This is a genomic window from Elusimicrobiota bacterium, assembly GCA_016721625.1.
GTDB lineage: Bacteria > Elusimicrobiota > Elusimicrobia > FEN-1173 > FEN-1173 > JADKHR01.
Window position 1 is genome coordinate 1959727 of sequence record JADKHR010000001.1, and the last position, 115343, is coordinate 2075069.

General features: G+C 57.6%; 102 protein-coding genes, 1 tRNA gene and 3 pseudogenes (2 of these 106 only partly in view). 97 read left to right on the forward strand and 9 right to left on the reverse strand.

Going from position 1 to position 115343, the window contains the following annotated elements; genetic code table 11:
• The 66 genes and pseudogenes from secY to IPP35_08835 form a co-directional block, all read left to right on the forward strand.
• Positions 1-788, forward strand: partial view of a preprotein translocase subunit SecY gene (gene secY / locus IPP35_08510; GenBank protein ID MBL0059133.1) — the 3' portion only. Its footprint begins 550 nt before the window's first position; the window shows 788 of its 1338 coding nt (coding positions 551-1338); its start codon lies beyond the left edge, outside the window; the stop codon is at positions 786-788.
• A 22-nt stretch (positions 789-810) separates the two neighbouring features.
• Entirely contained in the window at positions 811-1470 is a 660-nt protein-coding gene (locus IPP35_08515) for an adenylate kinase (protein MBL0059134.1), read from the forward strand.
• Positions 1467-2246, forward strand: coding sequence for a type I methionyl aminopeptidase (map, locus tag IPP35_08520; protein MBL0059135.1), 780 nt, complete (start codon positions 1467-1469; stop codon positions 2244-2246). The genes IPP35_08515 and map overlap by 4 nt, the downstream gene beginning before the upstream one ends.
• Positions 2247-2254: 8 nt before the next feature.
• Positions 2255-2473, forward strand: coding sequence for a translation initiation factor IF-1 (gene infA / locus IPP35_08525; GenBank protein MBL0059136.1), 219 nt, complete (start codon positions 2255-2257; stop codon positions 2471-2473).
• Positions 2474-2526: 53 nt separating this feature from the next.
• Entirely contained in the window at positions 2527-2640 is a 114-nt protein-coding gene (gene rpmJ, locus IPP35_08530) for a 50S ribosomal protein L36 (protein MBL0059137.1), read from the forward strand.
• Positions 2641-2669: 29 nt separating this feature from the next.
• A complete protein-coding gene (gene rpsM, locus IPP35_08535; protein MBL0059138.1) occupies positions 2670-3074 on the forward strand; it encodes a 30S ribosomal protein S13 in 405 nt (134 codons plus the stop codon).
• Positions 3075-3140: 66 nt separating this feature from the next.
• The gene (gene rpsK, locus IPP35_08540; GenBank protein MBL0059139.1) at positions 3141-3599 is read left to right on the forward strand and encodes a 30S ribosomal protein S11; all 459 of its coding nucleotides are present in this window, start codon (positions 3141-3143) and stop codon (positions 3597-3599) included.
• Between the two features lie 84 nt (positions 3600-3683).
• Complete coding sequence (rpsD, locus tag IPP35_08545) at positions 3684-4367, forward strand: 30S ribosomal protein S4 (protein ID MBL0059140.1); 684 nt, start codon at positions 3684-3686, stop codon at positions 4365-4367.
• A gap of 91 nt (positions 4368-4458) precedes the next feature.
• Positions 4459-5454, forward strand: coding sequence for a DNA-directed RNA polymerase subunit alpha (locus tag IPP35_08550; protein ID MBL0059141.1), 996 nt, complete (start codon positions 4459-4461; stop codon positions 5452-5454).
• A complete protein-coding gene (gene rplQ, locus IPP35_08555; GenBank protein MBL0059142.1) occupies positions 5451-5801 on the forward strand; it encodes a 50S ribosomal protein L17 in 351 nt (116 codons plus the stop codon). Before IPP35_08550 ends, rplQ begins: the two co-directional genes overlap by 4 nt.
• Before the next feature lie 33 nt (positions 5802-5834).
• The gene (locus IPP35_08560) at positions 5835-6857 is read left to right on the forward strand and encodes a rod shape-determining protein (GenBank protein MBL0059143.1); all 1023 of its coding nucleotides are present in this window, start codon (positions 5835-5837) and stop codon (positions 6855-6857) included.
• A 63-nt stretch (positions 6858-6920) separates the two neighbouring features.
• Entirely contained in the window at positions 6921-7766 is an 846-nt protein-coding gene (locus IPP35_08565) for a rod shape-determining protein MreC (protein ID MBL0059144.1), read from the forward strand.
• Positions 7763-8272, forward strand: coding sequence for a rod shape-determining protein MreD (mreD, locus tag IPP35_08570; protein ID MBL0059145.1), 510 nt, complete (start codon positions 7763-7765; stop codon positions 8270-8272). Before IPP35_08565 ends, mreD begins: the two co-directional genes overlap by 4 nt.
• Positions 8265-10034, forward strand: coding sequence for a penicillin-binding protein 2 (gene mrdA / locus IPP35_08575; GenBank protein MBL0059146.1), 1770 nt, complete (start codon positions 8265-8267; stop codon positions 10032-10034). Before mreD ends, mrdA begins: the two co-directional genes overlap by 8 nt.
• Positions 10031-11404: a rod shape-determining protein RodA gene (gene rodA, locus IPP35_08580; protein ID MBL0059147.1), complete on the forward strand. Its 1374-nt coding sequence runs from the start codon at positions 10031-10033 to the stop codon at positions 11402-11404. The genes mrdA and rodA overlap by 4 nt, the downstream gene beginning before the upstream one ends.
• 20 nt (positions 11405-11424) lie before the next feature.
• Positions 11425-12852 carry an Rne/Rng family ribonuclease gene (locus tag IPP35_08585; protein ID MBL0059148.1) on the forward strand — a complete coding sequence of 476 codons (1428 nt, stop codon included), beginning with the start codon at positions 11425-11427 and terminating at the stop codon, positions 12850-12852.
• 831 nt (positions 12853-13683) lie between these two features.
• Positions 13684-14313, forward strand: coding sequence for a VCBS repeat-containing protein (locus IPP35_08590; protein ID MBL0059149.1), 630 nt, complete (start codon positions 13684-13686; stop codon positions 14311-14313).
• Positions 14286-14714, forward strand: coding sequence for a hypothetical protein (locus IPP35_08595; protein MBL0059150.1), 429 nt, complete (start codon positions 14286-14288; stop codon positions 14712-14714). The genes IPP35_08590 and IPP35_08595 overlap by 28 nt, the downstream gene beginning before the upstream one ends.
• Positions 14702-15292: a VCBS repeat-containing protein gene (locus tag IPP35_08600; GenBank protein MBL0059151.1), complete on the forward strand. Its 591-nt coding sequence runs from the start codon at positions 14702-14704 to the stop codon at positions 15290-15292. Before IPP35_08595 ends, IPP35_08600 begins: the two co-directional genes overlap by 13 nt.
• A gap of 112 nt (positions 15293-15404) precedes the next feature.
• A complete protein-coding gene (locus IPP35_08605) occupies positions 15405-15764 on the forward strand; it encodes a prepilin-type N-terminal cleavage/methylation domain-containing protein (protein ID MBL0059152.1) in 360 nt (119 codons plus the stop codon).
• Positions 15765-15790: 26 nt separating this feature from the next.
• A complete protein-coding gene (locus IPP35_08610; GenBank protein MBL0059153.1) occupies positions 15791-16099 on the forward strand; it encodes a hypothetical protein in 309 nt (102 codons plus the stop codon).
• Positions 16100-16626: 527 nt separating this feature from the next.
• Positions 16627-16782: a hypothetical protein gene (locus IPP35_08615; protein ID MBL0059154.1), complete on the forward strand. Its 156-nt coding sequence runs from the start codon at positions 16627-16629 to the stop codon at positions 16780-16782.
• Positions 16783-17961: 1179 nt separating this feature from the next.
• The gene (locus IPP35_08620) at positions 17962-18999 is read left to right on the forward strand and encodes a hypothetical protein (protein ID MBL0059155.1); all 1038 of its coding nucleotides are present in this window, start codon (positions 17962-17964) and stop codon (positions 18997-18999) included.
• Between the two features lie 92 nt (positions 19000-19091).
• Positions 19092-19439, forward strand: a complete 348-nt coding sequence (locus tag IPP35_08625) for a hypothetical protein (GenBank protein MBL0059156.1) — start codon at positions 19092-19094, stop codon at positions 19437-19439.
• A 504-nt stretch (positions 19440-19943) separates the two neighbouring features.
• Positions 19944-21455, forward strand: a pseudogene (locus tag IPP35_08630) (M4 family metallopeptidase).
• A complete protein-coding gene (locus tag IPP35_08635; GenBank protein MBL0059157.1) occupies positions 21442-21750 on the forward strand; it encodes a hypothetical protein in 309 nt (102 codons plus the stop codon). The pseudogene IPP35_08630 and the gene IPP35_08635 overlap by 14 nt, the downstream one beginning before the upstream one ends.
• A 171-nt stretch (positions 21751-21921) precedes the next feature.
• Positions 21922-22230 (forward strand): hypothetical protein, encoded by a 309-nt coding sequence (locus tag IPP35_08640; protein ID MBL0059158.1) that lies wholly within the window; start codon positions 21922-21924, stop codon positions 22228-22230.
• Positions 22230-22484 carry a hypothetical protein gene (locus IPP35_08645; protein ID MBL0059159.1) on the forward strand — a complete coding sequence of 85 codons (255 nt, stop codon included), beginning with the start codon at positions 22230-22232 and terminating at the stop codon, positions 22482-22484. The genes IPP35_08640 and IPP35_08645 overlap by 1 nt, the downstream gene beginning before the upstream one ends.
• A gap of 8 nt (positions 22485-22492) precedes the next feature.
• The gene (locus IPP35_08650; protein ID MBL0059160.1) at positions 22493-23941 is read left to right on the forward strand and encodes a hypothetical protein; all 1449 of its coding nucleotides are present in this window, start codon (positions 22493-22495) and stop codon (positions 23939-23941) included.
• 82 nt (positions 23942-24023) lie between these two features.
• Positions 24024-24566 carry a hypothetical protein gene (locus tag IPP35_08655; protein MBL0059161.1) on the forward strand — a complete coding sequence of 181 codons (543 nt, stop codon included), beginning with the start codon at positions 24024-24026 and terminating at the stop codon, positions 24564-24566.
• 69 nt (positions 24567-24635) lie between these two features.
• The gene (locus IPP35_08660; GenBank protein MBL0059162.1) at positions 24636-25400 is read left to right on the forward strand and encodes a class I SAM-dependent methyltransferase; all 765 of its coding nucleotides are present in this window, start codon (positions 24636-24638) and stop codon (positions 25398-25400) included.
• Positions 25401-25465: 65 nt separating this feature from the next.
• Positions 25466-26152 (forward strand): hypothetical protein, encoded by a 687-nt coding sequence (locus tag IPP35_08665; protein MBL0059163.1) that lies wholly within the window; start codon positions 25466-25468, stop codon positions 26150-26152.
• Between the two features lie 252 nt (positions 26153-26404).
• Entirely contained in the window at positions 26405-27445 is a 1041-nt protein-coding gene (locus IPP35_08670) for a glycosyltransferase family 4 protein (GenBank protein MBL0059164.1), read from the forward strand.
• 170 nt (positions 27446-27615) lie between these two features.
• Positions 27616-29075: pseudogene (locus IPP35_08675) on the forward strand (MBOAT family protein).
• 4 nt (positions 29076-29079) lie between these two features.
• Positions 29080-30210 carry a hypothetical protein gene (locus IPP35_08680; GenBank protein ID MBL0059165.1) on the forward strand — a complete coding sequence of 377 codons (1131 nt, stop codon included), beginning with the start codon at positions 29080-29082 and terminating at the stop codon, positions 30208-30210.
• A gap of 162 nt (positions 30211-30372) precedes the next feature.
• Positions 30373-31401 carry a radical SAM protein gene (locus IPP35_08685; GenBank protein MBL0059166.1) on the forward strand — a complete coding sequence of 343 codons (1029 nt, stop codon included), beginning with the start codon at positions 30373-30375 and terminating at the stop codon, positions 31399-31401.
• A 96-nt stretch (positions 31402-31497) separates the two neighbouring features.
• On the forward strand, positions 31498-32070 hold the full coding sequence (locus IPP35_08690) for a GNAT family N-acetyltransferase (GenBank protein MBL0059167.1): 573 nt from the start codon (positions 31498-31500) through the stop codon (positions 32068-32070).
• A gap of 4 nt (positions 32071-32074) precedes the next feature.
• A complete protein-coding gene (locus tag IPP35_08695; GenBank protein ID MBL0059168.1) occupies positions 32075-34000 on the forward strand; it encodes a hypothetical protein in 1926 nt (641 codons plus the stop codon).
• 48 nt (positions 34001-34048) lie between these two features.
• Positions 34049-35551, forward strand: coding sequence for a polysaccharide biosynthesis protein (locus IPP35_08700; protein MBL0059169.1), 1503 nt, complete (start codon positions 34049-34051; stop codon positions 35549-35551).
• 173 nt (positions 35552-35724) lie between these two features.
• Entirely contained in the window at positions 35725-35988 is a 264-nt protein-coding gene (locus IPP35_08705) for an N-acetylneuraminate synthase family protein (GenBank protein ID MBL0059170.1), read from the forward strand.
• Positions 35985-36575, forward strand: coding sequence for an N-acetylneuraminate synthase family protein (locus tag IPP35_08710; protein MBL0059171.1), 591 nt, complete (start codon positions 35985-35987; stop codon positions 36573-36575). The genes IPP35_08705 and IPP35_08710 overlap by 4 nt, the downstream gene beginning before the upstream one ends.
• Positions 36572-37309: an NTP transferase domain-containing protein gene (locus IPP35_08715; GenBank protein ID MBL0059172.1), complete on the forward strand. Its 738-nt coding sequence runs from the start codon at positions 36572-36574 to the stop codon at positions 37307-37309. Before IPP35_08710 ends, IPP35_08715 begins: the two co-directional genes overlap by 4 nt.
• 12 nt (positions 37310-37321) lie before the next feature.
• Positions 37322-37690 (forward strand): N-acetylneuraminate synthase family protein, encoded by a 369-nt coding sequence (locus IPP35_08720; GenBank protein ID MBL0059173.1) that lies wholly within the window; start codon positions 37322-37324, stop codon positions 37688-37690.
• A complete protein-coding gene (locus IPP35_08725) occupies positions 37687-38379 on the forward strand; it encodes an N-acetylneuraminate synthase family protein (protein ID MBL0059174.1) in 693 nt (230 codons plus the stop codon). The genes IPP35_08720 and IPP35_08725 overlap by 4 nt, the downstream gene beginning before the upstream one ends.
• A gap of 110 nt (positions 38380-38489) precedes the next feature.
• Complete coding sequence (gene pseB, locus IPP35_08730; protein MBL0059175.1) at positions 38490-39476, forward strand: UDP-N-acetylglucosamine 4,6-dehydratase (inverting); 987 nt, start codon at positions 38490-38492, stop codon at positions 39474-39476.
• A 12-nt stretch (positions 39477-39488) separates the two neighbouring features.
• Entirely contained in the window at positions 39489-40631 is a 1143-nt protein-coding gene (gene pseC, locus IPP35_08735; GenBank protein ID MBL0059176.1) for a UDP-4-amino-4,6-dideoxy-N-acetyl-beta-L-altrosamine transaminase, read from the forward strand.
• A gap of 4 nt (positions 40632-40635) precedes the next feature.
• Positions 40636-41514, forward strand: coding sequence for an aldo/keto reductase (locus IPP35_08740; GenBank protein MBL0059177.1), 879 nt, complete (start codon positions 40636-40638; stop codon positions 41512-41514).
• A 58-nt stretch (positions 41515-41572) separates the two neighbouring features.
• Complete coding sequence (locus IPP35_08745; protein MBL0059178.1) at positions 41573-42301, forward strand: glycosyltransferase family protein; 729 nt, start codon at positions 41573-41575, stop codon at positions 42299-42301.
• A 22-nt stretch (positions 42302-42323) separates the two neighbouring features.
• Positions 42324-43634, forward strand: coding sequence for an aminotransferase class III-fold pyridoxal phosphate-dependent enzyme (locus tag IPP35_08750; GenBank protein ID MBL0059179.1), 1311 nt, complete (start codon positions 42324-42326; stop codon positions 43632-43634).
• 122 nt (positions 43635-43756) lie between these two features.
• The gene (locus IPP35_08755) at positions 43757-43951 is read left to right on the forward strand and encodes a hypothetical protein (GenBank protein ID MBL0059180.1); all 195 of its coding nucleotides are present in this window, start codon (positions 43757-43759) and stop codon (positions 43949-43951) included.
• A gap of 346 nt (positions 43952-44297) precedes the next feature.
• A complete protein-coding gene (locus IPP35_08760; protein ID MBL0059181.1) occupies positions 44298-46511 on the forward strand; it encodes a radical SAM protein in 2214 nt (737 codons plus the stop codon).
• A 14-nt stretch (positions 46512-46525) separates the two neighbouring features.
• Positions 46526-47395, forward strand: a complete 870-nt coding sequence (locus IPP35_08765) for a hypothetical protein (protein MBL0059182.1) — start codon at positions 46526-46528, stop codon at positions 47393-47395.
• Positions 47396-47460: 65 nt separating this feature from the next.
• Positions 47461-48234: a hypothetical protein gene (locus IPP35_08770; GenBank protein ID MBL0059183.1), complete on the forward strand. Its 774-nt coding sequence runs from the start codon at positions 47461-47463 to the stop codon at positions 48232-48234.
• An 83-nt stretch (positions 48235-48317) separates the two neighbouring features.
• Entirely contained in the window at positions 48318-49238 is a 921-nt protein-coding gene (locus tag IPP35_08775) for a glycosyltransferase family 2 protein (protein MBL0059184.1), read from the forward strand.
• Between the two features lie 99 nt (positions 49239-49337).
• On the forward strand, positions 49338-50291 hold the full coding sequence (locus tag IPP35_08780; protein ID MBL0059185.1) for a glycosyltransferase family 2 protein: 954 nt from the start codon (positions 49338-49340) through the stop codon (positions 50289-50291).
• A 187-nt stretch (positions 50292-50478) separates the two neighbouring features.
• Positions 50479-51819, forward strand: coding sequence for a UDP-2,4-diacetamido-2,4,6-trideoxy-beta-L-altropyranose hydrolase (locus IPP35_08785; GenBank protein MBL0059186.1), 1341 nt, complete (start codon positions 50479-50481; stop codon positions 51817-51819).
• Positions 51816-52915, forward strand: a pseudogene (gene pseI, locus IPP35_08790) (pseudaminic acid synthase). Before IPP35_08785 ends, pseI begins: the two are co-directional and overlap by 4 nt.
• Entirely contained in the window at positions 52912-53889 is a 978-nt protein-coding gene (locus IPP35_08795; protein ID MBL0059187.1) for an SDR family NAD(P)-dependent oxidoreductase, read from the forward strand. The pseudogene pseI and the gene IPP35_08795 overlap by 4 nt, the downstream one beginning before the upstream one ends.
• The gene (locus tag IPP35_08800) at positions 53886-54635 is read left to right on the forward strand and encodes an NTP transferase domain-containing protein (GenBank protein ID MBL0059188.1); all 750 of its coding nucleotides are present in this window, start codon (positions 53886-53888) and stop codon (positions 54633-54635) included. The genes IPP35_08795 and IPP35_08800 overlap by 4 nt, the downstream gene beginning before the upstream one ends.
• A gap of 6 nt (positions 54636-54641) precedes the next feature.
• Complete coding sequence (locus tag IPP35_08805; protein MBL0059189.1) at positions 54642-55550, forward strand: NAD(P)-dependent oxidoreductase; 909 nt, start codon at positions 54642-54644, stop codon at positions 55548-55550.
• Between the two features lie 178 nt (positions 55551-55728).
• Positions 55729-56829, forward strand: coding sequence for a glycosyltransferase (locus tag IPP35_08810; GenBank protein MBL0059190.1), 1101 nt, complete (start codon positions 55729-55731; stop codon positions 56827-56829).
• A 208-nt stretch (positions 56830-57037) separates the two neighbouring features.
• Positions 57038-58858, forward strand: a complete 1821-nt coding sequence (gene asnB, locus IPP35_08815; GenBank protein ID MBL0059191.1) for an asparagine synthase (glutamine-hydrolyzing) — start codon at positions 57038-57040, stop codon at positions 58856-58858.
• A complete protein-coding gene (locus tag IPP35_08820) occupies positions 58851-59936 on the forward strand; it encodes a peptidoglycan bridge formation glycyltransferase FemA/FemB family protein (GenBank protein ID MBL0059192.1) in 1086 nt (361 codons plus the stop codon). Before asnB ends, IPP35_08820 begins: the two co-directional genes overlap by 8 nt.
• A gap of 84 nt (positions 59937-60020) precedes the next feature.
• On the forward strand, positions 60021-61004 hold the full coding sequence (gene alr, locus IPP35_08825; GenBank protein ID MBL0059193.1) for an alanine racemase: 984 nt from the start codon (positions 60021-60023) through the stop codon (positions 61002-61004).
• A gap of 10 nt (positions 61005-61014) precedes the next feature.
• Positions 61015-62130 (forward strand): glycerate kinase, encoded by a 1116-nt coding sequence (locus IPP35_08830; GenBank protein MBL0059194.1) that lies wholly within the window; start codon positions 61015-61017, stop codon positions 62128-62130.
• The gene (locus tag IPP35_08835; protein ID MBL0059195.1) at positions 62127-63089 is read left to right on the forward strand and encodes a D-glycerate dehydrogenase; all 963 of its coding nucleotides are present in this window, start codon (positions 62127-62129) and stop codon (positions 63087-63089) included. Before IPP35_08830 ends, IPP35_08835 begins: the two co-directional genes overlap by 4 nt.
• Before the next feature lie 9 nt (positions 63090-63098).
• Here the strand turns inward: IPP35_08835 and IPP35_08840 are convergent, their stop codons facing one another.
• On the reverse strand, positions 63099-65309 hold the full coding sequence (locus tag IPP35_08840) for a transglycosylase domain-containing protein (GenBank protein ID MBL0059196.1): 2211 nt from the start codon (positions 65307-65309) through the stop codon (positions 63099-63101).
• Between the two features lie 128 nt (positions 65310-65437).
• Here IPP35_08840 and IPP35_08845 point away from each other — a divergent pair.
• From IPP35_08845 to IPP35_08860, 4 genes are all read left to right on the forward strand, one after another.
• Positions 65438-65509 (forward strand) — tRNA-Asn (locus IPP35_08845).
• Between the two features lie 137 nt (positions 65510-65646).
• Positions 65647-66885 (forward strand): NAD(P)/FAD-dependent oxidoreductase, encoded by a 1239-nt coding sequence (locus tag IPP35_08850; GenBank protein MBL0059197.1) that lies wholly within the window; start codon positions 65647-65649, stop codon positions 66883-66885.
• The gene (locus IPP35_08855) at positions 66886-68304 is read left to right on the forward strand and encodes an MBL fold metallo-hydrolase (protein ID MBL0059198.1); all 1419 of its coding nucleotides are present in this window, start codon (positions 66886-66888) and stop codon (positions 68302-68304) included. It abuts the gene before it with no gap.
• A gap of 84 nt (positions 68305-68388) precedes the next feature.
• On the forward strand, positions 68389-70722 hold the full coding sequence (locus IPP35_08860) for a sodium-translocating pyrophosphatase (protein ID MBL0059199.1): 2334 nt from the start codon (positions 68389-68391) through the stop codon (positions 70720-70722).
• A 77-nt stretch (positions 70723-70799) separates the two neighbouring features.
• On the opposite strand, the gene IPP35_08865 is transcribed toward IPP35_08860, so the two are convergent.
• The 6 genes from IPP35_08865 to IPP35_08890 all read right to left on the reverse strand — a co-directional run bounded on the left by IPP35_08865 (position 70800) and on the right by IPP35_08890 (position 79405).
• The gene (locus IPP35_08865) at positions 70800-72122 is read right to left on the reverse strand and encodes a hypothetical protein (protein ID MBL0059200.1); all 1323 of its coding nucleotides are present in this window, start codon (positions 72120-72122) and stop codon (positions 70800-70802) included.
• A 4-nt stretch (positions 72123-72126) separates the two neighbouring features.
• Positions 72127-72903, reverse strand: coding sequence for an outer membrane lipoprotein-sorting protein (locus tag IPP35_08870; GenBank protein ID MBL0059201.1), 777 nt, complete (start codon positions 72901-72903; stop codon positions 72127-72129).
• A gap of 336 nt (positions 72904-73239) precedes the next feature.
• Positions 73240-74934, reverse strand: a complete 1695-nt coding sequence (locus tag IPP35_08875) for a hypothetical protein (protein MBL0059202.1) — start codon at positions 74932-74934, stop codon at positions 73240-73242.
• Between the two features lie 65 nt (positions 74935-74999).
• The gene (locus IPP35_08880; GenBank protein MBL0059203.1) at positions 75000-75980 is read right to left on the reverse strand and encodes a glycosyltransferase family 2 protein; all 981 of its coding nucleotides are present in this window, start codon (positions 75978-75980) and stop codon (positions 75000-75002) included.
• A 105-nt stretch (positions 75981-76085) separates the two neighbouring features.
• Complete coding sequence (locus IPP35_08885; GenBank protein ID MBL0059204.1) at positions 76086-77774, reverse strand: glycosyltransferase family 39 protein; 1689 nt, start codon at positions 77772-77774, stop codon at positions 76086-76088.
• Positions 77771-79405: a glycosyltransferase family 39 protein gene (locus IPP35_08890; protein ID MBL0059205.1), complete on the reverse strand. Its 1635-nt coding sequence runs from the start codon at positions 79403-79405 to the stop codon at positions 77771-77773. The genes IPP35_08885 and IPP35_08890 overlap by 4 nt, the downstream gene beginning before the upstream one ends.
• A 172-nt stretch (positions 79406-79577) precedes the next feature.
• On the opposite strand from IPP35_08890, the gene IPP35_08895 reads away from it, so the two are divergent.
• The 24 genes from IPP35_08895 (at position 79578) to IPP35_09010 (ending at position 109252) form a co-directional block, all read left to right on the forward strand.
• Positions 79578-80327, forward strand: a complete 750-nt coding sequence (locus IPP35_08895; GenBank protein ID MBL0059206.1) for a class I SAM-dependent methyltransferase — start codon at positions 79578-79580, stop codon at positions 80325-80327.
• On the forward strand, positions 80324-81124 hold the full coding sequence (locus tag IPP35_08900; protein ID MBL0059207.1) for a class I SAM-dependent methyltransferase: 801 nt from the start codon (positions 80324-80326) through the stop codon (positions 81122-81124). Before IPP35_08895 ends, IPP35_08900 begins: the two co-directional genes overlap by 4 nt.
• An 85-nt stretch (positions 81125-81209) precedes the next feature.
• Positions 81210-84749 (forward strand): DNA polymerase III subunit alpha, encoded by a 3540-nt coding sequence (locus IPP35_08905; GenBank protein MBL0059208.1) that lies wholly within the window; start codon positions 81210-81212, stop codon positions 84747-84749.
• 69 nt (positions 84750-84818) lie between these two features.
• Positions 84819-85859, forward strand: a complete 1041-nt coding sequence (locus tag IPP35_08910) for an aspartate-semialdehyde dehydrogenase (GenBank protein ID MBL0059209.1) — start codon at positions 84819-84821, stop codon at positions 85857-85859.
• A gap of 265 nt (positions 85860-86124) precedes the next feature.
• Positions 86125-86991 carry a dTDP-4-dehydrorhamnose reductase gene (gene rfbD, locus IPP35_08915; GenBank protein ID MBL0059210.1) on the forward strand — a complete coding sequence of 289 codons (867 nt, stop codon included), beginning with the start codon at positions 86125-86127 and terminating at the stop codon, positions 86989-86991.
• 312 nt (positions 86992-87303) lie between these two features.
• Positions 87304-88101, forward strand: coding sequence for a hypothetical protein (locus IPP35_08920; protein MBL0059211.1), 798 nt, complete (start codon positions 87304-87306; stop codon positions 88099-88101).
• A gap of 59 nt (positions 88102-88160) precedes the next feature.
• Positions 88161-88976 carry a hypothetical protein gene (locus tag IPP35_08925; GenBank protein ID MBL0059212.1) on the forward strand — a complete coding sequence of 272 codons (816 nt, stop codon included), beginning with the start codon at positions 88161-88163 and terminating at the stop codon, positions 88974-88976.
• A 58-nt stretch (positions 88977-89034) separates the two neighbouring features.
• Positions 89035-89685: a hypothetical protein gene (locus tag IPP35_08930; protein ID MBL0059213.1), complete on the forward strand. Its 651-nt coding sequence runs from the start codon at positions 89035-89037 to the stop codon at positions 89683-89685.
• Positions 89682-91298 (forward strand): gliding motility-associated C-terminal domain-containing protein, encoded by a 1617-nt coding sequence (locus IPP35_08935; GenBank protein ID MBL0059214.1) that lies wholly within the window; start codon positions 89682-89684, stop codon positions 91296-91298. The genes IPP35_08930 and IPP35_08935 overlap by 4 nt, the downstream gene beginning before the upstream one ends.
• A gap of 7 nt (positions 91299-91305) precedes the next feature.
• A complete protein-coding gene (locus IPP35_08940; protein ID MBL0059215.1) occupies positions 91306-92226 on the forward strand; it encodes a hypothetical protein in 921 nt (306 codons plus the stop codon).
• Positions 92163-93431, forward strand: a complete 1269-nt coding sequence (locus IPP35_08945) for a hypothetical protein (protein ID MBL0059216.1) — start codon at positions 92163-92165, stop codon at positions 93429-93431. Before IPP35_08940 ends, IPP35_08945 begins: the two co-directional genes overlap by 64 nt.
• An 88-nt stretch (positions 93432-93519) precedes the next feature.
• Positions 93520-94482 carry a hypothetical protein gene (locus tag IPP35_08950; GenBank protein MBL0059217.1) on the forward strand — a complete coding sequence of 321 codons (963 nt, stop codon included), beginning with the start codon at positions 93520-93522 and terminating at the stop codon, positions 94480-94482.
• Complete coding sequence (locus IPP35_08955) at positions 94479-94802, forward strand: STAS-like domain-containing protein (GenBank protein ID MBL0059218.1); 324 nt, start codon at positions 94479-94481, stop codon at positions 94800-94802. The genes IPP35_08950 and IPP35_08955 overlap by 4 nt, the downstream gene beginning before the upstream one ends.
• Positions 94799-95569 (forward strand): exodeoxyribonuclease III, encoded by a 771-nt coding sequence (gene xth / locus IPP35_08960; protein ID MBL0059219.1) that lies wholly within the window; start codon positions 94799-94801, stop codon positions 95567-95569. Before IPP35_08955 ends, xth begins: the two co-directional genes overlap by 4 nt.
• Before the next feature lie 77 nt (positions 95570-95646).
• Positions 95647-96855: a P-loop NTPase gene (locus IPP35_08965; protein ID MBL0059220.1), complete on the forward strand. Its 1209-nt coding sequence runs from the start codon at positions 95647-95649 to the stop codon at positions 96853-96855.
• The gene (locus IPP35_08970) at positions 96852-97451 is read left to right on the forward strand and encodes a NifU family protein (GenBank protein MBL0059221.1); all 600 of its coding nucleotides are present in this window, start codon (positions 96852-96854) and stop codon (positions 97449-97451) included. Before IPP35_08965 ends, IPP35_08970 begins: the two co-directional genes overlap by 4 nt.
• A 23-nt stretch (positions 97452-97474) precedes the next feature.
• Complete coding sequence (gene pabB / locus IPP35_08975; protein ID MBL0059222.1) at positions 97475-99211, forward strand: aminodeoxychorismate synthase component I; 1737 nt, start codon at positions 97475-97477, stop codon at positions 99209-99211.
• 354 nt (positions 99212-99565) lie between these two features.
• The gene (locus IPP35_08980) at positions 99566-100408 is read left to right on the forward strand and encodes an ABC transporter substrate-binding protein (protein ID MBL0059223.1); all 843 of its coding nucleotides are present in this window, start codon (positions 99566-99568) and stop codon (positions 100406-100408) included.
• Positions 100409-100512: 104 nt separating this feature from the next.
• Complete coding sequence (locus tag IPP35_08985) at positions 100513-101430, forward strand: iron ABC transporter permease (GenBank protein ID MBL0059224.1); 918 nt, start codon at positions 100513-100515, stop codon at positions 101428-101430.
• Positions 101431-101641: 211 nt separating this feature from the next.
• On the forward strand, positions 101642-102457 hold the full coding sequence (locus IPP35_08990) for an ABC transporter ATP-binding protein (protein MBL0059225.1): 816 nt from the start codon (positions 101642-101644) through the stop codon (positions 102455-102457).
• Positions 102454-104454 (forward strand): TonB-dependent receptor, encoded by a 2001-nt coding sequence (locus IPP35_08995; protein MBL0059226.1) that lies wholly within the window; start codon positions 102454-102456, stop codon positions 104452-104454. Before IPP35_08990 ends, IPP35_08995 begins: the two co-directional genes overlap by 4 nt.
• Before the next feature lie 46 nt (positions 104455-104500).
• Entirely contained in the window at positions 104501-104695 is a 195-nt protein-coding gene (locus IPP35_09000) for a DUF2892 domain-containing protein (protein MBL0059227.1), read from the forward strand.
• Between the two features lie 10 nt (positions 104696-104705).
• A complete protein-coding gene (locus IPP35_09005) occupies positions 104706-106061 on the forward strand; it encodes a TolC family protein (protein MBL0059228.1) in 1356 nt (451 codons plus the stop codon).
• Complete coding sequence (locus IPP35_09010) at positions 106058-109252, forward strand: efflux RND transporter permease subunit (protein MBL0059229.1); 3195 nt, start codon at positions 106058-106060, stop codon at positions 109250-109252. Before IPP35_09005 ends, IPP35_09010 begins: the two co-directional genes overlap by 4 nt.
• A 190-nt stretch (positions 109253-109442) precedes the next feature.
• Here the strand turns inward: IPP35_09010 and IPP35_09015 are convergent, their stop codons facing one another.
• Positions 109443-110183 carry a hypothetical protein gene (locus tag IPP35_09015; GenBank protein MBL0059230.1) on the reverse strand — a complete coding sequence of 247 codons (741 nt, stop codon included), beginning with the start codon at positions 110181-110183 and terminating at the stop codon, positions 109443-109445.
• 8 nt (positions 110184-110191) lie between these two features.
• Positions 110192-111745, reverse strand: coding sequence for a PEP-CTERM/exosortase system-associated acyltransferase (locus IPP35_09020; GenBank protein MBL0059231.1), 1554 nt, complete (start codon positions 111743-111745; stop codon positions 110192-110194).
• A 502-nt stretch (positions 111746-112247) separates the two neighbouring features.
• Here IPP35_09020 and IPP35_09025 point away from each other — a divergent pair.
• The 3 genes from IPP35_09025 to argH all read left to right on the forward strand — a co-directional run.
• Positions 112248-113870 carry a GMC family oxidoreductase gene (locus tag IPP35_09025; protein MBL0059232.1) on the forward strand — a complete coding sequence of 541 codons (1623 nt, stop codon included), beginning with the start codon at positions 112248-112250 and terminating at the stop codon, positions 113868-113870.
• Positions 113871-114046: 176 nt separating this feature from the next.
• Positions 114047-115237, forward strand: coding sequence for an argininosuccinate synthase (locus IPP35_09030; GenBank protein MBL0059233.1), 1191 nt, complete (start codon positions 114047-114049; stop codon positions 115235-115237).
• 47 nt (positions 115238-115284) lie between these two features.
• On the forward strand, positions 115285-115343 hold the 5' end (the start) of the coding sequence (gene argH / locus IPP35_09035; GenBank protein MBL0059234.1) for an argininosuccinate lyase. Its footprint extends 1291 nt past the window's final position; 59 of the gene's 1350 nt are visible here — the first part of the coding sequence; it begins with the start codon at positions 115285-115287; the stop codon falls past the right edge of the window.

Below are 115343 nucleotides of genomic sequence, written 5' to 3' on the forward strand. Positions count from 1 at the left end.
GCATCTCGCTCATGATTTTTACGGGGATCGTGGAAGGTCTTCCCAGCGCGATTAACCAGATGCGGCGCATGGTGTTTGAACTTCAAGAAACGTCGCTTCTGACGGCCTTGGGGCTCCTGGCGTTGGTGGTGGTCGTCGTGGGGCTCGTGGTGTGGGTGGCGACCGCCCAACGAAAAATTCCGGTCCAGTACGCCCGGCGCATGGTGGGGCGGAAAATGTACGGCGGGGCGAGCACGTTCCTACCGCTCAAAGTCGACCAGTCCGGCGTGATCGCGGTCATCTTCGCGGTGTCGCTTCTGTCGGTCCCGGTCACCTTCGCCAGCTTCAATCCCGACGGGGAGTGGTCGAAAAAAATTCTCGGCCTTTGGAACACGCGGGCGGTGTGGTACGAAGTGGTCTACGCCTCGCTCATTATTTTCTTTTGTTATTTTTACAATTCCGTGCAGTTTAACCCCATGGACTTGGCGGACAATTTGAAGAAGTGGGGCGGGTTCATCCCGGGGATTCGGCCCGGCGAGCCCACGGCCCAATTCATCAACACGGTCCTGGCCCGGATTACGCTGGGGGGGGCGCTGTTCGTGGCGGCGCTGGCCATTTTACCGGACATCCTTCACCGGGTGTTGAACACGCCGTTTTATTTCGGCGGAACGTCGATTTTGATCGTGGTGGGCGTGGCGCTGGACACGGTGGGTCAGTTGGAGTCGCACCTCATCATGCGCCACTACGAAGGGTTTTCGAAAACCGGCCGGGTGAAAGGCCGTTGGTTCAACGTGGGGTCGGCGAGTTAGCCGATCTCCAGGAGGAAACGCCATGAACATCGTTTTGTTGGGAGCGCCGGGGGCGGGCAAAGGGACGCAGGCCAAGTTTCTCGCTCAGCATTACCGCGCGCCCCACATTTCCACCGGAGACATCTTCCGGGCGGAAATGGCAAAGGCCAGCGAGTTGGGACTGCGGGTCAATGAATGCGTCAGTTCGGGGCGGTTGGTTCCCGACGATTTGGTCATGGACGTGATGACGGCGCGGCTGGGCGAGCCGGACTGCCAAAAAGGGTTTTTTCTGGACGGGTTTCCTCGCACGGTGGCCCAGGCGGAAGCTCTCGACGGGTTCTTGGAAAAATCCAAGCGGCCTTTGGAGAAAGTCCTCTATTTGAATTTGACGGAAGCGGAAGTCGTGGGCCGGCTCTCCAGTCGGCGGCAATGTTCCAAGTGCGGCAAGGTCTATAACTTAGCGAGCCAGCCGCCCATGCTAAAAGACGTGTGCGACGTGGAAGGCGCTCCGCTCTCCCACCGGGACGACGACCGGCCGGAGACGATTGAAAAGCGACTGCGGGTTTTTAACGATCTCACGGAACCGCTCATTTCGTATTATCACGGTTTGGGCCTATTGGAGACCATCGCGGCGGGGCGACCCGTGGCGGAAGTTCGGGGCGCGATCGCGGCGGTGTTGGACGCGCTTCCGCGGGGGGAATGACCAGCCCTCGGAAAATCGAGCTCAAGTCCCCGGCGGACTTGGAGCGAATGCGGCGAGCGGGACGGCTGGCCGGGCAGGTGTTGGCGGAAGTGGGGCGGGCGGTGAAGCCCGGCGTATCGACAAAAGATTTGGACCGATTGGCCGAAAAGTTTATCCGGGCGGCCGGCGGGGTTCCGACTTTTCTAGGGTACCTGGGCTACCCGGCATCGATTTGCGCGTCGATCAACGAAGAAGTGGTTCACGGCATTCCCAACGCCAAACGGATTTTGCGCGAAGGCGATGTGGTGGGGATCGACGTGGGAGCCACGTTGGAAGGGTTTGTGGGCGACACGGCGGCGACGTTTCCGGTGGGGCGGATCAGCGCGGAAAATGAAACTCTGCTGAACACCACCCGGGAAGCTTTGGAGCGGGGGATCGCCGCGACCCGCGTGGGGAACCGGCTGGGCGACGTGTCCAGCGCGATCCAAGCGGTGGCCGAAGCGCAAGGGTATGGGGTGGTTCGAGATTTCGTGGGGCACGGCATCGGGCGGAACATGCACGAAGAACCCTCGGTGCCCAATTACGGGACGCCGGGAACGGGGATCCGGTTGGACGTGGGGTTGGTGATCGCGCTGGAACCCATGGTGAACGCGGGAACCTGGAAAGTGCGGAAGCTGAACGATGGGTGGACGGTGGTCACGGAAGACGGGCGGGTGTCGGCCCATTTCGAACACACGGTGGCCGTCACCGAGGCGGGTCCGGAGATTCTGACCCGGGTGTACGGAGCGGAAGGTTAAGGGGACGAATGACGAAAGAAGATAAAATTGAGGTGGAGGGCCGGGTTCTCGAGTCTCTCCCGAACGCGATGTTCCGGTTGGAGATCGACGGGGGCCATAAAGTGTTGGCCCATATTTCCGGAAAAATGCGCATGCATTACATCAAGATTTTGCCGGGGGACAAGGTGAAGGTGGAACTGTCGCCCTACGACCTGACCCGGGGCCGCATCACCTATCGGGAAAAGTGACCCTGGCGCTGGGCGCCGGCGGGAAAATTTAGAACAGTCGAAACGAGGTCTCTATGAAAGTTCGCGCATCGGTCAAACCCATTTGCAGCAAGTGCCGCGTTCAACGCCGGCACCGAAAGCTTTATGTTCTTTGCTCGAATCCCCGGCACAAACAGCGCCAGGGATGAAACGATTGTTAAAAAACTAAGGAGTCACTATGGCTCGCGTCTCGGGGATCGATCTCCCAAAACATAAACGCGTGGACGTCGCGTTGCGATATCTCTACGGCATCGGCCCGTCCCGCTCTGTCCAGATTCTTGAAGTCACGGGGGTCCAGCCCGCCACTCGCGTGAAGGATCTCACCGAGGCCGAGGTTTCCAAGATCAACACGGAAATCGCAAAGAATTTCAAAGTGGAAGGCGACTTGCGGCGGGAAATTTCGGCCAACGTGCGCCGCCTGATCGAAATCGGAGCTTACCGCGGATCCCGCCACCGGCGGAACTTGCCGGCGCGTGGGCAACGCACGAAATCCAACGCCCGCACCCGGCGGGGACGGCGGCGGACCGTCGGTTCGGCCAAGCCCGGCACGGGCGCCGCGCCGGCCGCGGCCCCGGGCAAATAGGCCGAGCGATGGACCCATTGAACGAGAGAGCGAAGGAGCGAAGGATTTATGGCTGATCAACCCGACATGAAAAAAGAAGGCGCGAAAGGGACGCCGGACGCCAAAACCGGAGCGGCAAAACCCGCCGCCCGGCCGTCCGGTGGACCGGCGCCCAAAACGAAAAAGAAGATCTGGCGGGACATCGCCAACGCGCGCGTGTACATCCAGTCGTCGTTCAACAACACCATCGTCAGCATCACCGACGAGCGGGGCAACGTGATGGTGTGGGCCACGGCGGGGAGCGCGGGGTTCAAGGGCACAAAGAAAGGAACGCCGTTTGCCGCGCAAGTGACCGCCGACAACGCCGCCAAGAAGGCGATTACCCTAGGCGTCAAGACTGTTTCGGTTTTCGTGAAAGGTCCGGGCTCGGGGCGGGAAACCGCGATCCGCGCGCTCCAAGGCGCGGGGCTGGTGGTCACCTCGATCAAAGACGTGACGCCCATCCCGCACGACGGATGCCGTCCGCCGAAGGCGCGAAGAGTTTAGAAGTCGTTGATGGGCGGCGTTTGGTTTTCGATTTGAAAACGAAAACCCGCCCGTTCGAAGTCAAAAGTTTATAACGGAGGTTTTGTGGCTCGATACACAGGTCCAGTGTGCAAGCTGTGCCGGCGCGAAGGCGTGAAGCTCTTTTTGAAGGGCGACCGTTGCTACGCCAAATGCCCCATTGATAAGGAAGGCGCCGCGGTTCCTCCCGGCCAGCACGCGCGTCGGCGCGCCGGGAAACCGACGGAATACGGCAAACGCCTTCGGGAAAAGCAGAAAGCCCGGCGCATGTCCGGGGTGTTGGAACGACAGTTCCGACGGATGTTCGCGGTGGCGGCCCACGAAAAAGGGAACACCGGGGAGAACCTGCTCCGGCTTCTGGAAACGCGGCTCGATAACGTGGTTCGCCGCCTCGGGTTCTCGACCTCGCCCCGCGCGGCCCGTCAGTTGGTTTTCCACGGAAACATACGGGTGAACGGCCAATTGGTGGACATCCCGTCCTACCAGGTTCAACCCGGCGAGTTGGTGTCGGTGGCGGACGGCTTGAAGGGAAACCTTTTCGTGAAACGCTCGCTTCAAGCGGCGTCCCAGCGGGGCCTGCCGGCGTGGCTGGAGTGGGACGGAAGCATCGCCCGCGCCATCAAGGGGTCGGTGGACGACATCAGCCTGGACGGCGTCACGCTGGCCGGTAAAATGAAGGCCTGGCCAACGCGCGCGGAAATGTCCTACCCGGTGAACGAACAGTTCATCGTCGAGCTTTACAGCAAGTAAACCAGAGGGGCGAGAACCGGCGGAAAGGGAAGGTTCCGACTCTCCCGGTCCTCAGCACTCCGAGCTGGATTTTTAAGGAGGTTTTTCTGATATGACGAATCTTGGATTGGTGTTGCCCCAGAAGCTGGAGATCGACCCCGCTTCGACGGAAACCTACGGGAAGTTCATCGCCGAGCCTTTTGAAAAGGGGTACGGCCACACCGTGGGCCATTCGCTCCGTCGGATCCTGCTGTCTTCCCTGGACGGGGCGGCCGTCACGGCCGTCCGCATCAAGGGCGCCCCGCACGAGTTCTCCAGCCTGAAGGGCGTGCAAGAAGACGTGATCACCTTGATTCAAAACCTCAAACAGCTCCGTTTCCGGCTCCATACGCCGGGGCCCGAAGTGCTGACCTTGAAAAAGAAAGGCGGGGAAGCGAAAGGCAAGAACGTGGAAACCACCGCCTCGGTGGAGCTCCTGAACCCCGAGCATATCATCGCTCACTTGGACGCGGGCGGCGAGTTGGAACTCGAACTGGAAGTGAGCCGCGGCCGCGGATTCGTGACCGCCGATAAGTTGAAACGGGAAGGCCAGCCCGTGAACACGATCCCGGTGGACGCGCTGTTCGCCCCGGTGTCGAAGGTTCATTACGAGGTGGAATACGCGCGCGTGGGCCAAGTGACGGATTACGACAAACTGATCTTGGAAGTCTGGACCGACGGATCCATCACCTCCCAGGACGCCGTGGCCCAGGCCTCGGTCATTCTGAAGAATTCCGTCAGCGTCTTCGCTCCGGTCGAAGAGGCCGCTCCGGCGCCGGTTCCTTCGGCGGAAGAAAAGCCGGGCGTGATCCTTCCGGAACCCACCGGCAAGCTGAAAGACATGGTGGGGCAAGCGGTGGATATGATTGAATTGACGGTGCGCGCCTCCAACTGTTTGAAGGCCGCCAAAATCAAAACCATCGGCGAGCTCGTGTCCAAAACGGAAGAGGAATTGCTGGCGTTTAAGAACTTCGGCAAAAAATCCCTGGAAGAAATCAAGGACCGCTTGAAAGAGCTGGGGCTTGAGCTCGGCATGCTGTCGCCCGTTTCCGCCGGGGGGTCGAAGTGAACACCCATTCCGGTCGGAAACTTTCCCGGCCCACGGGGGCGCGGATCTCGCTCCTTCGGAACTTGACCGTCAGCCTGTTTCGCCATGAACAAATCAAGACCACGGTCCCCAAGGCCAAGGAACTGTCGCGGTACGCGGACGGGGTGTTGGCGCTGGCCAAGGCGAAAACCTTGGAGAAACGCCGACGCGTGGCCGCGGAAGTGAATGACAAAGACGTGCGAAAAAAAATCTATGATGTGTTGGTGCCGCGCTACCAGTCGCGGGCGGGCGGGTGCACGCGCATCCATCGCCTGGGGAACCGGGCGGGCGACAACGCCGAGATGGCGCTGATTCGATTGGTCCAGTAGCGGAAGGGGGGTTGGCCACGCGTGTTTGATTACATCTTCAGCCTTTTTTCGAACGACATGGGGATTGACCTGGGCACGGCCAATACCTTGGTCTACGTCAAGGGGCAGGGCATCGTCCTGAAGGAACCCTCCGTGGTGGCCATCAACCGGGACACCCGAGAACCCGTGGCTTTCGGTTTGGAGGCCAAACGGATGCTGGGGAAAACGCCGGCCAACATATACGCCGTGCGGCCCTTGCGAAACGGCGTGATTGCGGATTTCGATGTGACGCAGGAAATGATCAAGTATTTTATCCGGAAGGTGCATAATCGCCGTAGCCTGCTTCACCCCCGCGTCGTCATCGGGATTCCTTCGGGGATCACCGAGGTCGAACGCCGGGCGGTGAAAGAGGCGGCGGAACAGGCGGGGGCGCGCCCGCCTGTGTATCTGATTGAGGAACCCAAGGCGGCGGCCATCGGCGCCGGAATGCCCATTTCGGAACCCACCGGCAACATGATCGTGGACATCGGCGGCGGTACGACCGAAGTGGCCGTGATATCTTTGGGGGGAATGGTGGTCTCGAAGTCTCTCGATGTGGCGGGAGACGAGATGGACGAGGCCGTCATGCAATATTTTCGACGGAAGTACAATCTGCTCATCGGCGAAACAACGGCGGAAGACGTCAAGATTAAAATCGGCAGCGCCTTCCCCCAAGTCGATGAACAGAGTTTGGAGGTGAAGGGACGGGACCAAGTGTCCGGGCTTCCCAAGACGATTTCCATTACGTCGGAAGAAGTCCGCCAGGCCCTCTCGGAACCTCTGAAACTCATCGTGGACGTGGTCAAGGCGACGCTCGAAGAGACGCCGGCGGAACTGTCGGCGGATCTCGTGGACCGGGGAATCGTTCTCGCGGGGGGCGGAAGCCTCCTGCGCGGCATCCCGGAACTCCTGTCGCGGGAGACGGAATTGCCCGTCACCCGCGCCGCCGAACCTTTGACCTGCGTCGTGATGGGTTGCGGCCGCTACATGGAGGAGCTCGACAACATCAAGCGCTCCCGCGGCCGCCCGTCTTACTGATTCGCCCTTCCTCACCGCTCCCTTCCGGAACCGCGCCCGCTTGCGGGCGCAGGGAGATCTCTTTTGTTTCAGCGGCATAGAACGGCGGTACTCTTCGGCCTCTATACCCTCCTCAGCCTGGGCCTTCTGGCCGGGTCGGCGGATCGGGTCGTCCAATCCCTTAAACACACCTTTTATTACCTTTGGTCCCCCGTCGCGACCGTTGTGGTCGGGCAGATGGACCAGTGGGGGGTGGTGGGAAGCCGCCTGGCCGCGCTGATCCGCGCGGACCAGCGGGCCCGGCATTTTGAATCCCGTTGGATCCAGGAACGCCTGGACGCCAAACGCCTGATGACCTTGGAAGATGAAAACCGCCGTTTGGCCGACCTGCTGGGGTTCACGCCGCGCCCTCGGTTTCGGGCCACCGCGGCGCGGGTGTGGGCCCGGGACCCCGCGGACTGGTTCCACACGCTTCTGGTGGAGCCGGGCGCTCCCGGCGTGGCCGAGGGCGACGCCGTCATCACCGTTCAAGACGGGCGGGCCGTGGTGGTGGGCCAAGTGCGGGAACTCCTTCCGGACGGAAAAGCGCGGGTTTTGCTTCTCACCGACTCTTTCTCGGCTTTGTCCGCCCACGTGGTCCGCACCGGCGAACAGGGGTTGGTGGAAGGCCGCGGCACCGGGCGCCTCTTTTTAAACTATTTGTTTTCCGATTCAACGATCCAACCCGGCGACGAGGTGGCGACTTCGGGCCTGGGCGAGGTTTATCCTGCCAATATCTCCGTGGGCTGGGTCTCCGACGTGCTGGATGCGGCGGGAGCCAGTTCCAAACGCGCCGCGGTGATTCCTTTCGCTCGGTTGGGTTACGTGCGCGAAGTGCTGATCCTGACCCGCACCGCCGGACCCGCCGCCGTGGAGAACCCTGTCCCATGAAACGGCGCATTTTATTTTTCGTTCTGACGGCGATCCTGGGCTGGTCGTTCCAGCTGGTTTTCCTCTATTGGGCGCCGCCCGCCCTCCCGACCCCCCATTGGCTTCTTTTGGTGGTTCTGGCTCTCGGGGCCCGGGGGCGGGTCCACCTAGCCATGGGGCTTGGTTTTCTCTGGGGGTTGGCCCTGGACGCCCATGGGATAACCGCTTTTGGGGTTCAGGGTTGGCTTCTGGCCCTGGCGGGTTACGCTTCCGGAACCCTGTCCAAAAATCTGAACGCCAACGAGTTGGTGACCCAGGAATCTCTTGCGGTGGGTGGGACACTTCTTTTATGGGCCGGGGTGTGGGGGTTGTCGCGGTTTTTCCAACCGGCCCTGGTGGGCCATCCCGGCGTGGGCCTGGCCCTGGGCCAAGTGGTTTTAAACGCGCTGACCGCTCCCGCGGTTTTTTGGGCCACCGAGGTTTGGATCGGGCACTCGGTTCCCCGGTCCGAAACGCCCCATGCTTAATCAGGAAAGCACGCCGTTCACAACCCGGGACGACCGGCGCCTTTTTATTCTCTCTTCCCTAGCCACGGCGGCGTTCGTCACTCTGGTGTTCCGGCTCTTCTATCTCCAAGTTGTTTGCGGTTCGGACATGGCCCGCCGGGCCGAAATGAACAGCACTCAAATCCTTCCGCTCCTGGCCCCGCGGGGTCTCGTTTACGCCCGGGACGGCGCGGGGGAAGAAGTCCTTTTGGACAACGCCCCGCGGTTTTCCCTTTTCTACGCCCACAACCCCAAGGGCAGCGTCCCGCTGGAAAAAATGGAAAAAGAACTGGCGAGCCGACTGCCCCACGCCGGAGCGGCGCTGATTCGGAAAATGGGGGAAGCCCGGAAGTCCGGAAAGATGACGCGGATCCTGACCAACATCCCGCGGGAGACCGCCCTGGCGCTCATGGAACGGCGGATCTTCCTGCCCGGTGTGAACGTTTTAGTCGAACCCCAACGCCGGGCGCGTTACGGCCAGCTGGCCTGCCATCTCTTGGGCTACGCGGGGGAGGTGGACGAAGGGGAACTTCGGCGCGCTCGGGATCAGGCCCTCCGTCCCGGCCAATGGGTCGGCAAAAACGGACTCGAAAAAATGTACGACCCTGATCTGCGCGGCACCGACGGAGGCCTGCAGTTCGAAATGGACGCCGCCGGCCGCCACGTCCAGGTGGTTCGCCGAATTCCGTCGGTTCCAGGAGCCGACATCCATCTCACGCTGGACCGACGGCTCCAATCCGTGGCCGAGGCCGGGTTGGGGGGATCTTCCACGGGGCGGGGGGCCGCCGTGGCGCTGGATCCCCGCACGGGGGCCGTGCTCGCCTTCGCCAGCGCGCCGGGCTACGATCCATCCCAAAATCTGGGCGATTACCTGGGGGATCCGGACCTGCCATTTTTTAATCGCGCGCTCCAGGGCATCTATCCGCCCGGCTCGATCTTCAAGATCGTGACGGCGGCCGCCGTCCTGAAAGACACCACGTGGAACACCCGGCAAAGCATTCTCTGCACGGGTTCCTACGATCTGGGCACAAAAAAGTTCGGTTGCTGGAAACGCCACGGGGTTCTGGATTTTTTCGGGGCCGTGGCCTGGTCCTGCAACGTTTACTTCTACAACCTGGGCCGGACGGCGGGGCCCGATTCCATTGAAACCTACGCCAAAGCGTTTGGATTCGGTGAAAAGTCCGGACTGGATTTGCCTGGAGAGTCTCCCGGCCTCGTGCCGGGCCGGGACTGGAAAAGGCGCATCCAAAAGCAAGGGTGGTATGAAGGGGACACGTTGAATTTCTGCATCGGGCAAGGGGCCATGACGGCGACGCCGCTCCAGGCGGCTGTTCTGCTGGCGGCCATCGCCAACGGCGGAACGGTGTGGCGGCCCTACGCGGTTTCCCACGCGGTGGGGCCGGACAAGAAAATCCTTTATCGGCGAGAGCCCGAGGCCCGCCGCCGGGTTGTTTTGGACGAACGCGTATGGTCTATTCTGCACCGGGCGCTGGAGGGCGTGGTCACCCAGGGGTCGGGCCGGGGCGTCTATCGGCCGGACCTGGTGATCGGGGCCAAAACCGGAACGGCGCAAAACCCCCATGGGGAGGACCACTCATGGTTCTCGGCTTACGCGGGTCGGCCGGGGGAACCGGCGGGGTTGGCGTTGGCCGTATTCGTCGAAAACGGCGGCCAGGGCTCGGTGGCGGCGGGCCCGATTGCCAAAGCGATGATCGAGGCTTATTACCCGAGGCCGACCCCGTGAGAGTCGAAATCGTTCCGCGTTTTTTTCGCGCGGGGGAAACCACGGGCGGGCTCCGGGTGTTGGCCCGGCTGGATTGGAGCCTTCTGGCGTCGGTGATCGCGCTTTCCACCATGGGCCTGCTTTTTATTTTTTCCGCCACGATCCAGGGAGGCCACGCCTCGGCCTATTTGTCCCGCCAGGGGTTGGGCCTGGGGGTCGGGTTCCTGGCCATGTCGGTATTGGCCCTGATCCCCTACCAAGTGTTTCAGACGTACGCCAAAGGCGTATACCTCGCGAGTTTATTTCTCTTAGTGTTCACTCTCGTGGTGGGGACGCGGTTGAGGGGAAGCCGGTCCTGGATCGATTTGGGCGGCATCTATTTTCAACCCGTGGAAGTCACGCGGCTCGCCCTGGCGGTGGCGCTGGCCGCTTATGTGGACGCCCGAAGCCGGGACGTCCGCCACTGGGACGGGGCCATCCCCCCCATGCTCTTGGCGGCGGTTCATTTCGGGTTGGTGCTTCTTCAGCCGGACCTTTCCAGCACGCTGGTGATGGGGCCCATGACGTTGGCGGTCCTGTTCGCCGCGGGGGCTCCTTTGGGTTTGTTGGTGGCCACGCTGGCTTGCGCCGGTCTGGCGCTGGGCATTCCGCTCACCGGGACCTATTTTTCCATCGTTGGAGATCGTTGGGCCGACAGCCGGGCCATGACCTGGATCGCGCGGGCGTTCCAGGAGCCCGGGCCTCTTTTGCTGATGTGGTCCGGGGTTTCGGCGGCGGTGGTTTTCGGCTGGTGGTTCCTGCGGAAGTGGCGGGTCCATTTGTCGGGTTTCGTTTTGGCTGTTTCCTTGGGGGTGATCGCCGCGGGCGTGGCGGGATCGTTCGTGGTGGACCGCGCGCTCAAACCCTACCAGCGAAAACGCCTCATCGCTTTCGTGGATGCCGCCGTGGATCCGTTGGGGGCGGGGTACAATATTCTGCAGTCGGAAATCGCCGTGGGGTCCGGGCGATTGATCGGCAAGGGGTATCTCTCGGGAAGCCAGACTCAGCTGGGTTTCTTGCCGGAGAAACACACGGACTTTATTTTTTCCTTGGTGGGGGAGGAGACGGGTTTCGCCGGAGCGCTTTTTCTTTTGGCGATCTATTTCTGGGTGGCCTGGCGCGCTTTCGACATTGCCTTCACCGCCCGGGACCATTTCGGGCGGTACCTGGCGTCGGCGCTGGGCGCCTTTTTCGCTTTTTCAGGGCTCGTCAATATCGGCATGGCCATGGGGCTCATGCCCGTGACGGGGGTACCCCTGCCCTTTCTCTCGTACGGGGGATCGGGCCTGGTGGGGTCCTTCATGGCCATCGGGTTGTTGTTGTCCATCCATTTGCGTCGTTACATTTTGTAAACATTGAAAGGGAGTCACCTATGAAAAGAGAAATTATCGCCAACGTTTTACCGGAAGAAACGCGGATCGCCGTTTTAGAGGAAGGGCATCTGGCGGAGTTCATGATCGAGCGCCCCGCGCTCGGCATGGCGAAACTGGTGGGCAACATCTACAAGGGGCGGCTGGAAAACGTTCTTCCCGGCATCTCCAGCGCCTTCGTGAGCACGGGGTTCGAAAAAAACGCCTACCTGTACGTGACGGACGTCGTCAGTTCGTCAAAGGACCGCCACATCGAGAAGATGCTCCGGCGGGGGGAAGAGCTGATGGTTCAGGTGGCCAAGGAAGCCATCAGCACCAAGGGGATGAAAGTGACCATGGACATTTCCATTCCAGGCCGCTATCTGATCTACATGCCGAAAAGCGAACACGTGGGCGTCTCCAAAAACATCGAGGACACCGAGGAGCGGGAACGACTGCGGCGCATCATTGACGAGGGGAATTTGCCGGGCGGCATGATCGTCCGCACCGAAGCCGAGGGCGCCGACGAGGGCGAGCTGAAGGCCGAAATGAAATATTTGGCCAAACTGTGGGAAACCATTCAAAGGAAATACGAGAGTTCCCAACCCGGCACCTTGATCCACCGAGAACTGGGCCTGACGTTTCAGGTGGCGCGGGACCTGTTGACCAACGACGCGGCGATTTTTTTGATCGACGACAAGGAGGAATACAAAGACGTCAAAAAGTTCGTGGAAACCCTGGCGCCGGAGTTCGCCGACCGCGTCCAGCACTACACCGGGAAAACGCCGATTTTCCAAGCCTTCGGCGTGGACCGAGAGTTGTCCCACATCCGCCAGCAAAGGATCGATCTCCCCTCGGGCGGTTACATCATCATCCAGGAGGCCGAGTCCCTCTGCGCCATCGACGTCAACACCGGCAAATTCGTCGGCCACAAATCCCAGGAAGAAACCGTCACGGCCACCAACCTGGAAGCCGCCGAGGAAGTGGCCAAACAGCTCCGGATCCGAAACATCGGCGGCATCATCGTGATCGATTTCATCGACATGCGGAGGAAACGGAACCAAATCAAAGTGGTGGAGGTCTTGGAGGAAGCCACGCGGAACGACCGGGCGAAAATTAAAATCCTACCCATCACGCGCCTGGGCTTAGTCGAGATGACCCGGGAACGCCGCCGGGAATCGCTGTTGTCCCTTCTCTCCGAACCCTGCGCCGAATGTGCCGGTTCGGGCAACGTCCTCTCCCGGGAGTCGATGTACCTAAAACTCCAGAAAGAAATCTTGGAAATGACCCAAGGCCGCTCGGAAGGCCGTCTCCAAATCACGCTCCCGCCCATCGTGGGCGACTTCGTCCGCGAACGCCAAGACCGCCTGGAAAAAATCATCAAACGCCCGCTCACCATCGCCATCGACCCCACCCTCCCCTGGGAAGACTACCGCATCGTGATTGATTGACCGGGATCATAGGCGATTTTTTATGTCGAATAGGGGACGGTGATAACTTTATAACTTAAAGAAGTTTTCATCCAACCGTCTTTCTTCTCGAAGAATGGCTTTTGATAACGTCGGTGGAAAAAGGAGAGAATTTGTTGGATTTCCGTGGCGGGGAATCCCATTTTTTCCCTTCCGACAAATACAACCAAATCCCTTCCACTGCGAGAATCGTCCGGGCTCAATGCTTCGGACGATGACGTCGTATAACCCTCCAGGAACACGGAGACGTGGCTGGCGCGGCATTTTGGAAATAATAGAAATTCGTGTCTCTTTAGCCGCTTGGTTCATCCGATGACGCATGCATTTTGTAGTGGCCCCATGGAGGGGGCCACCTTTTTCCAGGACAAGGTCTTCTGACGGAAAATCGCCCGATAAATCGGGCCACTACAAAAATCGCTTCAGAGCGCTAAACTGACACAGAAATTCAATGGAGGGGGCCACTAAGTTATTAAATTATCACCGTCCTATTTCTCTGCAACCGGCCATATGGTAGTATGTACCATGGTGGTTTGTGCGTTTTAAAACGGCCGGTTATTTTATCGCCCGGGACGTTTGATTTTTTTATTTGCACACCAACTGGGACGTTATCGGCGTGTGGGCTTGGTTATGGAAAGTCAGGCGGCGCGGTTTGGCCGGCGTTACCGACAGGAATGGCCAGGTTTCAATTGGCTTCATTCTTAACATTTTTCCTTAAGAGCGAGTCATTGTGTTGCATGTAAGGAAACCGACAGGACAAAATTGTTTCATTGCTTTTTCTTCCTTTTGGGGTTATGCTCAATGAGGGGGTCATAAATGCATACGTTATCGAATCGCTTTCGAGGTTCTTTTTGGAGGGGTATCGGGGTGTTGGGCGGGGGTATTCTGCTCGCTTTCCCGGTGCGGGCCGATTTATTTGAAACGATTGATTTTACCGGAACGGGCGCCGGGTATGACATGACCGCGGCTTCTTTTTCCTTCTTAAGCCTTCATGGCGCGGTTCAAGCGGGCGATATAAACGGAGACCAGTTAGCCGACGTCGTTATTCTGGCCGACGGCCGTGTCCAGGCGAACGATTTTCAAACCCCAGGGGGATGGATTCCTCCGACCCATTACCTGTACAATCCAATTAATCTCGCCGTCGCTGGCTCAAGTTCGCCCAACGTTTTGGCTGGGATTGTGGGAGCTCCCAACTCCACCTTTATCCAATATACCGGAGGGGACCTGGCCTGGTACCAAAACAATGGAAACGGGTATTTCGAACCTTGTTTTGTTAACCTCAACACCGGCAATCCCCCCGAAATTTACAACGGAAAAAATCTTCAAGTGGCGGATTTGGATGGCGACTCAGACAACGATATCGTTGTTTGGGCCAGTATGGAAACAACACAACCGACTTCGCTCTCGGCGCCGGGCGAGTGGCTTGGTTTGAAAGCATTCCTTTGACGACCAATAAAATACAGTTCAAACAATTCAATGCTGTTGATCCATGGAACACCCCAGGGCATTTTTCAGTGGGCTTAACTAGTTACAGTGTCGATGATACGCAGGCGGGAACCTTGGTTAACATGAACTTGGACGGTAAATTAGACTTAGCCGTTTTGGCTCATGGCGGTGCCATTTTCGGGGAATCAGGGCTATACGTTTTTAAAAACAATGGAGCCGGACCGGGTTTGTTCAGCCAAACAGTTGGGAATGTGGCTCCCGTCATAGTGGCCGGCGCCCCTATCGCGATCGGTTCGGCATTGTTATTTCGTCCGCCGACATCGATGGCGACACCTTTCCGGATCTGGTCATTGGCGAGGATGGCCCAACCGGCGGCAATGACCAGGAATTGTTTTACTTAAAGAATCCCAGCGGGGACATTTTTAGCGGCTTACCTTTCACCAAGGTCGTGGTCCATAACCAGTTCCCCGTCTTCCGCGCGGTGACCGTCTCCGATGTGATTCCAGGCGGGTGCCAAGAGATCATCGCCGGGGGAAATCAGACCGGCTCGCCGATTTCCATTTTTTCCGGCAGTCTTCAGGGTGGCGCGAATTGCGTTAACTGGACCCAGACCCCGCTGGCCGGAGCGAACACCTTGGGCAATATACTCGACATCCGCGTGGCCGATTTCAATAACGACGGTTTGTTGGATATCGTTGCTTTTTCGGAGAGCGCTCCGAACCCCCTCCCCACTTTGCCGGCGGGAAAAAGCACGGTGACGACCCTCTGGCTGAACTCCGGATCGCTTCCCACGAACCCGATCACGGCCTGGAGATCCATCCCCTTGGTCGAAAACGGCGCTCTTCCGGCCATGAATATCACCCGGGGGGATTGGCTGTTAGTGATTTTGACGGAGATGGGGATATGGATGTGGTGCGGTCCCACATTGAAACCAACCTCGCCTATTTCGAAAACAACTGGAACACGGAACGCCATGTGAAAGTCATGACCACCATCGAGAAGAAGGGGTTCGTTCAGCGAGTGGTCTCCTTTCTGTACACTTTGCCGGACCGATCCGTGGGGCGGATCCTTGGGCAAGACGTGGGTGCCCCTTGAAAATCCTAAACGGGAAGGGCCGCCCCCGCGGCTTTACGCTCATTGAGATGGTGGTGGCTATTTCGTTGGTTTCCATTCTTGGCCTTTTTATTTTCAAGATGATGCGGAATTTTGTCGATGGGTTAGGCGGGGTCCAGAGATCGATCCCTTTGCAAAGGGATCTGCAAATCGCCAAATACGTCATCGAAAAAGATCTTCTCTCGGCCCGCGCCATTCCATTGGAAACGCCGTCCCCAATTGCGGTTTTGAGGAAACGCCGACAGCGATGTCAACGACTTTGCCTCCTCCCCCGGGGGGATGGACGTGCGTCCCGTACCCGCCGACGATTTCAAACTCTCAATTTTCTTACCGAATAGGGTATATCAGCGGCCGTCCGGTCTCGGTGTTGAATGGACATTACGGGCTGATCGTCTCTTTGGATGACAACAGGCAATTTGCCGCGCAATCGGCGACGTTTTCGTTGGTGGGCCAGAATATCTACCTGTTCGGGGTGGGGATCCGGACTTATAAATCAAATATCGGTCGGGGAGCGGACTCGGTGCTTCTAGGCGATCCCGTTCCCTGGCCTCCTCTTCTTTCCTCCGCACTGGCCATCACGCTCGCTTCTCCCCGCAAACATGGGTTTATCTTGTTTCCTCCTTTACGGCTGTTGGAACTTATAATTATCGGGTTGAAGCCGGAGCGTCCCTGACGGATTCCTTTTACCCTCGACGCCGCGCATGACGACATTGTGGTGACGCCCCTCTCGTTGGACCTAACGACGACCAATGGGGTGACTTTCGAGTTCGATCGATTTGAGGTGAGCGGCGCCACCAGTCGACGCGTACGGATACGATATCGTTTGGCGCCTCATGGAAATAGCGGGCAGTTGATCCGGGAACGGAGGCTGGTGCCCGGCAGCCCTTGGTCATCCCAAGGGTCGCTCAACAATATCCGGCGGCTTTGGGTGGGATGGGATTTTGGCCAGCCCAGGCCTGGGATCCTACCCAGCCCTCTCCCTTTCGGATTTTTCCAGAAAGGCATGAATTTTCCGCTCGTCATCTTTTTGGAATCGGGAGAGGTGGGGCCCCGCTCGGCGGATCGGTCGCGTCTCCGTCAACCACCCGGAACGCCCTCGAGTTGGTGTTTTCCGTTTTCCGGAGGCGCCTTAAATGCGGTCCCGGGCCACTTCCAAGGGGCGTTCGTTCTCGCAAAGCGGTTTCACCTTTGGCGGAGATTGTGGTTTCCGTGATCATTCTGGTGCCGGTGATGATCCTTATCCTGTCCGTCTTCACGACGTCCATTCGCTCGGTGACGGATTCCTGGGACGTCACTCAAGTCCACCGCCGTGGCCCAGCGGTTGATCGACAAAATCCGTTCCATGAGGTGGGATGAAAATTTAAGTTCGGCTTCCTCCGTTTTGGGCCCGATAGCGGTGAATCGGGTCCTGGGGATTTCGATGACGTGGACGATTGGAATAACTTCAGCTTGCCGGACTCTTTAGCCTCCTCCGTGCGTTACGGAAGGCACGTGGATGGACTACGTGACCTCAACGCTTCCGGACAAGTGGTGTCATCTACCGCCCCAACGAATTGTAAAAGGGTGACTGTCCGGGTCACCAATGTGGTAGGAAAGTGACAGTCCTTTCCGTTCTCATCGTGAATACTTAGGATTGGCCATGAAAAAATCGATCCCTCAAGCATCAAAAAAAGCCGGGGCGGCGATCTTAATGATCGTGTTCTTGCTTTTAATCCTGTTGCCCTAACCATGATCCTCGTCAAATGGAGCGCCCTTCACCTGCGAGGAAGCAACCGGGGCCGTATTCACATGGACGAATATTATTCCGGAATCACCGCTACCAACGCGGCACTCCTTAGTGCCAATAGCTGGACCTGGGATAATACACTACCCCAAACCAACAGCCAAGTTTTTTTGGGTAGCGGAACGGTGATTTCTGTGCAAATAACCCATGTCGGGACCCCCTAATCGGTACCCATTATCCGGGTTAACCCGAAAGGTGCAGTTGGTTCGCGGGAGTTGAAATTTGAGATGCGGTTCCTGTCGCGTCCCACCCATCGGGAACCAGTGCAATCTGCGTCGCCTATGGCGGTCGTTTTACTGTAAAATTGTCGACATGCGTAACAGATCGCTGTCGTTTCGAAAAAGGCGGGCCTTCCTGTCCGGCTCCCTTGAGTTTTCCGAACCTTTTAAATCCAGAACCTATGGGCCCCTCTAAGAGGGTTCGTCCGTCTGATTCGAAGGCGGCGGGCCCCGCCGCTGATCGAATCCATTTTGTCGAGGCGGGGGGAGTGGCCGGCGTGCGGAAGACCTGCGAGGTTCGGCTGGACGACCTGCCTCCGGCGGCCCGGCGCGGGGTGCGGCACGCTTTTGCCTCATCCAGGGGGCGGGGCCTGGGCCGGGACCTGAAAACATGCCGTCTCTCTCCACCGCGGAGGCGAGGGATCCGGGACGTCCTTTTGGACGAAGCCTCGGTGCCTCTGGCCGCCCGGCCCTTGGTGAGATACCTTTCCCAACGCGCTTCCCCGGCTCGGCTTGATGGGAGGGAGCGCTCTTTTGGCTTGCCGACGGTTGAGTTGGGTCGTGGTCGGCTGGGTGTTTGCTTTCGGCGCGCGCCTCTCGTGGGCCTCGGAGACCGAACTGGTGCCGGCCGGCGCTTACACCGACGTGGCCCTCCGCGAGATCGATGGGGCCCGGGAATCCGTACATCTTTTCCTTTATCTGTTCGCCCGCCAAGCGGCCCAGCCCCGGGCGGGGCCCTCCCGCTTATTAAACTCGCTCATCCAAGCCCGGCAGAGGGGCCTGCGGGTGGAGGTCCTTTTGGATCCGGGGGGCCAGGCTTTCGATCTGTTGGACCGGAACGCTCCCGCGGCAGAGGCCCTCCGGCGGGGCGGGGTGAACGTGTTTTACGCCCAGGGGCCCGTGCTCCACGCCAAGGCGCTGGTGGTGGACGGGAAGACCGTCCTCCTGGGTTCCACCAACTGGACCTCGGCGGCGCTGGAGAAAAATGTGGAGGCGGATGTTTTAATTCGTTCCACGTCCGTCGCCAAAACCCTCCTGGCCCGAATGGCCGACGTGTCGCGCCGAGCTCCCCCCGATCCCTTTTCGGGCGGCATCGTTCCCGTGCCCTTGGGTCTCCTTTTCCCACCGGGCAAGCTGGGGGAAATCGTTCGCCGGAAAGACGAATGGGCCCTGGACCTTTACCTGCACTTCCTTAAAATCGGCGTGTCCACGTCGAGCTTTGCATCGGTGGATGTCCCGGCCGCTGTGGCGGTTTTGGGCGCCAAAGACGAGGGCCCCGTGGCCAACCGGCGACGCCTGCACCGGGTTTTCCGTCGACTGCGGGACTTCTACGGGCTTTTGGACGTCCGTGAGGTTTATGGGGAAGACCCCTCCGTCCGGCTGGCGCTTTCCACGGCTGAAAGGGTCGAGCTTCCGGCGGACTATTTCGAGTTTGGATGGGACCGGCGGCTGTCCTTGTCCGGAAAGGCGTTCCTGCTCCTGGACCTCCACTATTCCGCCGTTTCGCCGATCACGCCCCCGGTGGTCTTTCGGCCGGAACGCGCTGGCGACCCGCCATGGCTTCACGATTGACACGTTGAGCGTGGGTGTGGTGGATCTGCGACGGAACAATTTGTTGGAGGTGGAATACGACGATCAACCCACCCCGGCCGACCCCCAGCGCCATGCCAACACCTACACCCCCCCGCGCCCTTTATGACCCCGCGGCTTTGCAAAAACGGTTTCAGGCGCTGGAAAACCAATACGGACCCGCCGCGGTGGCCAGGGGGCGGGCGGTGGCCAGGCTCCTCTATGAGGATTCGGACGCGGACATCGTAGAAAAATCCATGGCCCTGGAAACCCGCTACGGCCGCCAGGTAATGGACCAGGCCCTCCACCTCTTGGGGGAGAAAAAACCCGACAACCCCAAACGATGTTTCGGCTACCTGGTGGGGTCGTTCAGGGGGTTGGCAGGGCCTCCGGCCCTTGACAAGAACCCCTTCCTGGGATATGCTTTGTTTAGAACGCACTAAACGTTCAGAACCCTATGGCCACCCACCCCAGTCCGCCGTCGATGCCGAGTTCGCCCGCCTGGCGGGGGAACTGGCGGTCGTTCAGTTTCAACCGCTCCCTGGGCCAAATCTACGGCCTGCTCTACCTTCAAGAAAGCCCCCATGGCGTTGGAAGATATCGGCCGTCATTTGTCCATGAGCAAAGGAAACGTCAGCATCAACATCCGGCTCCTGGAATCCTGGGGCCGTTCTGTTCCGTCGTGGGAAGCCGCAAGATTTTTATGAGGCGAACCGGGACATTAAAGAAGTCGCTCTGCGCCGTCTTCGGAAGGGTTCACCAAACGGCTGGACCGGGCGGAGGAACAGTTGGCTAAACTCCTGAACGGCGGACCCGGCGCCGCGTCTCCCAAGAAAAACGACTCCAGGAGCTTCAATCCCTCCTGGGCAAGGGCCGAAAAGCCCTGAAGTTCATCTCCCAATGGATCGCTTGACGAATTCCTTTTGCCCCGGGATTTACCTCCGTTCCTGCTGGAACGGATGGCGGAGTCTCCGAACGCGGAAACGCGGCGCTGGGCGTTGAAAAGTTTGGCCGCTTCCGCCGCCGCCCGCGCGGCTCGGAGCACGCTCGCGACCTTGCCCGCCATGGCGGCCATTCCGTCGCCCCAGGGGAAAAAGCACCGGCTCATTTATGACGCCAAGCGGAAAGAATCCCTGCCCGGGCTCTTGGTCCGCTCGGAGGTGAAAGGGGTCGAAGGACCCCGCCGCCAACGAGGCCTATGACCATTCCGGCGACACCTACGACTTCTATTTGAAACTCTTTGGCCGGAATTCTCTGGACGACCGGGGGATGTCTTTGATCTCCAGCGTCCACGTGGGCCGGAACTACACCAACGCGTTCTGGAACGGGGAACAAATGGCCTACGGCGACGGCGACGGGCGGACATTCGTCCGGTTCACCAAGGCGCTGGATGTGGTCGCCCACGAATTAACCACGGCGTGGTGACCCACACGGCCAATTTGGATTATGAAGGCGAGCCGGGGGCTTTGAACGAGCACTTCGCCGACGTTTTTGGGATTTTGGTGAAGCAGTGGCGTTTGGGGCAAACGGTGAAACAGGCGGATTGGCTGATCGGCGGCGACCTTTTGGTTAAAACCCCGACGCGCCGCGCGCTTCGAAGTTTCGCCGCCCCGGCACCGCTTACGCCAACGATCCGACATCGGCACTGACCCCAGCCCGCCCACATGAAAGAGAAATACACGGGCGAGGATGATTACGGCGGGGTCCACATCAATTCCGGCATCCCGAACCACGCCTTTTATTTGGCCGCCATGGAGATGGGGGGAAAAGCCTGGGAGAAGGCGGGGCGCATTTGGTACCAGGCACTTTTGACGTTGTCGCCGCGGAGCCCGTTCGCTACCGCGGCCAAGGCCACGGCGGAAAAAGCCGCCGCCCTTTACGGGCCCCTGAGTTCCGAAAGCGCGGCGGTGAAGAACGCCTGGAAATCCGTGGGGTCAAATGAGGAGAGAAGTTTATTTCCCTCTCGGCTTTTGGGTGGCCCCCTGGGAATGATCCTTTGTCTGGCCGCCTGCGCTCCTCCGCCCGCGCCGTTCCAAACTTTTGAAACAGCTGCGGCGAACGGGCCAAAAGGGCCTGGCCGCCGAAATGGCCCGGGACGTGGAGTGGACCCGGGAATCCGACGTGGATGCCCTGGCCGATTCGAAGGACGCTCCCTTGAGCCAATATATGCTGAAGGACGCCCAAGGATACGCCTGGTCCATGCCGGCCACGGCTCCCCATTGGGAAGCACGGCTGACCTTGCGCGCCCTGGAAGACTTGAACGCCGGTTTCTGGGATACACCCAACTCTTGACCCGGTGGCCCAAGGGGTTCCCAGGAGTCGAGGACCTGGAGGCCCTGGCCGCCGCCATCAACAAAACCTCCGCGACGCCGGGGAAACCATTCTCAAGCGAAGAACCGGCCGAACCTTTTTCCCGCCGGAGCCGCCGCCTTTTCTTCCGAGAGTTTGCTCGCCTTTAAACGGCAGGGGCGCGCCAAGAAACTCCGCGCCGCCGTCCAGGAAAACCAACCGTGGGTGGAATCCTACGCAACGCAAGGCCTGACGCTCATCGACATCATCCGCGCCGACCTCAAGGCCGCCTATGCCGACCGAATGGAATCCATCCACGCGCGCTGGGACGACAAGCGCGCCCCCGGCCGGAATACCCTGGCCCGATCGATTTTCAACCTCAACGCCGAATACGCCGACGCCATGGATTCCCTGAAAGCGCTCTCTCTTTCTACAATGGTTTGCCGAAGGCCCACGCCGATTTAGCGGAGGGACTGGCCCGAAACGCCAAGCCCCAAAAGGCCCTGACTGATCTCGCCGCCTTCGCCGACCAGGTGGCCCGCCGCACAAGAGAGTTGGAGAAAGCCCGATGAAAGGAAAGACGCCAAGAAAACCACGGGAGATTTAACGGTTCTCTCCCTCCCGCTTCTCGAATCCTTGTCCGAATCCCGCATCGCCATACTCTTCCTGGCGCGGCAGGCCAAAGAGGCGAAGAACAACGCCCTGGCCAAAGAATTGACCGTCCGCGGGCAATCCCTCCGCACGGAAATCGCGCGGCTTCGCCGTTCGGCCATCGACAATTGGTCCAAAGAAACGAAAACGCTCACGGCCAAGGCCGGGGCGGCCCAAGCCCGTCTGACCCGACTCGCCCAAGAGGCGGAGAACAGTGCCAAGAAATTATCCGTTTTGACTCGGGCCCTGGGCCTAGCGTCCAAGCTCCTCGGGCTAACCCAGAAGGTCCTTTGATGGAATCCTCAGATTTCCCAATCGCCGGGGTCAAAATCGCTGGCCAAGCCATGACAAAGAACCTGCGCCGTCAGCATCAGCAGATACCCGCACTACTTTTTCTGCAAATTAAACCGCGATGGGCGGCCTTGACCGAAGATTTGAATAAAACGGTCACCCGTTTTAGTTCGGCCAAACGCAGAACCCGAGTCGTTGTTCGCTCTCTTGGCAGGGAAGAGTCTGTTTTGCATTCGACCAATGGACAAATCCCATGAAGACAAGCGTGACCACCGAACGGTCGGATGACCTCACGGCCAAGAACAACAATAACCACCTTCCAGAACAACCGAAAACAATTGTGTTCGTCGAGACGCTTGATTTGAGGACGTTGTTTTATCTCATTCTTCATAAGGATCAAATTGAAAGGGTTTATGTGTTTAGGGCATCTCGTTGGAAAGGTTTGAATAATTTTCTTCATTTTATTCGTCTGTTGAAGACGGTGCCTGTCCCAATCCGAATATATTTGGCCGATGTTAGGGATGCGGAGGGTCGATGCATTTATCCAAGTGTTTTTAGCGACGCGAGCGGGCTCTCGGAAGTGGTTCGCCAAACAGAATTCGATAAAAATGAAATGGTGGAAAGAGCCTGCCTATTGATGGGGAATCGTCAAGCCGTAATGCTTTTTTTAGAAAAATTAATTTATCAGGACATTTTTGAAGTCCTTTCAAAGGCGCACATGGCCAAATGGTATTTCACAAACGTCCTTCAATTTCCGCGGGCCCGATGCGTTTTGTTGGTGCCAAACCGGTTGTGGTGGAGCCATGTCTCCGGTTATACAACGTCGGTGGGTGTCCATTTAATTAGGGTCGGTAGCGCCGATCATCGGTCGATATGGCCCTTCATTTCCCTAAGGTTGGTGCGGGGGCTTGCTCATGGAATGCGGGAAGGCCTTCGAGCGGTTTTCAAGGCTTCGGGCCGCCCGGGTTCCTCACCAAAAATTATTGAATCACCCACCCAACAAACCAAGATAGCAACCGATTATCTTGGGACGCCGGTATCTTTTGATGAGAAAAAAAGATCCACGTTTCTTTGGATGATCAACTCAGGACTTCAAGAGGAGCGGGTCTCTCTGTTTCGGTCTGATCAAACCTTTTCAATGAGTGACGAAGAACTGATGTTGCTTAAAAATAAGAGAATTCAGCTAATAAACTTGTCCAAAGAAGCCAACGTAAAAAGCGCTATTCGCGTTTTATTGGACCGTGGGGTATGGGTGCTGTTGATGGAATTGATTCGGGGTGTTTTCACGGGGGGGTATAAAAAGTTTCGGACCAATGTATTCTGCTTTGAAATGTTGTTACGCTATTCGATTTATTTCACTTTTTGGCGCAATCTTTTTCAACGCTACGGGATAAGAATGCTCATGACCTCCTCTTATTTCGACCCCTTCCATATTCCTAAACATTGCGCCGTCAAATCGAACAAAGGAATTAGCCTGTCGTACCAATGGTCAAATCTTGAAATTAATGTAAAAACGATCAGTATTTGTTGCGATATGTATTTTGGGTTTTCTGAAATGTATAAAAGAACTTTATATGAAAATGGTTCCCTCATGGGTGCTTTCCTTCCAACAGGGTATATTACCGACTACGGCATTAAAAGCGTTAAAGAGAATGCCGCAAAATTGAGAAGCACTCTAACCAAAAACGGAGCCAATTTCATTCTTTGTTTTTGATGAAAATTCTTCGGATGCTTTGTACAGTATTATCCCTCATCAACAAACTGTTTCTGTGTACAGGGGCTTTCTTGAGAGATTGATGAAGGATCCTACGCTTGGGATTATTTTCAAACCCAGTTACCCCCATACGATTTACCAGCGCTTGTCGCCGATTTCCGGTTTGCTGGAAGCGGCTAAAAAGACCGGGAGGTGCGCTTTCATCGATGAGGGAAAGTTTAAAAGCGATAAACTTCCTACGGAAATTGCCCAAGCTTCGGATGTCGCCGTCGGTCTTCTCCTCAGCGGTACGGCGGCGCTTGAGTCCTCGTTGTCGGGGGCCAAGACCGTGTTTCTGAACCTCGAAAAAGTTTCTTCCATTGGACTCGGTCCAGCGGACATTGGGAATGTCGTTTTTAATAGTTTAGAGGAATTGTTTTTGGCGACGGACCTTTATCGAAATGGGGGAACCGACCGGGAGAAATTCGGAAACCTCTCCCATTGGGTCGGGATGAGGGATACCCATCGGGACGGTCGGGCGACCTTTAGAATGGGGCGATTCATCAACGCGCTGTTGATGGGATTGGACCGCGGGGAAGATCCAGACACCGTCCTCGAACGGTTAAAACAAGAGGTCGCATGTTGACCGATATGGCCGTCCCGCGCTCGGGCGGATGCTCTCGGGTCCCCGTGAGCGGCGCCCCCGGGGTCGACCATGAATAAACGGATCGATCAGATCGACCGACTGGATATTGATGTTTTCAGAATAATCCATTCTCAGACCACCGACGACGATAAGCGTTCCTTGCTGGCGGTGCAGAGAGCCACCGCCAGAAACCACAACGAATATGTCTACCTTGAAATAGGGTCCCACTTGGGAGGGTCCATCCAGCCCCACCTGGTCGATGCCCGGTGCACGAAGATATATTCCATAGATTCAAGGCCTTCCCAGCAGAACGATGATCGTTCGCCGGGTTGTGTTGTGCACTTTGAAAAAAACACGAGCGAGCGAATGGTGGGCATGCTGAGTCGCATAAAAGACGGCGATTCAAGGAAAATAGAATGTTTTGATTCGGAAGTTTCAAAGGTTGATTCGAAAAAGATCATTTTTCCACCGCACATTGCTTTCATCGATGGTGAACATACAAAAAAAGCGGTCCTTTCCGATTTTCAGTTTTGCCACCAAACCCTACATAAGGCAGGAACCATTGTCTTTCACGATTTCACCATAGTCTATCCGGCGATTCTCGCGATTTGTCAGCAGATGGACAAAAAACGCATCGCGCATGTTCCTTTAAAACTCGGCGGGGAGGTATTCGCTATTTTTTTTGATCCAGACCTTGTTCACACGGACCCTTATTTAAAGACGCTCTATAGGAGAAAAAGATACTTTCTGCTTTATTGGCAAGCCAGGATGTGGTTGAAGAAATGGCTACCGGCACCTTTGCTCTCATTTATTCGACGGGCGCGCGGATTTTAAAGAAGCATGAAAACGGGCGGCGCCAATCCGCTGGCGATTGCCCATGCGTCATGGAGGAAACTCAATTGCTGAGAAAATTAGCAAGGTTCATGTTTCGCCTGTTGCTGAAAGCCTCGGGGCAAGGTCCGTACGGCGTCCGGATATATGAGTATAAAAAAGCGGACGGATCTTTTGATTACGATACGTACCGGAAAGTTCAAATCAAGGGAAACAAAGAGAAAATCAAAAACGTCTGGGTTGTCGAAGAAGACATCGCCCATTTATCTGATTTCATCAGAAAGATTATCGGGGACGTCCACTTTGGATTGTGCCACGGGACGCGCCGGGGGAAGGAACAGGAATGGTTTTCGAAATATCTCGGGTGCAAGGTTCTCGGGACGGAATTGTCCGATACGGCCACTCAATTCCCAAACACGATCCAATGGGATTTTCATGATGTTAAGCCGGAGTGGATGGACAAGGTCGATTTCATTTATAGCAACGCCTTTGACCATAGTTACGATCCCGAAAAGTGCTTGTCCGCTTGGATGTCTTGTGTAAGAAAGAACGGGGTTTGCATTATTGAACACAGCTCGGAACATATTCCAGGAAGCGTCACCAAACTGGACCCCTTCGGGGCGGAGTTAATTCTTATGCCATTTTTAATTACGAGTTGGGGAAAGGGGAAATATTGTGTCCGTGAAATACTTCAAGCCCCCTCCACCCAAATCAATAAACAAAGCCGCACTCATATTGTCATCCAAAGACTTTAGAATGGAGGGTTTGGCGGACTCTTCGTCCGCGGGCGCGGGGCGAGCCCATTATCAAGAAAGCGAATAAGAATCCATGACTTTGTTGAGAAAAAGGTCCACTTTCCACGGTGATGAAAAATGAAAATAACCGTATCCTCGAGCGGCGGAACCTTTAGGACGGTTTCTTTGGCTTTCGAACCTGGCTGAGCATGGCTTGCTCAGCCAAATATTATCCCATTTGTCAGGAATAAAAATCAATTCCGCGGCCATGTATTGGTTCAAAACCAATGGCTTTTTTTCTGCAGAACATTTTCTAATTCATTCCGCCTCGGGGAGTTTTTAAATCTGGATACCCGGTTTCTTTTTTCAGAACTTCAAGACAGATTCGTTGCGAAAAGACTCGATCCATCGACCGATGTGGTATTTGCTGAATCCTTGCTCGCTTTAAACACGATCCGAAAGGCCAAACAATTCAATATTCCGACCGTTATCGACAGAACCAATTCTCATATCGAGGCTCAATCGGAAATCATGAGGGAAGAATATTTATTGAACGGTTTAAAGAAGGAATACAATTCCCCGGCCGTCATTGAAAAAAGCCTGAAAGAATACGCCGAGGCCGATTACATATCGGTCTTGTCTTCCTTCGTTAAGAAAACATTTTTGGAAAAAGGCGTGAGAGAGGAAAAGCTTTTATTAATACCGTCCGGCGTGGAGATGGACAAATTCGTCAAGATTGGAAAAACCGATCAAATCTTTCGAATCATTTATTGTGGCGGCATTTGTTTAAAGAAAGGCGTCCATTACCTTTTGCGGGCTTTTCATGAGCTCAAATTGAACAATGCGGAACTTCTTTTGATAGGCCGTGTTTTCCCGGAGTTTGAATGCGTGATGAAACAATATTCCGGAGTTTATAAGCATATCGAGGGAATCCCGCGAAGGCTCATGCATCAATATTATTCTCAAGGCTCCGTCCTTGTATTGCCATCTTTGGAAGAAGGGCTCGCGAAAGTCCTCATTGAAGCCATGGCCTGTGGCTTACCGGTCATAGCCACGAAAAATACCGGCGCCGAAGATGTCTTGAGGAATGGAAAAGACGGATTTATCGTCCCCATAAGGGATGTTGAAGCGATGAAAGAGAAAATATTGTTCTTTTACAAAAATCCCGCAGAAATGGAGGAAATGGGGAGAAATTCTTCATCCCACGTTAGGATTCATTTTTCAACGGAAGCTTATGTCTCCCGCCTTATTGATTCATTCACGCAAATTGTTCGAACGAAGCGGACCCAGCCTCAAACGGAAGGGCGCCGATGAAAAAGTCGTTCCAGTCCGTCATGACCCATCGCTCTGGCGAATCATTTGACGGCGGAGGTTCGGCCGGAACGAGGAATCCGCAGGGAAGGCCCAGCCTTTGTTCGGAAAGAAAGCCGACCTGGGTTGGATGCAAAACCCTTCTTCCCCAAAAAAGGATAGGCTGAAGAAATATGCTTTTCAATTCTTGGGAATTCCTTTTTTTCTTTCCTACGGTGACCGCTTTGTATTTCATCCTGCCCCATCGCTCTCGCTGGTTCCTGCTTTTGTTGGCGAGTTGTTATTTTTATATGTCTTTTATCCCGATATACATATTGATCCTTGGAGTGACGATCCTGGTGGACTATTACGCCGGCCAATTTATTGAAATGTCGTCGGGCCGAAAAAAGAAATATTTTCTTGCCGGCAGTATTGTCGCCAATGTGGGTTTCCTGGCTTTTTTCAAGTACTTCATTTTTCTTAATGACAATATGGCGTTGATAGCAAAGGCGATCCATTGGAATTACCCTATCCCTTCTTTAAATATCATTCTTCCCATCGGGTTATCATTCCATACTTTTCAAGCCATGAGTTACACGATTGAAATCTATCGGGGCCGTCAAAAGGCGGAGAAGCACTTCGGCCTATTTGCTTTGTACGTGATGTTTTATCCGCAGTTGGTGGCCGGACCCATCGAACGTCCTCAAAATTTAATACATCAGTTTTCCGAGGAGCATGAATTTGAATACGGGAGAGTGTCCGACGGATTAAAATTAATGGCGTGGGGTTTTTAAAAGGTCGTTGTGGCGGACAGGTTGGCGCTCCTCGTCAATCAAGTCTATGACAATCCCACGCGGTACACGGGTTTACCGTTGATCATCGCCACCGTCTTTTTTTCCTTCCAAATCTATTGTGATTTTTCCGGATACTCCGATATCGCCATTGGATCGGCTCAAATCATGGGATTCAAATTAATGAAAAACTTTAACAGGCCGTATTTTTCGAAATCAATTGCCGAATTTTGGAAAAGATGGCATATTTCTTTGTCTTCGTGGTTCAGAGACTATTTTTATATTCCACTTGGGGGAAGCAGGGTTTCAAAAGGGAGATGGCAGTTTAATCTGCTCCTCACATTCTTGATAAGCGGGCTGTGGCATGGAGCCCATTGGACTTACGTTGCCTGGGGAGGCCTGAACGGGCTTTATTTCATTTTTTCAATTTGGACGGAAGGGATCCGGAAAAGAATCACTGTATTTGCGAACCTCCATAAGTTTCCCATGGTTCAACAATGCGGGCAAATCGTTATAACTTATTCACTTATTTGTTTTTCTTGGATTTTTTTTCGAGCCAAAAATCTAAAAGAATCTTTCTATATTATAAGTCATCTTTTTAAAGGGTCGAATCTATTTTTAAATTCAAAGCCGTCATCTCCGGCATCGGTGGGTTAGGATTCGGAAAGAAGGATTATTTAGCTGCCATCGTTTCCATGGTCTTTTTAGAAACCGTGGAATACGTTCAACGAAAGGAAAGCCTTAGGCCATGGATTTCAAAACAACCCGCCTATGTGAGATGGGGATTATATTATTTACTGGTTTTTTGGATTTGTTCATTCGGGGTTTTTAGGAAATCGCAATTTATCTATTTTCAATTCTAAAACCATGAAAAGAAATGTCGGGGCATTGTTAATTAAAATATTCATTTTGTCGGTTCCCATCGCCCTCCTCTTCTTCATCATGTGTTGGGCGATGTGGACTTCTGGCGAATTGATGTCGGTGAAGGATATCCTCAGAAATGAAACACCGGCGACTTTGTTCGGATTGGCATACTCGGACCCTAAAGAACGCTACAAATTAAATAAGCTGATAAAGAAAAACCCCGTGATCATCGCGCTGGGATCCTCCCGGGTTATGCAGTTTCGGGAGATCTTCTTCAAGCCGAGTTTTTATAATGCCGGGGGGTGTGCGGGGCGAATAAAAAACTTTTCACAGTTTATGGCACATCTTCCAAACGAAATGAAATGCACGACGATGATCGTGGGTTTAGACCAAAACTTTTTCAATCCGAATTGGGACGACTTCGGACCAGATCACTTTTTGGATTTGCTGGAAAAGGAGAGATCCCGAGGGCCGCTCCTGGTTTCATCTTTTCAAAAGTTTTGGTTTGATTTTATGACCAAAGGGATTTCTCTCTCAAAAATAGCGAACAACAGGTGGAGCGAGGCCATTGGCTTGAACGCCATTGTTCAAAGCAACGGTTTCCAGGACGACGGCGGATATCAGAGGGGGCCACCGGCGAATAATTTAATAAGGGAGATCCCGAATTTTGCCGCGGAGCCAGGATCGGATGCTATTTTGAAAGAAGGAAGTCGATTAGCGGCGTTTAAAGGCATAAATGTTAACGCGATAAATGAACTCGATCGTTTTTTAGCGGCATGCAAAATGCGAAACATTCATGTCATTGCTTTTTTCCCTCCCTTTCCGGAAGATGTGTATGACAAATTGCTGGAACTAAAACCGGATTTTACCGGTTTTTTCCAATTGCCTAAACTCGTATCCCCGCATTTAAAAACGTTTGGATTTGAGTTTTATGATTTCACAAATCCCAGAACGTTGGGAGCCCAAAACATGGAGTTTTGCGACAGTATTCATGGTTCCGACACGGTGTATTTGAGAATCGTTATTGGTATGGCCTTGAGGGGATCTTCCATAAACCAGAGCATCGATTTAAATTCCCTTGCCAAAATGCTTAACGATTCAAAAGGTGGAAAATCGGTATTCCCTTTAAAATAACCGCCGGACCACGGGGGAAAGGGGGGCCGAAATTAAACCGTTGGATGCCATTTTAACTGTATAATAGGGGTCGGTTTCCTTTGATGGAGGCTTTCGTCTTAGCGTAAGACGATTGACATGGCGGGGCCGAAGCCGGTCCGGCAGTAAAGGGACGCGCGCCATATGGAAAAGTCTTTTGTTCCCTTGGGGTGGTTGCCTCAAGAACACGTCGTCCAAATCAGCGCGGATTACGTCGAGGTTCTTGGCACCGATCGAATCGATAACGTGGAAAAACGTCTAGGTCCGTCGTATCAGGCGTACCGCGCGAACTGGACGTCACGGCCGCGATCGCAAATCGTGGGCGATTATCCCCTCCATTTGGATGTGGAATGCACGGCCGTTTGCAACCTTCGTTGCACCATGTGTCAAATCCCCTTTGATACGATGCCCTCCGGGTTGATTTCCCCAGGCCTCTTCAAGAAGATCATGGACGAAATTAAGCTGAGCAAAGCCGACCTTCCCTCCGTGAAATTTAATTTTCGCGGGGAACCCACCCTCCATCCTCAGATAGCGGAATTTGTCCGCTTGGCTCGGGAGTCGGGAATTATGGATGTCCAGTTCAACACGAACGGGACCATGCTGAACGAAAAACTTTCCAAGGACCTTATCTCCGCCGGTCTGGTGCGCATCAAATTTTCTTTGGACAGCATGAATCCTTCCCTCTACAACAGCGTTCGGAAAGGCGCCGACTACAAAAAAACGTTAGGGCACATCCTTGATTTTTTGAGAATTCGAAATGAGCTTGGATCGGCTTTTCCTTCCGTGATGGTCCAAATGGTTTTCATGTCCATGAACCAAAATGAACTCATGGATTACATCCATTTCTGGCAGGACAAGGTCAACCGGATTGGGATTTCACGCTACCGCTCCGGCAACAATGAGTCCGGAGAGGACGCCCAGGTGAATGTTCCAGTGCAAACCGAACGGTTCCCTTGCCCCCAGCTATGGCAAAGGCTGGTCATCCTTTTTGACGGCACGGTGCTGATGTGTTGCGGAGATCACCACAGCAAAAATCCTATCGGGGATATCAAAACCCGTTCAATCCGTGACATTTGGCACAGTCCGGAGCTCTCCGCCATGAGACGATTACATTCGGAACACCGGTATGATGAAATAGAGGCGTGCAAGGGTTGTCAAATCAACTGTCGTTGACGGCGGGTTTTCGGGCGGAGAGAATGAGGAAAAGGTCGACGAAACATCGGTCGGGCCGGGGGTGGTGATTTGAAATTGGCGAACAGGTCGGGGGCGATGAAAACGAAATACCTGGTTGGCCGGCGCGTTACGCTCGGGCTGATTTCGCTCCGGGCCGATTTGTCCCACTACGCGGATTGGGTCAATGACCGCGAAACGACCCAATTTATGGCGGTCGGGCGGTTCCCCGTGACGCTCGGCGAATTGCGGGCCTACGTCCGCCAGTATGCCGTCGACAAAACTGGCCTCTTGCTGGGTATTTTTCTAAATAAATCAAAACGACACATTGGAAATATCACGTTGAACGACATACAATGGAAGGATCGGCGCGCGGAGGTCGGCGTTCTCATCGGGGAGAAGCCGTTCCGCGGCAAAGGTTACGGCCGGGAGGCCATCGAGCTCATTGTCGAGCATGCGTTCGGGTGGCTTAATTTACACAAGTTGTCTTGCGGGATGGTCGAGGGCAATGAGGCCTCTCGCCGGGCATTTATGCGGATCGGTTTTAAGGAGGAAGGGTTTTTGCGCCGTCATGTTTTTGTGGACGGTTCCTACCTGGGTTGTTACCGCCTGGGTTTATTGCGGGAAGAGTATGCAAAAACATTGCAACCAAAATTGAAACGAAGGGAATAAAACCATGCGGAAAATGTTTATTGCCACCGGTGACCGTCGGCTCGATTTGGGTGTTTCGCTTGAACCCGTTACGGCCTTGCGCGGCGGGTCGAATTTGGTCGCGAGTCTTAAAACGGCCGATCATACGATTTCTATCTCGGCCACGAAGAAAGCCTACATTTGGGGGGATTTGTTTTATTTCATTAACCCGGACGGTTCCGTCCTCCCGATGAATTCAAAGGGGCGGATCCAAAACATTTTCCGGAAACATTCCTATCGGGATATTCATCACTCGATGGAAGGCCAGTTCGTGTGCCTGCTCGCGGATTCCGAAAAGAGAAATGCCGTTATTTTTTCCGATCGATACTCGCGCCAAGATTATTTTTACGCGGAAGAAAATAATCAATTCTACCTCAGTTCCGATCTGGATTTGTTGTTCACGTTCATTCAACCGCGCTACGACCAGAAAATGATCGCCCACATGTTTTCGGTGTATGGGTGGTATGTCCCCAAGCCGCGAACCATGTATGTGGGAGTGAACCGTTTGGCCGTTGGAGAAATTAAACATTTGGACGGGGAGATTTCAACGGAACAGGTCGAATTCAAACCTCTGCCCATCCAAGATTACACTCAAAACCACCTGGCCACGTACGAGAGTTATTTGCGGAATTCCATCAGAACCCGGGCCAACCAAAAAGGGACCACATGGGTGTCCAGTTCAAGCGGTTGGGATTCGTCCAGCTTGGTCGGCCTGTTGGCGGATGAGTTCGGTTCTGGAAAAGTCAGGATGGTCACCGGCAGTATGCTGTACTCGAAGGCGACCCATGTCATCAATTCTTTTGAAATCGAGAAGATAAAGAAAATCGGCAAATTTTTTGGAATCCGCCCCGATATTGTTCCTTTCGATTTCAAAAACCGGGCCATCGTGGATTACTGGAAGAAGGTGCTTCCATTTTATAAATCGCGTCATGTCTACACGATCGTCACCCACAATTACTCCCGCTTGTCCGAACGGCTGACGGAGTCGAACGGAGGGTCGGAAGTGGTTTTCAATGGAGAGACCTCGGATTCTTTTCACAATTTCGGGTTTTCTCAATTTGTGACATTTTTTCATACCGTCAAATCATTCACCGAATACGCCGATAAAATGAATTGCTATCTTTTCGGACCGACTTTCTTTAAGAAAGTCCTTGATGATTCATACCTGAGCGACAAAGTGTTCCAGATTTTTCAACGAATGAAACCCGAGGTCAAGTGGGCGGGGGCGGGGGCCTCCAAGGCGGAAAAGATGCGCGCCTATTTATCTCCGTTATTCCACGGCTCAACGAGGATTCCCTTTGCGAGAATCCCCGCCAATCCGGCCCTGAAACCGTCTGTTGAGGCCCAATCCGTCCATTACATGTTTGAGTGTTTTCGGAATTTGGAATCGATGACCCCGGAAACAATGTATTCGTGGATAATTTATCTCTACCACAGCATGCATTCCCAGGGCTCCACGGTCAATGTTCAAAAACACGCCATGGCCATGAACGGCCACGGGTGGAGATCTCCTTTTAATGATTTACGATTAATCCAACTGCTTTCACAGGCTCCCGAGTCTTGGGGACGGGGCCTCGATCTCCATCACACAAAGTATCCGCTGAAATGGTTGTTGAAAAACCGTCTTAAATTTCCGTATGAATTGCTTGAAACGGGTCCCCATTCCTATCTCTATGACGTTCTCGAGGGATTTTCTTTGACCGAGGAGATCGTCTACCGATCGGGAGTGAGTGAATTTTTCCGTCAAACCCTCCATTCAAAGCCGTATCGAGGGTTATTGGATGATCGCACCTTCAATGTCAAATACCTGGACTCCATTGCGGATGCGTATCTGCAAAAAAAGGAGACGAAAGGCCAAGATTTCAACAATCTTGTCAGTCTGATCACTTTGTGCATGACCGGGTGGTATTGATCCCTTGGAGGATTTAAAGGCTTCCATGGTGCAGGTTTCGGACGCGGTATGGCCGGCATGGAAGTTGAAAAGAAGTTAATAACGAACTCGTTTTTCTATGTTTTGCCGAAATTTGCCGGAATCGGCATTAACATAATGACGCTACCGATATTAACGAGGATTTTGAGCCCCCAGGATTTCGGGGCCGTGGCCATGGCCACGGTGTTTTCAACCTTTGCCGTGGGGATTTTTTCATGGGGTTTGCCGATCGCGGTCCAGCGGTATTTTTTCGAATACCGAAGAGACCCCGTTCGGCTGGGTCGATATCTTTTCACGTGCCAATTTTTTCTGCACTTGGTCCTGCTCGTTTCTTCCGCGCCCATCTATATTTTCAGGAACGCCTTTTCAACGTTGTTCATAGGAAACCCAGGGTACGGAAACGCATTTTTTACGTTTTACGTATCGACTTTTTTCTTCTTCATCCTCAACGTGTACTTAACGACGTTACAGAACTTTGAAAATGCGAAAGTCCATTCGTTTTTCACGATATTCCATGCCGTTGTTTTAGGCGGTCTCAATGTGACGTTAAGTTTTTCGTTTAAAGATTACACCGGCTTGATGTACGCTTCAATCGCAAGTTCTTTTGGGGTCTCCGCCCTATGCACGTTATATTTTTTTAAATATTTTCGAAACGTTTTAAGTTTTGAAATGCTCAAAGAAAGTCTGGTTTACGGGGCCCAAAACATTCCGAAATCATTCACCGGTTTCATAGGGAGGTTTTTTGACAAGTACCTGATCAACAAAGTCCTCACGTTGCAGGCCGTGGGTGTTTATAACATCGGGCAGTCGCTTGGGAATTCATCGATTTCTTTATTAAACACCATATGGTCCTCTTTTCAACCCTTGTGTTATCGACAGGTGTTTGATCAGGGACCGAAGGCGAGCCGGCCCGTTGGACGATTGTTCTCCTATTTTCTCTTCGCCACCGCGAGCCCGTTGCTTCTTGTTCTATTGTTTTCTTCCGAAATCGTCCGTCTCCTGGCTCCCCCGGCCTACCAGCCCGCGGTGGACGTGATTATGATTTTTCTTTGCGCCATGTCGACGAACATATTTGGAATGTACGTAGGGGTTCAGTATGCCTACGCGAAAAAGCCGCTGTATATTGTTCTCGCCACAACGATGGGAACATTGGTCAATGTCGGCATGAATTTGTTGTTGATTCCACGCTGGGGTTTGGTGGGGGCTTCTTTGGGGGCGTTGGTTTCCTACGCGACCATCAACGGACTGCTGACCGTTATTGGTCAGTCTCTTTATCGAATACATTACGAATGGGGGTTTGTGGCGTGCGTCTATGGAATCATCGGGCTCAGCACCTTGGCAGGCCTTCTAATGCGCGCCACGCAAATATCCTATGGCGTTCAACTCTGCCTTAAGATTTGCTTATTTGGTGCCTTGATCTTCGCGGGTTCCCGTTGGAAGGTCGCGACGATGGATACGGCACGAAAGATCGTCCGGTTGTTAAAACCTCAAAAGGGGCTCAGTCCGGAATTTCGCCCCGTCTCGCCTCATTAGATGGAATAGGGAGAATCCCATTGGGTCGTCAAAAATTTCAATTTCCGCTCCTCATCGCAGAGGTTGCCAATTCACACGGGGGTTCTCGTCCGTATCTTTTCCAACTGACCAAGAGGCTGCTGGCTACGAGCGTCCCTGCCGTTAAATTTCAATGCATCGTGGCGGATGATTTTTTGACCCCCGCTCACCCCCAATACGAGCTATTCAAGTCCTTTGAATTTCCGCCGACCGTATTTTCCACGCTGGTGCGGCTCATCCATGGGGCAAGGAAAAAGGCGTATTTTGACGTTTTCGGCGACATCTCGTTGGCGGCGGCGGATCGGGTCGGCGCCGACGGTTTTAAAATCTATGCCAGCGACATCGGCAATAATCCTTTCATTGAAAAGGTCCTCTCGATCGGAAAGCCGGTCTTGATCTCAGTGGGGGAGCGACGCTGAGCGAAATCGACGAGATTGTTAAAATATGTTCGGGAAAACAGTTCTGTCTCTTGGTGGGGTTTCAAGCGTTCCCTACTCCGATCGAGGAATCCAACGTGGGGAAAATTAAATTCCTAAGAGAACGATACGGTTGTTCCGTCGGATACATGGATCATTCTCCGGCCATTGACCCTTTCTCGGAATTTGTCCCTTGTTTGGCGGTTGGGCAAGGGGCCTGTTGCATCGAAAAACACGCGTATCTTAAAGCCAGGAAGACCTTGTATGATTGGCAATCGGCGTTCGACCCCTCCCAGTTTGAAACGCTCGCTCACCGCCTTAAGAAGGCTCAGTCCGCGTTGGGGACAACGTTCTTTCCCCTTTCTTCTTCTGAACAGGCTTACTCCCGCTCAAAGCGGAAAATCATTGTCGCGGCCGATCCGATCGACCAAGGAGTTCGGATCCTCCCCAAGAACATCATGGGCCGATGCGCCCATCTTTCTTCGAGGACCTCGTTTTTCACACTCAACCAGTCCGGCCACGTGGTCGGTCGAGTGGCTCGAAAAAATATCCAACGGTTCGAGGTGATCTCGCCGGACATTTTAAGATGAAAGAGATTATTGGGTTGGTCGCCGTGCGCATGGCTTCCAGGCGGCTCCCAAAAAAGGCTTTTCGGACCATCGCTGGAAAACCGATTCTTCGAATCCTCGTGGACCGGTTACGAACATCGGGACTCGATGATTTTGTGGTTTGCACCACCACCGCGGACGAGGACAAAGAGATAGAATCATGGTGTTCCTCCAACGGGGTCCGCTGTTTTCGCGGTGATTCGGACAATGTGCTGAGGCGGTTTGTCCGCTGTGTCTCGACAAACCCCGCCGCGTATATCGTCCGAATTACGGGAGACAATCCTTTTACCGATTTTCTGTCCATGCGGGAGATGTTCGTCGAGATGAAACAAAACAAGGCCGATTACGCCCGGCAGGTGGGTGTGCCCCTGGGGGCCGCCTGTGAAATCGTTCGGACCTCCGCCCTGGAAGAGCTTCACCGGCGCGCCCGCACGCCCGAACTAAGCGAGTTCATGACCTACTTTTTCGAGCTCGCTCCTTTTATACGGAAGCAGTTCTTCCATGTGCCGGAAAATATTCGGATGCCGCAATTGCGGCTGACCATCGATTATGAATCGGATGTCCAATTCGCGAACGCTCTCGTCGATCATTTTCATGGTCGGATTCCCTCGTTGGAGGAAATTGTTTCCCACTGCGTTCAACGGTCGGATTATCCGCTCGTGAAAGAAGATGCGGCGGCTTCGGATGAAATTAAAAAGAAGATACTCATTGATTAATGGGGGAGCCTGATGGGTGGAATTCGGTTCCAACACGGCGCCGCTATCGGCGACGGGGTTCACTGTTTCATCATGCTCGACGCGGGGGTCAATCACAACAACGATGTCGGGCGAGCCAAAGAACTTATTCGATCCGCCAAGGCCGGAGGCGCGGACGCTATTAAATTCCAGACCTACAGTGCGGAGGAGATCAGCACGAAAAAAGCCGCTCGGTATTGGGATCCGAAACTGGACACGGACGGGGGGGGGACCCAATTCGAAATGTTCGCGCGGGTGGATGACTTGCCGAAAAAGCGTATTTTGGACTCAAAGAGTATGCCCAGGAACAAGGGATCCTTTTTTCTTCATCCCCTTTCGGCATGGACAGCGCCCGATTTTTGAAGAAACTGGGGGTCGATTTCTTTAAGATCGCCTCAGCGGAGATTACAAACTTGCACCTGATTGAATTCATCGCCGACTGCGGAAAGCCGATTGTTCTGTCGACGGGGGCGGCCTCCATTGGGGAAGTGGAGAAAGCCATTGACGTCATTCACCGGACAGGCCTTCGAGAGATCGCGCTTCAGCATTGCGTGCTGAGTTATCCGTGCAAGGATGATGACGCGAATCTGGCCAAAATGGTCCGGTTGAAGCAGATTTTTCCGGACATCCCCATCGGGTATTCCGACCATACCTTTGGGGCGGAAGTGCCGTTGGCTGCGGTGGCGTTGGGGGCGCGTTCGATTGAAAAGCATTACACCTTGGACAGCCGTCTCCCCGACAGTCCCGATCATAAATTCGCCCTGACGAGCGACGAACTGGGGGATTTCGTAAAACGTTGTCGGAGGGTGGAAAAATCAATCGGCACCTACCGGAGCGGACATTACGCGGCGGAGGAGAAAGCCTATCAACTCGCACGCAAGAGCCTGGTGGCCGTCCGTCGAATTAAGAAGGGCGAAAGGATCACGGATCGAGCCGTTTCCTGCAAGCGGCCCGGGACCGGCATTTACCCCGAGTTTTTGGGGGTCATCGTGGGGAGAACGGCCAAAAAAAACATCGAACCGGACGAGCTACTCTCGTGGGACATGTTTTAGAAGGATCCTCATGGGCTTTGGGTTCTCTCGTTCCGGCGGGATGGGTCGTTCGCGGCGTTTAAAATATTCAACGAATTCTAACGTTGCCTTTTGGAGCCAAAATGAAAAACATGTTTGAGGGGAAAACCGTTTTGGTCACGGGGGGGACGGGATCTTTCGGGAAGATGTTTACGTCGATTTTCCTGAAGCGGTTTCGCCCCGAGAAACTGATTATCTTCAGTCGGGACGAGTACAAACAATCTGAAATGGCAAAAACGTTTCCCATCGAGAAGTTTCCCGTGAGGTATTTCATCGGAGACGTCCGGGATCACGACCGGTTATTCCGCGCGTTCGATGGGGTGGATTATGTCGTGCATGCGGCGGCGCTTAAGCAAGTGCCGGCTCTTGAATACAATCCCACCGAGGCGGTGAAGACCAACGTCACCGGGGCGGACAACATCGTCGAAGCGGCCGTGGATCGAGGGGTAAAAAAGGTGATCGCTCTCTCCACCGACAAGGCCGTCAACCCCATCAATCTTTACGGGGCGACGAAACTTGTGGCGGAAAAGATTTTCGTCGCCGCCAACGCATACACCGGGAATAAGACCAAATTCTCGGTGGTGCGTTACGGGAACGTCGTCGGTTCCCGGGGAAGCGTTATTCCCTTGTTTGCCGATCTTAAGAAACGGGGCGTGAAGGAGTTCCCCATCACCGATGAGAAAATGACTCGATTTTGGATCGGTTTGGGGGCAGGGGTTGACCTCGTTTTGCGTGCGCTCGAAGAGGCCGAAGGCGGCGAACTTTTTGTGCCCCGCATCCCCTCCATGAGGATAACCGACTTGGCGCGGGCTGTGGATCCGGAGTGCACGTTTAAGAAGTTGGGCATACGTCCAGGGGAAAAACTGCATGAAACCCTCATTTCCGAAGACGAGGCGCGAAGCACAAAACAAGTCGGTGATTTCTACGTCGTTTTGCCGCAGTTCATGATCAGCGCCGCCCTCGATTCAAAATATGATCCGTTCGAATTCGTGAAAAATGTTTTTTCCTACCGGAGCGATACCAACGATCGGTGGCTCGATATCGCGTCTTTAACCGCGATGATTTCGCAGAATGAATAGGGCCCTCTTTCCTTGATCCCTTACGGAAAGCAATCGGTCACCCGTGCGGATGTGCAGGCGGTGGCCTCCGCCCTTCGTTCGGACTGGCTGACCCAGGGTCCTCGGGTGGGCGATTTTGAAAAAGCGTTGTGCCGCTACACCGGAGCGCGCCACGCCGTGGCGGTTTCAAGCGGCACCGCCGCGTTGCATCTCGCGATGCTTTCTCTGGGGGTCGGTCCCGGGGAAACCATCCTCACTTCCCCCATCACTTTTGCGGCGAGCGCCAACTGCGCGTGTTATGTCGGGGCGCGACCGCATTTTATCGATATTGACCCTAAAACCTACCAGATGAGCGCGGAACGCCTGGAGGAGTATCTCCGGGTTGAATCTCGCAGGAGAAAAGTGCGAGTCATTATCCCTGTGCATTTTATGGGGACGGTTCCGGACGTCCGGGCGTATTCCCAAATCGGCGCGCGCTACGGCATTCCCGTTGTGGAAGATGCGGCACACGCTCTGGGGGCGGCCTATGAGCACAAAGGAGCCCAGGTTCGCGTTGGTTCTGGCTTTCATGCCGATGTGAGTATTTTAAGTTTCCATCCCATAAAACATATTACAACCGGTGAAGGCGGGGCCCTGCTCACCAACAATAAGCGCATCTACGAACGGGCGCGTCGTATGAGGCATCATGGGATTACAAAGGACCCTTCTCGGCCGCGATGGTTTTACGATATCCCTGAGCTGGGTTACAACTATCGCCTAACGGATTTCCAGTGTGCGTTGGGGTTGTCTCAGTTGTCCCGCATTGAACAATTCCGCAAAGCGCGGTACGCGCTTGTTCAGAAATATAATTCGGCGTTCAAAAGGATTCCGGAAATAATTCTCCCATTTGAAAGACCAGGGACAACCCCCTCTTATCATTTGTACGTCATTCAGGTCCCGCCCAAAAAGCGCCAGGCGTTGTACGACCATCTTTTTGGAAAGGGAATTGGAACGCAGGTCAACTATATCCCCGTTCACCTGTTTTCGTTTTACAAAAGACAATTCGGATATCGTCTTGGAGATTATCCGAACGCCGAGAGGTACTACCAGCGATGTTTAAGTCTGCCTTTGTTTCCTGGATTATCCTCTTCGGAACAGGAATATATCATCAAACAGGTCCAAGGATTTTTTCGATGACGCGATGTTGAACGCCGACAGGATCTGCCTCGGTACGGTCCAATTGGGTCTACCTTACGGGATCGCCAACCGGGGAGGACAACCCGACCTCCCCGCCGCTTTCTCGATCCTTGACGCCGCGCATCAAAGCGGGATCTCCCTGCTGGACACCAGCCGCGCCTACGGAACCAGCGAGGAGGTCATTGGGTCCTTCGCCGAAAAGATGGGGAGGTCTTTCCAGGTCATTTCGAAATTGCCGCCCCATCCGAATTGTTCTCGTCTGAGCGTCTCGGGGTTTCTGAAGGAATCGTTAACCCGGTTGCGGGCCCCCTTTCTTCAAGGATACCTCATTCACGATTTCAAAACGTATCGCGACCACCCGGAAGTTTGGGATTTCCTGTTGGGACTGAAAAACGACCATCTGGTTAAACAAGTCGGTTTTTCCGTCTATTTCCCCAGAGAGGTTGAACTCTTTCTGGCGCAGGGGATTTGCCCGGATATTGTCCAAATTCCGTTCAGTGTTTTGGATACCCGATTTGCGCCGCTCCTTTCGGAGTTGAAACAAAGGTCCGTGGAAGTTCACGCCCGATCGGTCTTTTTGCAGGGCGCTGTATTCCTCCCGGAGGAGAAGCTGACGGGGGCTCTCCAAAAGGCGGCGGCCTCGATTCGAAGACTCCGTGAACTGTCTTCACAGACGGGGGTCCCGGTGCTCGATCTTTGCCTGCGGTTCGTGGTGGCGCACGAAACCATTGATCGGATCGTCCTGGGGGTCGATTCGGCGGCTCATTTGCGGACCAACGTCGCGGCGCTCGGAAACCCTTTTGAAGATTCCGCTCTATCGGCAGAATTACGACAACTGGCTGTGAATGAGGAGAAGGTCGTGGTTCCCTCCCTCTGGACCTGATACAATTCGTCCCGTGAATACGGTCGCGATCGTCCAAGCCAGGATGTGTTCCACCCGTTTGCCGGGAAAAGTCTTATTGTCCTTGGGAGGAAAAAAGGTCTTGGAGCACGTGGTGGGAAGAATCCGCCGTGCCCGATTGGTCCGCGACGTGGTCGTCGCCACCACGATCCAGGAGGAGGATTTGGAGATCGTCAGGTTTTGCGCCGAAAACAAGATCCGCGTTTATGTGGGTTCGGAACAGGACGTTCTCGATCGTTACTATCAGGCGGCCCGGTTGTTCCACGTCGACCACGTGGTGAGAATCACGGCGGATTGTCCTGTTATCGACCCCCGCATTATCAATCGGGTGATCGCCCGCCATTTGGCCAGCCGCTCCGACCTGACCGCCAACATACTTCGAGAAACCTTTCCCGACGGCCAGGATGTCGAGGTGTTCACTTTTTCGGCCTTATCGCGAGCATGGAAGGAGGCCAAGTTGGCCTCTCAGCGGGAGCACGTGACTCCCTACCTGAAGGACCATCCGACCCTCTTCAAGCTGACCAATGTCGCGTGCAGGGAAAACCTCGGAAAAATGAGATGGACTCTTGATAACAAGGAAGACTTTTTATTCTTGAAACATATTTTCAACGCTCTTTACGACAAAAAGAAAATATTCGGAATGGAGGATATACTCCGTTACTTGAGAACACATCCCGAAGTGGAAAAGATCAACGGACTCCTTGAGCGAAACGAGGGTTATAAGAAATCCCTCCGGCAAGACCGTCCGGTGGGAACGGAATGGCGATAACGAAAAAGGATGATGGGGCCCTATGAACAAAACCCAATCGTTGTATAAGAAGGCCAAGGAATTAATTCCGGGGGGAACCCAGCTGTTTTCAAAACGGCCGGAACTCTACTCTCCCGGTTTATGGCCGGCCTATTTTTCCAAGGCGCGCGGTTGTCTCGTTTGGGATCTTGATGGAAAATGCTACGTCGACATGGCGTCCATGGGAATCGGATCCTGTCTTCTGGGTTATGCAGATCCGGACGTAAATGCGGCCGTTTCCAGGGTGGTGCGCGCCGGGAACATGAGCACGCTGAACGCCCCGGAAGATGTGGAATTGGCCAAACTCTTGGTATCTTTGCACCCGTGGGCGGACATGGCGCGATTTGGGCGCGGCGGCGGCGAAGCCATGTCGATGGCCGTGCGGATTGCCCGCGCGAGGACGGGGCGCGACCGAGTATTGTTCTGCGGTTACCACGGATGGCATGATTGGTATTTGGCCGCCAATGTGGCTGATAAAAAATCTCTGGACGGACATCTCCTTCCCGGCTTGAACCCCGCGGGTGTCCCTCGCGCTCTTCGGGGAACGGCCGTTCCGTTCACCTACAATGACACCGTTGGTTTTAGGAAACTCATCAAAGATGGAAAACGAAAAATCGGCGCGGTTATTCTTGAATCCATTCGCGGAGTGAAACCCGAAGGCGGTTTCCTGGCCGCCGTTCAAGAGGAGACTCGCGCCATCGGCGCTGTGTTAATTGTGGATGAAATAACCGCCGGTTTTCGGCTGACCGTCGGCGGAGCGCACTTACTCTTTAAGCTTAAACCCGATTTAGCGGTGTTCGCCAAGGGGATGAGCAACGGGTACCCCATGTCCGCCGTGATCGGGGTCGCGGACGTTATGCAGGCCGCCCAGGATTCCTTTGTGAGCAGTACCTATTGGACGGAAAGAATAGGGCCGAGCGCGGCCATCGCGACCATAAACAAGATCAAACACCTCCACATCCCGGGAAGGCTCTGCCGGATCGGCAGGGAAGTGCAGGCCGGATGGAAGACCGCGGCTCACCGGCACGGGGTGGATATCTCCGTGGCCGGAATGGATTCGCTTTGCCACTTCAGCTTTAACCGGGGGGATCCTTTACTGCTGAAGACGCTTTTCACGCAATTCATGCTGGAAGAGGGATTCCTCGCATCGAACGCGTTCTATGCGAGTTTTGCGCATAAGGAAAAACATATCGGGAACTATTTGGCCTCCGCCGATAAAGCCTTTTTCAAAATAGGGAAAGCCTTGCGAAGCGGCACGGAACGCTCCCTGCTACGCGGTCCGATTTGCACGAGCGGTTTCAAACGGTTGACGTGAGTTTGCCCGTGTCTATTGAAATTCCGGGCATCGCGTGGCAAGCGGGATAGCTGTTTTCCTTTAAAGGGGTTCCTATTGGCCGACCTCAATAAGCAACAATTTTGGGATGAAAAGATTATCGGTTGGAAAAGCGACAAATACGCCCTTCCGCGGGATGGTTCCGTCGTCTGGTGGATGTCAATCAATCCCTCAAGAACAGGCACCTCCTCGCGCAAAATGTCCTCCGCCAGGTGGTGAAGGGAAAGTCGGTATTGGAAATCGGCTGTGGGACGGCCCGATTGCTTCCTTCGATCATGAATGACGGCGCGACGAAATAGGTGGGCGTGGATAATTCAGATGTGGCGTTGAAAAGGACGGCGGGACGTCTCTTGGGAAAATACCCGAAGGCGAGGTCGGACGGTAACGGCTAACGCCGTTGAGATCAAGCCTATCCCCGCTTTCAATCGATATAAATGAAGGGGTTAAACTGACGCTTTTGAAGAGGACCATTGTGTTAGGTCACGAGTTCGGCAGCGCGCAGCGCTGCTGAACGGGAGATATAGCTCGCGGCGGCGCGGACATTGAAGGGTTCATACTGGAGGCCGGGAAGAAATGTTAATGGGAGACTTCCCTTCTTCTGACGGATGGAAAATGAAATCCTAAGGCGGAACAAAAGGGAAACCAATGAAAAACGAAAACGCAAATCCGGCGATCGTCGTTTATCTCGCTGAACTGGCCCATGATGGTTTTGGTTTGAGTCTTCGTACCTTCCCTCTGGGCCTCGGCGTCGTCGGGTCCTATGTGAAAGAAAAATTCTCCAACAGGGTGGACCTCCATCTTTTTAGAACCTATGGGGATCTGATGGCGGCCGTCAAAGAAAAAACGCCGGATATTGTGGGTTTCGGCTATTTCTCCTGGAATGATTATCTGACCTTGGTGGCGGCGAGAGCCATACGAGAATCCTGTCCCCGCGCGCTCATCGTTTTCGGCGGGGCGAATATCAGCCCCTTTGGCCAAGAAAAAACGAGCGGTTTCCCTTTCGCGGGGAAAACGGGAGGCGCTATTCCGATGGCCCCGGCCCCCCAGAACGAGGCCCTCCATTCGTTCACCTGGCCGGTCTATAACGACTATCAACTCCTGGCGGCTTATCCGAACATCGACGTGCTTATTCATGGCGACGGCGAGATCCCGATGGCGGATTTAGTGGCGAAGTTTATCGAAACCGGGGATAAGGAGGCGGTGAAGAGCGCCGGGGTTCCGGGGTGCAGTTCAAGGGTGGGCGACGCCATCGTTTGCGGGCCCGCCCCGGAAATATTGTTTGACTTGGACCGAATTCCGTCCCCCTATTCGTCCGGCCTGTTCAAAGGGTTCATGGACAAATACAACCTCCTTCCGCAGATCGAAACGACGAGAGGCTGTCCTTACAAATGCACGTTCTGCACGGTCGGATTGAATGAGGGAAAGATGCGCAAGCACTCCCTGGAGTATTCAAAAGACGAAATCCGCTACCTCATGAACCATTATCCGAACACCGTTTTGCGAATCGCCGACCCCAACTGGGGCATCGCCGAAAAAGACGTGGAACTGGCCGAATTCATCCACGAATTGCGAAAGACCACGGGGTATCCCTCCAGCCTGAGGGTGTATTACTCCGCGGGGGGGCCTTTCAAAAATATCAAGACCATGGCGCTTTTGATGAAAGACCTTTTACCCTTGAATATGAGCTTTCAATCGTTGAACGTGGAAACCCTGAAGAACATCAAACGGGGAAACATGCCCCTGAGCAAGGTCCAGGAAATGGTGGCCTACGCGCGCTCGAACGGCATCGCCTCCTCCACGGAGCTCATCTCGGGGCTTCCGAAAGAGTCCCTTTCGTCGTTCAAGAACTCTTTCCTGATGGCCGTCACGCTTCGCCTGGACAGTGTATATGTGGGCGCGCTCTACCTGATCAAAGGTTCCGAGTTGTATACCGGGGAGGCTCGAGCCCAGTACAAGTTCCGGACCAAGTTCGCGCTCATCGAAAAAGACGTGACACGGATCGACGACCGATGGGTCTTTGAGATGGACGAGCTTGTGGTGGAGCATTCGGAAATGACGGAAGCCGATTTCTACGAACTATACCGGTTTAAGATCTGGGGGATGGTGGGTTACGGTTCGGCCTACCTTAAGGAAATCATCATGCATGGCTTCAATTACGACGTGACGATTATCGAGATCTACGACGAACTGGTCGGAAACCCAGAGCGATACCCTTTCCACCGAACGATCCTCTCTGAATACGTGGAGAGTATTAAGCCGCTGTTTTTTGACACGCCCCAAGCCCTTGAAGAAAAACTGGTGCAACATATCGAAAAACACGGAAACGTGGATCGGTTCTATTGGAACCGATACACCCAATTGACGATGGCGAAAGTTCTGGGGCGGGAAAGCAAGGTCGTTTTCGTCAACGAGGTCGCCGCCGCCGCCAAAAAGGTCTTTGACAGAAAGGTTCAAGGCGAAGCTCCTGCCGATCGAAAGAGTGATTTTTATTCGATTTTGGATGTTTTGTCCGGCCTCCAACCGGATTGTATCATCAGCCCGCTAGAGACTAATGAACGCGTGGTGAATGTGGAATTGCCGTTTGATGTAAAGGTTTGGGCCGACGAGAATTATGAGTTTCCGCTCTCCCGTTATCGATTGCCAAAACCGAGAAGGTTCGGCCTGGTGATACGCAATATTCAGGAACATATCAACTTCATGAGAGATACGAAATCCTTTGATTCTACGGCCGACAAATATGAATACTATTACAACGTTATGGTTTCTTCCAATATGCGGCGGTCCATCGCTTATGCTGAGGAGCACGGGTTGATCAACACGGAAGTCCCCGGGGTGGTTCATCCGATGGAAAATAATTAGGGGTCGACCCGTTGATGACCCATGTATTCATCGTCAATGATTTAAAGGGGGTCCGAAAGATCGTTGAACAAAAAGCGGGCGGACCTTTCTCGTATTTTGTTTTCAGGGAACATGCCCATGGTCCAGAATCCAACGAGCTCAAAAAGGCCGGGGGAATTGAGATCAAGGCCGGAAAACTCTTTTCGGAGGTTAACGCGCATTTTCGGGACGATTTCGTTTCTTGGATGGGGGCGCTCAATAACGCCGGTCATTCCCCGTTCTGGGACGGATTGGACCTGGCCGGGAAAAGCGCCCTTTCCACGCGGGTCTGCGAACGCGTTTTTTATACGGACTGTTTGACCCGCCTTTTGAAATACGACGGCGAGGATTTGGTGATCGTCTTTGATGATGCCGCTGTCCTCCGGCAAATAAAACGCAACTTTAAAAACAGGATCATCCGTGATTTCAGCGTCGGGAAACCGCTCGGACTAAGAATTCTCACGGATTTTCTTCCGGGAAAGGTCCTCCATCGATTCGTAGTTTCCGTTTTCCGAAAAACAACCGCTGGGCCAACCCCTTTTCCAACGGGCCTCCAGCGCCTGGTCGTTGTTAAGACAGTCCTCAGTGAGGGATCCTTTGACGTCGCGGGCGCTTATCGGGATCTCTACTTCGGGGATCTTCTCCCTTACCTGCAAGAGAGGCAAAAGAATTTATTGGTCGTTGGCATCGTTCTAAACGCTTATCGACAAACGGTGGAATACCTGCGGCGAAGCGGGACCCTCCAGGTGTATTCCATCGAGCAGTTGCTGAGCGTGTTCGAATTGGTCGGGATTTTTATTCGCGCGGTGTGGATGTTTTATTCTCGCCTTTTTACGATCTCCGGGTTCCCCGTTTCCGAGGAATGAGTCTGCAACGGATTGTGCAGGATTCGGTGATGGAGGAATTGAGGGCGAGCCTGAATATGGTCAAAATGATGAATTCGCTTACGACAAAGAAAATCGTCGAACAAAACGATGTGGAGCGGTTCATTCTGCCCTATGAAAACCGCGGTTGGGAACGAGCGGATATGATGGTTCTTCGCGCCCTCAGCAGGCAGACCCGCGTCATTGGATATCAGCACGCCGCCATCACCGGGAAGCACACCGAATATTGTCTTTCGGCGGCGGAAGCCCTTCCCCTCCCAGACGTCCTTGTTTCCATGGGAGAGGTAACCGCCCATATGCTCACCCATCGCGGGGGGTACCCCGAAGGGATCGTGAAAAGCGGGTGTGCCCTCCGACAGAAAGGCGGCGAAGTCAAAATCTTACCGCCCCGGCGACAGCCGGCCCATGTATTGGTGTTGCTTTCCACCAGTCCGGATTACTACGCACGGACTCTCTTTGCATTGAATAAGATCTTCAAGGCTCCCGGTGGTTATTCAATTCGTCTGCGCGCGCACCCGCTCATCCCGTTAAAAAACGATCTCCGCAAAACAATCGTCTTCCCTTATGGGGAGGATCATTCCTTGGAAGACGACGCGATCGACTGGGCGGACGTGGTTCTTTACAGTTCATCGACCACATTGGTTCTGAATTGTGTGCAACGCGGAAAACCTGTATTCTATGTTCCAGTCGATGATTATTTGGATTCGACCCCCTTTACGAGTCGGCGGACATTAAATGGGTGGTTCGCACCGCTGATGCGTTTCATCAGGCCATGGCGGAATTGGGTAGCATGGACCCAGCCCGATGGCAAGCGCGGGTGACCCAGGCTCAGGCATACGTCGGGCGTTATTTCGGACCCGTTTCTAAATCAGCGATGAACATATTCCTTGAATAGGATGTCCCGGTGAACTTTGGTTTCGTCGTGCCCACAAAAAATAGGCCCCAGGAAATGGGGAGGCTCCTCGCGAGCTTGGAGCGACAGTCGGTTTTGCCGGCGGCCATCGTCATCGTGGATGGGGGCTCCTACTCCCTTCAGGCCCTCCTCGAGCAACACACGACCATTCCCATTAAATACATCCGCGAAAAAACCTCCATCACCGAAGCGCGAAACAGAGGGATTGCCGAACTGGATCCCGCGATCGAGCACATTGGATTCCTCGATGACGATCTCGTGTTTGAACCGAGAGCGTTGGAAGCGTTGATGCGGTTTTGGTCCACGGCGGATGCGTTGGTGGGCGGAGCGGGCTTCAATATCGTTAACCACCCCGTCCGGAGAACCGGCAACATTCTCAAATGGCCCTTTTTCCTTGATTGCAAATCGGAGGGGAAAATATTGCGGTCAGGGTATAACACCACCTACTGCCCGGTGGAAACAACACAAAAGGTCAGTTGGTTGTACGGCGGAGCCACTATGTGGAAAAGGGAAGTTCTTTCGACTTTTAGGTTTGATGAGTGGTACGAAGGCTACGGCCTTATGGAAGACATCGATTTTAGTTACAGCGTTTCAAAAAAATATGACCTTTACGTTGTCTCGGGAGCGGCCGTTCTTCATCTGCACGCTCCGGGTGATCGCGTTGCGGATTTCACGTTTGGGCAAATGCAGATCATCAACCGATATAATTTCGTCAGGAAACATCCGGAATTGTCTTTCCCTCTTTTTTGGTGGGCCAGTTTTGGACAGGCATTGGAAAATTTTGCCCGTTGGATCGTTTTCAAAAAGAGGTCGTTCATTTCGAAATGTTTTGGAAATGTGGCCGGGATGGTCCGGTTGCTTTTCAATTCACAGACAAAGATCCGGCTTAACGAGAGATCTCAAAAACGATGAAAGCGCTGAACTCCTCCGCCCATGGCGTCGCTGGGCGCCGTCCTCGTTAAGGGACCGATGCCCCCACCCAAGCCCCCTTTGTTTGGGGAATCCATCACGATGGCGGTGGTCATCCCGGCCTATAACGCGGAGGACTTTATTGCCCGTTGTTTGGAGAGCGTTTACTCTCAATCCCGGCCTCCTGACGAAATCATTGTGGTGGACGACGGGTCCACCGATCATACGCCCGATTTGCTTGAAAAGGGGGGAGGTCGAGTAAAAGTCCTTCGCACCCGAAACAACGGATTGGCGGCCGCGCGAAATGCGGGGTTTTCTCTAACCCAATGCCGATACGTGGCGTTCCTTGACGCCGATGACTATTGGCCGTCTCATAAGTTGGAAGTTTACAATGATTACGCCCGCCGTTATCCCCGGGTGGGTTTGTTTTACAGCGATTATTATTGTTTTAGGTCAGAGAAAGTGTATCGCCGCGTTCGCGCGGGGGCTCCAGGCTCAAACCCCTTCTTCCAAATGTTAAAATACAATTGCGTGGCTTCCTCCGCCGCCATGGTCGACAGGGATGTCTGGCAACGTGTGGGGGGGCTCCGAGGAGGCTTCTCTCATCCCGCCGGGGTGGTGGATTGGGATTTCTTTCTGAAAGCCGCGCAAGTGACGCCCTTTCAGTATATTCCCGAGCCCCTTATGTTCTACCGGGTGCACGAAAAAAGCGCGATGCAGACGAGGCAGGAAGCCATGTGGAAAGATTCCGTCCGCGTGGTCCTTTGGCATTCAAAAAACAATTCTGTTCCGCTCCAAGTGAAAAAGGAGGCCCTCGCGGCCCTCTTTTATCAAAGCGGTCTGCGGTGGTTGACGGCTGGATTTCCGAAAAAGGCCCGCGATCATTTTTTTCGCAGTCTGAGGTTTTCTTTTGGATCTTCCCCGAGCGCCGTTCTTTTTTTGGTTTCCCTGGGTGGGGCGAGAGTCATTTCTTCATTGTTGGCCCTCCGTCGTTACCTGTCTCGACTGTTCACTCTGGTTTCAAAATCCAACGATGGGTCACGGGGATGGAGTTGAAGCCTTCCCCGCCTCCTTTGGCGGTTCGAGCGGATGCTGGGCCCGCCATGGGGACTGGGCATATGATGCGTTGTATCGCGCTGGGGCAGGCTTGGCGCGCTTTGGGAGGCCGGGTCGTTTTTCTAACGGCGAACAGCCTTCCCTCTCTTTTGTCTCGAATACCTGGAGGGATTTCGTCATTCCCCTTTTGACGGTTCGAGCCGGCGGCCGGTCGGACGCTGTCAAAACGGCGGACGCGGCGCGGAGGTTCGGGGCTCGCTGGGTCGTGGTCGATGGATATCATTTCGGGCCCGGCTATCGAGAGATTTTGCAAAAAAGCGGATTTCGCGTTTTGTGGGTTGACGATCTCGGCAGTTCCGAGAATTGTTTTTCAGACATTGTTGTGAATCAAAACCTTCACGCCAAGCCGAACCTTTATCCTCGCCGTGAGGCCCGCCCCCGGTTGATGTTAGGGTCCCGCTACGCGTTGTTGCGAAACGAGTTCTCCGCTTTCCAGCGGCGATCCGCTCGGCATTCAACAGTGAAACGAATATTGGTTTCGGGCGGGGGAACCGATCCTAAAAACATAACGAGAACCGTTCTGAAGGCCTTGGCGAATGTTCCGGCTCCTCGGTTTGAGATCGACGTCCTTCTTGGCGGAGGGTATCGTAAGGCGTGGTCCCTCGCCGGATGGGCACGCCGGGCGGGTGTTCATCGGGTTCACGTTCACAAAAACCCAAGAAATATCGCTTTTCTGATGTCTCGTGCCGACCTGGGAATCCTGGCGGCCGGATCCACTTGTTTGGAAATCGCTCGATTGGGGCTTCCGGCTATTCTCGTGGCCCAATCTGACAACCAAACCAACATCGCCCATTCAATGCATCAAGAGGGTGCCGCCTGGAGCCTGGGGTCCATCGCTTCCTTGTCGGTAGGGGAAATCCGGGATCGAGTCGAATGGTTGGCGCGATCGCCATCGGTTCGTAAACGAATGTCTCTAAGAGGAAAACGGCTCGTTGATGGAAAAGGGGCCAAGCGCGTGGTGGCCATGATGCAGGACATGGCTTCGCCAAGGGTTCCCTTTGTTCTTCGACGCGTCCGTCCCTCCGACTGTCGAAGGTTGTGGAATTGGGCGAACGACCCGGCCGCCCGCGCGGCAAGTTTTTCTGAAACCCGTATTCCATGGGGGCCCCACCAGGCCTGGTTTAAGGAACGACTTAATAATTCCCATTGTGTTATTTTCGTTGCCGTTCTTCGACAGGGGAAATCCATTGGAAGTGCGCGTTTTGAACGCCGAAAGATCGGTTGGGTGATTTCCGTTTTTGTCGAGAGGACCTATCGTGGGCAAGGGCTTGGATCCAGTCTCATCCGAACGGCGGCATGCGCGTTCATGAGGGACACCGGAGAAAAGGTTGTGAACGCTTATGTGAAGCCCACCAACGGCGCTTCTCTCCAAGCTTTCCTTCGAGCGGGGTTTCGTCAAAGGGCGAAAACGCGCATTTCAAACACTCCGGCCTATTGGTGTGTGTTAACCACGGAAGATTGTCAATGAACGAACCCACAGCGATCCGCGATCGGAACGTTGGAGACGGGAACCCGGTCTACATCGTGGCGGAGATGTCGGCGAATCACGGGGGGGACTATTCCAGGGCTGTGAGAATACTGCAGGAGGCCAAGACCGCCGGGGCTGACGCGGTCAAACTTCAGACCTACACGGCCGATACCCTCACGATAAAATCCGAGCAGGACTGTTTTCGAATCGGCCATGGTTCTTTGTGGGAAGGAAAGCGGCTTTACGACCTCTATCAGGAGGCGTACACCCCTTGGGAGTGGCATCCGAAGCTGAAGGAAGTGGCCCGACGCTTGGGTTTGGATCTTTTCTCCTCGCCCTTTGACGCCACCGCCGTGGAATTTTTGGAAACAATGGATGTTCCTTGTTATAAGATTTCGTCATTCGAGATCATCGATATCCCGTTGATCCGGCGCGTGGCGCGAACCGGAAAGCCCATGATCCTGTCAACGGGAATGGCCACCCGGGAGGAAATTGACGAAGCGGTGCGCGAAGCCCGCACCCACGGAGCCCGTGGGATCGTTCTTCTTAGTGTCAGCGCCTATCCGGCGCCGGCAGAGGAAATGAATCTTCGCGCCATTCCGCGCCTCTCCCATGATTTCGGCTTTCCGGTGGGATTATCGGACCATACGCTTGGATCGGCCGCCCCCGTGGCCGCCGTTGCGTTGGGGGCCTGTCTCATGAAAAACACTTTACGCTTTCCCGTTCGTTTGCCGGTCCGGATAGTTCGTTTTCAATGGAACCCACGGAGTTCAAGGCCATGGTGGAAGCTGTTCGTGGAACGGAGAAAGCTCTCGGAAAATCTGATTACGTTTTGGGGGAGAAAGAGAAGGCGAGTCGCGCTCTCCGGCGCTCTCTGTTTGTGGTCCAAGAGATGGCGTCGGGCGACGTTTTCACCGAGACCAACGTCCGTTCCATTCGGCCGGCGAACGGGTTGCCTCCCCGTCATTACGCGGAGGTGTTGGGCCGCCGCTCGACGCGTGGGATACAACGCGGGACGCCGTTGACGTGGGACCTTGTGGAAAAAATAGGGGATGGAATGATCAAAGATACGGGGAAATCCAGGAGCGAAAAATGACCTTGTTTGTGACGGGAGCGGGAGGATTTATCGGGAGCCATGTCGTTGAGTCTCTCCTCGATCGGGGCCATCGGGTCCGGGCCTTGGTCCACTATAATGGGGCGGGGCGAAGAGGTTTTTTGGACGAGCTCGATTCGAGGGGACGGGGAAGGCTCGACATTGTCGTCGGGGATGTTCGAGACAGTTCTCAAATGAACGCCTTGGTCCAGGGGTGCGACAAGGTGATTCATTTGGCGGCGTTAATCGCGATCCCTTACTCTTACCAGGCGGCGGAGTCTTATGTGGAGACCAACGTCCGGGGGACCTTGAATATTTTAGAAGCGTGTCGGCGAAATAAAGTGCGCCGCGTGATCGTAACGTCCACCAGTGAGGTCTACGGGACGGCCCAGCGGATTCCCATGACGGAACTTCATCCTCTTCAGGCCCAATCGCCTTACGCGGCGACCAAGATGGGGGCGGACCAATTGGCTTTGTCGTATCACCGAAGCCACGGGCTTCCCGTTGTGGTTTTGCGGCCGTTTAATACGTACGGCCCGCGCCAGTCCGCTCGGGCGGTTTTGCCCACGATCCTGACTCAAATCCTTTCGGAGCGGAAAACCATCTCCCTGGGGAACCTCGCCCCTCGGAGGGACCTGACCTTTGTGACCGACACCGCCCGCGCGTTCGTTGCGGCGTTGGATCGGAAGGGATTGGAGGGAGAAGTGATTCATTTCGGCCAAGGGTCTGCGGTCAGCGTCAAGGAATTGGCGGAGCGGTGTTTTTCTGTCTTGAAGAGGAAGGCGCGGGTGACGACGGCCGGGGGGCGCGTGCGTCCGAGGCAAAGCGAGGTGGATCTCCTTGTATGCGACGCCGCGAAAGCGCGGGAGAAATTGGGGTGGGAGCCTCGCACGTCTTTAGACGAAGGCATTCGGCGAACGGCGGCCTATATTGAAAAGCATCTAGCGGCCTATCGCCCCGACGAGTACGCGCGATGAGTCCCCTGTCACCCGAAAAAAACCGGGGGCTTCGCGCCGTCATTTTGGCCGGCGGCCGCGGACGCGCTTGCATCCTTTTTACCATCAACTTTCCAAAACCTCTGATGCCTGTTGGGGATCGGCCCATTCTGGAGGTGTTGATGGAGCGATTGGCGGCCCATGGGATCACGGACATCACGATCTCCGTCGGTCACTTGGCCGAACTGATTAAAGCTTACTTCGACCAAAGGCCCTTCTGGAAAGAAAAAATAACTTTATCGTTCGTACAGGAGGAAAAACCTTTGGGGACGGCAGGGGCCCTGTCGTTGGTTCCCGACCTCAACCAAACCTTTATCGTCATGAACGGGGATCTTCTTACCGATTTGGACTTCAGCGCGCTGGTGAAATTCCATCGGGAGAGTTCCGCTTCTTTGACCATCGCCGCCCATCGGCGTGAAGTGAAGATTGATTTGGGGGTTTTGGAGGTGGACGGGGAGCGCCGGGTTCGCGGGTATAAAGAAAAACCCGTCTCCTCCCTGGAAGTCAGCATGGGGATCTACGTCTATGAACCCCGCGTTCTCCGATGGATCCCCCGGGGAGAGCGGTTGGACCTTCCGGATCTGGTTTTAAAATTGATCGCCGCCGGGGAGCCCGTCTGTGCGTTCCCCAGCCAATGTCAATGGTTGGACATCGGCCGGCCGGACGATTATCGACAGGCGCAGGATTTAGTTTTGGGAGTAAAAGAAGCGTCGGTCTCGACGTTCTAACCCATCGTGCGACTCTTGATCACGGGCAGTCGAGGGTATTTGGGATCTCGCCTTCTGGATTATCTTCGGGCGCAGGATCCTCGCGCCTCGATCCTGGGAGTTTCCCGCCATTCCAGGCGCCAAGGGGAGTTGGCTTGCCAATTTGACAACGCCCTTTCTGTTAGGAAAACCCTTGTTTCCAACCGGCCGGATATTGTTTTCCATTGCGTTGGAACAACCCTGCCGGGGCCGTGGGAAGCGCTCGTTCGAGCGCACCTTCTTTCGACCATAAACGTGTTGGAGGCGGTGCGCGCCTTCCCGGGGAAGAAGCCCCGGGTGGTGATCATCGGGTCCGCCGCGGAATACGGAGCTGGGAAGCCGGGGGCGCGTTTTTCCGAGAAGGACACTCCCCGCCCGGAAACACCCTACGGTCTTTCCAAATACCTCCAAACCTCGTTGGCCATGGCCTATGCCAGGCTCGGGGTTCCGGTCGTAGCGGCGCGGTTGTTCAATTTGTTGGTGCCGGACGCTCCTCCTGCCTTTGCGGTTTCCCGCGTCATCGGTTTGCTTCGAGGGATTCCTCGGGGAGCTTCTTGTCATTTAAAAGTCGGGCCGATGAACGCGATCCGGGATTTCCTTCCCCTGGAAGAGGTGTTCCGGGCCCTGTATCTTTTGGGGAGGGATGGAAAGCCGGGTGAAATTTATAACGTGTGTTCGGGTCAAGGGACCCGCATGGGAGATCTTTTTGATGCCCTGGCTGACGCGGCGGGGGTTCGCGTTGATTGGGGGATGGAGGGAAAAGGGTCCCAACGGTTCCACGCTTCCATCTCTGTCGGCAATGGGGCCAAGATCCGCCGCCACACCGGTTGGTTTCCGAAATCAAGCTTCTCAACTGCCGTGAAAACGTTGGTCCGCCCAATGGGAAAGAATAGGTGACGGCCCCTCTGGTAAAAAAATGCGGCTCGGAATCTTTTATCCTTGGGCCCTCGAGTGAGTGGGGAAATGATGATCTGGGACCGACCCACCGCGTTCTCTTTGGGTTCGGGGGGTCGGTTTCCGAGGACCTATTCGATCGCAGAGCGATCTTACGGAGACCGTTTTCGGAATCTGCGTGATGGGAAAAAAAATCCGAGTCCTCCATGTTACGGTGGGATTGAACATCGGCGGAACGGAAAAACTTCTTTCGAGATTGGCGGCCGCAATAAATCCCGAACGCTTTGATGTCTCGGTCCTCTGTCTGAAATCCTGGGGGATCGAAGCCGAATATTTGCGGCAACACGGCCTTCGTGTGTTTGCTCTGGAGGGGAGGGGGTGGTGGGATGTTCGTCTGGGATTCAGGCTCTTCAGATTTTTTCGTCATCACTCGTTCGAGGTCGTCCACTCTCATTTAGCCATCGCGAATGTGGTCGCGGCGATTTTTAAAAGCAAGGGTCGGTTGGTTTGGCATATCCATGAGATGGGCGAGGGAACCTCTTGGCTTTTTCGAAAGGCGGAAAGGTGTCTGGGGGCGCGGGCGGATGTGGTTTTGGCCGTCTCAAAAGCGGTGGCACGGGCCTTCTCTTCTCGGACGGGTAGGGAGGATTCGAGAGTGCGGGTCTTCCCAAACGCGATTCCGTCCGAGAAAAAAGGGAACCCACTCAAAGAAAAACTTCCCGTCCCTTGGCCCGAACCCCGCCAGGTCATTGGTTTTGTTGGGCGGCTGGACGACGAGATCAAGGGGATTCGTGTTCTTCTTCAGGCGGCGAAGCGGGTCGTTCAAAAAGCACCCACGGCGAGGTTTTTAATTGTGGGGGATGGCCCCGATCGCCAGGTGCTGGAAAAAACTTCGGAAACATTAGGGTTGAAAGATTTTGTTTCCTTTACGGGTGAAATTCCAAACGCGGCCGGCCATTTCTCTGAGTTCGATCTCTTCGTTCTCCCCTCCCGGTTTGAAGGTTTCGGAATCGGTTTGCTAGAGGCCATGTGGGCCGGGTGCCCCGTGGTGGCCACAAGAACCGGAGGCATCCCGGAAGTCATCCTAGACGGCGAGACGGGTTTGTTGGTTCCCCCGGAAGACCCCAAGGCTCTTGCCGACGCCCTTCTTCTATTGCTGACGGATCCGGAAAAGCGGAGCGCCATGGGGCGGAAGGCTTCTTCCCACATTGAAACCCATTTCCGGTGGGAAAAGTTTGTCGAAGATACAGAATCAATTTACGAGAATTCGTTTGTTCCATAAGAATGTATTCGGAGATGGCTTCGACGAGGAAACCGGTTACAAAACCTTTTTCTCTTTCCGGATGGTTTCCCGCGGGTCCGGTTGTTTGGCCGAGGGTTTTGGACGGGTTGGCCCTCTGAATGGGAATTGCAAAGGAGGCCGGCCGTGTGCGGGATAGTGGGTCTTTATAGTCGAGAACAGGGCACCGCCTGTTTCCTTACTTGGGAAAATGGCGGATGCTTTGGCTCACCGGGGACCGGATGGGGGCGGCGCTTGGGTTTCGCCCGACGGTCGGGTGGGGTTGGCCATGCGGCGGTTGGCGATCATTGATGTGGCGGGGGGGCGACAGCCGATCTTCAATGAAGATGGGACGGTGGGGATTGTTTTTAACGGGGAGATTTATAATTTCGAGGTTTTGCGGAAAGAGTTGGAGGCCAAGGGGCACCGGTTTAAAACCCATTCGGACACGGAAACCATTGTCCATCTGTATGAGGAAGAAGGCGTGGAGTGCGTTCGGCGGCTTCGGGGGATGTTCGCTTTTTCCTTGTGGGACGAGAAACGCCAGCGGTTGTTTTTAGCTCGGGACCGGTTCGGGAAAAAGCCGCTCTTCTACATGGAACGGGGCGGCCGGCTGGCGTGGGCGTCTGAACTTCAGGCGCTTAAAAAGTTCCCGGACTTTGATCCGGAAATGCACCCCGAGGCGCTGGATCTGTTTTTAAGTTTTCAGTATATCCCCAGCCCGTTCACCATCTACAAAAATGTTCGGAAACTTCCCCCGGCCCACCGTTTGATCGTGGAGAAAGGCGCGGTGCGGGTGGAACGGTATTGGGACCTTCCGGTTAACCAACCGCCCTTATCGATCGGGTTGGAAGAGGCCAAGTTCGAGATCCGCCGACGATTGACCGAGGCGGTCAAAATGCGACTGATCTCCGAGGTTCCTTTGGGCGCGTTTCTTTCGGGCGGTATCGATTCCTCCGTCATCGTGGGGCTCATGAGCGAATTGTCGGACCAGCCCGTTAAAACCTTTTCCATTGGGTTCGACCATGAGGAATTTTCCGAACTCCCCTTCGCCAAGGAGGTGGCCCGGCGGTTCGGGACCGACCACACGGAGTTCGTGGTCAAGCCCGAGATGGCGGAAGTGCTTCCCCTTCTGGCCCGCCATTACGGCGAGCCTTTCGCGGACCCCTCCGCCCTGCCGACCTATTACGTGGCGCGGGAGACCCGGCGGCACGTCACCGTGGCCTTGAACGGCGACGGGGGGGACGAGAACTTCGCGGGATACCTTCGGCACGTGGCGGCCCTGGGGGCCCACAGGGCGCGGGCCGTTCCCGGAGCGGTTTGGAAAGCGGGGGCCAAAACGCTTTCCCTACTCGGAGATCGCGGGGGTTCCAAGGGGTGGGTGTGGCGGGTTCGGCGCTTGATGGAGAGCGTGGGGGAATCGGACCCCGCGGCGCGCCATCTCGGGTTTTCTTGTTTTTTCCCGGACCCGCTCAAACGCGCGCTCTATACGGAAGCCTTCGCTTCCCGGGTTGCCGAGGGACGGGCGTTGCGCTATATTCGACAAGCCTTCGACCGGGCGCCCAGCGCCGATGTCATCAACCGGACGCTCTACACGGATTTTTCGACCTATTTGCCGGAATGTTTGATGACGAAAGTCGACATCGCCTCCATGGCGGTTTCTTTGGAGGGACGGTCGCCGCTCCTGGACCACGATTTCGCGGAGTTCGTGTTCCGACTGCCCGGCCGGTGGAAATTAAAGGGATGGTCCCAGACCAAATGGATTTTCAAAGAAACCTTCAAGGATCTCCTTCCCCCGTCGATCTTGAAGCGGAAAAAAATGGGGTTTGGGATTCCTTTGGGACCCTGGTTTCGGGGGCCGCTCCGTCCGATGTTTCAGGAGACCGTGCTTTCTCCCGAGGCGCTCCAGCGGGGCTATTTCCGGCCCGAGGTTCTTCAGGGATTATGGGACGAGCACCAATCGGGCCGACGGGACCACGGGTATCGCCTGTGGGCTCTCCTCATGCTGGAAATGTGGCAACGCCATGGGTGAACCTTTGACCCTGGCGGCGGAGGCGTGGGATCGGACGACGGCCACGGCCGTTAAGCACCATGTGTTTCAAACCGCGGGTTGGTCCGAGGTTAAAGCCCCGTCGGGCTGGCGGGCGCACCGTCTTTGTGTGGAACGGGACGGCGTTTTCCGGGTGGGGCTCCAGGTTTTGGAGCGGGATTTTCCAAAAATTCGGTACCGTTTTTTTTACGCGCCCCGGGGCCCGGTTCTCTCGGAGGGATGGACGGCGGAGGATTTGGCGGAACTGTTCCGTCGAGTGGAAAAGCTGGCGCGGGAACGTAAAGCGGTTTTTCTTAAGATCGATCCCGATGTCTCAAAAACGATGGACTGGATTTCGGGGCCTCTTTTGCAAAACGGGTTTCGGCGGGCGCCGGAGACGGGCGGGTTTTCGGGGGTTCAGCCTCGGCTGGTGTTTCGCTTGGATATTTCGAAGAGCGAAGAGGATCTTCTGAAGGGGATGGATCAGAAGACCCGCTACAACATTCGTTTGGCGGAAAAGAAGGGCGTGACCATCCGCCCGGTCGCTTCCCGCGAAGAGATTGAAACCTTCTACCGCATCCTCGTCGATACGGCCCGCCGGGACGGATTTTTGATTCGGCCGGCGGGGTATTTTTTGGACATTCAAAAGCGGTTGGGCGCGCAGGGGAAGGCTCAATTTTTCCTGGCCGAGCGCGAGGGGAAACCGATTTCCGGGGCCCTGGCGCTCACCCATGGGAAAACAACCTGGTATGCTTACGGCGCCAGCGCCAACACCGACCGTCAATACATGCCCAACCATCTGATGCAATGGACCATGATCCGCTGGGCGAAATCCAACGCCTGCACGCTCTACGATTTCCGCGCCGTGCCGAGCAACCCGAAACCGGAGGATCCGCTGTACGGGTTGTATCGGTTCAAGAAAGGCTTTGGGGCGGAACTGACGGAGTTTGTGGGGGAATACGACCGCGTGTATGTCCCTTGGCTCTATTTCCTGTGGGTTCATGGGTGGCCGATCTTTAAGAAAATCCGGCGGGCGATCCTCCTTCGTCCGTCCCGTTCGACTCGTCCCGAGGCCGACTGATGTCGTCAATGGACCACGCTCTGCGCTGGGTGGAGGTGAATCTGGCCGCCATCGCCCACAACGTGCGGGCGGTGAGGCGGGGAAATCGGGCCGGGCCTTGGCTTCGCCGCGGTCGTCAAGGCCGACGGGTATGGCCACGGAGCGCCGGCGGTGGCCCGGGTAGCCCTCGCCTCGGGCGCCGACTTGCTGGCCGTGACCGATCTGAACGAGGCCCTGGCCCTTCGCGCCGCTGGGCTCGGCGCTTCGATCCTGATCACCGGGCCGGTGAATCCCGCGCGGGCGGGCGTGGTGTCCGAAAACAAATTTTCTGTGATGGTGGACAACCCCCGCCTCCTTCGCGCCCTCTCGTCCTTGAACGCTCGGCGGCCTGTGTCGGTGCAGATCGAGGTCGACCTGGGACTGGGCCGGTGGGGGGTTGGGCTCCAGGATCTCCCAAAATTTTATCGTTTGGTGGAAAAAGCTCCTGGGGTTCGCTTAGATGGGATCTATGCCCATCCCGGCTATGTGGCCGGGAAAAACGGTCCTTTGATTCGAAAACGGTTGGCCGAGTTTTGCGCCGTGACGGATCGGTTGTTCGCCGACGGCCGCGCCGTTCCGCGCCATGTGGCCAATAGTGCTCTCCTTCTGGATTTTCCAAAATACCGATGGGACGGAGTTCGGGTGGGGAACCTTCTCTACGGCATCCATTCGACTCCGGGGGTTCTCTCGCTCCAAAACCCCTGGCGGCCCTTGTCCAAGATTGTTCGGATCGGGCGCGTTCAGGCGGGTCAGCGGATCGGGTATGGGAGCGAGTCTATTTTCCCCCGCGCCATGACGGTGGGGACTATTCCCGTGGGCTACGGACACGGGTTGACGTTGGAACCGGCGTCGGTCTTGAAGGGGCGCCGGCCCTCCTTCCATTATTGGGGAATGGTTCGCGGGGTTCGGTGCCCGTTCATCGGAAAACCTGGAATGAATCACGTCTTGGTGGATTTGAGCGGCGTGGCGAAACCCCGGGAGGGGGAAGAGATTCAGATGCCCCTTCGACGAACGGCCGCGGCCCACTGGCCCAAGGTCTATCTCCGTTAGGCCGTTCTCCGTGCAGGTTCTCGCCGCTCCCAACGCTTTCAAAGGATCGCTTTCCGCCCGCGCCGCGGCGCGGGCCCTGGCGAGGGGGGCGCGCGGGGTCGGCGTTCGCGTGGTTCAGTGTCCTCTGGCCGACGGCGGGGACGGGACGTTGGACGTGCTACGAGACCCTCTCGGCTTGACCCTCCGCCGGACGCGGGTCCTCGATCCGCTGGGGCGCCCCCTCCTGGCCGCATGGGGATACAATCCGAATTCCCGCCAGGCGGTGGTGGAGATGGCGCGCGCCTCGGGGCTGGCCCTGTTGTCTCCCCAGGAACACGACCCCATGAAGACCACCAGTTTCGGCACCGGCCAATTGATCGCCGCCGCCCTCCGGGCGGGGGCCCGGAATATTTGGGTGGGGTTGGGCGGGAGCGCCACCGTCGACGGCGGGTTAGGGATTCTTCAGGCGTTGGGGGCCCTGGTGTGGGTCCGCGCGGCAGGGCGGGTGGTCCCCTTGGACCGGCCCGCTACGGGAGCCGATTTAATTTCGCTTTGCGAGGTGGGCGTCGCGAAGACGCGCGGTGTGCGTTTGAGGGTTCTCTGTGATGTGCTCAATCCCCTCTTGGGCTCGCGTGGGGCGGCCCGCGCTTTCGGGCCTCAAAAGGGGGCTTCTCCGTCAGGGATTCGCCGACTGGAAGGCGGGCTCAAAATCCTCCAGCGCCTGGCTCGGGCCCAGGGGCGACCGGTGTCTCCCTTGGTGGGTGCCGGCGCGGCGGGGGGCGCCGCGGCCGGATTGTTCGGCTTTGCCGGGGCCCCATGCGTCAGCGGCGTCGGCGCCATTTTTCGCCTCCTGGGTTTGGAGGAAAAGGTTAAACAGGCGGATTTAGTCTTGACCGGCGAAGGCCGGGTGGACCGGACCTCCTGGGAAGGGAAGGCCCTCGGGGAATTGGCTCGACTCTGTGGGCGATGGGGTAAACCGCTTTTTGTTTTGGCGGGCGAAACGGGTCCCGGCTATCGGAGGCGGGGGGCGCCGGTGTTTCTCATCGGGTCCGCCGGCATGGGGAAGGAGGAAAAGATCCGTCGTGCCGCTTCGCTGGTTCAAGGGACGGCGGACCGAATCCTGAAAAAATGGAGAGGGGAAGAATGAAAAACCGAGTGCTCGTCACGCGTCGGATCCCTCCGGAGGGTCTGGCGGTTCTCCAGGACCATGGGTTCGCGGTGGAGTTGAACCCCGAGGATCGGCCCATGACCAAGCTCGAAATTATTGGTTCCTTAAACGGCGTCGATGCCCTGCTCACCCAACTGGTGGACCCCGTGAACCGCGAGGTGATCGAGGCCGGCAAGAGCCTGCGGGTCATTGCGGCCTATGCCGCGGGATACGACAACATCGACGTCCCCGCCGCGGCGGAGCGGGGCATCGTGGTGACGAACACTCCCCGGGTATTAACGGAGGCCACGGCGGAAATGGCCTGGTCTCTCCTTCTCTCCGCCGCTCGCCGGGTGGCGGAGGGGGACCGCTTGACGCGGTCCGGGGGGTTTCGGGGCTGGGCGCCCCTGTTTCATCTCGGGCAAGGAATCACCGGAAAGGTTCTTGGGATCGTGGGGGCGGGGCGTATCGGTACGGCGGTGGCGCGGATGTCCCGAGGGTTCCAGATGAAGATCCTCTATTGGGGACGAACCCGGAACGAGGAGATCGAAAAAGAGTTGGCCGGACGGAAGGTGGAACTGACGGAACTTTTGAAAGAAAGTGATTTCGTTTCGCTTCATGTGCCCCTTAGCGCGGAAACGCGGCACCTGATCGGAAAAAAAGAGTTGGAACTCATGAAACCCACTTCGGTTTTGGTGAATACCGCCCGGGGCCCGGTGATCGATGAAGCGGCTCTGGTCCTCGCGCTTCGGGCCGGGCGGCCCTTCGCGGCGGGGCTCGATGTTTACGAGAAGGAGCCGTTGCTCTCCCCGGGATTAGCCGATTTACCGAACGTTGTTCTGGCGCCTCATGCGGGGTCGGCCACCGTGGAAACGCGGGCCCGCATGGCGGTCTTGGCGGCGGAAAATATTGCGGCGGTCTTGGAGGGGCGGCCGCCCCTCACTCCGGTCGGGGGTTGACCGGGATCGTTATTCGGTAATTTCTTCCTCGGGAGGCGCCTCTTCGGTTTCGTGGTCCACGGGGCAAAACTCCGTGGGGACGGCGCCCTCCCGAAAGGATTCAAGGACGACGTTCGGGCAGGTGGGGAGTGCCAAGAATCCCGTGTCCCGATCAATCTTGGCGAAGGCGATCCCGGTGGGCATGGCGAAGTCCCGGTTCGGAACGTATTTCACCGCCTGGGCCATGTACTCAGTCCAGAGGGGCACGGTGGTTCCCGCGCTGGTCAGGTTCTTCCCCAGGGACGTGAAATCGTCATAGCCGATCCAAACCCCCGTCACTAAATCCGGAACGAAACCGATAAACCAAAGGTCGCGCATGTCTTGGGTGGTCCCCGTTTTTCCGGCCGCAGGCCGGCCCAGGGTTCGGGCGTAGGAGCCGGTGCCTTCCTGGACCACGGCCTGCATGAGCCGGGTGATGAGATACGCGCTTTGGGGGGAAACGCCCGGCGACCCCTGCCCGACGTTTTCTTCCAACACCTTCCCGTTTCGGTCGATGACGCGGACGACGGTGTAAGGTTTCATGTGAACGCCTGCGTTGGCAAAGGAGCCGATGGCGCTCACCATCTCCAGCGGCGTCACCACCGAGGACCCGAGTCCCAGGGCCAACACGGGATCCAGGTTGCTGGTGATCCCGGCGCTGTGGGCCACGTTGACCACGGCTTTCGGTCCCACACGGTCGATCAATCGAACGGACACCAAGTTCCGGGAGAAAGCCAATCCTCGCCGCAGGGTCACGGGTCCCAGAAATTTGTTGTCCCAGTTTTGGGGGGACCAGATCGGGTCCGGTGCGTCCGGTTCCCGAGGGACGGTGTAGTATCCCGTCACCATCTCCCTTAAGGTCGCGTAGTCCGTGGCCTCGGCCACGAGGCGAGGACGGTGTTCCACATCTGTGTAGGCGATGGGAAGGTCGTCCACGATGGTGGCGGCGGTCATCCCCGCGTCCAGCGCCGCCAACCACACGAAGGGTTTAAAGGTCGAGCCTGGCTGGCGCTTGGCCTGGAGCGCGCGGTTGAATTGGCTTTCTTGAAAATCTCGACCGCCCACCAAAGCGCGGATGCCGCCCGTGTGCGGATCCAAAGACACCAACGCCCCTTGAACCGGGATCGGTTCCGGAACGTCCTCGGGCTCCTCGTTCTTAAGCGGGTCGGCTTTCCACTTTTTCCAGCGGGCGACGAAATCTTCGCTGATCTTTTTGTTTTTGAGGAGCGCAATCAGTCGTTGCTCCGCGTAACGATCGTCGAAAGCCGCCCAATGTTTTTGGGCCGTTTCTTCCGCCGCCCGTTGCATCCGCACGTCCATGGTGGTGTAGATGGACAGGCCGCCTTTATAAAGAGCTTCGGCGCCATAGGTGGGTTCCAACTGAATCCGCACGCTTTCGACGAAATAGGAGGCGTTCACCTTTTCCGGCGGTTTTTTACGGAAATTGTGCGCCATGGCCATGGCGTGCAACTGTTCCTGTTCGGTGATGTAGCCCTCCTCCCGCATGCGGCGGAGCACGAGGTTTCGACGGCGGATGGCGCGGTCCGGCCGCCGAAAGGGAGAAAAACGTTCGGGTCCTTTCGGCAGGCCGGCCAAAAGAGCGCATTCCGGCAGAGTCAATTCCTGGGCGGACTTTCCGAAAAACGTGCGGGCGGCGCTTTCGATCCCGTAGGCCCCGTGACCAAAATAAATTTGGTTGATGTAAAGTTGAAGAATTTCGTCCTTGCTTAGACTGCGCTCGATTTGAAGGGTTAACAACATTTCTTTCACTTTGCGGGAGAGCGTTCTCTCCCGCGTCAGGAAGATGTTCTTGGCGAGTTGTTGGGTGACGGTGGAGGCGCCTTGCACCATGCGACGGGCGCGGAAATTGGCCCACATGGCCCGGGCGATTCCCCGTGGATCGATGCCCATGTGTTTATAAAAGTCATTGTCTTCGATGGCCAGCACCGCGCGTTGCATGTCCATCGGGATGAGCGGGAGCGGGAGGATGCTCCGCTTTTCAACGAAAAGCTCGGTCACCAGTTCTCCCCGAACGTCGTATATTTTAGTGACGAGCGAAGGAGTGTAATGGTCTAAATTCTGAACGGTGGGGAGGTCCCCCAAAAAGCGTTTCAAGAAGAGCCCGAGCCCCAACACCCCGATCGTGAAAAGCACCAGGAGGGTCGCCAGGGTGCGACGGAAGCGAACGAAAGGATTGATCATGGGACCCCATCCTACGTTTTTGGGGAGCCCCCTTCAATAGTTTATCGACGGAATAACGGCCCACTTCATCCTTGCGAAGCCAGCCCTGGGATGCTAAAATCGCCTCTATTATCCGTCCTTTTTATTTTTCCCCGGTAGCTCAATGGTGGAGCGGTCGGCTGTTAACCGACAGGATGTTGGTTCGAGTCCAACCCGGGGAGCTTTTGGTGTCCGGCTTTTCGTCGGGGCACGCTCGCGCGTGGCGACGGGAGGCCGGACTCTTTTTTTGTTCAATCCGGTCGATGGGGACATCCATGAAAAATGATCGGCGGGGAAGAAGGGGCGTCTTTTTGTGGAAATGAAAAATCCGGGGAACGGGCCTCTCCGCGTGGTGGTTGTCGGTGGCGGGGCGGCGGGGTTTTTTGGCGCCATTGTTTGCGCGGAGGCGAACCCTGGGGCTCGGGTGACCGTTTTGGAGAAGGGGGAGGGGGTTTTGCGGAAGGTCCTTCTCTCCGGCGGGGGGCGCTGCAATGTCACCCATGCCTGTTTTGAGCCGAGGGCGCTCGTGGGACATTACCCGCGGGGGCATCGAGAACTTTTGGGGGCGTTTCAACGGTTTCAGCCTCGGGACACGATGGAGTGGTTTGAGTCTCGGGGAGTGGAGCTTAAAACGGAGGAAGACGGCCGGGTTTTTCCGGTCAGCGACCGAGCCGGGAGCATCGTGGATGCGTTGTTGAACGCGGCTCAAGCCGCGGGCGTGGGCGTCCGAACCGGAGCGGGCCCTCGGGCGGTGGAGCGTTCAGAGCCATCGGGTTTTAAGCTTGTCTTGGAAGGAGGCGAATCCCTCCACGCCGACCGGCTCCTTTTGGCCACAGGAAGCGGACGGCAGGGATACGCCTGGGCCCGGCGGTTGGGCCATTCCCTTGTGCCTCCGGTACCCTCCCTCTTTACATTTTCGATCTCCGACAAACGGTTGGAAGGCTTGGCGGGCGTGGCGGTGGAAAACGCTCTTCTTTATTTGGAGGACACCGCGCTTTCTCAATCGGGGCCCGTTCTCATTACCCATGGGGGATTGAGCGGGCCCGCCGTCTTAAAATTATCGGCCTGGGGCGCGCGCGAGCTGAGCGAACGGGGGTATGTGGCGAAACTCCGGATCCATTGGGCCGGGGGCTCAACGGAGGAAGTCCAGGCTCGGTTCCAGGAGATGCGGAACATCGCGGGCCCAAAAACCGTAGGGGGGCGTTCGCCCCTGGGGATTCCTCAACGTTTGTGGGAGCGGCTGGTTCAGTCGGCCGGCGTGGGCCGTGAACGGAGATGGGCGGATCTTTCCATGGCCGAGCGAGCGCGTCTGGTGGGGGAAATCACCGGGGGAATTTTTGAAATGACAGGAAAGGGAGCGTTTAAGGAAGAGTTCGTGACCGCGGGCGGCGTGCCGCTAAATGAGGTAAACTTCAAAACCATGGAAAGCCGCCGGTCTCCCCATCTCTTCTTTGCGGGCGAAATTTTGGACATCGACGGCGTCACCGGGGGTTTCAACTTCCAAAGCGCCTGGACCACCGGATGGCAGGCGGGCCGGGCCATGGCGAAGGAACCTTAAATGGAACACGAACCCCTGAATTTTTCCATTCGATTCCACGGCGGGGCCGAGGAGGTCACGGGTTCGCGCCATTTAATTGAGTATGGGTCTTCGCGGATCCTCTTGGACTGCGGGCTCTATCAAGGCCATCGCCAGGAGGCCCTGGCCAAAACCCGTTCCTTTCCCGCCGATCCGAAAACGATATCCTCCGTCATGCTTTCCCACGCCCACATCGACCATTCGGGCGGTCTTCCTCTTCTGGTCAAAGAAGGTTACAGCGGTGTGATCCATTGCACCGCGCCCACCGCAGACCTCCTTCGTATTATGTTGATGGATTCCGCCATGTTGCAGGAAGAAGACGCGAAATTTTTCAATAAAATTCACGCCGCTGAGGGCCTGCGCATTGAACCCCTGTATGACCAAGCGGACGTGGAGAAAACTTTGCAAGCGCTGAAGGCTCACCCCTACGATGAATCTTTCCCGGTGGTGGAAGGAGTGGAGGGGTCCTTCTTAAACGCGGGACACGTTTTGGGGTCCGCCATGGTGCATCTGGGGCTTAAAACCTTGAAACGGAAACGCCACGTTCTCTTCACGGGCGACCTGGGGCGGAGGGAAAGCATTCTGATGACGCCGCCCAAGATCCCCGCCCACGTGGACTACCTCATCACCGAAAGCACCTACGGCGGCCGATTTCATCCGCCCGTCCATGAGGCGGAATCCTTCCTGGCCAACGTGATCAATCGCTCGGAAAAGGAAGCCGGTCCTATCCTGATCCCCAGCTTTGCCCTGGAACGCACCCAGGAACTTGTGGTCATTTTGGAAAAACTTCTTCGCCAGAAACGGATCCAGCCCATCCATATCTATGTGGACAGCCCCATGGCCGCCAACATCACGGAGATTTTCCAAAAGAATTTGACCCATGTCAGTCTTTCCCAGGAATTTCGGGATTTCGCCGTTAAGGACGGAGACCCCTTTGGGCTCGGCTCGGTGCGATACGTGCGTTCGGTGGAGGATTCCAAGCGGCTGATGAACACCCCCGGGCGGAAAATTATTATGGCCGGGTCCGGCATGTGCGAAGGGGGGCGAATTCTGCACCATTTGCGGAACTTGGTCGGTTTTTCAACCACGACTCTGCTCATCGTGGGGCACCAAGCCACGGGGACCTTGGGTCGGCGGCTTGTGGAAGGATGGAAGAAGGTGAAAATTTTCGGACTCATGCACGATGTCGCCGCCGAGGTCCACGTGCTCACGCACCTTTCCTCCCACGCGGACCAAGAAGACCTGGCCTGGTTCATCCGCAGTCTTTCCCCGCGGCCGGCCCAGACGTTCCTGGTTCACGGAGACCAGACCCAACGGGAGGCGCTGAAGGAAAAACTGAAGGGGGAGGGCATTCTCCGTGTGATCACCCCCCATTTCGGCGAAGTTTTTGAGTTGGACTGACCTCGACTCCATTGACCCGGGCTTCCGGTAAGGTTAAAATTCACTTTTCCAATCTACGATGTTGACCCAGGAGGTCCTTTTCCCATGCATGGTTTAACCTTGTTTGAACAGAGCGCGATTTGGTGCGTTCTGGGCGTTGCGATTCTTGGTTTGTGGTATGCCGTTTTTCTCCGGAGACAGATTATGCGGGAGGACGCCGGAACTCCCAAGATGAAAGAGGTGTGGACGGCCATTAAGGACGGCGCCGACGCCTACTTGGGTCAGCAGTTGAAGTCCATCCTCCCTCTCATTGGGGTGTTAACGGTGGCGCTTTTCTTCTCGGTGTACATCGTTCCGCCGTCGGAAGAGGCCATGGAACGTTTTTCGGGGATGACCGAAGAACGGGTCCGGATGATCATCGGTTTTGCCCGCTCCGGCGCGTTCATCATGGGCGCCTTCTTCAGCTTACTGGTGGGCCGGATCGGAATGCGGATGGCGGTTCAAGCCAATGTTCGGGTGGCCTCTGCGGCCCGGCGGTCTTTTGGCGACGCCTTGCGGATTGCTTACCGGGCAGGAACCGTGACCGGAATGTTGACGGACGGGCTCGGCCTCCTGGGCGGGACGGTCATCTTCATTATTTTGGGCATCGCCGCTCCCGACGCGCTGTTGGGTTTCGGTTTTGGCGGGACGCTCCTGGCGCTCTTCATGCGGGTGGGCGGCGGGATTTTCACCAAGGCGGCGGATGTGGGAGCCGACTTGGTGGGCAAGGTGGAAGCGGGCATCCCCGAGGATGATCCTCGTAACCCCGCCGTCATCGCGGACCTGGTGGGCGATAATGTCGGCGATTGCGCCGGCATGGCCGCCGATATTTTTGAATCCTATGAAGTCACCATCGTCGCCGGATTGATCCTGGGTTTGGCCCTCATGCACATCACCGGACGAATGGAATGGATCGTTTTCCCCTTGATCGTTCGGGGCATCGGCGTTATTTCCTCCATCATCGGGACCTATGTGGTGAAGGGCGGCCCCGGAAATTCCGGGAACGCCATGAAAGCCATTTTCAAGGGGTTCCTGTCCTCCGCGGCCATCAGCGCGGCGCTCTTCTTTATCGCGGGGTTTTTCTACCTCAACACGAGCGCCATGGACGCCTGGGGTGGTTGGTGGCGGACACCCATGGCGGTGGCCGCCGGCGTCCTGCTGGCCATCCTGATCGACCGTTTGACGGAACATTTCACCGGGACGGAAGGTTCTCCGGTGAAGGAGATCAAGGCGTCCGCGGATACGGGGCCGGCGACCTTGATCCTTCAAGGGGTCTCGGCGGGTTTTGAAAGTTCGGTCTGGTCCGTGTTGGTGATCGCGGTGACGATCGTTTCGTCCATCGCGATTTTCGGCACCATCCCCGGGTTGACCCCGGGCCAACGGGTGACGTTCATCCTTTACGGCGTGGCCATGACGGGTATCGGCATGTTGACCCTGACGGGCAACAACGTCGCCATGGATTCTTTCGGGCCCATCGCGGACAACGCCAACGGAATCGGCGAAATGTCCTGGTCCGGAATGACGGATCCGGAAACCAAATCCGCCCAGCGCATCATGGCGGACCTGGACGGAGTGGGCAACACCACGAAAGCCATCACCAAAGGAGTGGCGATTGGTTCCGCCGTGATCGCGGCGGTGGCCCTCTTCGGTTCGTTCCTGGTGGACGTGGGCCGAGCCCAGGCCTCCATGGGGGTGGAAGCTTCCCAGCAAATTTCCGCCCTGGGCATCCGAGTGGACGTGCCCATCGTGTTCGTCGGCATGTTGATCGGCGGGGCGCTTCCCTGGCTATTCTCCTCCTTCGCCATTCAAGCCGTCAGCCGCGCGGCGGCATTGATCGTGCAGGAGTGTCGCCGGCAGTTCCGGTTGGGCGTTCTGGAGGGCAAGGTTCCGCCGGATTATCGCCAGGCGGTTGCCATCTCGACCACGGCGGCCCAGAAAGAGTTGGTGAGCTTGGCTCTCTTGGGCGTTCTCACCCCGATCCTGGTGGGGTTGGTGTTTCAGGTGGAGGCGTTGGGTGGGTTCTTGGCCGGTCTTATCTTGTCCGGCCAGCTCCTGGCGGTTTTCATGAACAACGCCGGGGGGGCCTGGGACAACGCCAAGAAACTCTTGGAAGAAGAGCCCAAGGACATTGCCGGGAACACGGGGAAAGGGTCCGAACGGCATAAGGCCACGGTGGTGGGAGATACGGTGGGCGACCCCCTGAAAGACACCTCGGGGCCCGCGCTGAACCCCATGATCAAGGTGGTGAACTTGGTTTCCGTCATCATTGCGCCCATTGTGGTCCACTACCAAAACTTGGGCGCCAAGGGATGGACGGTGGCGGCTCTTCTCCTCGCGGCCTTGATTTGGGCGGTCCGCCGGTCGAAGAAACCCGTGGAAAAATTGGTGGCCGCGGCGTAACGCGTTTCTTTAAAGAAGATCTTTTCGAAGAGGGCAGGTCTCCGCTCGGGGGCCTGCCCTCTTTCTTTTTGGGCGGGTTAGAAGAAGTATTTTAGGGCGAGGTAGGCTTGATCGTTGTTTCCAAAAAATCCCGTTTGACTGTAGGACGGGCCGCCGTAGATGTCGACCCCGACCTCTATCCCGATATTCGGGATGTAGCCGATATTGACCTTGGGGTTGTGGTAATAACTTTTGTCGGTGACGTTCATGTAGCCAAGATAGGAGAGTTTGACATTTCCGCTCATGAGTTCCAGGGAAAACTGTGCGCTGAGGGTGGTGGTTTTCTCTTCTGTTGGAGCGAGGATCGGGTCGTAATCCCGAATTTGGGTTTGGCTGACGGACACATTGATGTAGGATCCCGCGGGGCCGCTGTAGTCCATGCCCCCCACGGCGGTGATCACCGGTTTCCACTGCTCTTGAAGGTTCTGGGTGGTAAAACTTTGGCTGGAAACGTAGCTGAGGTCTCCCCGCAAACCAAAACTTCCCGCCGTGGTCTCGAACTCGAAACCGTACCGTTCTTCGCGGTCGTATCGGAACTGAATGGGTTGGGGAGGGATAAATGGGGGGAACCCGAACTTGGAGAATTTTACCAGGTCCTCAATGCCCCCCACTTGGCCAGGCACGACGGGTGGCCCAATGGGGAAACCCACGAGGGTCGGGATGTCCCGCCGGTGGTTCAGGTAGCTGAAGGCCAAGTCAAAACGTCCCAGGGCGCCGGAAAGGCGTCCTCCGTAGCCAGCGTCTTTCATGGTCTGGGCCGGTTCCTGTTCAATGATATTGATAGGGCCGTATTTTTTTTCCAAATGGTCAAAATACGCCCAGTCATCCCCCGTGTATTTGAAGATGGATTTCTCGAAAAAAGGGATAAAAACGCCCTGGAGGGAGATGGCGTCCGAAAGGAACTCCAGATTGGCCATGGGGACGGGGATCTTCCGATCCGCCCGAACCCGGTTGAACCCGAGGGTCAAATCTTCGGGGTTGAGGACGTCCAGGGGGCTGATCTCGTCCGCTTTCCCCCACCGAACGATTTGGTTCCCCAGTCGGAAATTGACATGGTCGGAGGACAAGTTGAGATACATGTTGTAGGGGCGCAAGTCGTTGTCCACCATCCATTCCCCGACCACCACCTGAACGCGCGGGTTTGGCAAATACTTGGCCTGGGCGATCATCTCCGTGTTGGTTTGGGACGTGTCTTCCAGAAGATTATCTTTCTTAAAGTCCCAATTAAAACGGTTCGATATCTTGGCCGTCAACTTGATCGGGAGAGGTTTGGGTGGGGGTTTCCGCGCCCACCCCGGGCCCGCGATGAGGAAGAAGCCGAGGAGGACCCGCCCTCTTTGTTTAAGGAGCCCTCGAATCATTGGTTTACCGGTTGCGTTTCAGGTAGGCACGGGAGAACATTCGGTCGGGCAAACCTTGATTGTATTTGATCTCAATGGTTCGGAGCAAGGTCATGGTGTTCCGCTCATAATTTTTCATTTCGGCTTCTATGGCCGTCCAGATTCCGTCCACCTTTTTTAGGCGTCGCGTGGTGAGTATTTTTGTGGGTTGGCGGAGGATGCGGGTATAGAATTCGACCCGGAGCGGGAGGTAAATCCCTTTCGGAATCCAAGCGACCCAGCGTTTATATTGAGACGATTTCGGATCGATGGGGACGCTCTCCAACACCCAACAGTCGTATTCGCCCACCTTTTCTTCACGCAGGATCTTGTGGGTGTCTTTGTCCACGTTCCTTTTCTGCATGTCTTCGTAGGTGAAGTCCGTGTTGACGAAGTCGCTGTCTTTTTGGGAGGAGACGATGCGGCGGTCTCTTCCGAGTTCGGGCAAGAAGAGGAATTGTTCGTCGTCTTTCCCTTCCACTTCCCAAGAGAGGAAACTGGTATCTTCAATAGAAGCCGGCGCCGAGAACCGGATGTAACTTTTGCTCAACTTCCCATAATCCTTTGTGGCGGAAATCATGGACCGGGATTGGGTGACCCCGGATCGGTCGGTGAGCAACATGTCCACCTTTGCATAGGAATCTTTTCCGTCTTCTCGGTCGTTGACGCGCTGCGCGATGGTTCGGGCATCCGGGTTGTCCGCCGCCACCGCGAAGCTTGACAGGACCATGAAAGCCAAGGCGCTCCCGATACGAATTCTCATTCTCTCCTCCTAAGGTTTAATAAGGCTCTTGCTGGTTCGCCGGAAGTCTTTCCCGTAAACGGGGGGCCCCCGTCGATGTAAATTTCCATGCTCCGCTGGGCAGGTTTCCGCTTTTCCAAAGGGATGATGTCCTCGTTGTGGTGGCTCTCTCTTTCCCCCTGCGCGACTCCCTCGATGCCGGGTGGACGGGCCGCCGCTCGCACCCGGGATCCTCAAGCCCTTCAAAGCTAACATATCCCCAAACCTCCCGGTTGTCAAGACCAGCCGTTCAAAAGGTTGAGGCGGAGGATGACGGCCGGAATTGAAGAAGGGAGGAAAGGTCGGAAAAAATGCGGGTCAACGCTTTAGGGATGATTTGAGCGTGAAAGGGTTGAAGTGGTTTTTGGCGAAGATGTACCAGGCGGCGGTGGAGACGAACCCCCGATCGAAGCGGACCCACTCGAACCCACCCTCTTTATTGGCGGTGTAGGGGAGAGCGCGGGTGTCCTTGTTTTCGATTTTCCGGTCGATGATAAGCGCGTCCATTTGGTTGGAATAGAAACGTGCCCTGTCGACATCGCCCGCGACGTCGTTGGCGCAGGCCATGTGGCCGAGCCCGTCGATCCAAAGGTTGTTGACGTCCGTGGCGGCGCTGTGAAAAAAACCCATGACGCGGTGGCCGTTCACGTCGACAATTTTTCGGTAGCGGAAGTCGTTTTCCGGAACGGCGAGCGCATTCGCATACGCGGGGCCGAGCGCCAGCACGCGCCACGTGTAAAGGTCCAAGGGCAGGCGGCTTCCTACCAGGGTGGAGTGGAGCCAGGTTTGGATCTGGGCGGCGAGGGAATCCTCCCCCGACAGTTTGAGGGCGGCGTAACAGTCGATGTTCCCCTCCGGGTGGCCGACGGTTTCGTGCAGGGCCGTGTCATTTCGCCGCCAACCGTGGCGGATGAACCCGCCCAGGTCGGCGGGCCGATAGAAGGACACCAAAAGGTCCCGGAGAAGGCCCGCGAGGCGCTCGTAGCGGGCGGGATCGTAACGGCGGGCGTAATACTGGGTGGCGATCAAGAGCCACGCCATGTCTCCGATCCATCGGTCGCACCCCTCGGGGGCGTGCAGGGCCGCGCCCTCGGCCGTGTCCTGGAGGAACATCTCCTGATAAAAGCCTCGCGCCTCGCCGTTGACAAAAAAGTTTTGCGATCGGACGTCGCGGTTGTATTCACGGGTGGCGGCCGCGTAAAAGTCGAGGATACGCTCGGCCCGCTCGCGGTCGTCTTTAAGGATGAAGACGATGGCGGCCAGGGCGTTGTTAAAGGTCTGGGCCCGGTTGTCTTCCATGGACGGCAGGAGTTGGCGCTCGATGGAACCAGCGTCTTGCACGGCCTTCAGCCATTCATAGACGCGGGGATCTTCCGGGCGGTCGCGGCGGGCCCGGCGAGCCAGGAACCCAAACCCTTCCTTGAAACGGTTAGGGTCCAGGCGCGGGCCGTCCGGAACGGGCGAGGCGGGCAATCCCCGCCGACCGGGACCGATCTCGTCGATGGCCAGGGAACCGATTTCCGCTTTCCCTGAAATAGCCAGGGAGATGGTTTTCGGTCGGTCCAGGTTGCCGTCCCCGCCCCAGGCGTATTCAAAACTTTCCCGGTAGAGGACCACGGGTTCCCACTTCGATCGGTACTGGTTCAAAGGGTACCGGCAGACGAAGTTCGATCCGTCCACGTCTTCGATCTTGATTTCAAGAACCGCCTGGGAATCCGCTCGGAAAAGGAAGGTCAACGGATGCCCTTCCAGAACGCTTTCGTCCCAAGGGCGGGAGAGTTGGACCCAGCGGAACCCGGGGCCCTGGAGGGTGAAGCGGAGATCCAATCGAACCCCGTCGATGCCCTTGGCGGGACGCACCTCCAAGGAACTTTCCCCATCCGTTTCAACCTTCCACAGGTTGGGGCTGTCCCAATCGGAGCCCCGCGCAAATGCGCTCCTGGAGTAGGCTCCTAGGAGAAGCATGCCAAAGCCGAGGAGGAGCGCCGCCTGTTTCCTAAAAGTTGAAATCATATGGAACAAGATTACCCCACGAAGGCACAAGATCGCCAGAATTTCTTGTAACAGAGATGTAAATTTTATTCGCCGCCTCGGGAAAGGTTCTGGGACAAGGGCCGTTCCAGGTTTTCCGGATTGGAGCGGGCGATCCGGTAGGTGTGCTCGTTTCTGTTCTCGTAGTAAATGCGCACCAGAATCTCCGCCAAGACCCCAAGGGCTAGGAATTGCATGCCCAGGAGCCCAAGAAACACCGAAAAGATCATGAACGGAATCCGCAGGGGTCCCCACTGGTTGAAAACGAACTTGTCCAGAATCGGAAAAAGTCCCGCGAAGAACCCGCCACCGATCAGGAGGATGCCCACGCCGCCCAGGGCATGGCTTGGGCTGGCCAGGTAACTGTAAAAAAACTTGGCTGTGAGGAGATCCAAAAGCACTCGAAAGGTTCGCCCGATGCCATACTTGGATCGTCCGAACCGCCGGGGGTGGTGGCGTACTTCCACTTCCACGATGCGGGCGCCTTTCCAGGCGCACCAGATGGGGATCAGTCGATGCATCTCCCCGTAAAGCCGAAGGTCCCCCAGAATGGAACGCCGGTAGGCTTTTAACGTGCAACCGTAATCGTGCAGGGGGACGCCCGTCACGCGAGCGATGAAGGCATTGGCGACCCGAGAAGGAAAGATTCGCGTCAGCCAGGGGTCGCGCCGAACCCGTCGCCAACCGCTCGCCACGTCGGCGCCATCCGCCAGCGCGTCGAGAAGTTTGGGGATATCGGCCGGATCGTTTTGGCCATCGGCGTCCAAGGTCACGATGACGTCTCCCTGGGCCGCGTCCAACCCCGCGGACAGGGCCGCGGTCTGCCCGAAATTGCGCGAGAGATGGAGGACCCGTGTCCGCGGGTCCCGCCGGGCGCGAGCGTCGAGGCATTCTCCCGTTCCGTCCGTGGAGCCATCGTTGACGAGGATCGTTTCGTGATCGATGGAGGAAAGCGATCGGTCAAGAGCTTCCAGCAAATCTGGAAGGTTGGCCGCCTCGTTATGGATGGGAAGGACGATGGAAATCATCTTTTATTTTTCACAAATTTAACCGCGGTCATTATAGCATCGAGGGGGAGCTGGTCCAAGGCGAAAGCTGGAAATCGGGAGGCCTCTCTCATGGGAGCGGGAGCATCACGGGCGATTCGGCGCCACCGAATTCAACCAACGGGCTTTTTCGGCGGCCCATTGGGCTTCGGGTTCCCGACCCATCTGATGATAGAGGTTGGCCATCCGCTGGAAAATGGCGCTGTCCAGTGAGACGTCGTACACATGAAAGCAGGAATCCACGAGGGTTCGGCGCGGAACGTTCCCCATCAGCCAGTGAAGGGCATTGGGTTCGGTTTGAAGAACTTTGGCGCCCACGGCCAGGAACACCTTCTCCCCATGAACCGGCAATAGGCGATTCGTTCGTCCCCGGCTGACAAGGGCGGGGGAGATCAGGTCTTGATAAAGAATCCCATAGGCCTCTGGATCCGCCGGTCCGGAGTAGCACAAAATGATGCCGGGATTCCCTTCTTTCTCCAGATAGCGATGTAGTTCCGGGAGGGACTGGCCCCAATCCTGATCGGAATCGGCCAGCCATCGGTATCCTTGGGAGGGGCCTCCCGCTAAAAAGTTAAAAAACGCCGTTTGGTTGGGGTGGGCGCGGCCAATTTCCACGGCCGCTCCCAACAACAGAAGGGCCGCGAGCGCCGCCTTTTTTGCGTCCCATTTTTGGCAAGCGATCCCGCTCGCGAGAGCACCGAGCCCGATGTAGAGAGGTGAAAGTTGAACGGTGGACAGGGCGCTTCCCGTTCCGAGAAAAGAAAAAAGAGTGATTCCGACCATAAACGAAAGTCCACGCCACACATCCCTCTCAAGACCGGATCGATACCAAAGGAGGCCTCCCCACAGCGCCAGGGCCCAAATAAAGAGCGGGGCTTTCAGCGCCAGGGCCGCCCAGGTTAAAATCGGCGATGCGTTTTGGTAGAGGGTTCCCGCAAAGAAGAATTGGTTGTGAACGTCTCCAAAATTCAGGGGGAACAGCCAAGCGGTTTTGAGGGCCGCCCACCCGCCCTTCCAGGGGAGATACAAGAGAAGAACCGTGAGGGCGGTCAAAAAAACAAAACCCAAGGCGTCCCCGGTTCGTCGCCGGAGAGTTCGGCCCGGTTTCTGCGCGGCGAATTCGGCCAGAACGAGCGCGGCCAGGAAGGGGGCCGAAGCGGATTTGCAGGCCAGGGCGCATCCCGCGGCCACGGTGCCAAAGACATAGGCCCGCCGCTGACCGGCCCGGCGCCAGTCGGTCCAAAATACCAGCGTCAGCGTCAAGAAAAAGTAGAGGGGCATCTCCAGCAGGGCCAGGCTGGCTCTCGATAAGAGGATGGGGGACATCGATAAACACAACAGGCAAATGAATCCCCCCTTGGGCCCCCAGAGGGATCGTCCCCAGCGGAAGCCCATTAGGCACATCCCCATGGAAAGGATGAGGCTGGGTATTCGGCTCCAAAAAATAATTTTCTTGGGATCGAGCGTTCCACGAAAAGTGAACTGGAATCCAAAACGGAACTGGTCCTTGTTGCGCCAAGAGGAGTGTTCGAGGGGGAGTTCGGCGGAGGTGAACAAAAGGGGGACGGAGCAAATCAATTTGGACAAGAAAGGATGTGCGGTGTTAATCCCGATTTCCCCGGTCCGCCATTGGGCCAGCCCCACGGCGGGAGAAATAATCTCGTCCCACGGCGGGGACTGACGCCGGGCGGCATCGATCACCAACCATCCATGAGCCGTGAGAAGAAAGGCTAAAACCCAGTGTGGTTGTTCGAGAAATCGGAGACGGCGAATCATGGGTGGGGGCCGACCTCCCGTTGAGGAAGTTGGGCCGAAGGACCCGCATCGGTCTGTGCCCCGGTTCTGGGCGTCCGCGGATCAAGAAGAAGGTTCAACGCTCGTTCCGTCTTCATGACGACAAACCGATCGTCGCCCATCCAGGTCGGGTAATAGTTGAGATTCACTTCGTAGGGCCCCATCCAGGTTTCCACGGAATGCGGGCGATTGGCTTTCCAGCGACCATCAAAGCGATTTCGGGCTTCGGCCGTGTTAAACACGGTGAAATCGGACGGTTCACGAAAACCGACGGTCACGTTGGTCGGTTTTGGGCCGGGCAAGGAGCGGAGCGCTTTGAAAGACGTCTGGCTGAGCAAGAATTGGCGGCGGGGATGCCGCTCTATGAATTGGGAGAGGAGGCCGGCCTGGTTGGGCCTTGCGCGCGTCCGCACGGTCCACGCGGCATGCACCAACCAGGAGGCGTTGGTGAGCATGGCGGCGACGAGGAGGACGGCGAAGCCCTTGCGGAACGGACCTGAAAGGGAGTCATATGCGACCGTCGCGCCCCGGGTGGCCAGGATCGCTCCGAAGGGAATGAGGATGAGCAGGTTGCGAACGATCATGACAATCTGGACAGAAAAGAGCGCCACGTAGGCGATGGGAAACACCAGAAAGACGGCCGCAAACTTTTTTTCCTTTTTGAGAAGATCAACGGCGCCCAGCAGGGCCAGGCCGGAGAATCCCAGTGCCACGGGAGCAGACCAGGAAAAAACCGTTCCGCCCAAATACGCCGACATCCAGAAAAAATGGGGGAAGCCGCGCCCCTCTGTGTAGGCGTTCCATCCGTTCTGGAAATAGGTGTGGGATTGGAACAAGAGGTCTTGATAGAACTTTCCCCAACTCCATAGGATTCCGGGAGTGGTGGCGAGAAACGTGACGAGGAAAACCACCGTTAGTCGGCAGGCTTCCTTCCAAAATTCCCGATTTTTTATGCCGGGCCTCTGAAAAAAGAGAATGGCGAGAACGGGGAGGAGGCAGAGTCCCGCGGTGTACTTGGACCCCGCGGCGAGCCCGGCCGCGACCGCCGCGGCGATCCGCCACCGATCCGGGTGAGGTGAAAACCGGGCCTGGACAAGACACAAAATGAGGAGGGCCCCGAATTGCATCATGAGCGGATCCACCGTGAACCACCGGCTGTGGTAGTTGACTTCCCAAGATAGGCCAAGAAGAGCGGCGGCGAGAACCGCTTCCCAGGGTTTTTTCCTCCACACCCAGACGGCCATCGCCACCCAAAAAATGGCCAAGGACGAAAGAAACACGGTTAAGAGCCGGAGAGAAAAATGGAATTTTTGGCTGAGGGCGATTTCCAGGAGCTGTTGGAGGAACGGTTCCCTCGTTCCACCAACGAGGCCGATCCATCCTTGAAACAGAAGGAAGGCCAGGGTGATTATGTGAAGGAGAGACGGATAAAGGAAAGAGGGGGGGAGGGCCGTTCTATGTTCAACCGACCACAGGACCCATCGAAGGATCATTCCTTCGTCCCAATGAAATCCAAAATCCACGCCCCACCCTCCTGAAAAAACGGCGATGCCCCACACCGTGAAGATGGCCGTCAGGGGTCCAATGGTTTTCGTTGGGGGGAAACGAAGCATGGGTGAGTTTCTCAGCCGTAGTGTATCTTTCTGCTTGTCCTTGGGAAAGGGTTTATCCATTCGTCTTGGGTCCGCAGTGAATCGATGATGGAAATGAGGATTTACTGAGGTTTGGCGTTTTTAGGTAGAATCGTTTTCATCGGAATGGCACCGAACAATGGAGTTCTCTTTTATGGCCTTCGAGTCGGACGTGAACGCGAGATACTACGGCGCACTTGAGCTGGGTCGGCGGGATTATTGGCGTTGGATGGCGGCCCCCCGCGCCCGGGTGACGGCGGTGAGTTCAATCCTGGCCGATGCCCCCCCGGACAGACTGTGCGATTTGGGTTGTGGGGATGGCGCATTTTTGTCCAAAGTGACTCAACTTTTTCCCCAGGCGCGAATGACCGGAATTGACCGGTCTTCCACCCAGATGCAATTGAATCGAAAAGAGTGGCCGACCGTTTCTTGGATTGTGACGGATCTGGACACAGAGGGGTCTCTGGGTCCGGAGTTGCGCGAATCTTTCGATGCCGTGACCGCTTTGGAGGTGATCGAGCATGTCTCCCGACCGGATCTTCTGCTTTCTCACGCTTTCGCCTTGGCCCGACCGGCGGGTCGGCTGATCCTATCAACCCAAAGTGGTCCCCTTCGTGAGACCGAAAGGCGGGTGGGGCACCGGCGTCATTTTTCCGTGTCCGAAATGACGGCCCTTCTGAATTCAGCGGGATGGAAGCCGCTCCGGGTCTGGAACACCGGGTGGCCTTTTCACGATCTTTCCAAATGGATCGCCAACCTTTTCCCAGATCGCGCCATGCGCCGCTATGGGGAGGAGGCCTACTCGGTTCAACAAAAAATTGTCTGTGCGTGTCTTCGGGGGTTGTTCAAGCTCAATTCCTCCTTCCGCGGCGCTCAACTCTACGCTCTGGCGGAAAAACCGTGAGCGAGGGCGTGGAACGACGCGGAACCGAAAAGGAGTTCGGGTTTGAATGGCAGGCTTATTCCGAGATCCTGCCGGAGCATCGAGAGCAATTTTGGACCTGGGTGCAACCCCTTAAACCGGAAAATTTCAAGCGGGTGCATTTTTTGGACGCCGGTTGCGGCATGGGCCGAAACAGTTACTGGGCGATGCAGGCCGGCGCCGCTTCCGGCTATGCATTTGATTTCGATTCTCGAACGGTTTCGGCGGCGTCAAATAATCTCCGTTCTTTTCCTTCATGTCGGGTTGCTTTTCAGTCCATTTACGATTTGGACCGTTCCGATGAATTTGACATTGTATTTTGCATCGGCGTTCTCCACCACTTAGCCAACCCCCGGGGGGCCGTCGCCAAATTAGTCAGGGCGGCCAAGCCGGGAGGGATGATTGCCGTTTGGGTTTACGGCAAAGAGGGGAACTCTGTTTACTTAGCTTTCCTCCGACCGCTGCGTTTCTTGACCAAACATCTCCCTTTGGGGTTCACGCGAATTTTGGCGAAGGGGATCACCGCCGTGTATCGCGGCGGACTTCGGATCCTGCCCGTGACGTCCTACCGAACCCTTCAGCGCAGGTTAAGTTTCCGCCACACCGAGGCCATCATTTTCGACCAGCTATTTCCGTCGATCGCCAACTATTGGACCCGCGGGGAAGCGTTGGCTCTCTTTGACGGCCTTCCGGTTTCTTTTCGATCCATGGTTCAAACCCACGGGCATTCCTGGTCGTTGATTTTCGAAAAATCACCCGCCAAACCCAACACCGATTGACTTCGTTCGGCCGGTCGCCGGGTTTTGTCGTTGTCCCCCCTCCGTTAGACGAAGGGGTCGGGAACAGGTATAATGGCGCTCCCCCATGGCCCCCGAGTTCGTACACCTTCATAACCATACCGAATACAGTTTGTTGGACGGCGCCGCCCGGCTGACAGACGAGAAGGGTCATCCTTCCGAGTTCATCAAATCCATCGCGGCGGCCAAGTTTCCGGCGCTGGCCATCACCGATCACGGCAACCTCTACGGCGCCATCGAGTTTTACTCGGTTTGCACCGACGTGGGGGTTAAGCCCATCATTGGGATGGAGGCCTACATCGCTCCGGAGTCCCGTCTGGACCGCCAGGGGAGCCCGTCCGAGGCGTCCAACCACCTGACCCTTTTGGCCATCAGCGAGGCGGGGTATCGGAATTTGATGAAGCTTTCTTCCCGGGCCTTCCTGGAGGGGTATTACTACAAACCCAGGATCGACAAGGAAATTTTGGCCCAGCACTCGGAAGGGTTGGTGGGTCTGTCCGGGTGTTTGAAAGGGGTCATCCCGGGGGCGCTCCTGGCGGACCGTCCGGAGAAGGCCGCGGCGGCCTTGGACGCCTATCGCCAAATTTTCGGAAAAGAAAACTTTTTTATCGAATTGATGGACCACGGTTTGGCGGACCAGCGGAAGGTTTTCCCCCGGCTGATCGAGCTGGCCAAACAATTCGACGCCCCGCTGGTCGCCACCAACGACTGTCACTATTTCCGGAAAGAAGACCACCTGGCCCACGACGTTCTTTTGTGCATCGGGACCGGGAAAACCCTGGACGACCCCAAACGCCTTAAATACGGCGCGCCGGAGTTTTACTATAAATCCTCGGCGGAAATGCTTCAAGTGTTCGGCGAGGTTCCCCAGGCGCTGAAAAATACCCTGGCCATCGCCGAGCGGGCCCATCTGGAGCTGACGTTTAACCAAATCCTGCTCCCCCGCTATGACGTTCCTGTGGGGGATTCCCCCGAAAACTATTTGGAAAAACTCTGTCTCGAGGGCCTCAAAAAACGCATGGGCCACATCCGGCCCGAATATAAAACCCGGCTCGACTACGAGCTGGGGATCATCCGGAAAATGGGTTTTTCCACCTATTTCCTGATCGTCTGGGACTTCATCCGCTATGCCCGAACCCAGGGGATTCCCGTGGGCCCAGGCCGCGGTTCGGGCGCCGGCGCCCTGACGGCCTTCGCGTTGTCGATCACCAACATCGACCCGATCCAAAACGGGCTTCTCTTCGAGCGGTTCCTGAACCCCGAGCGCCGTTCCATGCCGGACTTGGACATCGATTTTTCCGATGACGGCCGCGAGAAAGTGATCGAATACGTTCGCCACAAATACGGCGAAGCCTGCGTGGCGCAGATCATCACCTTTGGGTCCATGTTGGCGCGCCTGGTGGTGCGGGACGTGGGCCGCGTCTTGGGCATCCCGCTCCCCGAGGTGGATCGCGTTTGTCGGTTGATCCCTCGGGAGCTGGGAACCACCATCCACAGCGCCTTGGGGGCCGTGACGGACCTCCAACAGCTCTATAAAACAGACCCCCAGGTGAAAAAACTGTTGGATATGGCCCAGAAACTCGAAGGCATTAAACGCCACACGGGGGTTCACGCGGCGGGGACCATCATCGCCGCGGGGGAGCTGACCCAGCACGTGCCGCTGGCCAAGGGGTCCCGGGACGTGGTCACGACGCAATACAACGACGAAGCCCTGCTGAAGTTGGGTCTCTTGAAAGTGGACTTCCTGGGCCTTCGCACTCTTTCCGTGATCCGGGACGCGGTCACCCTCGTGCGCGCGCGTCACGAACCCGCTTTTGATATCGACAAAATTCCGGTGGACGACCCCGCGGCGTTCAAACTGCTGGCCCAGGCGAAAACGGCGGGGGTATTCCAGCTCGAATCGTCGGGGATGCGGGATTTGCTTCGGAAATTGAAACCCACCACCCTGTCGGACGTGGTGGCCCTGATCTCCCTCTATCGACCCGGCCCCATGGGGTCCGGCATGTTGGACGAGTTCGTCTCCCGCAAACACGCCCGTTCCAAAGTTCGCTTCGACCACCCGCTCCTGGAACCCTTGCTAAAAGACACCTACGGCATCATCGTGTATCAGGAGCAGGTGATGCAGATCGCCCAGGTATTGGCCGGCTACACGCCGGGACAGGCGGACGTGCTCCGGAAAGCCATGGGCAAAAAAATCCCCGAGATCCTTCAACAGCAAAAAGATACGTTCATGAAAGGGTGCGCGGAAAACAAAGTAGAACGGAAAACCGCTGAAAAAGTCTTCGATTTGGTGGTTCAATTCGGCGGGTACGGGTTCAACAAAAGCCACGCGTCCGCCTACGGCCTGGTGAGTTACCAGACAGCGTTTTTGAAAGCGAATTTTCCGGTGGAGTTTATGGCGACGCTTTTGACCTCAGAAATCGAACATTCGGCGCTCGGCTCCAAGGAGGTGGAATCGAAACTGGTGATCTACATGGGGGAGGCCCAGGACATGGGGATCGAGATCCTCCCGCCGGACGTCCAGACCTCCAGCGATGTCTTCGCCGTGGAAAGCCCTCCCGATTCAAAAAAAGCCTCGGCGATCCGTTTCGGCTTGGTGGCGGTGAAGAATGTGGGGGAAGGGGGAGTGGAATCGATTCTCGAGGCCCGAAAGCGGGGCCCCTTTCTGTCGCTGGGCGACTTCTGCGCCCGGGTGGACACCCGCCAGACCAACCGCAAGGTCATGGAATCCCTCATTAAATCCGGCGCCTTCGACGGGTTTCGCCCGGTCCTGGGGGAAGAGGGGGAGGAGGTCCGGATGCCGGAACTGTGTCGCTGGCGGTCGCAACTCCTTTCCGAGGTGGATGGTCTCCTGACCCGATCCGCGAGCCTGCGCGAAGCGGCCTCCGGCGGCCAGGGGGCGCTTTTCGATTTGGGATCGGTGTCCCACGCCAAACCCGCGGCGGGCGGAAACGGCGCCGGGCCGGGCGTCTCTTCCTGCTCGGAACACGAACTTTTGGCGAACGAAAAGGAAGTTCTTGGTTTTTATCTTTCGGGACACCCGCTCGCCCGCTATCGGAAGGAACTGACGAGCTACACGACCCACACCCTCGGGACCTTGCCGGAATCGGGCATCGTTCGCGTGGCCGGGATGATCGTCAACACGAAAAAGACCGTCACGAAATCCGGCAACGCCATGAGCCGGTTTAAGCTCGAGGACCTGGACGGCGAGCTCGAGTGCGTGGTTTTCCCGAAGACCTACACCCCCGCGATCGCCAAACTCCTGGTGGCCCACGAAATGGTGGTGGTGAAAGGCCGGGTCGAGCTCCGCGCCGATGACAAGAACCTGTTGGTCGAAGAAGTGGTCCCGCTGAAAGAGGCCCGGGAACGTTTCATCAAGCGTCTCGTTCTCAAACTGTCGACGGCGGGTTTGGAGGACGAACTGGTCGGAAAAATTCACCGAATCTGCGCGGGCCACCCGGGCCCCTGCCGCGTTTGTTTTGAGCTGACCACCCCGACCCACGGCCTCTTCCGCCTTTCCACCGAGAATACGGTGGCCCCCTCGGACGGCCTTCTGAACGAACTTCAAAACGTGGTCGGCCGTGATCAGGTGGAACTGCAAGCGTAAAGCGGTTTCTTGTGGTATAATCGCTTTAGGCGGCCTTCGGGCGCGCCTTTTTTATTGGGGAGGTTTCTCTTGAAGAAATATCGTGTGGCCGTGGTGGGCGCCGGCGCCGTCGGCGTTGAGATGATTCGGGTGCTGAAAAATAGGAATTTTCCTTTGGAGGAACTGCGCGTGCTGGCGCGGACATCGCGCCCGATGACAGTGGACGGATCCGTTTTCCAGGTCCGGGAAACCACCCCGGACGCCTTCAACGGCATCGACATCGCGCTCTTCGCGGGAACGGAAGGGGAAAAGGGGGCGGCGGTGACCTTTGGCAAAGAGGCCATCGCCCGGGGCGCCGTGGTGATCGATAACGGGGCGGACTTCCGCATGGACCCGAGCGTGCCTCTCGTGGTCCCCGAAGTCAATGCCGAGGCTTTGAAGTCCCACCAGGGGACCATCGCCAATCCCAACTGCACCACCGCCGTCCTTTTGATGGGTCTGGCCCCTTTGCACCGGGCCTTTGGCGTAAAGCGCGTGGTCGTCTCCACCTACCAGGCCGTTTCGGGGGCGGGGGGGAAAGCCATCGAGGCGTTGCGGGACCAGGCCAAGAAGGTTCTCGCCGGAGAGCCGATCACGGACTTGGGGGGGTTTCCCAATCAAATCGCTTTTAATCTCCTGGCCAACAACTGGAAGATCGAAGAACAGGGTTATTCGAACGAGGAATGGAAGGTCGTTAAAGAGACGCACAAAATGCTGGACCCGAACATTCAGGTTTCCGTGACCACGGTGCGCGTTCCGACCACGGTGGGCCACGGGGAATCCGTCTGGATCGAGACGGAAAAACCCATCACGGCCGCCTCCGCTCGGGAGGTGTTGTCCCGCGCTCCGGGCCTTCGAGTGGTGGATGAGGTTTCACCCCTGGACGGCGTGACCTGTCCCATGCCCATCGCGGCCGCGGGCCGGGAGGAAACTCTCGTGGGCCGGATTCGGTCGGATCTTTTCAACGGCCACGCGCTGTGTTTTTGGATCGTTGGGGACAATCTTTGGAAAGGCGCCGCGTTGAACGCGGTCCAGATCGCGGAAACGCTCATCGCCAAGGGATGGCTTAAACCTTCCTCGGCGCGTTATTGATGCCTGTGAAAATAACACCCTATTTGGGAGGCCCGGATTCGCGGCGAGTTCGAGGCGTGAGGAGGGCGCGATGCGGGCCATCGTAACCGACGAACAACGAAGAAATCGCCCGAAGGGGGGCCTCCCCGAAGGGCCGGGGCGCTTTCGGAGCGGCGACCGCGTCGCTCGGCGGTCACATACTCCCGGTATGCTCCCTTCTCGCTCCTTGCCGGCGCCCCAAAATCGCCCCGGCCAAATAGGGCGTTATTTACACAGGCATCAATAGATGCGAGTTCTCCTGCTCGGCGCCCAGGGGCAGTTGGGCGCCGAGCTTGTTCATACGAACCCCGGCCACACCCTCCTCCTTCACACCCGTCTCGACGCCGACCTGACCGACGCCGCCGCTTTAGAGCGGTTCGTCCGCGGGGCCGCGCCCGAGATCGTTTTGAACACCGCCGCTTTTAACCGGACCGAACTTTGCGAGAAAGATCCGGTTCCCGCTTTCGCCGTCAACACGCTCGCCCCCCGGGCCCTGGCCTCCCTGTGCGCCGGCCTGGGCGCCCGGCTGGTTCATTTCTCCACCGACTTTGTTTTTGACGGGAAAAAGGGCGCCCCCTACGTGGAGACGGACCCGCCCAACCCGATGACCGTCTACGCCCTGTCTAAATACGGGGGGGAACGGTTTGTCCTGGCGGCGTCAGAGACTAATATGGTGTGTCGCACGGCGGGGTTGTACGGGGTGACGGGATCCCGCTCTAAAGGAGGGAATTTTGTTCAGACCGTGCTCTCCCGGGCCCGGAACGGAGAGACGCTCCGCGTGGTCGACGACATCGTGATGTCTCCCACCTACGCCCGGGACTTGGCTGAGAAAGTCTGGGAACTGTTGGACAGGAAAGTCCCCGGCGGGACCTATCATCTGACCAACGGAGGCGGGTGCACCTGGTTCCAATTCGCCCAAGCCGTTCTGGAAACCGCGGGACTCTCCGCCCCCCTCGCTCCAATCTCCTCCGCCCAATGGAGCGGCTCCATGCGGCGGTCTCCCGATACGCGTTTGGTCTCTGAACGATTGCTTGCCCTGGGGATCCGCCCGCTTCGCCCTTGGCGGGAAGCTCTCGCGGCCTACTTCGCCCAAAACCCCCTTCGCCCCGCCTGACACCGCTCTCTTCCCCGGCGTCTCTTCACCCGGATTCCCGCTTGGGCGCAACGACCGGCCTCCCAAGAGGGAAAATCGCTTCAGAGGGCTAAAGAGACACGAGACACTCCATGTATTGGGAGACACACAATACCCTTGCGGCGCTTTCCTTAAAGTGCCCGCGCGGGCACTTAAATGTTACAATAATGTTACATTTTCTTCTCCCTTTCTTCGCTCTTCCGTTCTACAATATACCCATCAGTTCGCCCCCAATGTCGCGGGCCCACCTTCGCGGCTTCCGGGCACACACTTGATCCTTCAGGAGGAAGTCCAATGAAGCGAATCGTAACCCTGGGCGCCGCGGTCCTCGCCGTCGCCTTTTCCGTCAGCATTGCCCGCGCCGCCGAAACCACGGTTGGCACAAATGATGTCACCGTCGGAGCTAAAGTGCTTGGCGCCAGCGCGTTGTACACCGATGTAAAGCTCATTGCCGATAACACGGATCCGGGATCGCGGGTGCTTCGGTTCGGCGACATCGCCGCGGGCGCGTCGGCCTGGAGCAATAAACCCCTCGAATACGTGCAGATCACCGTCGATGACAACCATGTCAGCGCGGATGGGAAAGGCTGGCGTCTGAGAACCTACACCAACAATTTCCCAGCCCTGAACCTAGGGGACGCTGACCAAGTCAAGCAAACGACGACGACTTGGGGCTACAACTTCGGCGGTTTGAAAGGCGATGTCAACTCAGCGAAAGCCGCCATGGGCTGGTGGGCGAGCACCTCCACTGTCGTCGGCGGTCCCGTCATTGGAAACCCCGAACAGGGACTAACCAACGGATTCACCTTCCTGAAGGACGGTAAGGATTTTGACGATCCCTCAACGGTTGAAATCGTCGGTGGGGTAAACAAAAAAGACGAGAGCTTCACGGCTTCCGACGCGGCAGGATATTGCAACGTCGCCTTCGGTTCGCCTTCCTTCACCCGCGTCGTCAAACCGGCCACGGCCGACGGCAACCTGCCCACGCTCACGCCCACGACGCCCTTCTACTACTATGTCGGGGCGAACTTCAATGGCGCCGCGAAAGCCACCTACGATACCAAGATCATGTTTGATCTGATCGAGCAATAATATCCCGAACGTCCCCGCCGGGAGGTCGATCCTCCCGGCGGGGAGGGGGGGGATTATCCATGCGCTTGTTGTGGATCATCGGTTCATTTCTCCTGCTGGCGCCCCTGGGCCGGGCGTCTTCCTTTGTCGCCGTCTCCCCCAGCGTGATCGAGTTCTCCCTCGCTCCCGGGAAAAAGGCGAAGGGGCGGATCCAAATTCAAAACCCTTTGTCCGAGCCCGCCGTGATCACGGTGTCCGTGAGTGACGGCTGGCGGCAAGAAACCGGGAGTTCCACCCTTCCTCCTGAAAAATGGCTCAAGTTCAAAATCCCAAAGAATTTAATTTTACCCCCCCTTGGAAAAACAACCCTCTTTTATAGAGTTCACGTCCCCAAGGATTTCACGGGGGAGACCATGGCGCATCTCATGTTCCGAATGCCACCCCAGAAACAAAACCAGGCAGGAATGAGCATTCAAATGGGCCATGCGATCCCTCTTTATTTAATCGCCCGGGGGCACGAAAAGGTGGATCTGTCTTTTAGCAAGATATCGGCTTCTTCTTTAGAAAACCATGGACTGGAATTCATCGTCACGCTCATTTCGACCGGGAATGTTCATGTGCGCCCCCGCGGCGATATCCTTCTTTCCAATGCCGACGGATTGGAACTGGAGCGGATTGCGATCGAGAACGGTCCGCCGATATTGCCCAACACCACAAAGCAATTTTTTGCCCGTAGCCGGTTGAATCGATGGGTTCCGGGAAATTACCAGGCCCATCTTGATTTGAGTTATCGGATCATCGGCGCCGAGCTGAAAACCCTTTCGGGGGATTTCGAAGTGGGGATCACGTCAGCGGGGATCCGGGTGGTTCCGCAGGGTGCGGTTCCCGGTCTTTAGATGTTTTTGGATTCGGCTCTTTTTACTGTGCCTGCCCGCAAGGGGAGGCGCCTTGGATGTGACGCCCGAGATGTTGTTCTTTCGCGCACCGCCGGGGAAAAAAGCGAAGGTGGACCTGACTTTATATAACGACGACCGGGTGCCCGTTCAGGCCCATATTAGCCTGCGTGGGGACGAAGGGAAGACCCCCTGGTTGAGGGTCCCGGCGCAGGCCATTTCCCTTTCGCCAGGGGAACGACGGCGGGTCACGCTCCGAGCCCGGGCTCCCCGCGGGGAGGGAGAACGGACCGTGGAGGTGGTGGTCTCGATGCCGGGACCGATGGACAGCGAGGTTCGAATCGTGCGCCGTGCGACGTTGATCATGACCGGCACCGAGCGTTACGCGGTCGAGGTGGGTTCGGTCGCGGTTCGGGTCCAGAACGACGGCGCCGAGGTGACTGCGGATTGTCGGAACACCGGCAACATGCGTGTTCGGTGGATGGCGGGGGTCGACTTGACGATGGCGGAGGGAGAACCAGCGACCGTTTTTCAAGAAGGCGTCACGGGGCCTTTGGATCCGGGCGAAACAGGGCAAGCGCATGTGACGGTTCCTTTGAGGGGAAGGGCGTGGACGGGGCATGGAACCGTGCGGATTTTTTTTCGTGAAGGACCGGGGGGGACGTTGCAGGTGATCAAGACATTTGGTCCAATGGAGCGGAGCGTTCAATGAACAGGGGTTTGGGGTTCGGGAAATGGGATCAACCACGGAGGGCCGCGGCTTCCGCCGTCGTGGCGGTGGGGCTTTTGACTCTCCCCGCCCATTCCGTGACTCTGCAGATTCGCGACGTCGTCACGGACGAGGTCCAGACCAACACGGGTTTGACTTTCGGGGGTCTTCCCAGCGCAAAAACGCACCACACGGCCCGCCAGTATCTCGATATCGGACACCCGGACTCTCCCTATCGGCGGGTCTATTTATACACGAACAACACCAAGGCCTACAATAAAACCGAGGCCGGACTTGTGAGCGACAAGGCCCGACCGCCCTTGCCACTGTTTTTCAAGAATTTTCCTTCAAAACCCAATGTTGTCGACGGCACATTCAGTCCCGCTAGCGAATCCACTTGGACGGAAATGATTGAACAAGGCGACCCGGGCTTCGACTCCGATAAGCCGCTGAACGCCCTCTTGACGCCCACCGGCGGGAAATCCCTTGTGTATCTGGGCGTCACCGTTGCGCCCAGTACCCTCCGTGGGGATTACCAAGGGAAAATGGTGTTGGAAGAGTCGAGCACGGTGCCCGACATCGTGGGGCCCGGCATCGAACATACGCCGTTTAACGACGTGGTGTTGATCGACATCCCCATCGGGGTCGGCGCTGTTCTTTATGAGGAACCACCCACCGTTCCCGTGGGAACGTTGCATTTCCGCCTCGCCGGAGACCCGGTTTTTCAAACCGCGTCGGCGGGGTTAACGTTGGATCCGAAGAATCCCATGCGGTACATTTTTGACGCCGCCTTGCCGGCGGGGATCGTCGCCCCCGGCGTTTTGGAATACTATTTCACCGCCCTCGATGAATATCAAAATGAGTCCCGCCTGCCGCCGGTGGAAGGCGATTATTATCGGGCCAACCTCGTTCCCGAGTTCGGAACCGTGACGCGGTCCATGACCAGCGCCGGCGGCCGGGTGGATGTCGCCGTGGGCGATCCTCGGCGGCCCGGTTTCTCTCTCTCGGTTCCCGCGGGGACAACCCTCCAAAGCATCTCGGTGTCCCAGAAAGATCCATCTCTGATCCCGACGTTCAAATCCTTGGACCCGGTCAGTGCTTTTGAGGTGGGGCCCAGCGGAACCCGGTTCAGTCGCGTGGCGACGTTGACGATTCCCTATTTGGACGAGGACGACGACGGCTTGGTGGACGGGACGGGGGCGGACGAAAAACTTCTTCGGATCTATTGGTTTGACGGAATCGAGTGGCGAGTTGTGGGGGGAAGCGTGGATGTCGTGAACAACCTGGTGAGCGCCTCCATCAGCCATTTCAGTGTGTTTGGGTTGTTCCCCGCGGGCGGGCCGGTGACGGCCGAATCCGTCCGGCCAAAGGAAAAGATCTTCACCCCGAACGGGGATGGCGTGTGGGACGCGGCCGTCTTCAACATCAATGTCGGGGATGGTCCCATTGAAATCCAAATATTTAATGTCCGGGGTGAACGGGTCCGGCTGATCACGAACGTTCCGGAATGGGACGGCCGGGACGACGACGGGAAAGTGGTCGAAAACGGTACCTACGTATATCGCCTGACCGGCCAGGGGTTGACCGTGACCGGCATGATCGCTGTGGCGCGGTGAGGAACCTATGACATTCATCCGAATTCGAGCTTTGCTTAGCGCGGTCGGGTTGACCCTGGGGACCCTTTCCGTTCGGGCGGCGTTTGAAGATCCGCTTTGGTCCGCCCGCTCGGCGGCTTTGGGCGGCGCGTTCACTACCGTGGGCGACGATCCAACGGCCGCGTTTTACAATCCCGCCGCGGCCGCTTCTGTCCGACCGCGGGGCGCGAATTTCGGTTACGCACAACTTTTTACTGGGGTCGACGAGGTCGATTTGTCCATGAACCAGTTGGCCTATGTACACCCCCTGCCCGCCAAGACGATCATGGCCCTCGGATGGGGGAGCGTGGTGGCCGGAAGCCTGCGCCGGGAGGACACCGTGGTCCTGAGCGCCGCCCAACGTTACGACGACGTTCCGGGGGTTGGGTCCTTTTCGGCGGGGTTGTCCCTCCGGTATCTCTCGCAAAAATATACCTTGGACTCGCGGAGCGCGTCCGATCCGGTGTTTAAAGACGGTGCCGGCCAGGACGCGGTGGCCATTGACCTCCACGCCCATCTCCCCAACATGGATTTCCTTCTTCCGGGTTTGTCGGCCGGACTTTCGCTCCGGTCCCTGAACCAGCCCAACGTGGGTCTGGGGGAAACCCAACGCCTGCCTTTTGAGGCCGCCCTGGGCGCCCGGTACGATTGGAAAAATTGGTCCACGCCCTTGGATTTCGTTTTCCGAGAAGGAACCCTGACCCCCCAGCTGGGAGTGGAGGGGCGGTTCGTCGAAAATCGTCTGGCGGCCCGGCTCGGCACCGACACCCACCAGGTGGGCGCCGGTCTGGGCTACCGCCACGCCATGGGGAAAACAACGCATCTCTCCGTGGATTACACCTTCATGTGGCCGCTGGAAGTGGAGTCGACGTCCGGGTCCCATCGGGCCACGATCGGGTTGGAATTCTGATGATGCGCCGCGCCGGGATGGTCGCGCTGTCCTTCCTCGCCGCCTGGGTTACGCCCTCGGCTCGCGCCGGAGTGGCGGTGGTCAACGATGTGTCCGCCCAGGCCAAAGTGCTGGGGATGAATTGGGACGTCGACAATTACAACGACGCCGACAGCAATACTTTGAACGGGGCCATCTCGGGGCCCATGCCCGACGCCAGTATTGTGGCGACCTACGATACCGGAATTTTCAACGGCCCTTCCGGCGCGTCCTTGAAGTTGGCCTCCACACTTTCCACCTCGGGTGGCTGGAACGGTTACTGGATTAAATTGGCACCGCAGGTCTTGGGCGCCGACAAGCCGGTGGACCTCTCCGATTTCACCCATGTGGTGTTTTTTGTCCGCGGAGCCCTTGGCGGGGTCGAACACCTTAAAATTCAATTGACCAACGCGAGCGGCACTGCGGCGCGGAAAACCGCCATTCTGTTCGTCAACGACTATCTGGACGGTGGAATTACATCGGGGTGGTCGGAGGTGCGGATTCCTGTCCGGGCCTTCGCCAACCTCGACTCTTTCGCCAATGTCACCCAGCTGGAATTCCTGTTCGACAAGACCTACGCGATAGGATCAGCCTTCGCCCAAGACAGCACCGTTTACATCGACGACATCGCTTTCAAGGACCTCTCCGCGGACCCGACGGCGCCCCGTCTGCGGATCGACCATTTCGGGGACATGGACGAACGCGACGCTCTGGGCGGGAAGATCGGAATCGTTGGCGCGCCGATCAGCGCCGGGCTCAGCTTTCCGGCGCAGGATGTCGGCGTCGGCCGCATGTTTCGGGTCGCCTATGACGTGAGCACCGCTGTCGGAAGAACAAACGACGCCGGATATCTCTTTCATTTCGGGGGCGGCGCGGACGGATATCTCGCGGTGCCGGTGAATGCTTCGTCATACAGAAAAATCAAGTTTCGGGCCCGGGCCGAAGGCGGCACGAATCCCGGAAAATTTAGTTTCATCTTGACGTCCAACGCGCCCGCCGGGTCCATCGGCGACACGATTTTGGGTCTCACCGACACATGGCAAGATTTCGAAATTAACCTGAACGGTTTCCTGCCGGCCCAGCTGGACAAAGCCTCGATCAAGTCCTTTGAACTCCTCTTTGAACGCGCCAAGGTGAATACCCCGACCGGCGTCGTGTATTTCGACAACATCGAATTTTCCAATTAACTTCTTCTTCTCTCATTAATTCATTTTTTTACCGGGAATCCCGGCGTATTGACTTTCACCCTGGATTCCCGGTAGAATATGGTCAGGCATGAAAATATTCATTCCAAACAGTGCATTTCTTGGGAACATAGACCCATTTTTGCGTGGGTTTGACCCATCTTTTCCGGATTCTCTTGAGATCACGGCGAACGACAAATGGATCTCCGTCCATCCCGCAGTGCTCTCGATGATCGCCGCTTTGGGGTTAACGGTGAAACCCGAAAAAATCCGTTGGGAGAAGTTTGAAGCGACTTCCCGCCATTATTTTGTTCGCATGGGACTCTTTCGCCTCTTGGGAATCCCCTCCACAATATCGATTGAGGAGCATGAACCAGCCGGTCGATTCATTCCTCTCACCCAAATCCGAACGTCGGGCGAATTGACGAGTTTCATCACGGAAATGATCCCCCTGCTCCATTTGGAGGCTGAACCGGCGAAAACGCTCGGATACATCGTAAGCGAATTGGCCCGGAATGTGATCGAGCACGCGGAGTCGGAGAACGGGGCTTTGTTGTGCGCCCAATATTACAAGAAAAGCAATTCCATTCGAATTGGGATCGCGGATACGGGTATGGGAATCAAGACCACGATCACCCGTTCCCATTCGGCACCCACGGATTTGGACGCGATTCGGCTCGCCCTAATGCCGGGGATCACGGGCACCACCCGCCGGGAAGGGGGGACCGACCAAAACGCCGGTGCGGGGCTGTTTTTCATTAAATCCATTGCCAGCGTAAATCGCGATTTCTTCGTTCTTTACAGCGGGACCGGCTTCTATAAATTGCTCAAGAAGAAAACGATTCGCACCTTGAATCTACACGCCGATCCCTTTGAAGACCGACATTCCGCCAGTGGGAATATGCCGTTCTGGCGCGGAACGGTGGTCGGCGTGGACATCACTCTCGACCAAACCGAGGCTTTTTCGCGCCTATTGGATTCCATCCGAACCACCTACAGCTCCGCTGTGAGAGAACGGCGCAAGGAACGGCACAAGAGGCCTCGATTCTCTTGAAACAGATCGATCTTTATCCCCGCGTCGGCGCCTTCGCCGAAAATAAGGACATCGCGCGCTCCCTTCGAACCACGGAGATCATTCCTGCCTTGGAGGCGAAGGAAGAAGTCCTTCTCAATTTCGAGCGTGTGGAAGCGGCGACGCAATCCTTTATCCACGCGCTGATCAGCGATGTGTTGAGGAAGTTCGGGAACGATGTTCTCGATCGGCTCGAGTTCAAGTCCTGCAACGAGACGGTGAGAAAGATTATTACGATCGTCGTGGACTACATGCAGGAAGGAATGGACGCCGAACCCCCGACCGAAGAAGGCCCGTCATGAAAATCGCCACCTTTAACGCCAATTCCATTCGGTCCCGGTTGCCCATTGTTTTGAAATGGTTGAAAGCGGAGAAGCCGGATGTGCTGGCCCTTCAGGAAACCAAGGTGATGGACGACCAATTCCCCCAGGCGGATTTCGAACAGGCGGGGTGGCACGTGGTTTTTCGAGGGCAGAAATCCTACAACGGGGTGGCCTTCGTCTCCCGGAAGCCGCTCGCGGACGTGGACCGGACCTGGGATCCCTCGGGCTCGGGCGAGGCCCGAACGATCACGGCCCGCTGGGGGGATTGGCTCTTGATCAACACCTACGTCCCCCAGGGGTTTGAGCCGGATTCCCCCAAATTCGAGAACAAACTCAAATTTTATGCGGGGCTCAAAAAACTGTTCGCCCAACACGTCTCGGTGGAGACCCCGGCCCTGTGGATGGGGGACCTGAACGTGGCGCCCACGGAAATCGATCTGCACGCCCCCGAACGAAACGCCGAGCACGTCTGCTTTCACCCCAAAGCCCGGGCGGCCTACGAGGCCGCCCGAGGAGAGCGCTGGACCGACCTTTTCCGGGAAAAAGAAAAGGGGCCGGGCCATTACACCTATTGGGACTATATGATCCCCACTAATTTTCCCCGCAACCGGGGCTGGCGGATCGACCTGATGTTGGGCACGCCCCCGGCGGTCCGCCGTCTGAAGAAGATCTGGATCGACAAAGATCCCCGGGGCTGGGAAAAACCTTCCGACCACACCTTCCTCGTCGCTGAATTCGAAGATTGAGGGGAAAAGTGGTATAATCTTTCTCCGGTCATTTCCGACGGAAAAAGGCGTTTCCCGCCGTTCAATTGGAGCCCCACATGCCCTCTCCCACTGACATTTCTCTTCATCCCAGCGCCGACGCTCTTCAGGCTCGGAAAGGTCCCGCCGTTCGTCGGCCGGGGCCCGAGGCCCTGAGCGGGGTTCGGAACGTCATCGCCATCGGGAGCGGCAAAGGCGGGGTGGGGAAATCCACCGTCACCACGAACCTGGCCGTGGCTCTTCACCAGTTGGGGGCCAAGGTCGCCGTCCTGGACGCCGACATCTACGGTCCCAGCCAACCGGGCTTGATGGGGGCCGGCAACGAACGCCCGGCAACCGACGTAGAGCAGTTGGCTCCCATGGTCCGCCACGGGGTGGGGTTCATGTCCATCGGGCTTCTGATGCCCCAGGACAACCCCGTGATCTGGCGTGCGCCCATCGCCATGAAAGCCCTGTTCCAGCTTTTGGGCGGCGTGGCCTGGGGGGATCTGGACTATTTATTGATCGACATGCCGCCGGGCACCGGGGACGTTCAGCTGACGCTGGCGCAACAGGCGCCCCTCACGGGATCCATCGTGGTCACAACCCCCCAGCAGGTGGCCTTGGGCGTCGCCCGGAAGGGGCTTAAGATGTTTGAGCAAGTGAAAGTCCCGATCTTGGGCGTCGTGGAAAACATGAGCGGGTTCGTCTGCACCAAGTGCGGGACGGAACACGCCCTCTTTAAAAAAGAGGGAGGACAGGTTTTAGCCCGGGAATGCGGCGCCCCGTTCCTGGGTCGCATTCCTCTCGAAGCGGACATCATGGAAGGGGGAGAAACCGGTGAACCGGTTTTGGTCCGGAACCCCGGTTCTCCGGCCGCGCGGGCCTTCTTGGATTTGGCGAAGTCCCTGGAGCGGGAGGCCGCCCGCTCCAACGCGGTGGTTCCCGGGGGAGAGCCGAAGCGGATGGACCTCGGTCCGGCCGGAGAACTCCGCATCGCCTGGACCGACGGCCACGAGGGACGCATCGCCGCCTGGACCCTCCGGGTGAACTGTCCCTGCGCCGCCTGCGTCGATGAAGACACCGGCCGCCGGGTCTTGGACCCCAAGAAGATCCCTCTCGACGTCCGGGTCGCCGGGGTAAATCCCGTGGGCCGCTACGGCGTGGGGCTCGCGTTCTCGGACGCGCACAACACCGGCATCTACACCTTCGAGTCGCTCCGCGCGGCTTGCGAGTGCGCCGAGTGCCTGGCCCGGCGCGGCGGAACCGCCCAGCCTTTTTCGGTGTGAGTTCCCCGCGGATCACCGCCGCCGCGTCCCCTTCCGACCCCCGCCTCTGTTCGTTCACCTTGGATCGGGTCCTTCTCGACGGCTCCGCCCTTTGCCGGAGTTCCGAAGAGGCCCTTGGGTCCCCGCTCTTTGAGCGATTGTTTGCTCTCCCCGGCGTGGTGCAGGTCTGGGTCGCCGGGAACCGCGTGACGGTGGCCTGCGCCGATCCCCAACCCTGGGAACTGGCGGGGAAATCCGTGGCCCTGGCGATCCGCGCGGCTTTGGTCGATGGTCGCCCCGCGGTGGCCAAAAAGACGCCCCTTCCGGAAGATTTAACCGACCGCGTGCGCCAGGTGTTGATCGCCGACATCAACCCCGGCCTGGCCCAGCATGGGGGAAGCGCCGAACTGGTGGGGGTTCGGGCCGGCGTGGCCGAAGTCCGTCTTTCCGGCGGATGTCAGGGGTGCGGCGCCGCCCAACAGACGCTATCGCTGGGAATCGAGCAAACCCTCCGCGCCAAGATCCCCGAACTCCAGGGAGTCACGGACGTCACCAACCACGCCGCCGGCGACCGCCCCTATTACAGCGGCCCCGGCCAAAGCCCTTTCGGAGACTGACCGGCTTTATTTCAGACCCCCCCGTGCCCTCCGGTTTTTCCCCCACCGCCGTTTTCGAATCCCACGATCCCGCCTCCCCGTCCTGGACGGCGGTCTTCGGCCGTCCCCGCGCCGTGCGACAGGCGGACCGTCCGTCGCAGGTCCGTCCTTTGCTCGATTTCCTGGAAGACCATGTCCGCCAGGGCCGCTGGGGCGTTCTGCTTCTGTCCTACGAAGCCGGCCCGGTTTTAAATCCTTCCCTCGTTTCCCACCCGGTGGGGGATTTCCCCTTGGCCTGGGCCGCCGTGTTCGACCGCCGGGCCCGAAGGGCTCCGATCCCTGGCTCCGAAATCCACGCGTCGTCCTGGCGCCCGAAACTTTCCAAGGAATCGCACTCCCGCGCCGTTCGGAAAATTCAATCCCGTATCGCCCGGGGCGACAGCTATCAAGTGAACTTCACCTTTCCATGCCACGCCCGCTGGAGGGGCGATCCCTGGGCGTGGTACCGCCGGCTGGCCCTGGCCCAGGGGGCTCCCTACTCCGCGTTCGTCGATCTCGGACGATGGAAGGTGTTGAGCCTTTCGCCCGAACTATTCTTTGACCGGCGCGGCGATCTCTTGACCGTTCGCCCCATGAAAGGCTCCGCCCCCCGGGGCCGATGGGAGGAAGAAGACCGGGCCTTCGCCCGGGGGCTTGGCTCCAGTCCCAAAGAACGGGCCGAGAACGTCATGATCGTGGACCTCCTTCGAAACGATTTGGGAAAAATCGCTCGGCCCGGGAGCGTTCGCACCACGGGCCTTTTTAAAATGGAACCCTACCCGACCCTGTGGCAGATGACCTCGGAAATCAAGGCCCGTCTCCGACCAGGCGTTGGATTGACCGGCATGTTGGAAGCCCTCTTCCCCAGCGGTTCCGTCACCGGCGCTCCGAAGCGGAAAACCATGGAAATTATTAAAGAGTTGGAAACCGTTCCTCGGGGTCTCTACACCGGGACGCTGGGGCTCCTCAGGCCCGACGGCCATTGGACCTTCAACGTCCCGATCCGGACCTTGACCCTGGACACGCGCACCGGCCGCGCGTCCTGTCCCGTGGGAAGCGGCATCACGGCGGCCAGTCGCCCCGGCGCCGAATACCGCGAGTGTCTTTTGAAGCGGGATTTCTTGAACGCCCCCGCCTTCGACCTGCTGGAAACTCTCCGGTTGGAGGACGGACGATGGTTCCTTCTCCCCGGACACCTGCGGCGTCTCCGCCGATCGGCCGAGCGCATGGGTTTCCCCTGGGACGAAGGGCGCGTTCGCGCCCGTTTGCACAAAGAGGCTGGACATCATCCAAAAGGTCGTTGGAAAGTTCGTTTGCTTCTGTCCCGGGACGGGTCCGTCAACGTCCAGGCGGAAAAACTGGATCCAACCGACGCTCCCTGGCGCGTGGCCCTGGCCCGGACACCCGTGGACGAGGGGGACCTGTTCCTGTATCACAAGACCACCCGGCGGGACGTTTATGACCGCCAGCGACGGGCCCATCCCGGGGCGGACGACGTGATTCTTTGGAACCGTCGCGGGGAGTTGACGGAATCCACCTGGGCCAATCTCGTCCTTCAAATCGGCGGAAAGCGGTACACCCCGCCCGTTCCCTGCGGTCTCCTGGGCGGTGTCTTCCGAGAAAACCTTCTCCGCCGCGGACAGGTCTCCGAGCGGTTTCTCCGCCGGGTAGACCTTCTTCGGGCGGAAAAAGTCTTTTTAATCAATTCCGTCCGCGGTTGGGTTTCGGTTCTTTTGTCTTGACAGGGACCATCCCCTTGGCTTAGAATGCCATTCATACTTTCGCGCCGGGGAAGCCTGTGAAAGTCAGGCACTGCCCCGCAACGGTGAAGCCTCGGTGTTTTTCCGAGGATAAGTCCGGTCTACGGCGCGAGGGACAATACCGCTGAAAAGCGCCTTCGCGGGAAGGTCACGACAAAACCCCCAACACGGGTCCCGCCCGGTTGGGTATTTTTTTGTCCGGACCCCCTCCGCTTTTGGCGAAAGGGGGTTTTCTTTTTGAATATCGTTTCCGTCAGAAATCGTTGGCATATGAGCCCCGCCTCAGCGGCTCTGTTCCGTCCATCATGGACCTCCCTCGTCTTTTGGATATTTTCCATGTTCCCTCCCCTTGGCAAGGGGAGGGTGAGGGAGGGGTGGTGTTTGTTGGCCGTTCTGAACCTGTTGTCTTCCCCTCTTTTCGCCGCCCCGCGGCGGGTGGTGAGTTTGCTTCCCTCCCACTCCGAAATCATGGCGGCGCTCGGGGCGGACGGGACGTTGGTGGGGGTCTCCGACGCGGAACGAAAGGGGGACTTTCCAGGAGTTCCCCGCGTGGGTGGCCTCGTTCCCCGCTGGGAGGTTTTGGTGTCGCTGGCGCCGGACCTCATTTTGGCGGATAGCGCCCACGCTCGGTTTCAATCGGATTTCGCGCGTTTTAAACTTCCCGTCCAGTTCCTCCCCGCGACCCACGCCAAGTCCATCGAAGACGTGTTCGGTTTGATTTCCAAGGTGGGCCGGGCCGTCGGTCGCGAACCGGAGGCCGAGATTCTGCTCGCCCGGCTCAAAACCCAATTAGCGGCGCTGGACGCCTCCGTTCCGCCACCGCCGCTCCCCAAAGTTCTCTTTGAAATCTGGCCCCAGCCGCTTCAAGCGGTGGGCCCTGTGAGCCTCCAGGGGCATCTCCTCCAACGGGCGGGTTTTGAGAACATCGTGCCGGACACGCGGAATGAAATGCCGCTCCTCTCATCAGAGTGGGTGGCTTCGGCCCGGCCCGACGTGCTCTTCCACACGGGGGTATCCTCGGCCAAGAAGATCGTCTCGCGACCCGGCTGGAAAAACATTCCCGCCGTCGCCAACAGCCGTGTTGTCGAACTGGACGCGGACCTTTTTTCCCGGGCGGGTCCCCGCGTGGTGGATGCCTTGGCGGAACTTCGCCGGATTCGGGGTGAGGTGAAACCATGAAATCCCATAGCCCGTCCCCGCTTCCTCCAATGGGAGAGCGAAAGCCTTTTAAATTTCTCAATAAACACAGGATCCTTGGGCTGGCTTTTTTGGGAGGGGTGGGCGTGGTTTTGGGGGCTTTGCTGGTGGGGGCCGTGCCTCTGCCGGGAGGGTTTTGGAACGCTCTTCGGAACCCGGGGGTTGGGCGGGATATTTTGCTGGACATCCGTCTGCCTCGGGTCCTTCTCGGGGGGGCGGTGGGCGCGCTTTTAGCGTCGGCGGGATGCGCGCTTCAGGGACTTCTTCGCAACCCGCTGGCGGATCCGTACCTGCTTGGGGTTTCCGGCGGGGCGGCCCTGGGGTCGGCTATAGGGCTCTTGCTCGGCGTGACCCAGCCTCTCGCGGCCATGGTGGGGGCCTTCGTGGCGCTCGCGGCGGTGCTGGTTCTCTCCCGTGGAGGCGGGGCGCCGAGCGCCACGCTCATGGTGCTGGCGGGGGCGGCGCTTCATGCGTTTACCTCGTCGATCCTGACCTTCATTTTGTCCCAAGCCCGTCGGGAAGAAAGCGCGGGGATCCTCTTTTGGCTCTTGGGTAGCCTCGAGTCTCCCTCCTATGGGCGGCTCCTTCCCCTCTTGTCGCTGGCGGCCCTGGCGGTGGGGGGGCTTTTCGCCCTCGCCCCGGCGTTAAACCTGCTTTCTCTGGGGGAAGAAACGGCCCGGGCCCTGGGCCTCTCCACGGGGAAATTTCGCTGGGCGGCGGTTCTCCTTTGCGCCGGGGCCACGGGTTTGGCCGTCACCCTAAACGGGGTCATCCCCTTCGTCGGATTGGTGATCCCCCACGCGGCGCGGCTCTTGGTCGGGTTCGACAACCGTTCCGCTCTCCCCACGTCGGCGTTCCTGGGCGCGGTCTTGGTCATCGGGGCGGACGCGGTGGGCCGCTCGGTGTTGGCGCCCCAGGAGATCCCCGTCGGGGTCGTAACCGCGCTCGTGGGTGCGCCGTTTTTCCTCCTCCTGCTCCGCCGCGAACGGAGGAAATTGGGATGAGTTCTAAGCCCTCAGACCTCCCCCTGGCCCCGGATCAGCGGCCATGCCGCCCCAGGTGCCCGGTGCTCCGCACCGGGCCCTCCTTGCGAAGGAGGGGGAACAAGACCCTTCAACCTGACCGGCCCATGTTTCGATTCGGGTGCTGTGTTCCCTCCCCTTGCCAAGGGGAGGGTGAGGGAGGGGTGTCTTTTATGAATCGGAATTTTCTCCTATGACGATTGTTTCTGTGGATCGAGTAGGGTTCGCCTATCCCAAATCCAACGGGGACCGTCCGTTCGTTTTGGAGGACGTGAGTTTTGAATTGAAGGAAGGGGAGCTTTTGGGCGTCTTGGGCCCGAACGGAGCGGGGAAATCCACCCTGCTTCGACTCTTGATCAAAGCCCTGGTTCCGCGGGAAGGGCGAATTGTTGTGGGGGGCTCGCCGTTGGCGGACCTGGACCAAATGGACGTGGCGCGGCGCGCGGCCTGGGTGCCCCAGGAACTGGACTCGCTTTTTGTTTTGACCGTTGAGGAAATGGTCCGGCTCGGGCGCTTTTGCCGCACCGGCGCCTGGGGGAGGTTGGGGCACGAGGACCGCCGCCAGGTGGAACGCGCCTTGGCGGAAACGGACCTCCTGCCGCTCCGCCATCGTCCCGTGAGCCGTCTTTCCGGGGGCGAACGCCGCCGGGTTCTCTTGGCCCGGGCCCTGGCCCAGGAACCCGCCGTGCTTTTGTTGGACGAGCCCACGGCGCACCTGGACCCCGGCCACCAGGCGGATTTGGTGGCGGTGGTGGACCGTCTCCGCCGGGAACGGGGCCTGGCCGTGATCGCCATTTTGCACGACGTGAGTTTGGCCATGGCCTGGTGCCCCACGGTGCTCCTCTTAAAAGACGGCCGGACCTTCGCCCAGGGCCCCGCCGCCCAGGTCATCACGCCGAACACGCTCCGGTCCGTCTACGGACTGGGGGCCGTGATCCACGCCCCCGCTCCCGGACAACCGGGCGCGGTTCAATTTTGTCATCCTACGAAAGAAAGGAATTCCCAATGAGAAATAAAAACCGATTCAGTTTCCTTCTCGCCGGCCTCTTGGCCGGAGGCCTCCGGGCCGCGCCTCCGGCGGATGTTGCCAAATCCGCTTCGGACGTCGAGATTTCCACGGTGGCGGCGACCGTCCCCGTGGTCGATGAAACCGGGGACGCGGGGGCGGACGTCTTTCTCAGTCTCACCCGAAAGGCCGAACCCCGCAAACGGCTCCCCACCAACGTCTCCAGCCTCACGGCCCGGGACATGGAACTTCAGGGGGCGGCCGCGGTGGACGCGGCCTTGGACGCGGTTCCGTCGGTGCTGGTTCAACGGTCCGGGACCCTGGGCACCTTCTCCACGGTCCGGCTCCGGGGTTCGCCGTCCTCGGCCCAACAGCAGGTCCTCCTGGACGACATGCCTCTTCTGGGCGTGTCCAACCAGTTCTTCGATTTTTCCCAGCTTCCGCTGGCCGGGATCGAACGGGTGGAGGTGGTTCGCGGCGGCGCCTCGGCGCTCTACGGGGCCAACGCCATCGGCGGCGTGGTGCACCTGATTTCGAAACGTCCGGTGTCCGACCGTCCAGAGACCCGGTTCCGAATGCAGGTGGGTTCTTTCATGAGCCAACTCTATGAAGGCGAATTCGGCGCTCGCGTGGGCGCCACGGATTTTTATGTGACGGGCGGGCGGACCCTGTCGGACGGGTTCCAGGATAACCAGGACACCGACAACCTCTACGCCACCGGCCGCGCCGGTTTCTCGTTCGGGAACGGCGCCCGGGTGTCGGCGGACGTGGGCGTTGTGGACGGCGAAGTCGGCAACCCCCGCGGAACGCTTCTGCCGGTGGGGGAATGGAACGGTGAAAAAGAGCGGACCGCGCTGGATAAGAACGCCCGGGTGGAACAACGGGCCGTTCGAAGCCACGGCACCGTTTTCCTTCCTCTGGGCGAAACGTCCAGCGTCCAGACCGCTTTCTACGGGACGGATCAAACCTATCAGACCCTTCCATCGGGGTCCGCACCGCCGGATTTTAAGCAAGTCAACCGCATCGTCGGCAACGACACCCGCCTGGTGTTCCATCGCTGGCTCACCCTGGGCGGGTCCGTCGAGAGGGACGACCAGAAAACGGACGCCAACGCCTACGCCCCGGAGCGGGCGAACCACATCACGAACGTCGCCGGCTACGCCCAGGCGCAACTGGCGGCCGGTCCCTGGGAAGTCCTTCCTGCCGTCCGTTACGACGACCACAGCGCCTTCGGCGGCGTTTGGAACCCCCGGCTGACCGCCCTCTTCCATATGAACGAGAAAGTGAAGTTCTCAGGCAACGCCTCGCGATCCTACCGGGCGCCGTCTTTCCTGGAGCTTTACTACGTGGACCCTTACTTCAGCGGCAACCCCAACCTGGGTCCGGAGCGCGCCTGGAGTTACGATGTGGGCGTCGAGGTCTTGCCCGGGAAATCCAGCCGGATGTCGGTCACGGGTTTTTATACAAAGATCGAGGACCGCGTGACCGTCACCTCGAACTTCCTCACCTATCAAAACGCTCCGTCGGCGGAGATGTCCGGCGTGGAAGTGGAAAACCGCCACCGCCTTCTGCCTCATTGGACGGGCGTCTTGGCCTACACCTACACCCGGGCGGAAGGCAATTCCCTCGCCTCCTCGGACTATGTGCCGCTCCGCTTGACCCCCCGCCACATGGCGGACTACCAGCTGACCTGGGGCCCCAGCCCGAGTTTGGCTTTGACGAACGGGGTCCGCTACGTGTCGAAACAGTACCAGGGCGACAACCAGACGGGCTTAGACCTCCCCTGTTACGCGACCTGGAACGCGCGGGTCTCAAAAGATCCTCGCCGCGGAATTCCACCTGGCCGTGGAGAACATCCTGAACCGCCGCTACGCCCGGAGCTTCGACAACGACCCGGTGACCTTCGCCGCCTCGCGCAATCCCCAACCCGACCGAACTTTCTGGACGGGCGTCACGATCGGTTTCTCCAATTGAAACGAATGGCGCTCGGGTTAAGCTAGAATAAGTCTGGAATCCGGAAGCCATTCCACTCGGGGAGGACGGTCCATGAACATCGAACGAATGTTGCGCGGTGTCGCCGGTTTTTTTGTTCTGGTGAGCTTGGGTCTCGCCTACGCTCACAGCCCAAAGTGGCTCTTTTTTACCGCTTTCGTGGGGCTGAACTTGTTGCAGTCCGCCTTCACCAACTGGTGTCCCTTGATGACGATCCTGCGCAAGCTGAACGCCCGCACCCCCGTCTGAGCCGGCACCCATGAAGCTCCGCGCCGTCGTCCTTCTGTTGGTTTCGGCCCTTTCGGTTCGGGCGGCCGAACGCTTGACCCTGGCCGAGGCCGCGCGGCGGGCCGTGGCCCGGAGCCCAACCCTTCGCGCGGCGGAGGCCCAGGTGGACGAGGCCCGGCGGGCGGGATCGGCGGTTCGCGCCACGAACTACCCTTCTCTTCACGCGGGTTCCGCTTTCACCCGCGGGGACGGGCCGGTCTACGCCTTCGCCTCCCTCCTGGACCAACGGAATTTCACCGCGGCCAACTTCGACATCGGAACGCTGAACGATCCGGGGTACGTGACGAACTTCAAAAGTTATCTTCAAGTGGGCCTGCCGATTTTCGCCGGATACGACATCCAAAACGGGAGTCGGATGGCGGATCTCGGTCTTTCTCAGGCGGAGAGCGGGGAGGCGGGGGCTCGGCAGGAGGTCCGCTTGGCGGTTTTTGAGGCGGCGATGCAGTGGATTCAAGCCCGGGCGCTGAGCGACCGCTTGACCGAACGGCTCCGGGCTTCGGGTGAGGAAATCCAAAGCGCGGAACGGCTCCGGGCCAAGGGGCTCGTGTTGGGCTCGGACTTTTTCGCGGCGGAGGCGGTTTTGGCCGGGTTGGAGGCCTGGAAGGCGCAAACCGCGAAGATGGCCGAGGCGGGCCGCGATTCCTTGGCGGTTCTGCTCGGTCAGGACCCGTCGGAGTTCGACATCGTGGGCACCCTGTCCGCCCAAGGGCCCGCTCTTCCGTCGGCCACGGAACTCCAAAGGCTCGCGGGGACCCACCGCGCGGATGTGCGGGCGGCGGACCTGGCCGCCCAACGGGGGGCCTTGGCGGTTTCTCAGGAAAAGGCCGCGTTCCTCCCCCGGGTGGACGCCATGGCCAAGGCCGAGACGAACACCGAAGACTTTTCCTCCAACCCGTCCAACCGGCTCGTGATGGTCCGGGCCGAATGGGCCCTGGGCGACCCCGCCTACGGCGCACGGAAAGAGACAGCCCTCGCGGCGTCCCGCGCGGGAGACCAGCGGCGGGCCGCGTTGGAGGAACGGGTTCGCTTGGAGATCCTCCAATCGCTCCGGCGGTATGAGGGAATTTCGGACGCCCTTCCTTCGTTAGAGAGGACGGTGGATCTGGCTGAGAAATCCCTCAACCTTTTCCGGCCTCTTTATCGGGAAGGCCGACAGAGCATTTTGGACGTCCTTCGGGCGGAGGAATCCCTGGCGCGGGCGGAATCCCTTCGATTGGAAGCCCTCGCTCAACTGCATCTTCAACGGGCCCGCACCCTGGCCGCGGCCGGGGTGTTGGACGAAGGCGCCCTGGCCGCCCTCTCGGCGGCGCTGGAGAAACCCCAATGACCCAAAAAAATAAATCTGTGGAACCTTCCCTCGGTCTGGCCGGCCGGTTGGCGGAGATGTTCGTCGGGTCCAAGCTCACGGTTCTTTTCGTTTTAGCCAGTCTCCTCCTGGGCCTTTTCGCCACCGTGAGCCTCCCTCGGGAGGAGGAGCCCCAAATCAACGTTCCGATGTTCGACGTGTTTGTCGGTTATCCGGGCGCCAGCGCCCGCGAGGTGGAAGACCGTCTGACGAGCGTGGGGGAGCGGATGTTTTGGGAAATTCCCGACGTGGAATACGTCTACTCCACTTCCGAACCCGGCCTCGCCATGTTCATCCTGCGTTTCAAGGTGGGCACGAACCCGGAGGAAGCCATGACCCGGGTTTACACCAAGACCTTCGCCCACATGGATGTCTTGCCCCCCGGGGCCACCCAGCCCCTGGTCAAACCCCGTTCCATCGACGACGTGCCCATCCTCGCCCTGAACCTGTCGGGGGAAGGCCAGGACGCCGCCTCGCTTCGTTCCCAGGCCGCGGCGTTACGAGCGGAAGTGAGCGCGGTCCCCGGCGTTTCGACCACGGACATCATCGGCGGACGGCGGCGGCAGTTCCTCATCCATTTTGACCCGGCCGCCCTGGCGCGGCACCACCTGACGCCGCTGGAACTGGCGGGCACGGTGCAAGCCGCCAACACCCGGGTGCCGGTCGGCGCCTTTTTGCGCGAAGGTCGTTCGGTGGCGGTGGAGGCGGACGCCCTGGTGCGCTCGGTGGAGGATCTTAAAAAGATCGTGGTCGGTGTGTCGTCCGGACGCGCCGTGACCTTGGCCGACGTGGCCAAAATCACGGACGGACCGGACGAGGAGGAACGCGCCGTCGCCGAATGGACCCGGGAAGGGTCCCGCGAAGCCGTGACCTTGGCCGTCTCCAAACGACGGGGCCAAAACGCCACCCAAGTCGCCCGCGAAGTCATGCGGAGAATTGACTCTGTCCGCCCCAGCCTTTTGAAAAAGGAGACGAATGTCTCCGTGACGAGGAATTATGGGGAGACGGCGAAAGAAAAATCCGACGAACTGTTATACCACATGGCCCTGGCCACCCTGTCGGTGACGCTCTTGATCGCCTTCTTCCTCGGCGTCCGAGAGGCGTTGGTGGTGTTGGTCGCCATCCCGGTGACTCTGGCGCTGACGCTTTTAGTCTATTCTCTTCTGGGTTATACGCTCAACCGCATCACGCTCTTCGCGCTCATCTTCTCGATCGGCATTTTGGTGGACGACGCCATCGTGGTGGTGGAAAACATCCATCGCCATTTCGCCATGCGGGACGGCCGGTCGCTTCGGCAGGTAGCCGTGGACGCCGTGGCCGAAGTGGGGAACCCCACGATCCTGGCCACCTGGGCCGTGATCGCGGCCATCCTGCCCATGGCGTTTGTTTCGGGACTGATGGGCCCCTACATGCGGCCGATTCCGGTCGGGGCCAGCGTGGCCATGATGTTTTCCTTGGGGATCGCCTTCGTCATTTCTCCTTGGGCCTTCACGCATGTTTTGGCGATCTGGAAACCCAAAGCGGGGACGGGCCATGGAGAGGAATCGTTCCTGGACCGTCTCTACCGGAAAGTGATGGGACGGCTTTTGACCGACGCCCTTTCCCGGTGGCTCTATTTGGGCGGCATGGGGCTTCTTCTGGCGGCCGCCTGTTCCCTGGTGTATTTCAAGAAGGTGACCATGAAGATGCTCCCCTTCGATAACAAAAACGAATTTGAGGTGGTCCTGACCCTGCCGGAAGGCTCGGCCCTTTCCCAGACGAAGGAGGCCGCGGCGGAAATCGCCCGGGTTCTGTTGGCGGAAGCCCCGGAGGTGGAACGGGTAACCAGCTACGCGGGCACGGCCGCCCCTTACAACTTTAACGGCTTGGTGCGGCACTACTTCTTGCGACAGCGCCCCCACCAAGCGGACCTCGCCGTTAATCTGGTGGACAAAAAAAGCCGAAGGCTTCAGAGCCACGCGGTGGCGTCTTCCCTTCGGCCCATCGTTCAGTCCATCGCGGACCGCTACAACGCCCGAGTTCAGGTGGCGGAAATCCCGCCCGGCCCGCCGGTCCTTTCCACCCTGGTGTTCGAGGTGTATGGCCCCGACAACAAGGCCCGGGACGGTTTTGCCGGAACGCTCCAACAGTTTCTGCGCAAGGAGGAAGGGATCGTGGACGTGGACACCTATGTTCCCTCCACGGAACCCTTGGACGTTCTGGCGGTGGACCGCGAGAAGGCCACCTTGAACGGTTTGTCCGCCACCCACATCGCCCAAACGGCCGCCCTGGCCCTGGGCGGCCAAACCCTGGGGCTCGCGTCGACGGGCGTGGACAAGGACCCCGTGGAAATCCGCCTCCGTCTTTCTCCCCAGGACCGCCGGGGATTGGACGCCTTGGCCAAGATCAACCTTCTGTCCCGGAACGGCACCCTGATCCCCTTCGGGCAATTGACGAAAACCACGCGGGGGGACCGCGACCCGCCCATCTACCATAAAAATCTCCAGCGCGTGAGCTACGTGATCGCCGATGTGGCCGGCCGCCAAGAGAGCCCGGTCTACGCCGTGCTGGCCCTGCGGGACAAGATTCAAACCTTGGCGCGGGAGTCGGGGTACGAGGTGAACGAATACTTCGCGTCCTCTCCCAAAAATTCGCTGGAGCGCGCGCTCAAGTGGGACGGCGAATGGCAAATCACCTACGAAGTCTTCCGGGATCTGGGGTTGGCGTTTGCTTTCGCTTTGGTCTTGATCTACGTTTTGGTCGTGGGCTGGTTTAAGTCGTTTACGATCCCGCTGGTGGTCATGGTTCCGATCCCGCTCACGCTCGTGGGGATCCTCCCGGCCCATTGGGCCCTCGGCGCCTTTTTCACCGCCACCAGCATGATCGGTTTCATCGCCGGTGCCGGCATCGTGGTCCGGAATTCCATCATCCTGGTGGACTTCATCCATTTGCGTCTGGCGGAAGGGATGCCGCTCAAGGAAGCCGTGATCGACGCCGGGGCCGTGCGTTTCCGCCCCATGCTCCTCACCGCCGCCGCCGTGGTCGCCGGGGCCGGCGTGATCCTCTTCGACCCCATCTTCCAGGGCCTCGCCGTCGCCCTCATGGCCGGCGAAATCGCCTCCACCGTCCTCTCCCGCATGGCCGTCCCCGTCCTCTACTTCATGGCCGCCCGACGAACACGGGGGACGCCCTAAAGTATTATACTATTGTGTCTCCTTCGTATTCCGAATGGATCGACGGACCCGGCAACGCATTCTTTTTCTCCCCTTCGTGGGAGAAGAGGTCTCGAAGCGGCGGATGAGGGGGGAGATAAGGGGGACGTCCTATGCTATTAAGCTATGCTCCCCCAAGGCCCATCGGGCGGCGGGAAAACCTCGCTGGAAATTATTCAATTTCTTTTTCATTCGATTCGGTCGGTGAAGGGGTTTCGCATCGGCGGGCGGGGGTTCCTCCCCAAACTTCGCCCGGTGGGACACGTGTTCCGGGAGGCAAAAAGGAATTCGGGTTCACCCGCGCTCCGTCTCCCACCTGGACGCCCCCGGAAATAATAGCGTTGGCACCCACCAGAACGTCGGTCCCCAGACGGGTTTTCGCGACGAAGGTTCGCCCCTGAACATGGATGTGACCGGCCACGATGGCCCCCTGCCCCAGGATGCAACCGCGCCCGATTTCCACGTTCCACGGGTCGGGCAAGACATTCGGGAAAGCGATAAATACCGACGGGTGAATTCGGCCTCCCGCCAGACGGTAGAACCAATGGGCCGGATAGGGAAGGCACGATAGCCAAAAAGCGCAATTCATCGTCGTCACTCCACGGGAAAGGCCCGCGAGGATGAAATAGGTAACGGCATCCGCCGTTGTTCGTTGGACGCCCGAATGCGGTTTCGGACAACACCGGATGAGCAAACCAATTAGCATCAACTGGGTGAGGGGATAGACATAAACGACGGAGACAACCGCCCAGGCCACAAAAAGGATGAAACGGCCGTGTCGCAAAGCCCACCACAGGCCGGCGAGGGGACCCAGCAACGAAACGAGCTCGCCCAGAAAGTGGACCCCAAAAAGCAACGGCGCGGCCGCCGCGACCGCGCGGTTGGCTGAAAGGTCCGGGGAATCATGGTTCACCGGATTCGTCACAAAATATTTCCCCCGACGGTATTCATGGGTTTCTCTTGGGGCCTTCTCTCTTCCAAACCCCACTTCTCGCTGGGCGTCGGAGGTGGCCCCCCCGACATGGGGGCCCCTCGAAAGGCGGCGTCCCTGGCGAAAGCGCGGATTTTCGAGAAGTTGGTTAAATGAGTTTCGAGATCGCTGAATCGGAGAAGAATCGGTCGCCGGTTCCCGAGGGTTTTGTTTTCGGGTCCCAGAAGTTCCGGGTGGATTTGGTGGCGCGAGAGGAGGTCGATCATTTTGTCGTCCGCCAGCAGACACCAGCCCGACAGGCGAATGGTTTTGCTGATCCGGTAAAGCAGTCGAAAGAGGCCCAAGGTGATCACAGCCGCCCTGCGCCGGTCCGAGGGCCCCATCGAACCGGCGGAACATGGACCGAGCGGAATGGATAAGACGACGGACAAAACGTCGGCGAAGGCCTGGCCGTAGGGTTTCGCTAGCGCCAAACGCGAAAGTTCCGCCACTTTTTTTGTGGATGATAGCCGGAGCCGTTCCTGGGGATCCGCGCTTTCCAGGCTCTGAATCCCCAAAGACGTATTCAACACCAGCCGGGCCGTGCCCACCAGCCGATCGCCGGAGTCCATCGCCACCGCATGCAGAGACCAGGGATCGTAGACATCCCGTTCCCTCTTGTCGGGAAACGAATCGGAGGGAATCAGGGCGAAGTCTTCGGCATAGGAGCGATGGCGCAACTGAAACACCTGGTCCAGCCTTTCGTCCTCGGAGGCCACCCCGAAGCGAAACCCTCCTAGCCTGAAACTTTCCTTTTCGGCCAGGGCCCGTTCTTGGCTCGCCGGCGAGACCTTCCCGGACCGTTGAGAGAGGAAGGTAAATACCTTGGATCGAATGGATTGGACAGATTTGAACATTTCCTCGTTCACCCCGGCGTAGGGGGTTCGCCTACCGTGGTAATCCACCTCAGGGCCGATGGGGTCGAAATGGATCCCGTTCCGTTTCAGCAGGACGTGAAGCGACCGTTCGGCCGTCATCAGGTGGTGTGTGGCCCCTTGGCGATGGGCGGAATCAATGACGGCGTAACTGAGCCCGAGGAAAATAAGGATCCGACCGGAGGGGTCGTCCGGCCCCATGACCTCGTCCGCGGGTGGGCGAGGCTGGGTTCCGGGAATCAGGTGTTTCCGGAAGAAGGACATTTCCCGCTTGAAACCCAAAGCGGAGAGACGGAACTCCCGGCTCATGGCAAAACGGGAGGATTCCACCAGGTGGGGATCGTTTCCGTGTTCCTCCCTCCAGGGGGGAGAGGCCAGCAGAAGGGCGGGAAGGGGATGCGGGCAGTGGTGAATCAACCGGGCCGTGCCCACCAGTTTTCCTTGACGGTCAAGCGCCGCGATGGGGACCGAATAGGGGTCGAACTTGTCCCGTTCCACTCCGCCCGGGTGGTCCGCCGGTTTTTCGTAGCCGTATTCTTCCACGTAGATCTGGTAACGCAACCGGTGTATGGCGTCAATGAGGTTCGGTTCCGTGGCTTCCAAAAAAGTGAATTCACCCAGTCGAAACAATGTCGGCTCCTTCCTGTCGCGTGGATGGGCCTCCCCGGGGGGAGGCCCATCCGGTCATCCCCTCGTCGATGGATGACATCGGCCAGGGATCGATCAAGGATAGCCGTCCTCCGCTTTTTGTCAAGGGAAGAATTCAGCGAACCTGGTCCGTTGTTCCCAGCTCCCAAATCTTTCCTCGTCACTCGGACCGATGGTTTGTCGTCCGAAGGGGACTTTAGTAGTATTCGCTTGAGCGTCATTCCCCGGTTTGAGCTTTATTTTCAAGCGTTTTATCATCGGCCGGGAAGTCAACTTTTTGAATCTGCCCAACTCGTCGGGGCGCCGTTTTCACTTATTCTCTATTGATGGGAGGCTATGGAAATGTCAGGAACATCAAAGGGCCCAGGTCTCTCCCAAAACCTTCCCTCAGAACCGGGGGAAAAGCGGGTCACGTTGATCACCGGGGCCGGCTCGGGACTGGGAAAATGTTTGAACCCGATCTCATGAAGGAAGACGATCCGTTGTGACTCCCCCGTTATCGCCCGCCGATCTGGCGGGAAAAAAATGGGACTGGATCGTCGTGTGCACCGGGATCGGCGGGGCCACCCTCGGCCACGCGCTGGCCGCCGCCGGGCGCCGGGTTTTGTTCCTGGAGATGGGCGAGGACCCCGCGCGCAATCCCCAGGTGTTGACCGGCGACTACTTAGAGTCCCACCGCCTCGACGCGGCGGCGCGCCGCGCCGAAGACTTTCTCAACGCGGGGCGATTTTCCGGCCGGATTTGGGACGCGACCCGGCGTCGGCCGATCCACCCTCTTCTCGGGAGCGGTGTGGGCGGCTCTTCCGCCCTCTACGGCATGGTCATGGAACGTTTTTGGCCAGAAGACTTCGAGCCCCGCCGCTGGCATCCCGAGGCTGGGGAGCATCTCCCCGCCCGTTGGCCCATCTCTTTCTCCGATCTGGAACCGCACTACCGCGCGGCCGAGGCTCTTTACCGGGTTTCCAGCGCGGAGTCCGACCCTCTTCGCTCCGGCCAAAGCTTCGCCTACGCCGCCGCCCCGGCCCCTTCCAGCCGCCGCCTCGCCGACTCCCTGCGCCAGCGGGGGCTTCATCCCTACGCGCTTCCCCTGGCCCGCACCCCCGGCACTCCCTGCGGTTATTGTCAAAGTTTCCTGTGCGCGCACGGCTGTAAGAACGACGCCGCTAAAATCTGCATTGAGCCAGCACTCCAACACCACGGCGCCGCTCTCCTGACCCGCGCCACCGTTACCTCATTTCAAGCTGACGAGGAGCGGGTCACTGGCGTCCAGGTGTCGGCGGGGGACCAGGTTTTGACTTTTCAGGCTGAGAATTTCGCCCTGGCGGCCGGGGCCCTCCTCACGCCGGCCCTGCTTCTGAAATCCCGGTCCGCCCGCTGGCCCCAGGGCCTGGCGAATTCCTCCGGTCTGGTGGGGCGATATCTCATGCGGCACTACATCGACCTGTTTGGATTGCCGTCGTTTTCCCCCGTCTCCCAAACCAAAGAAATCGGTTTGAACGATTTCTATTTGGGGGACGGAGACAAATATGGCACCGTGGCGGATTTCGGGCCCATGCCGCCACCCGGCATTCTTTTGGAAGATCTTGACCACGACCGCGCGGCCGCCGGCCGCAGGCCTTTTCCTTCTTCGGTCAGGCCTCTCTTAAAGTGCGGCTTGTCAATGGTTATGGAGAGAATGCGGTTCCTCGCTCTGATTGGCGAAGACCTGCCACATCCGGACAACCGCGTGGAACTGGGGGAGAACGGGGTGGACCTGGTGATTCACTCCGCCATAACGGAAAGCGAACGGGCGCGGATCCACCGGATGCGGAAACGGGTTCGCCGCGCCCTCGGTGGTTGGGTACCGATCTTACCCAACGCCGATAACCTGAAACTTCTGGCCCACGCCTGCGGCACCTGTCGCATGGGAGAAGATCCTCGACAAAGTGTCGTGAACCCCTTCAATCGGACCCACGACCTGATGAACTTGTTCATTGTGGACGGATCCTTTTTCCCCAGCAGCGGCGGCGTCAATCCCGCCCTCACCATCGCCGCCAACGCGCTCCGGGTGGCCGACGCACGGGAACTCGCCGGGGACTCCCATCGGTTTCAAATTCCTCCATTTTAACTGGACTCACCTGAACGCCGCCGGACGGGTATGGTCCACCTGGTAGGGCCCCATATTAGACCCACACTCCATTTGACCCACCGCCCGGAAACGGGTAAAATCTGACCATCGCCTGTTTGTTTTTAGTCCGATAAATCAACTGTTTTCAGGAGAAACCCGTGAAGTCCTATTCCCGTGTGGTGGTGGCCTATTCCGGAGGGTTGGATACTTCGGTCATGTTGCGATGGATCAAGGAGCGGTATCGGTGCGAGGTGATTGCCGCCTGCGTGGACGTGGGGCAGGCGGAAGATTATCCAAAACTGAAGGCCCGGGCTCTGGCCACCGGAGCTTCCAAGGCCTATGTGATCGACGCGCGGAAAGAGTTCGTGGAGGATTTTATTTGGCCCACGCTCAAGGCCCAGGCGCTTTACGAGGGGAGGTACCTTCTGGGGACCTCCATCGCGCGGCCCATCATCGCCGAGAAAGTGGCGGAGATCGCGCGGAAAGAAAAAGCCGACGCCGTCTCCCACGGGTCCACCGGCAAGGGCAACGACCAGGTGCGGTTTGAGTTGACCTTCAAAGCCGTGGCGCCGGAACTTGGAATTTTGGCGCCTTGGCGGGAATGGGAATTCAAAGGGCGGGAGGACGAAATCCGCTACGCCCAAGAACACAAGATCCCCGTGACCGTCACCAAGAAGAAACCCTATTCTTCCGACGCCAATTTGTGGCACATTTCCTACGAAGGCGGCGTGCTGGAAGACCCGAACCATCCGTACAAAGACGACATGTTCGAGCTCACCGTCTCGCCGGAGAAGGCGCCCAACCGGCCGGAATACGTGACGATCCGTTTCGAGAAGGGTATCCCCGTTGCTGTGAACGGAAAAGTACTGGGGCCGGTGACCCTGGTTCAATCCTTGAACCGCATCGCCGGTCGGAACGGCGTGGGTCGGGTGGACATCGTGGAGAACCGCTTGGTGGGCATGAAGTCCCGCGGGGTGTATGAGGCGCCGGCGGCGACGATTCTCTACGCCGCCCATCGGGAACTGGAATCTCTGGTGTTGGACCGGGAGACCGCCCACGCCAAGGAATTGATCGGTCCCCGCTACGCGGAACTGGTTTACTTCGGCCAATGGCACGCGCCGCTTCGCCGGGCCTTGGACGCGTTTGTGAACGAGACGCAAAAGGTCGTCACGGGCGTGGTTCGGCTTAAACTGTACAAGGGGAATATCGTCGTCCAGGGGCGCACGTCGCCCCATTCGCTCTACTGGCAAAAGCTGGCCAGTTTTGAGGCGGAGGACATCTACGACCAGAAGGATGCGGAAGGGTTTATCAACCTCTTCGGTCTCCCCATCAAAGTGGCCGCCCTTCTGCGCAAGGCCCGCCGGTAGGCGGAGTCGCGGGCAAGGGTTCATTTCCTCTCCAAGGGTCTTAACTTGTGAAAAAACATTTCGTCACGCCTTCTGAATTCGTCGCGTCCATCGGGTTTGATGGTCG

Bases quoted from the DNA above. Each gene is read 5' to 3' on its own strand.
- IPP35_08920 (MBL0059211.1), top strand. From the start codon at position 87,304: ATGAAGCGAATCGTAACCCTGGGCGCCGCGGTCCTCGCCGTCGCCTTT.
- IPP35_08840 (MBL0059196.1), bottom strand. From the start codon at position 65,309: ATGATCAATCCTTTCGTTCGCTTCCGTCGCACCCTGGCGACCCTCCTG.
- IPP35_08770 (MBL0059183.1), top strand. From the start codon at position 47,461: ATGATGAATTCGCTTACGACAAAGAAAATCGTCGAACAAAACGATGTG.
- IPP35_08990 (MBL0059225.1), top strand. From the start codon at position 101,642: ATGACGATTGTTTCTGTGGATCGAGTAGGGTTCGCCTATCCCAAATCC.
- IPP35_08515 (MBL0059134.1), top strand. From the start codon at position 811: ATGAACATCGTTTTGTTGGGAGCGCCGGGGGCGGGCAAAGGGACGCAG.
- IPP35_08895 (MBL0059206.1), top strand. From the start codon at position 79,578: ATGGCCTTCGAGTCGGACGTGAACGCGAGATACTACGGCGCACTTGAG.
- IPP35_08820 (MBL0059192.1), top strand. From the start codon at position 58,851: ATGGGTGAACCTTTGACCCTGGCGGCGGAGGCGTGGGATCGGACGACG.
- xth (MBL0059219.1), top strand. From the start codon at position 94,799: ATGAAAATCGCCACCTTTAACGCCAATTCCATTCGGTCCCGGTTGCCC.
- IPP35_08980 (MBL0059223.1), top strand. From the start codon at position 99,566: ATGTTCCCTCCCCTTGGCAAGGGGAGGGTGAGGGAGGGGTGGTGTTTG.
- IPP35_08925 (MBL0059212.1), top strand. From the start codon at position 88,161: ATGCGCTTGTTGTGGATCATCGGTTCATTTCTCCTGCTGGCGCCCCTG.
- mrdA (MBL0059146.1), top strand. From the start codon at position 8,265: ATGCTTAATCAGGAAAGCACGCCGTTCACAACCCGGGACGACCGGCGC.
- IPP35_08880 (MBL0059203.1), bottom strand. From the start codon at position 75,980: ATGATTTCCATCGTCCTTCCCATCCATAACGAGGCGGCCAACCTTCCA.
- IPP35_08695 (MBL0059168.1), top strand. From the start codon at position 32,075: ATGCGGAAAATGTTTATTGCCACCGGTGACCGTCGGCTCGATTTGGGT.
- IPP35_08655 (MBL0059161.1), top strand. From the start codon at position 24,024: ATGAAGGATCCTACGCTTGGGATTATTTTCAAACCCAGTTACCCCCAT.
- IPP35_08715 (MBL0059172.1), top strand. From the start codon at position 36,572: ATGAAAGAGATTATTGGGTTGGTCGCCGTGCGCATGGCTTCCAGGCGG.
- rpsM (MBL0059138.1), top strand. From the start codon at position 2,670: ATGGCTCGCGTCTCGGGGATCGATCTCCCAAAACATAAACGCGTGGAC.
- IPP35_08965 (MBL0059220.1), top strand. From the start codon at position 95,647: ATGCCCTCTCCCACTGACATTTCTCTTCATCCCAGCGCCGACGCTCTT.
- IPP35_08890 (MBL0059205.1), bottom strand. From the start codon at position 79,405: ATGCTTCGTTTCCCCCCAACGAAAACCATTGGACCCCTGACGGCCATC.
- IPP35_09000 (MBL0059227.1), top strand. From the start codon at position 104,501: ATGAACATCGAACGAATGTTGCGCGGTGTCGCCGGTTTTTTTGTTCTG.
- IPP35_08835 (MBL0059195.1), top strand. From the start codon at position 62,127: ATGAAAAACCGAGTGCTCGTCACGCGTCGGATCCCTCCGGAGGGTCTG.
- infA (MBL0059136.1), top strand. From the start codon at position 2,255: ATGACGAAAGAAGATAAAATTGAGGTGGAGGGCCGGGTTCTCGAGTCT.
- IPP35_08865 (MBL0059200.1), bottom strand. From the start codon at position 72,122: ATGATTCGAGGGCTCCTTAAACAAAGAGGGCGGGTCCTCCTCGGCTTC.
- IPP35_08875 (MBL0059202.1), bottom strand. From the start codon at position 74,934: ATGATTTCAACTTTTAGGAAACAGGCGGCGCTCCTCCTCGGCTTTGGC.
- IPP35_08850 (MBL0059197.1), top strand. From the start codon at position 65,647: ATGAAAAATCCGGGGAACGGGCCTCTCCGCGTGGTGGTTGTCGGTGGC.
- IPP35_08660 (MBL0059162.1), top strand. From the start codon at position 24,636: ATGAATAAACGGATCGATCAGATCGACCGACTGGATATTGATGTTTTC.
- rpsK (MBL0059139.1), top strand. From the start codon at position 3,141: ATGAAAAAAGAAGGCGCGAAAGGGACGCCGGACGCCAAAACCGGAGCG.
- IPP35_08590 (MBL0059149.1), top strand. From the start codon at position 13,684: ATGCATACGTTATCGAATCGCTTTCGAGGTTCTTTTTGGAGGGGTATC.
- IPP35_08795 (MBL0059187.1), top strand. From the start codon at position 52,912: ATGACCTTGTTTGTGACGGGAGCGGGAGGATTTATCGGGAGCCATGTC.
- IPP35_08700 (MBL0059169.1), top strand. From the start codon at position 34,049: ATGGCCGGCATGGAAGTTGAAAAGAAGTTAATAACGAACTCGTTTTTC.
- IPP35_08870 (MBL0059201.1), bottom strand. From the start codon at position 72,903: ATGAGAATTCGTATCGGGAGCGCCTTGGCTTTCATGGTCCTGTCAAGC.
- IPP35_08685 (MBL0059166.1), top strand. From the start codon at position 30,373: ATGGAAAAGTCTTTTGTTCCCTTGGGGTGGTTGCCTCAAGAACACGTC.
- IPP35_08690 (MBL0059167.1), top strand. From the start codon at position 31,498: ATGAAAACGAAATACCTGGTTGGCCGGCGCGTTACGCTCGGGCTGATT.
- IPP35_08740 (MBL0059177.1), top strand. From the start codon at position 40,636: ATGTTGAACGCCGACAGGATCTGCCTCGGTACGGTCCAATTGGGTCTA.
- IPP35_08905 (MBL0059208.1), top strand. From the start codon at position 81,210: ATGGCCCCCGAGTTCGTACACCTTCATAACCATACCGAATACAGTTTG.
- IPP35_08940 (MBL0059215.1), top strand. From the start codon at position 91,306: ATGACATTCATCCGAATTCGAGCTTTGCTTAGCGCGGTCGGGTTGACC.
- IPP35_08585 (MBL0059148.1), top strand. From the start codon at position 11,425: ATGAAAAGAGAAATTATCGCCAACGTTTTACCGGAAGAAACGCGGATC.
- IPP35_08750 (MBL0059179.1), top strand. From the start codon at position 42,324: ATGAACAAAACCCAATCGTTGTATAAGAAGGCCAAGGAATTAATTCCG.
- IPP35_08935 (MBL0059214.1), top strand. From the start codon at position 89,682: ATGAACAGGGGTTTGGGGTTCGGGAAATGGGATCAACCACGGAGGGCC.
- IPP35_08800 (MBL0059188.1), top strand. From the start codon at position 53,886: ATGAGTCCCCTGTCACCCGAAAAAAACCGGGGGCTTCGCGCCGTCATT.
- IPP35_09005 (MBL0059228.1), top strand. From the start codon at position 104,706: ATGAAGCTCCGCGCCGTCGTCCTTCTGTTGGTTTCGGCCCTTTCGGTT.
- IPP35_08950 (MBL0059217.1), top strand. From the start codon at position 93,520: ATGAAAATATTCATTCCAAACAGTGCATTTCTTGGGAACATAGACCCA.
- IPP35_08995 (MBL0059226.1), top strand. From the start codon at position 102,454: ATGAGAAATAAAAACCGATTCAGTTTCCTTCTCGCCGGCCTCTTGGCC.
- mreD (MBL0059145.1), top strand. From the start codon at position 7,763: ATGAAACGGCGCATTTTATTTTTCGTTCTGACGGCGATCCTGGGCTGG.
- map (MBL0059135.1), top strand. From the start codon at position 1,467: ATGACCAGCCCTCGGAAAATCGAGCTCAAGTCCCCGGCGGACTTGGAG.
- IPP35_08860 (MBL0059199.1), top strand. From the start codon at position 68,389: ATGCATGGTTTAACCTTGTTTGAACAGAGCGCGATTTGGTGCGTTCTG.
- IPP35_08645 (MBL0059159.1), top strand. From the start codon at position 22,230: ATGGAATCCTCAGATTTCCCAATCGCCGGGGTCAAAATCGCTGGCCAA.
- pseB (MBL0059175.1), top strand. From the start codon at position 38,490: ATGTTTGAGGGGAAAACCGTTTTGGTCACGGGGGGGACGGGATCTTTC.
- IPP35_08720 (MBL0059173.1), top strand. From the start codon at position 37,322: ATGGGTGGAATTCGGTTCCAACACGGCGCCGCTATCGGCGACGGGGTT.
- asnB (MBL0059191.1), top strand. From the start codon at position 57,038: ATGGCGGATGCTTTGGCTCACCGGGGACCGGATGGGGGCGGCGCTTGG.
- IPP35_09010 (MBL0059229.1), top strand. From the start codon at position 106,058: ATGACCCAAAAAAATAAATCTGTGGAACCTTCCCTCGGTCTGGCCGGC.
- IPP35_08680 (MBL0059165.1), top strand. From the start codon at position 29,080: ATGAAAAGAAATGTCGGGGCATTGTTAATTAAAATATTCATTTTGTCG.
- IPP35_08550 (MBL0059141.1), top strand. From the start codon at position 4,459: ATGACGAATCTTGGATTGGTGTTGCCCCAGAAGCTGGAGATCGACCCC.
- IPP35_08810 (MBL0059190.1), top strand. From the start codon at position 55,729: ATGGGAAAAAAAATCCGAGTCCTCCATGTTACGGTGGGATTGAACATC.
- IPP35_08625 (MBL0059156.1), top strand. From the start codon at position 19,092: ATGCCAACACCTACACCCCCCCGCGCCCTTTATGACCCCGCGGCTTTG.
- rfbD (MBL0059210.1), top strand. From the start codon at position 86,125: ATGCGAGTTCTCCTGCTCGGCGCCCAGGGGCAGTTGGGCGCCGAGCTT.
- IPP35_08760 (MBL0059181.1), top strand. From the start codon at position 44,298: ATGAAAAACGAAAACGCAAATCCGGCGATCGTCGTTTATCTCGCTGAA.
- IPP35_08780 (MBL0059185.1), top strand. From the start codon at position 49,338: ATGGCGGTGGTCATCCCGGCCTATAACGCGGAGGACTTTATTGCCCGT.
- IPP35_08765 (MBL0059182.1), top strand. From the start codon at position 46,526: ATGACCCATGTATTCATCGTCAATGATTTAAAGGGGGTCCGAAAGATC.
- IPP35_08885 (MBL0059204.1), bottom strand. From the start codon at position 77,774: ATGATTCGCCGTCTCCGATTTCTCGAACAACCACACTGGGTTTTAGCC.
- rpmJ (MBL0059137.1), top strand. From the start codon at position 2,527: ATGAAAGTTCGCGCATCGGTCAAACCCATTTGCAGCAAGTGCCGCGTT.
- IPP35_08855 (MBL0059198.1), top strand. From the start codon at position 66,886: ATGGAACACGAACCCCTGAATTTTTCCATTCGATTCCACGGCGGGGCC.